At 41.2% G+C, this 115,343-nt stretch carries 104 protein-coding genes and 1 pseudogene (1 of these 105 running past the window's edge); 39 read left to right on the forward strand and 66 right to left on the reverse strand.

The genetic code is table 11. The annotated features are described in order from the left end of the window. Positions 1-341 precede the first annotated feature (341 nt). The 10 genes from FZF09_RS17480 to FZF09_RS17525 form a co-directional block, all read right to left on the reverse strand. Positions 342-905, reverse strand: a complete 564-nt coding sequence (locus FZF09_RS17480; protein ID WP_158737885.1) for a shikimate kinase — start codon at positions 903-905, stop codon at positions 342-344. A gap of 65 nt (positions 906-970) precedes the next feature. Further along, positions 971-2,326 (reverse strand): hypothetical protein, encoded by a 1,356-nt coding sequence (locus FZF09_RS17485; protein WP_158737886.1) that lies wholly within the window; start codon positions 2,324-2,326, stop codon positions 971-973. Positions 2,327-2,402: 76 nt separating this feature from the next. Further along, positions 2,403-3,602, reverse strand: coding sequence for a CaiB/BaiF CoA transferase family protein (locus FZF09_RS17490; protein ID WP_158737887.1), 1,200 nt, complete (start codon positions 3,600-3,602; stop codon positions 2,403-2,405). Then, positions 3,603-4,436, reverse strand: coding sequence for a sugar phosphate isomerase/epimerase family protein (locus FZF09_RS17495; protein WP_158737888.1), 834 nt, complete (start codon positions 4,434-4,436; stop codon positions 3,603-3,605). It abuts the gene before it with no gap. 88 nt (positions 4,437-4,524) lie between these two features. Continuing rightward, the gene (locus FZF09_RS17500) at positions 4,525-6,288 is read right to left on the reverse strand and encodes a thiamine pyrophosphate-binding protein (RefSeq protein WP_158737889.1); all 1,764 of its coding nucleotides are present in this window, start codon (positions 6,286-6,288) and stop codon (positions 4,525-4,527) included. Further along, positions 6,285-7,289 carry a zinc-dependent alcohol dehydrogenase gene (locus FZF09_RS17505; RefSeq protein ID WP_158737890.1) on the reverse strand — a complete coding sequence of 335 codons (1,005 nt, stop codon included), beginning with the start codon at positions 7,287-7,289 and terminating at the stop codon, positions 6,285-6,287. Before FZF09_RS17505 ends, FZF09_RS17500 begins: the two co-directional genes overlap by 4 nt. Then, positions 7,279-8,046, reverse strand: a complete 768-nt coding sequence (aroD, locus tag FZF09_RS17510; protein ID WP_158737891.1) for a type I 3-dehydroquinate dehydratase — start codon at positions 8,044-8,046, stop codon at positions 7,279-7,281. The genes FZF09_RS17505 and aroD overlap by 11 nt, the downstream gene beginning before the upstream one ends. 13 nt (positions 8,047-8,059) lie before the next feature. After that, complete coding sequence (locus tag FZF09_RS17515; RefSeq protein WP_158737892.1) at positions 8,060-9,490, reverse strand: aldehyde dehydrogenase family protein; 1,431 nt, start codon at positions 9,488-9,490, stop codon at positions 8,060-8,062. Continuing rightward, positions 9,487-10,338, reverse strand: coding sequence for a citryl-CoA lyase (locus FZF09_RS17520; RefSeq protein WP_158737893.1), 852 nt, complete (start codon positions 10,336-10,338; stop codon positions 9,487-9,489). Before FZF09_RS17520 ends, FZF09_RS17515 begins: the two co-directional genes overlap by 4 nt. A gap of 11 nt (positions 10,339-10,349) precedes the next feature. Beyond that, a complete protein-coding gene (locus tag FZF09_RS17525; RefSeq protein WP_370514497.1) occupies positions 10,350-11,129 on the reverse strand; it encodes an IclR family transcriptional regulator in 780 nt (259 codons plus the stop codon). Positions 11,130-11,653: 524 nt separating this feature from the next. Between FZF09_RS17525 and FZF09_RS17530 the strand changes: the two genes are divergently transcribed. Continuing rightward, positions 11,654-11,908 carry a Gfo/Idh/MocA family protein gene (locus tag FZF09_RS17530; RefSeq protein ID WP_158737895.1) on the forward strand — a complete coding sequence of 85 codons (255 nt, stop codon included), beginning with the start codon at positions 11,654-11,656 and terminating at the stop codon, positions 11,906-11,908. A 216-nt stretch (positions 11,909-12,124) separates the two neighbouring features. Here FZF09_RS17530 and FZF09_RS17535 read toward each other — a convergent pair whose 3' ends face one another. After that, a complete protein-coding gene (locus tag FZF09_RS17535) occupies positions 12,125-12,265 on the reverse strand; it encodes a hypothetical protein (protein ID WP_158737896.1) in 141 nt (46 codons plus the stop codon). A gap of 141 nt (positions 12,266-12,406) precedes the next feature. Between FZF09_RS17535 and FZF09_RS17540 the strand changes: the two genes are divergently transcribed. Genes FZF09_RS17540 through FZF09_RS17555 form a run of 4 tightly spaced genes read left to right on the forward strand, consistent with a single transcriptional unit; the run spans position 12,407 to position 16,544 of the window. Further along, positions 12,407-13,465, forward strand: a complete 1,059-nt coding sequence (locus FZF09_RS17540) for a Bug family tripartite tricarboxylate transporter substrate binding protein (protein WP_158737897.1) — start codon at positions 12,407-12,409, stop codon at positions 13,463-13,465. A gap of 15 nt (positions 13,466-13,480) precedes the next feature. Next, entirely contained in the window at positions 13,481-14,530 is a 1,050-nt protein-coding gene (locus FZF09_RS17545) for a tripartite tricarboxylate transporter substrate binding protein (RefSeq protein WP_158737898.1), read from the forward strand. A 19-nt stretch (positions 14,531-14,549) separates the two neighbouring features. Continuing rightward, complete coding sequence (locus tag FZF09_RS17550; protein WP_158737899.1) at positions 14,550-15,035, forward strand: tripartite tricarboxylate transporter TctB family protein; 486 nt, start codon at positions 14,550-14,552, stop codon at positions 15,033-15,035. Between the two features lie 12 nt (positions 15,036-15,047). Beyond that, on the forward strand, positions 15,048-16,544 hold the full coding sequence (locus tag FZF09_RS17555; RefSeq protein WP_158737900.1) for a tripartite tricarboxylate transporter permease: 1,497 nt from the start codon (positions 15,048-15,050) through the stop codon (positions 16,542-16,544). Positions 16,545-16,674: 130 nt separating this feature from the next. Here FZF09_RS17555 and FZF09_RS17560 read toward each other — a convergent pair whose 3' ends face one another. Then, complete coding sequence (locus FZF09_RS17560; protein ID WP_158737901.1) at positions 16,675-18,030, reverse strand: S-layer homology domain-containing protein; 1,356 nt, start codon at positions 18,028-18,030, stop codon at positions 16,675-16,677. A 207-nt stretch (positions 18,031-18,237) separates the two neighbouring features. On the opposite strand from FZF09_RS17560, the gene FZF09_RS17565 reads away from it, so the two are divergent. Then, on the forward strand, positions 18,238-18,546 hold the full coding sequence (locus FZF09_RS17565) for a DUF5634 family protein (RefSeq protein ID WP_158737902.1): 309 nt from the start codon (positions 18,238-18,240) through the stop codon (positions 18,544-18,546). Positions 18,547-18,664: 118 nt separating this feature from the next. On the opposite strand, the gene FZF09_RS23145 is transcribed toward FZF09_RS17565, so the two are convergent. Then, positions 18,665-18,799 carry a hypothetical protein gene (locus FZF09_RS23145; RefSeq protein WP_255450607.1) on the reverse strand — a complete coding sequence of 45 codons (135 nt, stop codon included), beginning with the start codon at positions 18,797-18,799 and terminating at the stop codon, positions 18,665-18,667. Between the two features lie 218 nt (positions 18,800-19,017). Here FZF09_RS23145 and FZF09_RS17570 point away from each other — a divergent pair, with 218 nt between their 5' ends. Then, positions 19,018-19,500, forward strand: coding sequence for a hypothetical protein (locus FZF09_RS17570; protein WP_370514494.1), 483 nt, complete (start codon positions 19,018-19,020; stop codon positions 19,498-19,500). 115 nt (positions 19,501-19,615) lie between these two features. Further along, positions 19,616-21,559, forward strand: a complete 1,944-nt coding sequence (locus FZF09_RS17575) for an SEC-C metal-binding domain-containing protein (protein WP_158737985.1) — start codon at positions 19,616-19,618, stop codon at positions 21,557-21,559. 457 nt (positions 21,560-22,016) lie between these two features. On the opposite strand, the gene FZF09_RS17580 is transcribed toward FZF09_RS17575, so the two are convergent. Continuing rightward, positions 22,017-24,644, reverse strand: coding sequence for an MMPL family transporter (locus tag FZF09_RS17580; protein ID WP_158737903.1), 2,628 nt, complete (start codon positions 24,642-24,644; stop codon positions 22,017-22,019). Positions 24,645-24,662: 18 nt separating this feature from the next. Beyond that, complete coding sequence (locus FZF09_RS17585) at positions 24,663-25,103, reverse strand: MarR family winged helix-turn-helix transcriptional regulator (protein WP_158737904.1); 441 nt, start codon at positions 25,101-25,103, stop codon at positions 24,663-24,665. A gap of 195 nt (positions 25,104-25,298) precedes the next feature. Between FZF09_RS17585 and FZF09_RS17590 the strand changes: the two genes are divergently transcribed. Then, positions 25,299-25,487 (forward strand): hypothetical protein, encoded by a 189-nt coding sequence (locus FZF09_RS17590; protein ID WP_158737905.1) that lies wholly within the window; start codon positions 25,299-25,301, stop codon positions 25,485-25,487. Positions 25,488-25,755: 268 nt separating this feature from the next. On the opposite strand, the gene FZF09_RS17595 is transcribed toward FZF09_RS17590, so the two are convergent. The 7 genes from FZF09_RS17595 to FZF09_RS17625 form a co-directional block, all read right to left on the reverse strand. Then, positions 25,756-26,709, reverse strand: a complete 954-nt coding sequence (locus FZF09_RS17595; protein WP_158737906.1) for a 2-hydroxyacid dehydrogenase — start codon at positions 26,707-26,709, stop codon at positions 25,756-25,758. 66 nt (positions 26,710-26,775) lie between these two features. Further along, positions 26,776-27,531 (reverse strand): alpha/beta hydrolase, encoded by a 756-nt coding sequence (locus FZF09_RS17600; protein WP_158737907.1) that lies wholly within the window; start codon positions 27,529-27,531, stop codon positions 26,776-26,778. Between the two features lie 100 nt (positions 27,532-27,631). Further along, positions 27,632-28,321 carry a YqjF family protein gene (locus FZF09_RS17605; protein ID WP_158737908.1) on the reverse strand — a complete coding sequence of 230 codons (690 nt, stop codon included), beginning with the start codon at positions 28,319-28,321 and terminating at the stop codon, positions 27,632-27,634. A 362-nt stretch (positions 28,322-28,683) separates the two neighbouring features. Next, positions 28,684-30,567: a cytochrome c oxidase subunit I gene (gene ctaD / locus FZF09_RS17610; protein WP_158737909.1), complete on the reverse strand. Its 1,884-nt coding sequence runs from the start codon at positions 30,565-30,567 to the stop codon at positions 28,684-28,686. A gap of 345 nt (positions 30,568-30,912) precedes the next feature. After that, positions 30,913-31,122: a hypothetical protein gene (locus tag FZF09_RS17615; protein WP_158737910.1), complete on the reverse strand. Its 210-nt coding sequence runs from the start codon at positions 31,120-31,122 to the stop codon at positions 30,913-30,915. A 20-nt stretch (positions 31,123-31,142) separates the two neighbouring features. Further along, the gene (locus tag FZF09_RS17620; RefSeq protein ID WP_158737911.1) at positions 31,143-31,526 is read right to left on the reverse strand and encodes a hypothetical protein; all 384 of its coding nucleotides are present in this window, start codon (positions 31,524-31,526) and stop codon (positions 31,143-31,145) included. An 885-nt stretch (positions 31,527-32,411) separates the two neighbouring features. Continuing rightward, positions 32,412-32,795: an ArsR/SmtB family transcription factor gene (locus FZF09_RS17625; protein WP_158737912.1), complete on the reverse strand. Its 384-nt coding sequence runs from the start codon at positions 32,793-32,795 to the stop codon at positions 32,412-32,414. A gap of 146 nt (positions 32,796-32,941) precedes the next feature. Here FZF09_RS17625 and gvpU point away from each other — a divergent pair, with 146 nt between their 5' ends. Beyond that, the gene (gene gvpU, locus FZF09_RS17630) at positions 32,942-33,364 is read left to right on the forward strand and encodes a gas vesicle accessory protein GvpU (protein WP_158737913.1); all 423 of its coding nucleotides are present in this window, start codon (positions 32,942-32,944) and stop codon (positions 33,362-33,364) included. A gap of 119 nt (positions 33,365-33,483) precedes the next feature. Here gvpU and nadA read toward each other — a convergent pair whose 3' ends face one another. Genes nadA through nadB form a run of 3 tightly spaced genes read right to left on the reverse strand, consistent with a single transcriptional unit; the run spans position 33,484 to position 37,015 of the window. Beyond that, a complete protein-coding gene (nadA, locus tag FZF09_RS17635) occupies positions 33,484-34,581 on the reverse strand; it encodes a quinolinate synthase NadA (RefSeq protein WP_158737914.1) in 1,098 nt (365 codons plus the stop codon). A 27-nt stretch (positions 34,582-34,608) separates the two neighbouring features. Next, a complete protein-coding gene (nadC, locus tag FZF09_RS17640) occupies positions 34,609-35,436 on the reverse strand; it encodes a carboxylating nicotinate-nucleotide diphosphorylase (protein WP_158737915.1) in 828 nt (275 codons plus the stop codon). Further along, complete coding sequence (nadB, locus tag FZF09_RS17645) at positions 35,417-37,015, reverse strand: L-aspartate oxidase (protein ID WP_158737916.1); 1,599 nt, start codon at positions 37,013-37,015, stop codon at positions 35,417-35,419. The genes nadC and nadB overlap by 20 nt, the downstream gene beginning before the upstream one ends. Before the next feature lie 226 nt (positions 37,016-37,241). On the opposite strand from nadB, the gene FZF09_RS17650 reads away from it, so the two are divergent. The 3 genes from FZF09_RS17650 (at position 37,242) to FZF09_RS17660 (ending at position 41,027) form a co-directional block, all read left to right on the forward strand. Next, complete coding sequence (locus FZF09_RS17650; RefSeq protein WP_158737917.1) at positions 37,242-38,378, forward strand: IscS subfamily cysteine desulfurase; 1,137 nt, start codon at positions 37,242-37,244, stop codon at positions 38,376-38,378. Positions 38,379-39,480: 1,102 nt separating this feature from the next. After that, a complete protein-coding gene (locus FZF09_RS17655) occupies positions 39,481-40,566 on the forward strand; it encodes a branched-chain amino acid aminotransferase (RefSeq protein ID WP_158737986.1) in 1,086 nt (361 codons plus the stop codon). Between the two features lie 224 nt (positions 40,567-40,790). Further along, positions 40,791-41,027: a hypothetical protein gene (locus FZF09_RS17660; protein ID WP_370514495.1), complete on the forward strand. Its 237-nt coding sequence runs from the start codon at positions 40,791-40,793 to the stop codon at positions 41,025-41,027. A 56-nt stretch (positions 41,028-41,083) separates the two neighbouring features. On the opposite strand, the gene FZF09_RS17665 is transcribed toward FZF09_RS17660, so the two are convergent. From FZF09_RS17665 to FZF09_RS17695, 7 genes are all read right to left on the reverse strand, one after another. Then, positions 41,084-42,061, reverse strand: a complete 978-nt coding sequence (locus tag FZF09_RS17665; protein ID WP_158737919.1) for a 2-hydroxyacid dehydrogenase — start codon at positions 42,059-42,061, stop codon at positions 41,084-41,086. Continuing rightward, positions 42,058-42,294: a hypothetical protein gene (locus FZF09_RS17670; RefSeq protein WP_158737920.1), complete on the reverse strand. Its 237-nt coding sequence runs from the start codon at positions 42,292-42,294 to the stop codon at positions 42,058-42,060. The genes FZF09_RS17665 and FZF09_RS17670 overlap by 4 nt, the downstream gene beginning before the upstream one ends. A 187-nt stretch (positions 42,295-42,481) precedes the next feature. After that, positions 42,482-42,628, reverse strand: a complete 147-nt coding sequence (locus FZF09_RS17675; protein ID WP_158737921.1) for a hypothetical protein — start codon at positions 42,626-42,628, stop codon at positions 42,482-42,484. A gap of 4 nt (positions 42,629-42,632) precedes the next feature. Continuing rightward, positions 42,633-42,830 (reverse strand): hypothetical protein, encoded by a 198-nt coding sequence (locus FZF09_RS17680; protein ID WP_158737922.1) that lies wholly within the window; start codon positions 42,828-42,830, stop codon positions 42,633-42,635. A 3-nt stretch (positions 42,831-42,833) separates the two neighbouring features. Continuing rightward, positions 42,834-44,909, reverse strand: coding sequence for a thioredoxin domain-containing protein (locus FZF09_RS17685; RefSeq protein ID WP_158737923.1), 2,076 nt, complete (start codon positions 44,907-44,909; stop codon positions 42,834-42,836). 397 nt (positions 44,910-45,306) lie between these two features. Next, positions 45,307-46,380 carry a tartrate dehydrogenase gene (locus FZF09_RS17690; RefSeq protein WP_158737924.1) on the reverse strand — a complete coding sequence of 358 codons (1,074 nt, stop codon included), beginning with the start codon at positions 46,378-46,380 and terminating at the stop codon, positions 45,307-45,309. A 202-nt stretch (positions 46,381-46,582) separates the two neighbouring features. After that, on the reverse strand, positions 46,583-47,038 hold the full coding sequence (locus FZF09_RS17695) for a DUF2188 domain-containing protein (RefSeq protein ID WP_158737925.1): 456 nt from the start codon (positions 47,036-47,038) through the stop codon (positions 46,583-46,585). A gap of 193 nt (positions 47,039-47,231) precedes the next feature. Between FZF09_RS17695 and ptsG the strand changes: the two genes are divergently transcribed. Together ptsG and FZF09_RS17705 are read left to right on the forward strand one after the other, a co-directional pair. Beyond that, positions 47,232-48,776: a glucose-specific PTS transporter subunit IIBC gene (ptsG, locus tag FZF09_RS17700; protein WP_158737926.1), complete on the forward strand. Its 1,545-nt coding sequence runs from the start codon at positions 47,232-47,234 to the stop codon at positions 48,774-48,776. Further along, a complete protein-coding gene (locus tag FZF09_RS17705) occupies positions 48,777-49,484 on the forward strand; it encodes an N-acetylmannosamine-6-phosphate 2-epimerase (protein ID WP_158737927.1) in 708 nt (235 codons plus the stop codon). It abuts the gene before it with no gap. A gap of 450 nt (positions 49,485-49,934) precedes the next feature. On the opposite strand, the pseudogene FZF09_RS23405 reads toward FZF09_RS17705, so the two are convergent. The 12 genes and pseudogenes from FZF09_RS23405 to FZF09_RS17760 all read right to left on the reverse strand — a co-directional run. Then, positions 49,935-50,051, reverse strand: a pseudogene (locus FZF09_RS23405) (LysR family transcriptional regulator); the annotation flags it as partial. Positions 50,052-50,219: 168 nt separating this feature from the next. Next, a complete protein-coding gene (locus FZF09_RS17710) occupies positions 50,220-51,935 on the reverse strand; it encodes a sigma-54-dependent Fis family transcriptional regulator (protein ID WP_158737928.1) in 1,716 nt (571 codons plus the stop codon). Between the two features lie 94 nt (positions 51,936-52,029). Further along, a complete protein-coding gene (gene pdxA / locus FZF09_RS17715) occupies positions 52,030-53,040 on the reverse strand; it encodes a 4-hydroxythreonine-4-phosphate dehydrogenase PdxA (RefSeq protein ID WP_158737929.1) in 1,011 nt (336 codons plus the stop codon). Continuing rightward, a complete protein-coding gene (locus FZF09_RS17720) occupies positions 53,040-54,314 on the reverse strand; it encodes a four-carbon acid sugar kinase family protein (protein ID WP_158737930.1) in 1,275 nt (424 codons plus the stop codon). Before FZF09_RS17720 ends, pdxA begins: the two co-directional genes overlap by 1 nt. A 44-nt stretch (positions 54,315-54,358) precedes the next feature. Continuing rightward, complete coding sequence (locus FZF09_RS17725) at positions 54,359-55,513, reverse strand: iron-containing alcohol dehydrogenase (RefSeq protein ID WP_158737931.1); 1,155 nt, start codon at positions 55,511-55,513, stop codon at positions 54,359-54,361. A gap of 24 nt (positions 55,514-55,537) precedes the next feature. Further along, the gene (gene dapA, locus FZF09_RS17730) at positions 55,538-56,431 is read right to left on the reverse strand and encodes a 4-hydroxy-tetrahydrodipicolinate synthase (RefSeq protein WP_199256819.1); all 894 of its coding nucleotides are present in this window, start codon (positions 56,429-56,431) and stop codon (positions 55,538-55,540) included. A 136-nt stretch (positions 56,432-56,567) separates the two neighbouring features. Further along, complete coding sequence (locus FZF09_RS17735) at positions 56,568-57,509, reverse strand: phosphoglycerate dehydrogenase (protein ID WP_158737932.1); 942 nt, start codon at positions 57,507-57,509, stop codon at positions 56,568-56,570. Positions 57,510-57,513: 4 nt separating this feature from the next. Further along, complete coding sequence (locus FZF09_RS17740) at positions 57,514-58,995, reverse strand: tripartite tricarboxylate transporter permease (RefSeq protein ID WP_233269542.1); 1,482 nt, start codon at positions 58,993-58,995, stop codon at positions 57,514-57,516. 23 nt (positions 58,996-59,018) lie between these two features. Further along, positions 59,019-59,501, reverse strand: a complete 483-nt coding sequence (locus tag FZF09_RS17745; RefSeq protein ID WP_158737933.1) for a tripartite tricarboxylate transporter TctB family protein — start codon at positions 59,499-59,501, stop codon at positions 59,019-59,021. 71 nt (positions 59,502-59,572) lie between these two features. Beyond that, positions 59,573-60,619 carry a Bug family tripartite tricarboxylate transporter substrate binding protein gene (locus FZF09_RS17750; protein ID WP_158737934.1) on the reverse strand — a complete coding sequence of 349 codons (1,047 nt, stop codon included), beginning with the start codon at positions 60,617-60,619 and terminating at the stop codon, positions 59,573-59,575. 769 nt (positions 60,620-61,388) lie between these two features. Beyond that, positions 61,389-62,195, reverse strand: coding sequence for a MurR/RpiR family transcriptional regulator (locus FZF09_RS17755; RefSeq protein WP_158737935.1), 807 nt, complete (start codon positions 62,193-62,195; stop codon positions 61,389-61,391). 210 nt (positions 62,196-62,405) lie between these two features. Next, positions 62,406-63,740 carry an aminotransferase family protein gene (locus FZF09_RS17760; protein ID WP_158737936.1) on the reverse strand — a complete coding sequence of 445 codons (1,335 nt, stop codon included), beginning with the start codon at positions 63,738-63,740 and terminating at the stop codon, positions 62,406-62,408. Between the two features lie 347 nt (positions 63,741-64,087). Here FZF09_RS17760 and nhaC point away from each other — a divergent pair, with 347 nt between their 5' ends. From nhaC to FZF09_RS17800, 8 genes are all read left to right on the forward strand, one after another. Beyond that, on the forward strand, positions 64,088-65,542 hold the full coding sequence (nhaC, locus tag FZF09_RS17765; RefSeq protein WP_158737937.1) for a Na+/H+ antiporter NhaC: 1,455 nt from the start codon (positions 64,088-64,090) through the stop codon (positions 65,540-65,542). 199 nt (positions 65,543-65,741) lie between these two features. Further along, positions 65,742-67,865 (forward strand): sigma 54-interacting transcriptional regulator, encoded by a 2,124-nt coding sequence (locus tag FZF09_RS17770; RefSeq protein ID WP_158737938.1) that lies wholly within the window; start codon positions 65,742-65,744, stop codon positions 67,863-67,865. Positions 67,866-68,237: 372 nt separating this feature from the next. Beyond that, the gene (locus FZF09_RS17775; RefSeq protein WP_158737939.1) at positions 68,238-69,626 is read left to right on the forward strand and encodes an aminotransferase family protein; all 1,389 of its coding nucleotides are present in this window, start codon (positions 68,238-68,240) and stop codon (positions 69,624-69,626) included. Positions 69,627-69,652: 26 nt separating this feature from the next. After that, a complete protein-coding gene (locus tag FZF09_RS17780) occupies positions 69,653-70,735 on the forward strand; it encodes a C45 family autoproteolytic acyltransferase/hydrolase (RefSeq protein WP_158737940.1) in 1,083 nt (360 codons plus the stop codon). Positions 70,736-70,750: 15 nt separating this feature from the next. Further along, positions 70,751-72,160: an NAD-dependent succinate-semialdehyde dehydrogenase gene (locus tag FZF09_RS17785; protein ID WP_158737941.1), complete on the forward strand. Its 1,410-nt coding sequence runs from the start codon at positions 70,751-70,753 to the stop codon at positions 72,158-72,160. Positions 72,161-72,197: 37 nt separating this feature from the next. Then, positions 72,198-72,881 (forward strand): GNAT family N-acetyltransferase, encoded by a 684-nt coding sequence (locus tag FZF09_RS17790; RefSeq protein WP_233269543.1) that lies wholly within the window; start codon positions 72,198-72,200, stop codon positions 72,879-72,881. 27 nt (positions 72,882-72,908) lie between these two features. Beyond that, a complete protein-coding gene (ald, locus tag FZF09_RS17795; protein ID WP_158737942.1) occupies positions 72,909-74,048 on the forward strand; it encodes an alanine dehydrogenase in 1,140 nt (379 codons plus the stop codon). 354 nt (positions 74,049-74,402) lie between these two features. Beyond that, positions 74,403-74,855 carry a hypothetical protein gene (locus FZF09_RS17800; protein ID WP_158737943.1) on the forward strand — a complete coding sequence of 151 codons (453 nt, stop codon included), beginning with the start codon at positions 74,403-74,405 and terminating at the stop codon, positions 74,853-74,855. 66 nt (positions 74,856-74,921) lie between these two features. Here the strand turns inward: FZF09_RS17800 and FZF09_RS17805 are convergent, their stop codons facing one another. Continuing rightward, positions 74,922-75,419, reverse strand: coding sequence for a hypothetical protein (locus FZF09_RS17805; protein ID WP_158737944.1), 498 nt, complete (start codon positions 75,417-75,419; stop codon positions 74,922-74,924). Between the two features lie 27 nt (positions 75,420-75,446). Next, positions 75,447-75,761, reverse strand: a complete 315-nt coding sequence (locus FZF09_RS17810; protein ID WP_158737945.1) for a DUF2325 domain-containing protein — start codon at positions 75,759-75,761, stop codon at positions 75,447-75,449. Positions 75,762-76,004: 243 nt separating this feature from the next. Between FZF09_RS17810 and FZF09_RS17815 the strand changes: the two genes are divergently transcribed. The 3 genes from FZF09_RS17815 to FZF09_RS17825 all read left to right on the forward strand — a co-directional run bounded on the left by FZF09_RS17815 (position 76,005) and on the right by FZF09_RS17825 (position 77,939). Continuing rightward, a complete protein-coding gene (locus tag FZF09_RS17815) occupies positions 76,005-76,466 on the forward strand; it encodes a hypothetical protein (RefSeq protein ID WP_158737946.1) in 462 nt (153 codons plus the stop codon). Next, positions 76,463-76,960 (forward strand): hypothetical protein, encoded by a 498-nt coding sequence (locus FZF09_RS17820; RefSeq protein ID WP_158737947.1) that lies wholly within the window; start codon positions 76,463-76,465, stop codon positions 76,958-76,960. Before FZF09_RS17815 ends, FZF09_RS17820 begins: the two co-directional genes overlap by 4 nt. 211 nt (positions 76,961-77,171) lie before the next feature. Continuing rightward, the gene (locus tag FZF09_RS17825) at positions 77,172-77,939 is read left to right on the forward strand and encodes a PRC-barrel domain-containing protein (RefSeq protein ID WP_158737948.1); all 768 of its coding nucleotides are present in this window, start codon (positions 77,172-77,174) and stop codon (positions 77,937-77,939) included. Positions 77,940-78,566: 627 nt separating this feature from the next. Here the strand turns inward: FZF09_RS17825 and FZF09_RS17830 are convergent. Further along, positions 78,567-79,511, reverse strand: coding sequence for a nuclease-related domain-containing protein (locus tag FZF09_RS17830; RefSeq protein ID WP_158737949.1), 945 nt, complete (start codon positions 79,509-79,511; stop codon positions 78,567-78,569). Positions 79,512-79,812: 301 nt separating this feature from the next. Continuing rightward, a complete protein-coding gene (locus tag FZF09_RS17835) occupies positions 79,813-80,745 on the reverse strand; it encodes an aminotransferase family protein (protein ID WP_158737950.1) in 933 nt (310 codons plus the stop codon). On the opposite strand from FZF09_RS17835, the gene FZF09_RS17840 reads away from it, so the two are divergent. From FZF09_RS17840 to FZF09_RS17855, 4 genes are all read left to right on the forward strand, one after another. Beyond that, positions 80,732-81,406: a sigma 54-interacting transcriptional regulator gene (locus FZF09_RS17840; RefSeq protein WP_158737951.1), complete on the forward strand. Its 675-nt coding sequence runs from the start codon at positions 80,732-80,734 to the stop codon at positions 81,404-81,406. The genes FZF09_RS17835 and FZF09_RS17840 overlap by 14 nt on opposite strands. A 196-nt stretch (positions 81,407-81,602) precedes the next feature. Beyond that, positions 81,603-82,697, forward strand: a complete 1,095-nt coding sequence (aguA, locus tag FZF09_RS17845) for an agmatine deiminase (protein WP_370514498.1) — start codon at positions 81,603-81,605, stop codon at positions 82,695-82,697. Between the two features lie 80 nt (positions 82,698-82,777). Next, positions 82,778-84,118 (forward strand): APC family permease, encoded by a 1,341-nt coding sequence (locus FZF09_RS17850; RefSeq protein ID WP_158737953.1) that lies wholly within the window; start codon positions 82,778-82,780, stop codon positions 84,116-84,118. A gap of 221 nt (positions 84,119-84,339) precedes the next feature. Then, on the forward strand, positions 84,340-85,725 hold the full coding sequence (locus tag FZF09_RS17855; protein ID WP_158737954.1) for a Na+/H+ antiporter NhaC family protein: 1,386 nt from the start codon (positions 84,340-84,342) through the stop codon (positions 85,723-85,725). Between the two features lie 459 nt (positions 85,726-86,184). Here the strand turns inward: FZF09_RS17855 and FZF09_RS17860 are convergent, their stop codons facing one another. Both FZF09_RS17860 and FZF09_RS17865 read right to left on the reverse strand, forming a co-directional pair. Continuing rightward, positions 86,185-87,690, reverse strand: a complete 1,506-nt coding sequence (locus FZF09_RS17860) for a succinyl-CoA:acetate CoA-transferase ScpC (RefSeq protein WP_370514499.1) — start codon at positions 87,688-87,690, stop codon at positions 86,185-86,187. Between the two features lie 135 nt (positions 87,691-87,825). Then, complete coding sequence (locus tag FZF09_RS17865; protein WP_370514500.1) at positions 87,826-88,449, reverse strand: LytTR family DNA-binding domain-containing protein; 624 nt, start codon at positions 88,447-88,449, stop codon at positions 87,826-87,828. A gap of 281 nt (positions 88,450-88,730) precedes the next feature. On the opposite strand from FZF09_RS17865, the gene FZF09_RS17870 reads away from it, so the two are divergent. Then, positions 88,731-89,693 (forward strand): SGNH/GDSL hydrolase family protein, encoded by a 963-nt coding sequence (locus FZF09_RS17870; RefSeq protein ID WP_158737957.1) that lies wholly within the window; start codon positions 88,731-88,733, stop codon positions 89,691-89,693. Next, positions 89,690-90,328 (forward strand): YpmS family protein, encoded by a 639-nt coding sequence (locus tag FZF09_RS17875; protein ID WP_158737958.1) that lies wholly within the window; start codon positions 89,690-89,692, stop codon positions 90,326-90,328. The genes FZF09_RS17870 and FZF09_RS17875 overlap by 4 nt, the downstream gene beginning before the upstream one ends. A 41-nt stretch (positions 90,329-90,369) precedes the next feature. On the opposite strand, the gene FZF09_RS17880 is transcribed toward FZF09_RS17875, so the two are convergent. Then, entirely contained in the window at positions 90,370-91,299 is a 930-nt protein-coding gene (locus tag FZF09_RS17880) for an S-layer homology domain-containing protein (protein ID WP_158737959.1), read from the reverse strand. A 236-nt stretch (positions 91,300-91,535) separates the two neighbouring features. Between FZF09_RS17880 and FZF09_RS17885 the strand changes: the two genes are divergently transcribed. The 6 genes from FZF09_RS17885 to FZF09_RS17910 all read left to right on the forward strand — a co-directional run bounded on the left by FZF09_RS17885 (position 91,536) and on the right by FZF09_RS17910 (position 98,341). Next, positions 91,536-92,426: a nitrilase-related carbon-nitrogen hydrolase gene (locus FZF09_RS17885; RefSeq protein ID WP_158737960.1), complete on the forward strand. Its 891-nt coding sequence runs from the start codon at positions 91,536-91,538 to the stop codon at positions 92,424-92,426. Positions 92,427-92,440: 14 nt separating this feature from the next. Further along, the gene (locus FZF09_RS17890; protein ID WP_158737961.1) at positions 92,441-93,817 is read left to right on the forward strand and encodes an NAD(P)-dependent oxidoreductase; all 1,377 of its coding nucleotides are present in this window, start codon (positions 92,441-92,443) and stop codon (positions 93,815-93,817) included. Between the two features lie 19 nt (positions 93,818-93,836). Further along, positions 93,837-95,111: an NAD-dependent dihydropyrimidine dehydrogenase subunit PreA gene (gene preA, locus FZF09_RS17895; RefSeq protein ID WP_158737962.1), complete on the forward strand. Its 1,275-nt coding sequence runs from the start codon at positions 93,837-93,839 to the stop codon at positions 95,109-95,111. A gap of 17 nt (positions 95,112-95,128) precedes the next feature. Then, positions 95,129-96,547, forward strand: a complete 1,419-nt coding sequence (gene hydA / locus FZF09_RS17900; protein WP_158737963.1) for a dihydropyrimidinase — start codon at positions 95,129-95,131, stop codon at positions 96,545-96,547. Positions 96,548-96,626: 79 nt separating this feature from the next. Then, positions 96,627-98,099: an NCS1 family transporter gene (locus FZF09_RS17905; protein ID WP_158737964.1), complete on the forward strand. Its 1,473-nt coding sequence runs from the start codon at positions 96,627-96,629 to the stop codon at positions 98,097-98,099. Positions 98,100-98,116: 17 nt separating this feature from the next. Next, positions 98,117-98,341: a hypothetical protein gene (locus FZF09_RS17910; RefSeq protein WP_158737965.1), complete on the forward strand. Its 225-nt coding sequence runs from the start codon at positions 98,117-98,119 to the stop codon at positions 98,339-98,341. A gap of 456 nt (positions 98,342-98,797) precedes the next feature. Here the strand turns inward: FZF09_RS17910 and FZF09_RS17915 are convergent, their stop codons facing one another. Beyond that, entirely contained in the window at positions 98,798-100,411 is a 1,614-nt protein-coding gene (locus FZF09_RS17915) for a PucR family transcriptional regulator (protein ID WP_158737966.1), read from the reverse strand. Positions 100,412-100,559: 148 nt separating this feature from the next. Between FZF09_RS17915 and FZF09_RS17920 the strand changes: the two genes are divergently transcribed. Further along, positions 100,560-102,113, forward strand: a complete 1,554-nt coding sequence (locus FZF09_RS17920; protein WP_158737967.1) for a PucR family transcriptional regulator — start codon at positions 100,560-100,562, stop codon at positions 102,111-102,113. 16 nt (positions 102,114-102,129) lie between these two features. On the opposite strand, the gene panF is transcribed toward FZF09_RS17920, so the two are convergent. The 14 genes from panF to FZF09_RS22675 all read right to left on the reverse strand — a co-directional run. Beyond that, positions 102,130-103,590, reverse strand: a complete 1,461-nt coding sequence (gene panF / locus FZF09_RS17925) for a sodium/pantothenate symporter (protein ID WP_158737968.1) — start codon at positions 103,588-103,590, stop codon at positions 102,130-102,132. Further along, a complete protein-coding gene (locus FZF09_RS17930) occupies positions 103,587-103,874 on the reverse strand; it encodes a YhdT family protein (protein ID WP_158737969.1) in 288 nt (95 codons plus the stop codon). The genes panF and FZF09_RS17930 overlap by 4 nt, the downstream gene beginning before the upstream one ends. Positions 103,875-104,220: 346 nt before the next feature. Then, entirely contained in the window at positions 104,221-105,561 is a 1,341-nt protein-coding gene (locus FZF09_RS17935) for an aspartate aminotransferase family protein (protein ID WP_158737970.1), read from the reverse strand. Positions 105,562-105,845: 284 nt separating this feature from the next. Next, positions 105,846-106,673, reverse strand: a complete 828-nt coding sequence (locus FZF09_RS17940; RefSeq protein WP_233269544.1) for a type II secretion system F family protein — start codon at positions 106,671-106,673, stop codon at positions 105,846-105,848. Positions 106,674-106,762: 89 nt separating this feature from the next. After that, on the reverse strand, positions 106,763-107,710 hold the full coding sequence (locus tag FZF09_RS17945) for a type II secretion system F family protein (RefSeq protein ID WP_158737972.1): 948 nt from the start codon (positions 107,708-107,710) through the stop codon (positions 106,763-106,765). Positions 107,711-107,712: 2 nt separating this feature from the next. Beyond that, positions 107,713-109,140 (reverse strand): TadA family conjugal transfer-associated ATPase, encoded by a 1,428-nt coding sequence (locus FZF09_RS17950; RefSeq protein ID WP_158737973.1) that lies wholly within the window; start codon positions 109,138-109,140, stop codon positions 107,713-107,715. Positions 109,141-109,142: 2 nt separating this feature from the next. Then, positions 109,143-109,979, reverse strand: a complete 837-nt coding sequence (locus tag FZF09_RS17955) for a CpaE/TadZ family protein (protein WP_158737974.1) — start codon at positions 109,977-109,979, stop codon at positions 109,143-109,145. A 15-nt stretch (positions 109,980-109,994) separates the two neighbouring features. Beyond that, the gene (gene cpaB / locus FZF09_RS17960) at positions 109,995-111,074 is read right to left on the reverse strand and encodes a Flp pilus assembly protein CpaB (RefSeq protein WP_158737975.1); all 1,080 of its coding nucleotides are present in this window, start codon (positions 111,072-111,074) and stop codon (positions 109,995-109,997) included. Between the two features lie 15 nt (positions 111,075-111,089). Beyond that, on the reverse strand, positions 111,090-111,995 hold the full coding sequence (locus tag FZF09_RS17965) for a pilus assembly protein TadG-related protein (protein ID WP_158737976.1): 906 nt from the start codon (positions 111,993-111,995) through the stop codon (positions 111,090-111,092). Positions 111,996-111,998: 3 nt separating this feature from the next. Then, on the reverse strand, positions 111,999-112,370 hold the full coding sequence (locus FZF09_RS17970) for a TadE/TadG family type IV pilus assembly protein (RefSeq protein ID WP_158737977.1): 372 nt from the start codon (positions 112,368-112,370) through the stop codon (positions 111,999-112,001). Beyond that, a complete protein-coding gene (locus FZF09_RS17975; RefSeq protein WP_158737990.1) occupies positions 112,367-112,846 on the reverse strand; it encodes an A24 family peptidase in 480 nt (159 codons plus the stop codon). The genes FZF09_RS17970 and FZF09_RS17975 overlap by 4 nt, the downstream gene beginning before the upstream one ends. Before the next feature lie 93 nt (positions 112,847-112,939). Continuing rightward, entirely contained in the window at positions 112,940-113,116 is a 177-nt protein-coding gene (locus tag FZF09_RS17980) for a Flp family type IVb pilin (RefSeq protein ID WP_158737978.1), read from the reverse strand. A 33-nt stretch (positions 113,117-113,149) separates the two neighbouring features. Then, positions 113,150-113,515 (reverse strand): DUF192 domain-containing protein, encoded by a 366-nt coding sequence (locus FZF09_RS17985; RefSeq protein WP_158737979.1) that lies wholly within the window; start codon positions 113,513-113,515, stop codon positions 113,150-113,152. Between the two features lie 833 nt (positions 113,516-114,348). Continuing rightward, positions 114,349-115,343, reverse strand: partial view of a response regulator transcription factor gene (locus FZF09_RS22675; RefSeq protein ID WP_199256820.1) — the end only. Its footprint extends 1,156 nt past the window's final position; 995 of the gene's 2,151 nt are visible here — the last part of the coding sequence; its start codon lies off the right edge, out of view — the gene reads right to left on this strand; the stop codon is at positions 114,349-114,351.

Raw genomic sequence — 115,343 nt, forward strand, 5'->3', positions numbered from 1 at the left:
TTTAGCAAAAGTTCCTCTTTATCGTGTGCGCCTGAGCGGCTGGGCGCTGAAGCTAGACATCAAAAACGTCAAATATTTATACTTTCTTACCTTTTAAGAAAAGCGCAAGCCTGGAGGGTCGGCATATGGAAAGCTGATCTTTGCTTTCCATTGACGAACCGCAGGAATCTCGAACGAGTAGGAGCTTGCGCTAGACATGTAAAACGCCAACTATTTATCATTTCTTACCTTTTGAAAAAGGAGGCAAGCACCTTCCTTTAAAAACAGGCAGCGGCAATAATAAAGAGTACTCCGTTCCAGCGAGTACTCTTCTTGGGTATTCCTTCCAGTTGTGTCTCTATTTAATCCTTTACAAGCGGCTGATACCATTCCCAGCCAAGCTTCAGCAGGCTGACAATTTCATCTGCAACCTCTTCTTCATTCATGGAATCCGTTTTCACTTGAAAGCTGTTTAGATTATAGGTGCTCTGCCGCTTTTGAAAAAGTTCTTCTATTTCTTCCATCGATTTGTTATGCAGAACAGGGCGATTATCAATAATCAAGCTTAAGCGGTCTTTCCAGGAGTCCCACGTAAGATCGAGCGAAATTACAATGCAATACTCCATGCATGCTTCTCTGATTTCGTCCTGGGTGTATGCCCCGCCGCCGAGAGAAAGAATTTTTAGGCGCTTGTTTTTACAATAGTCGATGGAAATTTCCCGTTCAATCCGACGAAATTCTTCTTCCCCTTTGGTGCGGAAGATTTCCGAAACTTCCATCCCGTATGTTTCTTCAATCACCTTATCGATATCTACAAAATCGCGGTACAGCTTTTTAGACAACCGTTCTCCAATGGTTGTTTTCCCTACTCCCATAAACCCAATAAGAGCTATATTTCTTTCTCTTAGCGAAGGTACATTTTCCATTGAACACACTCTTCCTCTTCCCGTAGATTATATCTCTTTATTCTACCCAATGAACAATTTAAGTGTCAAACCACTTCGAGAAGTTTTGTTATCCCATAAGCCGCCGAAATATTCCAAATCATAAAAAGAAAAGCAAACAAAATATTTTTTAAGCTCACTTGATAAGGATTCAGGTTGATATACATGCCCAGTACGGCCGGCGTCACATTAAACGGACCGATCATCATCGTACAAACTGCTGAACTTACAATCGTAAGAGTTAACCCAAACGAAAGCTCACCTACAAAAGGATCGATGAAAGGGATGAGCAATGCTATCGTAACAAGCGGATGGAACCCTATAAACGCAAGTCCAAAAATAAACATCCCGATAAGCAGGAATAAAAGAAAATACATATCTGTTTCATACACATATTGAACGATTGTATTAATATATGCAAAAGGGCTCGTATATGGCATTAACTCCACGAAAAAGCCAGCCGATAAGAAAAGAAAAAACATGCCGTGAAGCTTATCTTTGTTGTTTTTGGCCATGAGGTAACCGAGCCTGCAGTAGATTTTAGGCTTTTTTATAGCGATGGACCAGGCAAAAGAAAAAGGAATGATCGTGACAGTCACGATAAAAAGAAAACCAAGGTCGATCCATTGGTTTCCCGTTAATACGATGATGACAAACGCGAGCACGGCCAGACCCATTTCAATCCCTTTCTTTTTTATAAGGGCCAAGCTTTCGGGATCGTTTTTCGTTTCTTCTTGTCTTAACGGATAACGGCTCCATTTTCTTTGGTGCAGCCGCCAATCCGCGTAAAGAAATAACAAACTGTTCACCCACAGCACCGGCAGCAGCCATAAATAACTTTGTCCTGTAATATCAAGCGTCATGGCAAGTAAAATTTCAGTAGGACTCCAAAATAAAACAAGTGCATAGGGCCTCAATATCCCATGTGTAAAAAATACTTGTGTGAACGTCTCTCCAAAATGCTTTACTTTATCCCGTACGGAGCTAATAATAACAGGCACGGTCGCAACGTTTAAAAAAATAGTCAGCACATAAGTCGCAAATGAGGTTTTTTTGTAAAGTGTGCCAGCGTCATCCGTTTTCATTCCAATCATCCGGCTTAAGGTCTTATCATAACGGCCAAGTTTAATAATCGCATTCATAAACGGAAGGACAAAAAATAATGCCAGCAGCCCTAACAACGAACGGAAATACGTTAAAAGCTCAAGCGAATACAATCCTTCTGAAAAAACGACAATAAGGCCAAGCCCTAAAAAAATAAGACCGACTGTTTGAAATAAACGCCCTGCCTTGCCTACTGTAAATAAAAGGATGGTGATAGATAAAATCCCAAGAAAATAGTTTATGATGGGTAACGACAACACTTGATTAATAATATATAAAAGTAAGATAAAAGCATACAAATAGAAAATCGTTTTTCACCTGCTTCCCTGATGCAATAAATTCATCGGCATGGACGTCCCATACCGATGAATTCGGTTAAATAACTCCTTTTTCTTTCAACTCCGAAATTTCTGCTTCAGAATATCCGAGCATCGATGAAAGCAATTCTTCATTGTTTTCTCCAAGATCCGGAGAAAGATTTCTTATGCTGCCCGGTGTTTTTTCAAACTTCGGTACGATGCCAGGTGTTTTTATTTTTCCTAATCTTGGATGTTCAAGTTCAATAATATTATCTCGGGCTTGATATTGAGGGTGTTCAAAGATATCCTGTACATTGAGGATCGGGCTTACTGGAACTCCGTATTCGCCTAAATACTCTACCAGTTCGTCCCGTTCCTTGGTTTTCATCCAATCTTCTACGATTTGTACAATTTCTTTGTCATTTTGCAATCTGACTGCATTCGTATAAAACTTTTCATGTTCTAAAAGATCTTCTCTGCCCATCGCTTTAGCCAGACGGTTAAAAGTTGTGTCTGTGCTTGTTACTAACACGACATAATGCCCATCTTTTGTCTCAAACGTTCCGGCTGGGCTCGAATGGCCGCTTAACCCCGGCGCACGTTCTCTTACTTTTCCGAGCTGATCATATTCTGCTACAAGAAACTCCATCATTCGAAATACCGTTTCATAAAGGGCAATGTCTACCATTTGTCCCGTGCCGTTTTCATTAGTATCTCGATGATATAAACCAGTTATGGCTGCAAACGCTACGTACACTCCCGTAATATAATCGGTTAATGAAAAAGATGGACTAACAGGTGCGCGATCAGAATACCCTTGTAAATAAGTGAATCCGCTGAACGCTGTGGCAGGAGTACCAAAGCCTGCTTTTTCTTTATAAGGGCCGGTTTGTCCATATCCTGATACCCTGATCATAAGAAGATCGGGATTTATTTTTTTCAATTCGTCATAGCCTGCTCCCCATTTTTCCAAAGTGCCGGGACGAAAATTTTCAATAAGAATATCGACTTCCGATGCGAGCTTTTTTAAAATTTCTATTCCTTCGTCTGTGTGCAAGTCGAGCGTAAGAGATTTTTTGTTTCTGGAAAGTCCCGGCCATCTCAAGGGCTCATCTCCTTTAAATGGTCCGACGTGCCTTAACGTATCCCCTTTTCCCGGCATTTCCACCTTAATCACTTCTGCTCCGAAGTCTCCTAATAATACTGAACCATACGGAGCAGCTATCATAGTTGATACGTCTAGCACTTTTACTCCTTCTAATGGTGTTCCAGTCATTTACTTCACCTCCTGCTTTGTCAGTGGATGTGTGTTTAAATAGTCCTTGGCTGATTGCAAGCAGCGCCTCGCAAATTCTTCATTTCCCAATTCTTGGGCAAGTTTTGCATTTGGCAGCTCGATCGAGTAAGGAATGTTTGGAATTCTATTGACGATGCTTCCTACATCAATGCCGCCTTCTCCAAGCAAGGAACGTTCCTCTCGAAGCACCCGGGTCATTTCAGGTTTCCATGCCGGAATTTCTCCAGGCGCGTCGCAAAGATGAAGATAGCGGAACCAATCACGAGGTACGGCATCTAAATCTTCCACATTATCCTTTGAGCGGTGGAAATGATGAACATCAATCATGAGACCGGCATTTTCCTGGTTTGCGGTGTTTAATACATCTAAAGCACCATCAAGGTTATGCACACTCGCAATCGGAACAAATTCTAACTCTATCGTTAATCCAAATGGTTTTGCCAATTCGCAAATTTCTGCAAACCGCTCAATTGCGTAATTTCGGTCATCTGTCCAAATGCTGCTGAGAACATGACGTCCACCTAATTCAGCAGCCACTTCCATAGCGGGAAGATAACTTTTGGGCTCCACCCCATCATAGACTTTAGCCAGTTCAATATCTAAAAGTTTCATCCCTGTCTCAGACATGGCCTTTTTGGTTTCGCGAAGCATCTGTTTGTTTTCCGCCAGCGCATAATTGGGTTCCCCAGGCAGCCCCATGTAAATGGGACGGAAGCTGACAAAATCATAGCCGGCCCTTGCAGCAAGGTAGGTCATTTCTGGCGGTGCACAATCTAGCACAGTAAGATGAGCTAGTGAAAATTGTCTTGTCATCTCATACTCCTCCTTTGAAATGTGCAAAGCGTCTTTTTCCAGCCGGGACAAGTTCCCTATTACGGATCGCCCGGGTGATTGAACGCTGTTAATCTACAGACACGTGATGAATCTTCTTCCCTGGTGAATAAATATCCATAATGTTCCAGTGTCCGTCTGTTGGTACCGGTTCATTTTTCATCGAAACATCAAGCAAAAACGGTTTGTTGCTTTGAATCGCTTTTTCAAGTGCTGGTTTAAACTCTTCTGCTTTATTGATTTTTACACCATCTACGCCGTAACCCTTTGCAACGGCTGCAAAATCAGGGGAGTACGATTCACCGTCTTTTTTAAATACGGTTCCATAGGTGGTATCATAGTGGCTTTTCTGCAATCCAGCGATTGTTCCAAACGCACTGTTATTCATAACTACCCAAATCACAGGAATATTTTCTTCGACTGCTGTAGCCATCACAGATGGATTCTGCCCAAAGCCCCCGTCACCAATTAAGGAAACAACGACTCTTTCAGGGTCTGCTAATTTAGCACCGAGCGCTGCCGACGAACCAAATCCCATCGTAGCGTAGCCTCCTGGTGTTAAGATCGTGCCTGCTTCATAAGCTGGAAACTGCTGACCTACCCCATTTTTATTCCAGCCTACATCTGTTGTTATATAAGCATTTTTTGGAAGAGCTTCACGAACATCAGCCAAAATTCGCTCGGGGCGAAGCGGGAATGCATCACTCTTTTGATGTTCTTTGATTTTCCCAAAGAATTTTTCTCGGTAGGAAGCAATCGCTTCTACCATCTTTTTATTTTCCCGTCCCTCTGGAACCATTTCTTTTGCGACACGGTTTAGCTCTGTTAACGCTTCTTTTAAATCTGCAACAATACCGAGTTCTACCGGATAGTTTCTTCCAAGCTCTTTACCGTCTATATCAATGTGAATGAGCTTTGTATTCGGAATATCAAAGGTATATTCTGGATACCAAGAACTCGAATCTGCTTCAGAAAAACGGGTTCCGAGTGCTAGAATTAAATCAGCGTCCCGGCAATTGTCGTTAATGAATTTGGTACCCCAGAATCCCGTCATGCCAAGGGTAAGCGGGTGCTCATCTGATACAGCACCTTTTCCCATTAATGAATAGGCAACCGGAATGCCCAGATGATCCACCAGTTCACGAAGTTCCTCGGCTGCATCAGCGAGCATAATCCCTCCGCCTACATAAAAGACAGGGTCTTTTGCTTCTAGTAATCTTTCAATGACTTGACGCGCTTTTGCATCACTAATCGATGGCTTTGTTAATTCTTTATTGTTCTGCTTTACCCGTTCAAACAGCTCTGTATCAATCTCAGCTGAGAAAATATCCATCGGCACAGATACAAGCACGGGACCCGGACGGCCATTTTGAGCTAAAGAAAAGGCTTTATCTAAAATTTCTGGGAATAAGTCAGGTCGGTCTACTCTCCATGCCCTCTTTACAAAAGGCCGATAGATTTCATATTGAGATGCATCGGCATGCAAGTTGACTTCTTGGTGAGGGTGTTTTCCGTAATAGTGAGAAGGAATATCCCCTGCAATAACGACCATCGGAATTGAATCTAAAGCCGCGTTTGCTACACCTGTTGCCGCATTGGTCAACCCTGGGCCAAGGTGAGAAAGAACGACAGACGTTTCTTTTTTTGCTCTGGCATATCCATCGGCAGCATGAGCAGCAATCTGCTCATGCCTTACATCTATAAACCTCACCGAACTATTTTCAAGCGCGGAGAGAACAGCGATATTCGTATGCCCGCAAAGTCCAAAAATATGCTCGACGTTATTATCTTCCAAGTAGCTTACCAACTGGTGAGAAACAAGATCTTTTGTCATGAAAGCCCCTCCTTAAAATCGATTAATACTTTGCCTGCTATACCAGAAAGTGCCATTTCAAACGCTTTTTCATAGTCAGCAAACGGATAAATGTTGGAGACAACGTGAGAAAACGGTTCAGGGTTATGTTTTAGGAAATGAAGCGCTCGTTCGAAATCGCTTGGGAAATCATAAATAATCGAACCAAACACCGAAACTTCACTTCGCACTAATTTATTCGCATCGATATTTACTGGCTCACTGGTAATGCCAACCGCCAGAATATTGCCTCCTGGTTTTACCACCTCAAAGGACTGTTCGATGGTCTTAGGTACACCAGCTGCTTCTACGACATGGTCATATTCTTCTTCTAAAATCTCGGGCAAGCCGGCTTTAATATCTTCATGGACATCCATTCGTTTTAATTTTTCTTGATTAATATCTACGGCAGTGACGTCTGCTCCTAATAGATTCGCTAAGATGGAAGAAAGCATCCCTTCTGTGCCGCACCCCAAAACAGCGACCGTATCTCCTTTTTCAACCGTTACGTTTTGAAATGCATGAACGACAACGGCAAGCGGCTCTATTAATACCGCTAATTTGCCGTCCATCTCTTCTGGTATAGTTAAAAGATTTGTGACAGGTACGTCAATAAAGCTAGTAAATCCACCATCTTTGGTTACGCCTAAGGTTTGTTTGTTACGGCAGATGTTTCTTTTTCCTTTTTGGCATAAATCACATTCGCCGCATGACAGATTAGGCTGTACGACTACTTTTTGTCCTTCGGTGAAAAGCCCTTTATCATCCGGCTCCACCACGGTTCCATACAGTTCATGCCCCATTACTACAGGGTAGTTGGCATGAGCCAGCTTGCCTTTATAAACACTCAAGTCGCTTCCGCATATACCGCCATACTCTGTTTTCACTCTTGTATGGCCTTCTGCTGCCTTCGGCTTGACAGCAGCTGATTCTCTATTAAATGTGTACGGCCCGCTGATGATTAGAGATTGACTAGCTGTCATTGCTCAAATAACCTTCCAATTGACGAACCACTTCGATTGGGATCTGCCCGGGAGCGGAACTTTTGCTGCCGACCGCAAAAGTAAGCGCGGAACCGAATTTCCACCCTACTAAACGGGTTAATCCGCCATCTACCCCCATTGACATCGTAATCACAGGTATATCAAGATCGTTGTGAGCCGTCTGTGTGATTTGAAGAACTGACAGGACATCGGACATATTATTTGGCATCACAGCAAGCTTTCCAATGTCTGCTTTATAAGCGGAGGCTTTCTCCAATTTGTTCAGCATTTCTTTTTCTGAAGGTGTCTCGTTAAAATGATGAAAAGAAAGGATCATTTTTACGTCGTTTTCCTGCGCGGCATGTTTAATAGCATCAATATCTGCTTTATCATTTTCTACTTCGTAATCAATAAGATCTGCGCTTTTCGTTTCGCATACCTTTTTCAAAAGTTCGACTTTCCCGCTTTCATCAAGCGGTATTTCCTGTCCGCCTTCTTTAATAGAACGAATCGTGAAAATGAGCGGCAAATCTCCTAGCTTTTTACGTATGCTAGAAGCTGTGTTTATAACGGCATCAGCATCGGCGATGTTTTCAAAAAAATCAACCCGCCACTCTACTACATCCGGTTCTTTCGTAATAATGGTTTCTGCCTGCTCTATCAATTCGGATTCGTTTTTGCCAACCATTGCTGAGCATATCGTTGGTTTTCCGCCAGCTAACACTGTATTTCGTACTTTCACTTCTTTTGCACTCATGCTTTCCCTCCTCTTAGCTATCTAGATGTACAATCATTTTCATTTCGGTCATCTCTTCGACAGCGAATCGCGGACCTTCTCTTCCGATGCCGCTATTTTTCACGCCGCCATACGGCCAGTGATCTAATCTGAAGTTTGACGTGCCGTTTACAACGACTCCCCCAACATCGAGTACTTTGGCTGCTTTTTTAATAACATCAAGACTATTGGAAAAAATACCTGCTTGCAGCCCAGTATCAGAATCATTAACCTCTTCTAAAGCGTCATCTAAGTTCTCATAAGGAATAATACTGACAACCGGCCCAAACACTTCTTCGCAAACGACTTTTGCCTGTTTTTTTGGATTAAAAATCACCGTAGGCTCAAGAGATGCCTTATTGATTGTACCACCTGTTAAGATCTCGGCGCCTTGCTCTTTTGCTTCCTCTATCCAGCTTTTCACTCTTTGAGCAGCCGCTTCATCGACAAGCGTACCAACGTCCGTCTCTGGATCAAGCGGATCTCCTGTTTTTAAGGCGCTTACTTTTTCTGTTAACGCTTCACGAAAACGGTCGATAACCGCTGTGTGCACGTATATTCTTTGAACAGAAATACAGCTTTGACCGGAGTTGCTGAAGCCCGTTTTGGCACAAAGTCCAGCGGCCCGTTCGATATCAGCATCTGCATGAACGATTGTTCCAGCGTTTCCGCCCAGTTCGAGCAATACTTTTTTCATTCCCGCTCGGTAAGAAATGTCTGTTCCGCCTTTCAAACCGCCAGTAAAAGAAATGAGATTCGTACGGCTGTCTTCAACGATTTTCTGTCCTGCTTCCACTCCGCCGTATACAACTTGAATCGCTTTTTTTGGATAGCCAGCTTCAAGCAGCAATTCTACAAACGCATTTGCAATCAGCGGGGTTTGTGGAGCAGGTTTTAAAATAACCGTATTGCCGCCAGCAAAGGCAGGGCCTATTTTATGGACCATTAAATTCAGCGGTGCGTTAAATGGTGTAATTGCAGCGATAACACCTGCGGGAACACGGAAAGTCATAGCTGTAGCTTGTTCTCCTCTTGTTGAAGCGCTCCCTGGAATCGTTTCCCCTGTTAACCGCTTTGCTTCTTCTGCTGATTGTTCTAGTGTTTCAAGCGATCTCGATACTTCATCTCTTGTATTTTTTAATGTTTTTCCTAGTTCCGAAGACAATAGACGTGCAAACTCTTCTTTTCGTTCTTCTAATAAAGAAGCGGCTTTTTTCAAAATGGCAGCTCGTTTGTGGGCAGGCAGGTCTGCCGTTTCTTGTTTTGCGTCCACTGCACTTTGCAGAGCGTTTTCTACGTCTTCTTCTGTTGCAGCGACTTGTTCGCCGACTGTTTCTCCTGTGTATGGATTTTCAACCGGAACGGTATCTCTGCCCCCTGTGAGCCATTCCCCATTTACGAGTAATTTTGCTGTTTTTATACTCATCGTACTTGCTCACCTCCAGATAATTTTCGGTTATCAACGCCTGTATATTTCACGAGCTCTTCATCATTTGGACAAGGCCCTTTTACGAGTACACCAGTCTGCATTTCTTCAAATGCATGAGCGGCGATGCCCATCCCGCGTGACAGCGCAAAGATGCCTTTTGCAGCTTCTGCCGGCAGTCCAATTTCACACTGTATAGCAGCGGCAACGCCGTCAATGTTCATTGTGATTGGACGATTCTTTTTCTCCGCTAAGAGACGGCGGTATTGTTCAGCTATATCAAGGTAAACTCCGGAGATCTCATTTTCAGCTGCCATAGGTTCTGCCAATTTATATAGGCGGTGCACTCTTGGGTCGTCATCATGGAGCTGGTGGCCGATTCCTGGAAGTTTTTCTTTTTTGGAAAGCATGTCATCAAGCTTGCTGTCTATGACTTGGTAGAGATCTTTTCCGCTCTCTTTCGCTTCTTCCCATGTTTCATAGAGAAGTTTCATGCCTTTTTCTGTTGCCCCTCCATGAGAATCTCCGAGCAGATTGATTCCAGTAGCGACTGCTGAATTAAAAGAAATTCCGCATGTGGCTGCCATTCGGCCTGCTGCTATCGAAGGAGCACGCGGACCGTGATCAGCCCCTGCTACTAAAACGCTTTCAAATAATTTAGCTTTATTCTCATCGAGAATATCTCCGCATAACAGAAGATACAGCATTTGCCCATAAGAAATATTGCCTATTAAATCTTCCATTTTGTACCCTCGAATATTTACTTCATTTTTTTTGATTTGGCTGATTTCTGTTTGCCACCAGCCCTCTCCTTGTTTGTAGGATTCAAGCGCACTTCTGCCAGACATACAATACCTCCTTAATTTTCTGCTGTTTTGCTGAATGGATATCCTAAATAATTAGATATTTCCATAGCAGCTGCTACTAGACTTGTTTTTAAATCAGGCAATTCATGCGGTTTAAAACGGCTCGATGGTCCAGAAACCGATAACGCTGCTACCATATTTCCATCAATATCAAAAATCGGCGAGGAAGCGGCAGATGTTCCTGCTTCTCTTTCATCAATGCTTTCTGCGTATCTTTCTTCAACAATCGTTTTTAGTTCATTTTTCAAGTCCGTTTTCGTAGTTTTTATGGGCTGTTCACCCATGACCTGTTCTTTAAAATCTTTTGATTGATAAGCAAGCAGAACTTTCCCCCCTGCTCCGACAGTAACAGGCAGCTTCTGACCGATGCTTACCATATGTTTTACAGACTGCGTACTTTCGTATTGTTGAATACACGTTCTATGTTCTCCGTCCAGTACATAAAGGTTAACCGTTTCTTTTGTTTGATTGCGAAGTCGTTTCATCGTTTCTTCTGCTACCGATCGAAGTTCAATTGACTGCCCGGCCACATGTCCAATAAAATACAACTGCCTTCCGAGCCGGTATTTTGAAGTTACTGGATTTTTTTCCACAAAATGATTCAGCTCGAGCGTCGCCAATAATCTCGTAGTCGTTGATTTGGCGAGCTCTATTTTGTTTGATATCTCAGTAAGCGTAAGTTCCGGCTCCTCTCTATGAAAGCAATTTAATATATCAATCGCTCTTTGCAGCGTTCGGATGCCTTTTGGAGATTCGCTCTTTTCCACTGTTATCCCTCCTTTTGTTTTATCTAATGGAATGAATTTTCATTTAATGGAACTTTGAATTCATTCTAAAATGCTTCTTGTATTATTTCAAGTCCTTTTTTTGACGATGAATATTTTTGCTGTTCCATTTCCCGATATATTTGCTTTTTTAGTCATTTGATGATGACAAGAGAAGGATTGTTTGATAAAATGCTCCTAATTTAAAAATTCCATTTGATAATACTCTTTTCCATTAGGTGGTACAATTATAACGATTATTGTATCCGTTTTCAATGTCAGCAGGGGGAAACGTTCATTAATCATTTTTAGTGGGAGGTGAAAGAAATGAATGCAGACGTGGTGACGTGGTAGGTATGAATCCAGAGGAAAAGAAATGTAGATTATTATAAAGAGAAAAATGTTATATTAATGGTCGGACACCAAAGACGATTTTAGTAAAATGGATAAGCTGTGCGTGTTACTTTCTCCCGAGGAAAATTTGCTTTAGTTTCTAACCAAAGATCATGAGTATTATCAACGAAACGTGGAGGATGAATACAGGAAGCGTTCCCTTACTTATTATGGAACATGACATTGACATCCTTTGCTATGTAACTGGTTTAACGATTGAAAGTGTGTATGCTGCAACTCGGAATACACTTCGAAACCATTCCGAAGACGCTGCTTTTATTATTTTGAGGCAGAAAGGAGCAGCGATTAATTATTCTATCTCTGATGGCGTATCTTCTCTATGGTCTTATGCATTTAACTTGAATGAAAACCCGACATGCAAAGAAGATTTGTGATTATTTTTTCGGGACAAGTTTCAGAGTTTTTTCGTATGATGAGGAAAATTCCGTTTTTTGAAATGATGCATTTTTTTGATTTTTCATGGTGACATGATTATAAAGGTCTGATACAATGCTTGTAACAAAGTTCCATTAAATAATACTATATTCCATCTAATGGAATTTTAATTTTCTGTACTTTGTAAGCGTTGCCAAGTAGTCGTCGCTCATTTCTTATGGTAATTTCATAAGAAAAGCGCAAGCGCCTTGCTCACGAGCGACAAGTCCTGGAGGGGCGGCATATGGAAAGCTGATCTTTGCTTTCCATTGACGAACCGAAAGAATCTCGAGCGAGTAGGCGCTTGCGCTAGACATCAAAAACGCCAACTATTTATCATTTCTTACCTTTTAAAAAATGTGACGCTTTGAAAAGATTTTGTCGTATTAAGGAGAAAATTATTTATATTTGTTATATTTAACTTTATGAAATGATTAATCTTACAAGGAGGATTTGTAATGTCTATGAAAAAAAGAGTAAAATTAATAGGATCAGCACTGTTTTTAACCCCTATGCTTCTCCTCGCGGCTTGCGGTGGCGGCAATGATACAGGAGCTTCAAATGAGGATGCTGAAAATTACCCAGAACGCGACATCAGCGGGGTGATTCAATGGGGTGAAGGCGGGGCCACAGATAACATTTCACGTACGCTTGCTCCGCTTGCTGAAGAAGAACTAGGCGGCACCCTTGTTATGGAAAACCGAGAAGGCGCATCTGGCGCTACAGGCGCTCAATATGTTTATGATCAGCCGGCTGATGGCTACACCTTATTATTTGGTGCGGAAAATCCAAACCTTTATCAAGTGCTAGGTATTTCTGAAAGAGATTACTTAACTGACTTCGAACCAGTAAGCATTATCGGCCAGAGCTATGCAGGAATTGTCGTAAAAGAAGATTCTCCATTTGAAAGTTTAGAAGATTTAATTGACTATTCCACTGAAAATCCTGGAGACATTACAATGGGAACTTCAGGTGAAGGCGGCCTTCCTCATGTGGCAAGTGCGATGCTGCAAGCTGAACTTGGAACCGAATTTAACCAAGTGCCTTATGACGGAGACGGTCCATTAGCTACTGCATTACTAGGGGATGAAATTGACGCTACCGTTCTCGCCGTTTCGGCTGCACAAGAATACGTAGAATCCGGTGACTTTCGTATGTTAGCTGTCATTAATGATGAGCCGCTCGATTCTGCACCGGACGTACCTGCTATTACCGAAGCGTATCCTGAGTTTGAAAAATACTTGCCTTGGGGACCATTCCAGGGAGTTTTCGCTCATAAAGACACCCCGGACGCCATCATAGACAAGCTTTCAGATTCATTTGAAAAAGCACAAGAAAACGAAGAATTCCAGGAAACGTTAGAAAACCTCGGTGTAAATCCATTGAATATTAACGGAGAAGAAGCGATTGAATATCTTGAACAAAACCGCTCTACTTCCACGTGGATGCTGTACGACGCAGGTGCAACCGAAACATCCCCAGAAGAATTTGATATTCCAAGAGTAGACGAGGAATAGATTTGGAGGTAGAAAGTGATAAAAAAGAATATAAAAATTCTATCATTGTTTGTAGCTGTTATGCTGACTGCTTTTCTCACAGCTTGCGGCAATTCAAACAGCTCTTCAGAAACAGACGCATCTTCTTATCCTGAAAAAGATATCGACGGGGTTATTATTTGGGGAGAAGGCGGAGCGACAGATAATATATCCAGAACTTTAGCTCCTCTTGTCGAAGAGGAACTTGGTGGATCTCTAGTCATGCAAAACAAAGAAGGCGCATCTGGAGCCATTGCGACGCAATACGTATACGATCAGCCCGCTGACGGTCACACGCTTCTGTTTGGAGCGGAAAACCCAAACCTTTATCAAGTGCTCGATATTTCAGAAAGAGATTACATGAACGATTTTACACCGATCAGTATTTTCGGACAAAATTTCGGAGGCCTTGTTGTGCACGAGGACTCCGAATTTGAAACGATCGAAGACGTCATTGACTTTGCAAAAGAAAACCCTGGTGAATTAAATATGGGCTACTCCGGTGAAGGAAGTCTCCCTCACGTAGCTAGTGCTATGCTAGAAGCTGAGTTAGACACAGAATTTAATTACGTTCCTTATGACGGAGACGGACCGCTGGCAACAGCTCTATTAGGAAAAGAAATTGATGCCACTGTTCTGTCTGTGTCAGCAGCTCAAGAATATGTGGACGCAGGAGATTTCCGCATGCTGTCTGTTATTAACGATGAAGCATTAGAAACGGCTGCAGATGTGCCTCCTATCACAGAGTCCTATCCTGCATTTGAAAAATATTTCCCGTGGGGGCCTTTTCAAGGAGTGTTCGTCCATAAAGATACACCAGACAGCATTGTAACGAAATTAACGGATGCTTTTGAAACCGCACAAGAAAATGAAGATTTCCAAAATACATTAGAGAGCCTCGGTGTCGTCCCGTTGAATATAAACGGGGAAGAAGCAGTAGAGTATGTGGATAAAAACCGGTCTACCTCTACCTGGCTGCTGCACGACGCGGGTGCTGCTGAAACATCTCCTGAGGAATTTGACATTCCAAGAGTAGACGAGGACTAAGACAAGGAGAGGAACAACCATGTATTCTTTCAAATCATCGCTCCCTGGTATTTTGATGGTTATTGTTAGTCTGCTTGTATTAAGCCAGGCTGTTGTCATGGAAAACCAATCGATTATAGATCCGGCAAGCGGGAGCTTTTTTCCCGCTCTCATTGCTTTAATTATGCTCGGTGCCGGCATCGTTACGATCTTTCAGGATCGCTCTTCCACCCAGAAGAAAGCAGCAGAAACGGCAGAACAGGAGAATGAATCAAACGAGGCTGACGCTCTAGAGACATTTACGAAAAAAGATTACAAGTTAATTCTCATCTATTTCTGTCTCGTGATAGGTTTTGTTATCTTGCTTCCTATTCTAACGTTTTTCCCAGCTGCTTTTTTATTCTTATTGACCAGTATGTTCTATTTAAAAGGCGTATCCTGGCTGCTCAATGTGACCGTCTCTTTAGCAACAATTGTTGTAATCTACTTTTTATTTTCGCAGTTATTTAATATTGTGTTTCCATAAGGAGAATGCATCATGGATATCCTACAACAATTTCTTACACCATTTATTAATGCAGAGTTGCTGCTATTAGTAGCTGTCGGGACGCTGGCCGGTATTTTTGTCGGTGCCATTCCCGGACTTTCGGTAACGATGGCTGTTGCTCTTTTGCTGTCTCTTACCTATTCCTGGGACATGCTCCCGGCGCTTGCCTTGATGCTTGGTATTTATTACGGAGGCGTGTTCGGCGGGTCAAGAGCGGCGATTCTCGTCAATATGCCGGGCTCTCCATCCTCCGTAGCGACGTCTTTTGACGGCTTCCCTCTTTCGCAGCAGGGAGAAGCTCGAATGGCTTTAACATTAACAACTATTTTCTCGTTCATTGGAGGTCTCGTCGGGGTTGCTGTCTTGGCTACCGCTGCTCCGCTTGTATCCACGATTGCGATTCAGTTCGGGCAGCGCGACTATTTTCTGCTTGCGATGCTTGGGCTGTTATTAATCGGCAGTTTGAGCCAGGGATCGATGGCAAAAGGGGTATTTGCCGCTGGTGCCGGGATCATATTAGGTCTGGTCGGCATGGACTCGATTGGAGGGGGAAGCCGTTTCACCTTTGGTTCCCTGCAGCTAATGAACGGCATTGACTTTGTCGTAGCGATTTTAGGGTTGTTTGGCATGTCGGAAATTTTATATCAGCTCAAAACGTTAAACGAAAAAGGGCAAACCGTCACGTTAAAGAAAATGGTGTTTCCGCCGCTTCGTTTTTTGTTTAAATTTTTACCGCTGTCGATGCGTGTATCGATTATGGGGGTTTTGATTGGTGCACTTCCTGGCGCAGGCGGTGAAATTGCAGCACTGCTTGCTTACGACCACGCCAAGCGTACGACAAAAAATCCGAACCGACCGTTTGGAAAAGGCGCGTACGAAGGGGTCATTGCCCCAGAAGCAGGTAACAACTCGGCGATTGGCGGGGCGCTTATTCCATTATTGACACTCGGTATTCCAGGGGATGCAGTGACCGCCATCTTCATAGGTGCCCTGTTTATTCATGGGCTGCAGCCTGGACCGATGCTGATGGAACAAAGCGGTGACTTGTTTTGGGTCATGGTCGGCTCTTCTGTTTTAGCGAACATCTTTCTATTGATTTTTGGCTTGTTAGTCGTAGGTATCTTTATTAGAGTCGTAACGATTCCAAAACAAATTCTGCTTCCCATCATCGCGGTCATTACCGTCATTGGTGCATATGCCTTGAATAACAGTATGACCGACGTGTATTGGATGCTTGGGTTTGGTATAGTCGGTTTCTTTATGAAAGTCCATAACTTCTCGGTAGCACCGCTTGTGTTAGGTCTGATTTTAGGACCGCTCATTGATACATCATTCCGGCGTGCCTATATGGCCGCCCAGGAGCCTTCCACATTCTTATTAGGGTTTGTAAATTCCCCGATCAGTATCCTGTTGACGCTGGCGTTTATATTTACTATTTTCTCACAAACAAAAATGTATAGCAGAATGAAAGAAAAGATGAAAAAATAAAGAGAGAAGTAAGGAGCCGTTTCCAAACGCACGTTGGAAACGGCTCCTTTTGTCGTGATTAGGCTCTGCAGTACCATTTCATAACCCAGCAGGCTTAAATGAATTCGGAACCTCTCGTAAAAATCGGAACTTATTTATCAAACTCCTCCGTCTTTCCGTCACGCGTTTCTATTATTATTTTCCCATCTTCAAAATAGAATGAACGGTAGTTTCCATCGTAAATACGGGTTTGACCAGAACCATCTATATTCATTCGGTAAATAACACCGTCGTTTGCATACACGACTGTCCTTCCATCTATATAAAAATGAAAATGGTCCACACCGCTGAATCCGGGTTTTTCACCAATTCCAATTCTGTCGACAGATAAAGGAGCAATAACTTCCTTATTTGAGCCGTCAAGATCGGAACGGACAAAATGGACGTCTGTTGAATCTATGTTACTAAGATCCTCTTTTTCTAAATAATATAGCTGATCCCCTATAATAGAAAAATTAGAGTAAGACCACGTTTCTCTCGAATCAGCAGGGTAGGAATCAGGACTGCCGAATAATTTAGTCTTTTCCCTTCCATCCAGCCGCACCCTGTACCAGTCATTATTATACATTTCTTCCACTTCTGAAGAGGTACTATGAACGACAAAGTACAACCAGCCGTCATGATAGAATAAGTCATTTTCTTTTCCCAGCCCAGGGGCGGAATTATAACAATCTTTACTGAAATCGCAATAATCCCCTTCGAAGTCTTCTTCGTCGAGAATCGGTGTCTCTTCTCCATTCTCATCTATACGTATAATACGGTTTCCTTCGTTTCGAAAGCTTTCCTTGCCTGTATTTATTTCGGTTCCTCGCGGTGCAATCCCCGTATTTATGTAATCCGGACGCTCTTCTTCATCCATCGCACGAGTCAGAAATACAGAAAACTGAGCACGCGTGGTTGGATCCCCAGGTTTAAACGCTCCATCCTCATAACCGCTTGCAATTCTGTTTGTCGTAACCGTTGATATGTCGCCAAATGTCCAATAATCATGCTCAACATCGATAAATTGCATCGCATTACTGCGTTCTAGATCAAATGCCCGCGAAACAATAGCTGCCATTTGGCCGCGTGTTACGAATTCCCCCGGCCGGAATTCATCCTTGCTGCCACGTAAAATGCCTTCATCCGCAACAGCCGCAATCGATTTATAATTGGTACTGTCTTCATCGACATCGGTGAACCCAGGGTCCGGGCGGTTGTCCAAATGAAGATCAAGAGCTTTTACGATCATCCCTGCTACCTGGTGGCGGGTGATTTCCTGGCTGGGACGAAAAGTTCCATCCCGATAACCATTAATAACGCCTTGTTCACTCAAGTAATAAATTTGATCGTCTGCCCAAAAATCTTGCTCTACATCTGTAAAACTGTTTTTAGCACTTGCCGGTGTAACAGCTAATACTCCTGCCGCCAAAATACCAGCTGCTGCTGAACTTATTTTTCCCCACAAAAAAATTCCTCCTCGTCTCTTTTTATCTATGTTAAACTATACCATTTTAACTAATGGAACAGGTGACATCAACGTACATGAGAGGACGAATTTACGAAAAACTGTAGTTAACATGACAAAAGCCGAAAGTATATTCCGTTTTTAATGAATGACATCTGAAAAAGAACAACATATTAAGGAAAAAGACAATTTGAAGGAGTTTATACAATGGAATTTATACCGCGTGAACAATTAATAAATGAGCTTCAGGACTCTTTTAAGCCTCTTATGGAAAAATACGATATAGACAATATAGGCGTGTTTGAAGAAGAAGGTCAGGATGATTCCTATTACGTAGGATATACGGTAAGTAAAAATGGCAAAGTTTATATGGTGCATCATCCGTATACAAAAAATAAGGATGGTCATTTAGCTCGTGCTCAAGGAGGATGGACAGTTGAAACGGATGAACCTGGGACTATGGACGAAGAAAGTTTTGAGGACGTAGATGAGGTTTTTCAGAGATTTCTTATGTAAAAATAACCATAATCGACTTTTTTAAATGAAATGAATAAAAGAAATGTTCAACCATCTCTTGCCATAAATGAGCATCCAGGAAGGAGGATTAAATCAAACTTTGATCCTTTAACAAAGCCTAAAGTATTAGAAAAGTGCAAGCGCCTTGCTCACGAGCGACAAGTCCTCGAGGAGCGGCATATGGAAAGCTGATCTTTGCTTTCCATTGACGAACCGAAGGAATCTCGAGCGAGTTGGCGCTTGCGCTAGACATGTAAAACGCCAACTATTTATCATTTCTTACCTTTCATTGATAGAGTGGGTTAAATACTTTTACTCCTTTTACGTAAATCGATATCGAACACTCCTGCTCTATTCGTTACAATACTTTCTTTTCCATGCTTCACAAGATAATCAAAATGGTAACAAATAACCGTGAACAACATACAATATGGCAGGCAACGGCCCAAATTTTTTTAAGAGGGTGTTTTTTTGAGACAACATAATGTAATGTGGCAGCCTGTCGTGATTGAGCTGAATCGCAGTTTATACAGTGAAGAGATGGTTTGTTCCATGAGCACCCAATTGTTTTATATTCCCGAAACGGAAAACTTACAAGGAAATGAAGAAATGCATTCCCACCTTGTTCCTGCCTCTTATCACCGCGTGACCGCTAGTGGTTCGGCAGAAAGATTAATGAATGGAGAATACGAACCGTCTATTGTGCAAACTTTAGTCAATTGCATTCAAAACGCAGAACAGAGAGATCGTAATGTACGTAATGGATTACAGGTCATGAGAAACGCTGCTCCATCGTCCTACAAACCGTTTATTGAAAACATTATACGTTGGCAGGATGATGCGGAAAGGTATTTACAAAATACTAAACAATTAACCATGCAAGTCACAGGGGCAGCCGAAGGACAGAGACAGTTTCCGTACAGTCAATCACAGAGAAAGTGGCCGTATTTTTAAACACAAATCGTTGGAAAATGCGTTCCCTTTTTCATCGTTTTGTTTCCATCACCAAAGCTAACGCCTTATGTTAAACTATTAGTAAAATCTCGTGAATTATCAGGCAGGTGAAACGATGAAAATAGGACGTAATGATCCATGTCCATGCGGCAGCGGAAAAAAGTACAAGAAATGCTGTGCTGGTAAAGTGACATCACTAACATATTCGAAAGAAGAAATATTGTATGTTCAACAAAGTATTTATAATTATGTTGTAGACCATTATATACTCGAACTAAGAGATTATATAAGCTTTTTAATAGGAGATAATGCTTTACACTCCCTCAGAAGTGAAGAAGAACGTACCCTCTCTCTTATCGCTGCCGCACATTGGGTTTTAGAAAAAAGGAACCAAGAGGAAAATGGATTGATAGACGAGATCACCAGCCTATCTTTTTGGAAGGCGAAGCAGCGTCGTCTATTAGACACGTGGAAAAAAACATCCCTATTTTCCGTATGTTTTATTGAAGAATGGGGAGAAAAAGAATTAATCGTCCAAGATATGATAAGCGGAAAAACGTTACATGTAGAGACCCCTCTGGATTTTACAAACGGTCCATTAGGAATTTGTTTTCTCAGCCTCGTACCTGCCCAGCAGCACTGGTTTATGTTTGGGATGCCTTATTTTATTACCCCTTATGATGAACACAAGGATAAAGAAGTGTTTCATAACTTGCAAAAGACCTTTGAAGGCTTGGTCACATTAGCAAACTCCCTTTCATTCGACGAAGATCCGTTTACGAAGGTATTGGAACATTATTTCTCTCTAAATGATGTGGAAGAAACGGAGGATGAAGACTTTTATATAAGTAGTGACTTAACAGATGAAGAAAAACAAGTGATGAGCGTGTTCAAAAAGCATGCCAGTCAAGAGCTTCGTGATGAAGGAGGGGTAGACGAAGCGGAACGCATTTGGGAAGCCTATTGCGAAGTCGCTTTCCCAATGATTAAAAAGCCTGAGGCGTATGCGGCCTCATTAGAGTACTTTATTAGCAATGATGTCTTAACTGTTCCAGGGGCTACCCAAAAAGCACTTGGGAAAAAATATGGTGTTTCTCCAAATACGATTTCAAAACGTGTGCAGGATTTCGATAACGCACTGATGGAGTACCATATGCGTGAAACGGAAGCTGAACCGGCTGATCCACAAAACAGCAGAATTGTGTTGGAACGCCACATGTTTATTTTACATAAAGAAATGGAACGGATCGGATTTTCATCTACCGAGGAAATCCAGGCGTTTCAACAAGATTTTGATCCAGAGAAAGCTTTGATAGAGCAGTGGGATAAAAGGGATAGAGCCCAGCTGATATTATATGACGCGATGCTTGAACCAAGTCCTTTGGAAAAGATCTATTTGATTCAAAAAGCACTCAAACTTGATGAAAATCAACCTGACGCATACCTACAGCTGGCTGAATTGGCGGAGTCCGAAAAAGAAGAATTGGAAAATACAAGAAAAGCAGTAGAAGCTGGACGAGCTATGCTGGGAGAAGACTTTATTAATAAAGAAAAAGGACATTTTTGGAGCATAACAGAAACGCGTCCATTTATGCGTGCGATGCAGCAGTATGCTTATCTTCTTGAAGTTTCCGATCCTAAACATGCTGAACAAATTTATGAAGAAATGCTTGAGCTTAACCCATCTGACAACCAAGGCATCCGTTATCAACTGCTATCGCTTTATCTTTTGATTAATGAATATGATAAAGCAAATGCATTACTCGACGAATACCCTGAAGAAACTGCTTTCTGGCTGTTTCACCAAGCTTTTAGTGAATACATGAAAAATGGATTATCGAAAGAATTTGAAACGAAGCTCCATAAAGCAGAAAAAGAAAATCCTTATATTATTGATTATATAGTGGACTTGGAACGTATGTCGGTAGATCCTTTTATGGTTGAAGCATTCTCTCCTGGAAGTCCGGAAGAAGCCGCACTATATATCGAAGATGCCGTATTTATGTGGAAAGCTGAAGACAAGTTAATGAATTATTTGAAAAAACGATCGGCACAGTGATGCTGGCAAAATTCCAGCGTGCACTTTGTGTGGGGCCTAGCCCGCGTTTACGTTGCGCGGTCAGGCCCCTTGTTTGTTTTCAGATAGAAAGCGGAGTGAATTGAACAGTTCTGGCAGCAGCTCTGGAAAATATGGTTCTTAATGTTACTGTTGAAATTGAAGTGAAATTAGCAGTAATTTCGAAGCAGACACCGTCCGTTTTTTCGTCAAATCACTTTAGATGGTAGAGATATCCGCTTTTTTTGCTATTTTTATATCTATTATTTGGATTACATAGCTCCATTGGTTCCAGTTTTTTACAATACTAGCCGGAGTTTGCGATTTACTCGCCGATTTCACACTTTTACTCGCCGTTCTTGCTTCTTTACTCGCCATTGCGTGCCTTTTACTCGCCGAACTGCTGGTTTCGAATGTCCTAGTCCTGCTCCCTTTTTTTATATCGCCTGGTCGGCATTTTTCATGACGGATTATTACTTTGATTCGATTCGTTGAAGCTGACAACTGCTGGAATAAACAGCGGCAGTATGACCAAACCAAAGAGCATCAGACCTGTCACCACCACAGTACCCACTTGCATCAGCGTAAGCACGCCGGATGGAATCATTGCTCCGAATGTACCGGATAAAATGATCGCAGCTGTGATAATAACGGTGCCCATTTTTACCATTGATTTCATGAGACCTTGCCGTACGCCGAGTGCTGCTTCTTCCCGGTAGCGGTCAAATAGGAAAATCGAGTAATCCACGCCTAGTGCGACGAGCATGACAAAAGCAAAAAATGGTACCGGCCACATGATTCCGGGGTATCCTAATCCATTGACGAAAATCAATTCTGCTGCTCCCATAGCTGTATAATACGTTAATAACAGGCCTGCCAAAATAAACAGCGGTTGAAACAGAGAGCGTAATAATACGGCTAATATAACAAATAAGCCAACTAAAATGATGAGGATCGTCTTCGTAAAGTCTTCCGATGATACTTCCTGAAGATCTGCATGTATACCTGGAACACCGCTATAGGCAATGTCACCTTTTGCTAGTGGGGTTCCTTGTATTTCCTGATCTACAAGCCGCTTAACCCGTTTTGATGCGTTAATGGCTTCAAGGGAATTTGGATCGTCTTTTAAACTTACTTCTAACGTCATTCCGGTATTATCGGAAAATACATATTCATCCACCGCGTCCTGAAAGTCTTCCTCTTCCAAAAACTCCTCTGGTACAAAGACACCGGTTCCGCGGGTATAGGCAGCTTCTGAGATATCTTCTGTAAACGATTCTGCTTCTTCTAGGCCTGTTTCGATGTCTTCAAGACCGTCTATCGCTTCCTGTACACCGGCTGCCAGATCCTCTAAACCACCCGACAGATTACTAGATTGCTGCTGCTGGGCGCTTATTTCAACGTTACCTTGCTCGAGTCCGGACTGAATCTCTGTTAATCCTTGCTGGACTCCGGCAAGCTGCTTAACAGCCGTTTGGATATCTCTTGTCTGCTGGAGCTGCTGCGATATGCCTCCTACTTGCTCGTTCACATCTTCTACTCCAGCAATGGCTTCATCAAGCGAACCACCAGAACCTGAAGAAGATACTTGATTGTTCATATCATGAAGACCGTTTTCTATTTCGGTTAAACCATCCTGTACCTCGCTTAATCCTTCTCTTGCATCTCCTATACCGGAGGAGACGTCTTCCATTTGCGTGTCCACGTACAGTTCATCAATGACATAACCTGTCGGACGCGTCACACTCCGGACTTCTTCCACATCGTCAGAACGTTCAATCGCTTGGGACAGATTTTCCACATAAGCGATTTTCTCTGCGGTTACCATATCTTCTTCTGTATCAATGACGACTTGAAGCGGCAGCGCATCTCCCATTCCAAATGCTTCTTCAATCACACGCAGCCCTTCTACCGATTCCGCACCAGCGCTGATTTCATCGGTATTATTGTAAGAAACATCGTTGTCGTACGTTACTAAAAACGGCACGGTAAGGAGTGCTACGATCGCGATGGAAAAAATTGGTCGATATACAGAAAGACTTCCCATGGCTTTCCATAGTTTACTGTCGTGATGCGACGCTGCCTGTTTAGACGGCCAAAATAACTTCTCTTTCAAAACGGCCATAAAAAAAGGTACTAACGTGTATAGTACAATCAGCAATACAAATATACCAACGGCTACCCCAACAGCGGATTGGAATATAGCAAAGTTTGCAAAACCAATGGCTGAAAAACCGACAAACACGGCCAAGCCGCTGTAAAACAACGTCTTCCCTGCTGTTTTATACGTATTAATAATCGCTTCTTGCACCGCATGTCCGGCAGAAAGCTCTTCTTTATACCGACTTAAAAGCAAAATACAATAGTCCGTGCCGATGCCAAACAACACAGCTACAAGAAAGATTTGCGTGTAAGTGGAGACCGGGAAACCGAACCATTCAACGAATAGAGAAACAATAGATTGACTGAGCAAATAAGTAATCGCAACAGAAATAAGCGGTACAAACGGAGTCACGACTGCACGGAACACAACGAGCAGCAGAATGAAAATGAGTATAACCGTAATTCCCTCCGTTTTCTCGAGCCCCTCCTGCGTTGTTTTGTCGACGTCATCACTAATAATAGAATCACCCGTCACATATCGTTTCATGCCATCTGGAACGGTTAAAGATTCAATCTTATTACCAGCTTCCACCGCATCTGCTGAGCCATTAATGGCAACCGGGACAAGCACAACATCTTCATTTTCTGATATGAGTTGTTCTCTTAATTCTTCTCTTTCAAAGGGGTTTGTTATCGATTCAGTGTTTTTTCCGTTTTCTATTTCTTCTATATATCTTTGGATCTCTTTTTCTGTATTATCTGTTAACGGCTCATCTAATTGAAGAACAAGGCTTATTGTCTCCTCTCCTTCACCGGCCTCATTAAGAATGTCATCAGCTTGCTGAGAGGTTACATTTGCAGGCAGTTGAAAGCTATCTTCCTCTTCTGCCAGCTCGGTCAGGCTGGGGGCATAGAAAAATAAACCCGCTGTCAGTACAGCCAGCAACACAGCAATGAGCCATCTGAATTTTATAATCGCGCGCATGTTTCTCTCCACTTCCTTTTAATTCTGTTTTTTTAACAGTTCTTTTACTTTGCTGAAAATGTATATAAATTGATCGATTTCTTCATTTTCAATCCCCTCTAAGACGGAACTTAAATACTCATTCACCTGCTCTTTCGCTTCTTTATAGGCTGAGGCGCCTTTTTCTGTGAACTCCACATGTTTCACACGTCTGTCGTCCTCTTTTTGCACAACTTTGACATACTCTTTATCTACTAGTTTTTTTAGCCGGCTTGACGTAGCACTTTTATGGCCGCCTTGTAGTTCGGTGAGTTCTTTGGACGTTAACGGCCCATACCTTTCTAACCAGTTCAGCATTTTGATCTGCTCCATAGACAATTCTTTATGGAGTTCATTTTCAACCTTTCTAAACACTTCGTTTTGTCCATAAACCATAACGTCTGTGAATAATCGAATCGCCTCTTGTAATCTATCACTCATTTAGTTTACCCCCTAAACTTTATTTTTAGTTTAACCGTTAAACTATTTGTTGTCAAATAGGATAAAACCATTATTTTAAATATTTTACAAATATGTTACATTTGTAAAAAGAAATATTCTTCTGCAGCAGCTCACCACATATATTAACTGAACATTTTGTATATTAATGCCAAGGAGTATCATGGGGGAATGGTAATGAAGGGGCTATTGGTATTTTTCAAACCAAAAAGAACATGGCATGATTATAATAGGTTCGAACGGAAAATGTGGGTGCAACTCTTTGATAGAAAAAAAACAGAGCTGAAGAAACAAATAAAAGATAACGTACAATGCTGCCGCTTGGCGAAACGCTATGCGGACCGGCAGATGCGGGCTATGGGATAGGTTTAGAAAATCCTGTTAACTAATGCAGTACATTTGATGTATGAAGATATGTCTCATTCGGCAGGTAATGTCAGCTATGGGTCGTAATGAAATGGAAGTTAACAATAATAAAGCTCATCAAGCTGTATTCGCTTGATGAGCTTTTTAAGATTAACTTTGCTAAAGGAATAAAGTATAGATCATTTGGACTTGGCGGCAAGCCGAGCTTTTCCAATATCTGTTACCATTTAGCAAGTTAATCAAACGTTCGATTGATATTCGCTGCAGCCTATAAAGAAATAACATGTTTGGGTGTTTTCCCAAGCACTCCGTCTACACATTGCTTGGCCGCATCTACATACATGGCATGCCTTGTTTCATGAGTTGCCGTACCAAGATGCGGCAGCGTGACAACTTGATCCATTTGGAGAAGCGGGCTTTTAGGATCAACTGGTTCTTTTTCAAACACATCAAGTCCGGCTGCTTTTATCCACCCTTCTTGGAGGGCATGGATTAAATCTTCTTCCACTACGACAGGACCGCGGCCGCCGTTTATAAAAATCGCGTCCCTTTTCATTTTTTGAAAGGCCTCCGCCCCGATCATCCCCCGTGTCTCTTCGGTTAATGGCGTTAAAAGCATCACAATATCTGATGTTTTAAGCAAGTCATCAAGATCGGCATAAACGGCTCCTGTCTCTTTTTCTGCTTCTGGTTTACGGCTTCGATTATGATACATCACATCCATATGAAAGCCAAATGCGGCACGGCGGGCAACTTCTTGGCCGATTCGTCCCATCCCGATAATACCAAGCTTTTTGTGGTGGATGTTCGTTCCAAAATAGGGGGGTGTTAATGGTTTTTGCCAATGGCCCTCTTTCACAAACCGGTCCAATTCCGGTATCCGCCGCGCTGCACAAATCATCAGTCCAATCATTGTGTCCCCCATCGTTTGAATAAGGACTTCCGGCGTATGAGTAGCTGTTATCCCTCTTTTAGCAATGGCTTTCATATCTAAATTGTCGTATCCAACGGAGACGTTACTGACTACTTTCAAGTTGGGAGCTTGATCAAGCAGTGCATCGTCTACTTTTAATCCTGCACCATACAACCCATCTGCTTCTTGTAAGTATTGGTAAAACAATTCTTTTTGTTTTTTCGGTCTGGCTATTTGTACCTCGCAATGTTCTTTCATTAAAGCTAGTACATCTTCCGGCGGTTCAACATATGAGAGTATCATTGGCATTGTTTTTATCCTCCTTTTCTGAGCAGCCGAAGCAAGAACGTCTTTAAACTAGAAAGATTGCTGTGATTACACTGTTGCAGAGGAGGTTAGTCCATTAATAAATGCAATACTTTCAAGCGCGATTTTCTCTTTGTCATTATCTAACGTCGCAACATGGTAACTTTCCTCCATTGAAATCAATCGCTTATCTTCTGATGCTAGGTGGTCATAGATATATGAACTGTTTTCTGGCGGCACGACATGGTCCACCTCAGATACAAAAATTCTTGCAGGCACCTCAATCTGCGGCAATTTCTGGCGTGTTTCTTTCATCAATTGCTGAATCTCCCCGAGCGATTTTACCGGGGTTTTTTCATAGGCAAGCTCCTCGACGTTTTCTTTTTTAATGTCTGAACCGATGGCATCTAAAAATCTTACAGCTGGTACTTCTTCCGGACTCATCTCAGGAATATTAATGGCAGCGTTAATAAGGATGATCCCTTTTGTTTGTGGGTACTGGTCTGCCAGGTGCAGCGAAAGGGTCCCTCCCATAGATAAACCGGCAATATAAATATCATCACACGTTTCTTTTAAAAAATGATAACCTTCTTCTACTGTTTCACACCAATCTATATAGGTGGAGCGTTCCATATCTTCATAATGAGTGCCATGGCCTCTTAAACGCGGACCAAACACGGTAAATCCTGCTTGGTTAAAACTTTCACCAAGTGATCGCACGCTTTGTGTCGACCCTGTGAAACCATGAACCACGAGTACGCCCGTCTTATCACCTTCAAAATAGAAAGGCTCCGCTCCTTTCATCACTGGGTATTGTTCTTTCATTTTCTCACCTTCCCCCCAAAATCTACCTTAGATTCCTTCTTTATTAATACACATCATTCCTCTCATTTTTAACTTTTTTTGTAAAAATAGATCTTTTTCCTTATTGTTTTACAAATGGAAGATATTGAACTTCTTTTAAAGGAGAATAATGACATATTGGTGTTATTTTAGTGCCGCGCCAGTGCATATCATTAACGAGGCCATGCATTTCAATATCCGTTTCGGTACGGCGAAGATGCCAGGGTTCATGAGAAATCGGGCCTTTATACACCTTATTTCCTCGTATCGTCCATAAACAATATCGTTCAGCCAGCCAATGCGTTAATGAATCAGATGATGCTTCAAATGAGGCACCATACGGACGATACCGCGCAAAAAAAGAATCCGGGCGGTAACCTCTTTCTATACGGCGGCTAAGAAAATGTATCCATTCACCGTTTGACGTTTTTGTCATTCGCGCCCGTCTATAGGGCATGTGCAAGAGAGATCTAGCTGCCATTACAGCTAAGCAATGATTTGCGTCTAAACTTAAAAAGTATACACCTGGTTCGCCTTTGTATGTTACATACGTTCTCACATTTAACTCAGCAAAATGAGTGAATGGCAGCGGGGCTGGCATTCCTCTCAGCTGAACATTTGTTCCATAAAATGGTACGACACTTAACCATGCCTGTCCCTCAAATGTATCTATTTCAAACGCTTCTGGTACGTGCTGCCGAATCTTTTCTAATGATACGGGCCAGTGAATAAACAAAAGATCTTTCCATGTCTGACGCGCAATCCACGACACTTTCAGCACCTCCTTCCTTTTTCTTTTCCCTCTTTTTCCCCTTTTAATGATGAAAATATATAAACTTCGTACACACTTGATGGATAGGACGTGTATGGAGGACAACGCATAGGATATCTTGTGTAAATTAAATCTGAAGTCAACTCGTTGTCTGGAATTACGTTACTACGGCACTGGATAATCACAATCGTTCAAAAGAATAGTGATTGGTTGTCTCAAATGACGGGAGTGATATTCCTTTTATTTCCAATACTATCCGAATTTGCTGATTTACTCGCCGTTCCTAAACAAATACTATCCATTCACTTCGATTTACTCGCCATTGCCCCAAAACAATGAGTGCAAGCAAAAAAAGCCGGCCATTATAAAGGCCGACTGTTATTTTCTATTTCTTTTACTTTATCTTTAGCGATGTGCCAGCCGTGATCTTCTTTGACTGACCGGACAATCATTGAACCGAATGTGAGTATTACACCCACTCCAATTGCGAGGAAAGGAATGAAATTAGTATCAGCTACGTTTATCAAAATTAACCCGAATCCCCACCAAAATAAGCCAAGTGCCATGAGAAACGGCAATATCGAAGGGTTCGGCATATGAATATCAACTATCGGTTCAGCAGGTTTCATGTGTCCTTCTCCATGAACTTTTTCATAAAACCAAGGATCAAGTGACCGTACTTGCGGCACTTGTGCAAAGTTGTATTCAGGAACAGGTGACGGGATCGACCATTCCAATGTCCGAGCATCCCACGGATCCCCTACCTTGACACGTTCTCCTTTCCCAGCGGAGTAAATGACATTAATAACGAGTACAAGGATTGCGGCTGTCATTAAAAACGTGCCCATCGTGGAAACAAAATTATAGGTATCCAACCCTTCTCCTGCTCTATAGGTGAAATAACGGCGGGGCATACCGATCAAACCAAGAATATGCTGAACAAAGAAAGTCAAATGAAAACCAACGTACATCAGCCAAAACATAAGTTTGCCTAATGTTTCATTTAATTTATGTCCAAACATTAATGGATACCAATAATACAAGCCAGCTAAGATACCAAGGACAATACCACCAATAACTATATAATGAAAATGAGCTACGATAAAATACGAATCATGGTAAAGATGATCAACAGGTGCCATGGCAACCATAACTCCAGTTACTCCGCCAAGTACAAACGTTGGCACAAAAGAAGATGCACATAACATGGCAGTATTGAATGTGATTTTTCCGCCCCACATCGTAAACAACCAGTTAAATATCTTTACACCAGTCGGAACAGCAATAGCAAATGAAGAAATGGCAAAAATGGAATTGGTAATCGGTCCAATTCCGACCGTAAACATATGATGCACCCATACCATAAATCCAAGAAATGCAATCAACAATGTTGCGAAAATCATGGCAGTATGTCCAAATAAACGCTTTCTAGAAAAAGCCGGAATGACTTCTGAGAGAATTCCAAAAGCAGGCAGAACAAGGATATACACTTCCGGATGGCCGAAAATCCAAAAGATGTGCTGCCAGAGGACGACACTTCCCCCATTTTCCACTTGGAAAAATTGCCCGCCAAACAGCCTGTCAAGCATTAACATCGCTAACCCTGCAGCTAGCGGGGTAAAAGCAAACACAATCAGAATCGATACAACGAGCGTCGTCCAGCAAAAAAGCGGCAAACGCATCATTGTCATTCCTGGTGCTCGCATATTAATAATGGTCACAATAAAATTTATCCCCGAAAGAAGTGTCCCTATCCCGCTCACTTGTAAACCGAGCGCGTAAAAATCCATACCTAAATTGCCATATTCCCTCGTTGATAACGGCGTGTAAGCAAACCAGCCAGCATCCGGACCGCTCCCGAAAAACCAGCTAACACTTAAGAGTAATCCACCAAAAAAGAATATCCAAAATGCCAAAGCATTCACAAACGGAAAGGCCACATCCCGAGCTCCGATTTGGAGGGGAACGACGTAGTTCATAAACGCAAACAGCAACGGTGTCACCGCTAGAAACAGCATGAGGGTCCCATGCATCGTCAGCAGTTCATTATATGTTTGGCCGGTTAATAATGTATTTTCCGGATACATCAGCTGAATCCGCATCAATAACGCCATCACCCCGGCCTTTATAAAAAACAACGTTCCTGCAATTAAGTATAATACTGCTATTTTCTTATGATCGACAGTTGTCAGCCAGTCCCAAAGCACACTTTTTTGTTTTTTATATTCCACTGCTGTTTCTGCCATATGTTCGTCATCCTCCCGGGGGTGATTTTTTCTGTTTCGTTAACAGCCCCGGCTTCATTATTTCCATTCAGAAATGAGGATATACGAAAAATATAATATTGCAGTAGTTGTTTGCCGTTTTTGATACGTGAAAATTTATATGAAAAACTTTTTTGTTTTTATGATCATATTTACAATATATTTGATCAATGACAAAACGGTAAGGATCCACTTTTTCTGCCTTATGGTACAATACACAAAATTTAAGAAGACAACTTCAAAAGACAACCTAGCACACTTTATAAGTCCTAAAAAACAGCTTGCTCTTTGTGTAAGCAAGCTGTACTAAAAAAATATATAATATGATTACGCTTCTTTTACAGTTAACATTTTAACAGAACATGGAGAGAGGTCTACTTTAACAACATCATAAAACGCACGAGCCTGTTCTTTTGATTCGAACGTAACCTCTGGATTTTCCGGGTTTTTCACGTACGATTCAAGTCCTACTTCATTTCCGTCCTGATCTACGGCAATGATCATATATTTCTCCATTTTGTCTTGTCCTGTTTTCATTGATCATTCATCTCCTTTCCCTATTCACAGCGGATATGCTTTTTTAAAAATGTTTCAATGTTGGCTGATTCTGCTTTTCCTTCATAGACAGATAGCATGTTTTTCCCTTCCATCACATAGAGAGAAGGAAAAGTTTTAACTCCCAAGTATTGAACCAAATCATTGTTATTGGCTGACACTATTTTCATATTCATTGCCTCATTTTCACACTGCTTATTTAGGTGCAAAAGTGCTTGATAATAGGGTTTTTCTTCATAAAGATTTTCTTCTTTAGAAAATAATAGTACAGATGTTTCGTCTTCCATATTTGTGAGCATGGCTGGTGCCGTTTGAGAACTACAGCCTGCAAGCCATATTAAAGCAGCATATAACATGGTTGCTAGACTTGCTGTTTTTCCGCTCATCTGGCGTTTACCCCTTTCCGCTACCTTTCAAACAACACCGTAATGTATGCAAACGGCTTCTTAGCCTATACCTGTTCTTGTTTTTTTTAAAACTTTATTTATACGCAATAATTAGGGAATCATCTGCACCTAATATTTCATTAAAGAGGGCAAAAGTCCATGTATTGACGAGGGATTCTTGAAAAAAATGAACTGCAGCAAATGCCACAGTCCGTTTGCTAATACCTGGTACTAAAAAGGAAAGTAGTTGGTTTCCTAAAAAGTTTCTATTCTTGAATGCTATAACCTACCTTATGGAAGCAAAAATCCATAATAACTAGGTATTTAACCCTATATAATATTACAAATTTATTTCATTTTTATAGTTTATAAGACTTTAGAGCGGGGTATATATTTATATACTTAAAAACGATAAACGTCTGTATAATAAGGGGTTGCCTATGTATTATATTCTTTCTCGCAAAACCACGTACTGTACACAGGTCAAGAGGCGCGTCAATTATGAAATCTCTATTTGCCTATCTGAAGGGGTTTTAGAGTGCAGTACTTCTTGTACAGGGATAGAAGATACATGCGCAAGCTGCCCTCTCATTCATTTTAATAATAGCTTCTCCGTCAAACCTACAAAAAGACTGACTCATCATTGAGTCAGTCTTGATCTTGGCAGTTTTTCTTTTTTAAGATACGGAGACCAGTTTCTATTTAAAAGTAGTGAGAAAAAGTATGACTTTGGATAGTAAATCGAAAATTTCTTTCGTTTACCAGCGTCATTGCTGTATTAACTTTCACACCATCCAAAACTAATATCGCTTAACAAATGTTACATCCTCACATGCCTTTCCTTTTTGACAATCACCTGTTTGTTTCTCGATTATGTGTAACCTATCAAGTCCGGCTGCTTATTTCTTTTTGGTGAACGGAGGCTAGTTCTGCAATTTTTTTGATATGATTATCGTCTAACGAATAATACACAAGCTTTCCTTGTTTGCGGTATTTTGCAAGGCCTAGCTTGCGAAGATACCTTAAGTGGTGAGACGTAGAAGCAATCGACGCTTCCAAAATATTGGCGGCATCACAAACACAAAGCTCTCCTTCGATGGCGAGTGCTTGAACTATTTTCATTCTGTTTTTATCCGCTAATCCTTTAAACATGTTTGCCATTTGTTCTATTTCTCGGTCATTAACAGAGCCGCGCACCCGCTCGACTTTTTCTCGTTCCACACAGGTTACTTCACATACATCTGAAGCTGCTTCTTTTGGCTTTGCCATTCTTAGCCTCCTCTGTTTCTGCATGTCTTATGTTTATTATAGTACACTCAAGTATGGATTTGAATTTTTACAGCAGAAAGATGATTAATAAAACAAGTCGCAAGGGTAAAGAATAGAAAATATGTCCAAAGGAAAGGGTGAACATAATGACAGAAGATTTTTATGAGGATAAACGGACTGACCACTTATTACGGTATTTGGTGCGCCTTGCGGACAATGGCGCGGAAATGGATGTGACGTTGAATGTAAGCGGAACAACGATTACAGGCACCCTGATTGGGAATGTTACTTATTTAGATGAGATCCAACGCTACCTGCACACGAACCATGGTGATTTAAAAGAAAAAATGCTCACTTTTTTTGAAAAAACAGCTGATAAATTTCAAAAACATACCGATCAAGATGAGTACGAAAGCGGTTATATTCACCTTCGTGATGCTAAAATATTAGAAGAACACGGGGAAAAAGAGTTTGCCGGCAACCTATGGCGCGGAAAATTAGCTGATGTGAACGGGTTCAGTTTTGGAGCAATTCGGGTAAAAAACTCCGAACGCAGCCGGTTTGAATAAGAATAAATAGCGGCCTGTCGTTCGTTTACCGATTGTTTCTAAACACTCATGCTGACTTTTTCGGAAAATGGTGACCAGCCGGAGGTTACAGCACTCCGGCTGTTCCTACCATCAATCTTTTATCGTTGAAGCATTCTTTCAAGCGCGGATAACGCCTGGCGTTTTGTTTTTTCATCTACTTCGATTATATGATGAGGGTTTTCGTCGATAATGCTTTCTAATGACCAAAGCAAATGCGGAAGATCAATTCGGTTCATCGTAAGGCACGGGCACATATTTGGATTTAAGGAGAAAACAGTTTTGTCTGTTTCTTCTTGGGCAAGACGATTGACAAGGTTCATTTCTGTTCCGACTGCCCATTTGGTTCCGCTTGGAGCGCTTTGAATCGTTTTGATAATTTTGTTCGTTGAACCTGCATCATCAGCTGCTTGCACGACATCAAACGTACATTCCGGATGAACAATAATATTCACGTCTTGATGTTCTCGGCGTACGCTATCGACATTTTCCATCGTAAACTTTTCATGCACGGAACAATGGCCTTTCCAAAGAATCATTCGTATATCTTCCAGGTTTCCTTCATACTCTAATTTATTATTTATAGGGTCCCAAACAGCCATTTTTTCTAATGGGATGCCTAAATCATAAGCCGTATTGCGGCCAAGATGCTGATCTGGCAAAAACAAAATCCGCTCTTTTTGAGCAAAAGCCCATTGCAGCATATCGCTCGCATTCGATGACGTTAACGTCGCTCCTTCATGTGCACCGCAAAATGCTTTGATTGCAGCCGTGCTGTTCACATAAGTCAGCGGGATCATCGTATCCCCTAATTTCTGCTGCAGCACTTCCCATGCCGTCTCGACCTGGTTTATATCGGCCATGTCTGCCATCGAGCAGCCAGCTCGTAAATCCGGCAGCAGCACCGTCTGATGGTCTTCTGACAAAATGTCAGCCGTTTCTGCCATAAAATGAACGCCGCAGAAAACGATGTATTCCGCCTCTTTATTTGCCGCTGCCGTTTTAGCTAGCTGCAGTGAATCTCCTGTATCATCGGCAAATTGAATTACTTCATCTTTTTGATAATAATGCCCAGGCATAAACAAACGTGTACCAAGCTCTCTTTTGATCTCACGCACCCGGTCTTCCATCTGCTTTTCACTCAGCGTTCGTATATGTTCTGGGAGCGTATGGGCCTGAAAACTTTCTAACACTTTCATCGTCGCACTTCCTTTCTAAGAAAATGATTATATAAGAAAACTAAGATCGCACGCTGTCACCGAGTGTGTAAGACAGCCAAGCGAAATGTAATCCACCCCGCAGTTTCGGTAGTCTGCTATATTATCGAGCGATATGCTGCCAGAAGCCTCTGTTTGAATAAAAGAGGGAACAAGTGATACATATTCTTTGATTTGATCAGGAGTGCAATTATCGAACATAATAACGTCTGCTTTAGCAGCAACGGCTTCTTTTACTTCTTCAGCATTTGTCGTTTCCACCTCGATTTTGATCATGTGACCAGCATAATGTTTTACGTTTTCCACCGCTTTTGTAATACTGCCCGCTGCAGCAATGTGGTTATCTTTAATCATCACAGCGTCGTAAAGACCAAATCGGTGGTTGCTTCCGCCTCCGCAAGCAACAGCATATTTATCAAACATACGCAGACCTGGCATTGTTTTTCTCGTATCGCAAATGGCGATAGAAGGATCATCAAGGATATGTGCGGCTTTTTTAGTCATTGTAGTAATCCCGCTCATTCGCTGTATCATGTTTAAAAGCACTCTTTCCCCGCTTAAAACCGCTCTTGTTGGCCCTTGAATATCAGCGATCACCTCACCAGGTGCCATATTTTCTCCTTCTTGTTTGTACATCTGCACCTCAATGCTGCCATCAAGAAGCGCCAACCCTTCCTTTAACACCATTCCTCCTGAAAAACTGCCCGTACTTTTTGCAATCAGCTGCCCTTTCGTTTTCTCATGCGCAGAAAAAATAGCATTCGTCGTTACATCTTCGGTGCCAATGTCTTCTATCAAAAATTCTTCCAGTTTCTTTTTAAGGTGTAATGTATTCATGCAAAGCTTCCCTTTCTGTATTCGTTTTTACGATAGGGGCACGTTCTTTTTTGTTCCAATAAATAGAGCATCTTGCCCATTCTATCCTTTCGTGCTCATAATCTGTACGAAGGTGAGCCCCCCGGGATTCTGTTCTAATCAGTGCTGCATTTGTGACCATCCAAGCTGCAGCAAGCAGATTTTTCACAGCAAGCTGTTGTTTGCTTAACTGAGACGAAGCAGGACTGAAAATAAAAGCAGTATACCTGCTTAACCACTTTTTCATTGAGAGCAGATGGTGTTGTTCTTTTACAATGCCAGCCCAGCCATCCATTCTTTTTTGCAGCTCTTGAAGGACTGGTATGTCTTCTATATACGAAGAATCATCCCATGTTGTTGGAAGCCTTCGTTTTTTTGAAGTCACAACTTGTGTGGCAAGATGTTTAGAAAGAAGAAGCGCTCCGGCTGCTCCTTCAAGCAGTGAATTGCTTGCCAGCCGATTGGCCCCGTGCATACCTGTGCATGCGGTTTCTCCAATTGCATAAAGCCCCTTTTTGTTCGTTTGACCGTATTCATTGGTCTCGATGCCGCCCATCATAAAGTGAGCACCAGGCCTTACAGGCAGCAGCCCCTTATCAAGGTCAATATGATGCGCGCGCAGCCTCGATGTTATAGACGGAAATTTTTGTTCAAACTGAGGGATTTGTTTGATAGAAAGGTAGACTTCTCCTCCGGCTCTCCACGTTTCATGCACCACTTTTGCCACCACCGACCGAGGCGCTAAATCTTTCAGCTCATGTTTTCCTTCCATAATTGACTGATGGTGTTCATCGACAAGGATGCCCCCTTCTCCTCTGATTGCTTCAGAGAGCAGACCGGCTCCTTTTCCATCTGCGTAAAGCATGGTCGGATGAAATTGCATAAATTCCATATCGACAAGTCTTACACCCGCGCGATACGCCATCGCCAACCCGTCGCCGGTGGATTCTTCAGCATTAGAAGTAATCGAATAAAGCTGGCCGCATCCTCCGGTGGCAAGCACGGTCGCGTTTGAAAAAATCGTACACCTTGTTCCGTCTTGACTGTTTCCTCTTAGTCCAATGCATTCGTCATCATCTATTAGTAAGTCATACGCTAAAAAATGTTCCACAACATGTATATTTTCTTTTACTTGCTGTTTTAGTTGTTTCATAACGTGATAACCAGTAGCATCTCCCCCGGCATGGAAAATCCGGCGGCAGCTGTGAGCTCCTTCTTTTGCTAAGAGATAATCACCCTGCTTGTTTTTATCAAAAAGGACACCGTTCGAAAAAAGAAATTCCATCACTTGAGGAGACTGTTCGATTAATTTTTTGACAATTTGTTGATTGTTATAGCTGTGCCCTGCTTTTATCGTATCCTGCATGTGTATAGCAGTACTGTCGTTATTTCCGAGTGCTGCAGCAATCCCGCCTTGTGCCCTGTTGGAATTCCCCGTTCCAAGCGAACCTTTTGTTACTAGCGTGACTTCTCTATGTTTGGATAACTCAAGCGCTGCCATTAACCCTGCTATTCCGCTTCCTACGATGAGAATGTCTGTGGTGATCCTTTTTTCTTTCATGACTACTCCTTTATCTTTACATGTGTCTTGACACATATATTTACATAAATTTAAACTAGTAGCAACCACTCTTTGCAAAAAAATTCGTATGAATGTGAAATATTGAGCGAGTGCCAGGCCCTTTAGAGAGCACAAATATCTATAAGGAATACACTAGAACCCGCAATAGAACAGGAAACTGCTCCGTAGAACGGGCCGACTTTTTTCCAAAAGGAGAGGATGGATCTTGATTTATTTGGATCATTGTGCAACTACACCTATGAGTGAAGAGGCGGGGCAAACGTATATAAAAACGTCGCAGTCGTTTTATGGAAATGAACAAAGTTTACATGACGCTGGTGACGCTGCTGGACAATTGCTTGATCATTGTAAGAAAGAACTTGCGAGCATGTTGAATGGAGAAGCGTCTGGATTTTATTTTACGAGCGGAGGGTCTGACAGCAATATTACAGCTCTCTTAAGCCTTGCCTATGGAAATCAGGGACGAGGCACTCATATCATCACCTCTCCCCTTGAACATCCTTCTGTTTATCAGGCGTTAGAAAAGCTGAAGTCTGAAGGGTTTGAGGTCGAGGAAACGGCTGTACAGCCTAACGGTCAAATTTCGCTTGCTTCCTTAAAAGAATTAATTCGGGAGGACACGATTTTAGTAACGATCTGCCATGCAAGCAGCGAAACCGGTGTGATTCAGCCGATTGAAGACATTGGCTTCCTTGCGCAAGAACAGGGTATATTATTCCATTGTGACGCGGTCCAAACTTTTGCGAAAATACCTATCGATATAAAAAAGAGCGGCATTAGCGCCCTATCAATGTCGGCTCATAAAGTGTACGGACCGAAAAACACCGGAGCCTGCTATATCGACCCTTCTGCAGCATGGAAAAGTATGTACCCCGGCGTCGTCCATCAACACGGGATTAAACCAGGCACCATAGATGTACCCGGAATTGCTGCCTTTACAACTGCTGCCTTAAACTTGTATGAAAAAAGAGAGCAAGTAACAGCAGCTTGGCGCCAGATGCAGAGCTGGTTTTTAAAACAGTTAAACGACGATGTTTTTTCTCTCATTGGAGACAAAAAGAAGCGCCTCCCCCACCACCTGGCTTTGCGGGCACATAGACGGGAAGGCCAGTGGGTCATGTTAGAGTGCAACCGGAAAAACATCGCCATTTCTTCAGGGAGCGCCTGCAAAACCTCTTACTCAGATCCGCCGAAAAGTCTTATAGCCATGGGCTGCAGTCCCGAAGAAGCGCACGGTTTATTTCGGATTAGTTTTGGCGTGGATACGACCTATGAAGAACTCGCAGCTGTGGCAGAAACATTAAATGAACTGGCTGTAAGCAGCGTGAACGTTCAAGTGTAGCTGCAGAAAAGGTATGTAATCTTAAGCGAATCTGCGCAGCAGCAATGTGTTTGGACAAATCAAGCACGGTTTTGAATCATGTTCACGGGAAAATGCGCTGTGCTTTTTCCTGTATGTGATTACACTTTTTCTTTTTATAAGTAAGGCTTCGTTTTATGAAATGTGAACCCGGTTTTATCACTTATGATCCGACTTCTTGGCATTATGAGCCAACTAGCTGCGTTACGCGCTGCTCTCGATTACGATGCTTTTTTACATGGTTATGATACAGTCCCGATGAATTTTGGGCTGCCTTTCCTTGTTTTTGATCCTGCTTTTTCCTTTTATGAGACAGTTCGCAGCGTTTTTCGATTTATGAACACATTTTTTATCACTTATGAGCCCACTTCTAAACATTATGAGCTAACTAGCTGCGTTACGCGCTGCTCTCGATTACGATGCTTTTTTGCATGATTATGAGGCAGTCCCGATGAATTTTGAGCTGTCTTTCCTTGTTTTTGATCCTGCTTTTTCCTTTTATGAGACAGTTCGCAGCGTTTTTCGATTTATGAACACATTTTTTATCACTTATGAGCCCACTTCTCAATATTATGAGCCAACTGGCTGTGTTACGCGCTGCTCTCGATTACGATGCTTTTTTGCATGATTATGAGGCAATCCCGATGAATTTTGAGCTGCTTTTCCTTGTTTTTGAAGCTGCTTTTTCCTTTTATGAACCAGATCACAGCGCTTGTCGATTTATGAACACATTTTTTATCACTTATGAGCCCACTTTTCAATATTATGAGCCAACTGGCTGTGTTACGCGCTGCTCTCGATTATGCTGCTTTTACATTCATTACTACAGATCAAGTCTATATTTATGAGTAAAAACAATGCATTCAGCAGAAAATGAACATAGTAATCAAACGTTTGATTAAGGTGCATGTTCTGCTTATGCCGACTCACCATATGTGATTTCTCCACTAATTTACAGAGCCTGGCCCCGGCTCTTGTAACATTTCTTCTCATTTCCAAAACACAAATACTGAAAAATAAGCGCATTTCGAGTAAACTAATAAGAAGAAGAAATCTTTCAGTTTAGAAGAAAGAGGGATAAATGATGGCATTAGACTTAACAATTCACCAAGCTCCAACGAAGAAAGAAAAACCCGATTACGATAATTTAAGTTTTGGCAAACATTTTACAGATCATATGTTTGTCATGGATTATAGTACAGAAAAAGGCTGGTATGATGCGCGTATTACTCCTTATGAACCGCTATTAATGGATCCGTCTTCACTCGTCTTTCATTATGGCCAGTCCGTATTCGAAGGGCTGAAAGCTTACAACTCTGGGGAGGAAGTACTCTTATTCCGTCCGGAAAAAAACTTTCACCGCTTAAATAAATCAAATGAACGGATGAACATCCCTCAGATTGATGTGAGATTTATGGTAGATGCCTTAAAGCAGTTAATACATATAGACCGCGATTGGATTCCCACACAGGAAGGTCAGTCACTCTATATTAGACCATTTATTATTGCTACCGAGCCGGCATTGAGTGTAAAACCATCCGCTCAGTATAAGCTGATGATCATTCTTTCTCCGGTTGGTGCTTATTATTCCAACTCTGACCAAATGAGCCCGGTTAAAATTTATGTGGAAGATGAATATGTTCGTTCGGTAAAAGGCGGGGTCGGTTTTACGAAAACGTCTGGTAACTATGCTGCAAGCTTAAAAGCGCAGACAAAAGCGACCGAACTTGGATACGATCAAGTACTCTGGCTGGATGCACTTGAAAAAAAATACGTAGAAGAAGTCGGGAGCATGAATATCTTTTTCAAAATAAACGGAGAGATTATTACACCAGCTTTAAATGGCAGTATTCTTGAGGGCATCACCCGTGACTCTGTTATCGAACTTCTCCGTTATTGGGGATACACTGTAAATCAACGCCGCATTTCTATTGATGAAGTGTATAATGCTCAAAAGGACGGGACACTTGAAGAAGTGTTTGGAACTGGCACCGCTGCTGTCATTTCTCCAGTAGGCATTCTAAAATGGAAAGACGAAGAACTTGTCGTCAACAACAATGAAACAGGAGAACTTTCTCTTGATCTTTACCAAACCATTGCTGGGATTCAAACTGGAAATAAAGAAGATAAACTTGGCTGGACGGTTCCATTAGAAGTAAAACAGGCCTAATACGAAGTGCGCCGTGAATATACACTGTTATCATGTGCTCCAAGTGATTTGTTTGAAGTATTCATTACGAGTTAATAGCACAGAACGGTTAGAGATTCATTACATACTATGAATCTCAGCCGTTCTGTTTTTGCTCTTTAGAAATGTTTACTTTGTTTCAAAGTATAAGCAAAACTATGACTTCCGCCAATTTGGACTTGAACAACTAGCAGGAGGTGATGTGTGTGCAGCCGCAAAAAAACGCTGGGTTAGCTGCTGTGCTGAGCGCCGTATGGTCTGGGCTCGGTCAGATTTATAATGGACAAATTGCAAAAGGTATTATTTTAATGATTATACAGTTTATTAATTCGCTCTTATTTTTTGTCTTAATTGGTTTTATAACGTATCCGATTGTTTGGATTTACGGGATGGTGGATGCTTACAAACAAGCAGAAAAGTATAATCGAAACAACGCCCTTTAACTTCCAAATGACAAAAACGGCTCCTCTGTTTCTCCTAGAGAAGAGCCGTTTTTTCTTTATGAAGAAAAAATCTGTTTGTTGATGAGGTTTGGCGGACGTTGTCCTTCTAGGACCGCGTCCACGTTTTCAGCAGCCAGCAAAGACATCCGGTCTTCTGTCTCTGCTGTCGCTGAGCCAAGATGCGGGGTGGTCACGACGTGCTCCAATTTTAAAAGCGGGTGATTAGAGGACACAGGTTCTTCTTGAAAAACATCTAGAGCAGCTGCCCGTATTTCCCCATTTTCCAGTGCTTCGACTAATGCCGTTTCATCTACTGTATGCCCGCGTGATCCATTTACGAAAACGGCACTTTTTTTCATCCGTTTAAACTGTTCGGCCCCCATTAAATAGCGGGTTTCCGGAGTTAACGGCGTCATTAAACAGACATAATCCGATGCTTCGAGCAGTTGATCGAGGCTGCGGTATTCTGCTGCGAATTTTTCTTCTAACCCTGGTTTACGGGAGCGATTGTGATAAAGAATATTCATATCAAAACCAAAATGAGCCCGTTTTGCTATCACTTCGCCAATTCTGCCCATCCCGATTATCCCTAATGTTTTATGATGCACATCCACACCGAATCTCGTCTCAGGCAGCAGGCCTTTCCACTCTCCCTGTTTAACGTATTGATCTAATTCGGGAATGCGGCGGGCCGCTGCAAGCAGCAGTCCAAAAATGGCATCAGCTGTCGTGTCGTTGAGCACATCTGGTGTATTGGTCGCAGCAATCCCGCGCTTCGTTAACTCTTCTATATCGAGGTTATCGTATCCAACCGAGACATTGCTGACCACTTTTAAGTGTGGTGCATGATCGAGTAGGTCTTTTCCTACTTCGAGTTCGCCAACAATAAAAGCAGATGCTTCACTAATTGCCTGTTTGAATGCTTCATTGGAGAGGTCTTCTTCGTTATTAAAATGGCTCACTTCATATTTTTCACTCAGCTTGTTTCTTGCCTTTTCTCTGACACGGCCGTACGCAACTATTTTGGGTCTCATGTTATGCCTCCCTTCCATTTTGGCTTTTTAGCTCTTTTAGAATTGGATTCAGCGCTTTGGATACTCGTTTTCAAACCTAGTTTTTTGAAACCATGATCCAGGCATTCAGCGCTCCGTTTGCTTGGTTCAGCGCTTCGGTTCGGCATTTCAGCGGTTCGCCGATCAGATTCAGCTCTTCTCTCTTTTTGTTCGGCTCTTCTTTCTCTGTTTTCAGCTCTTCTCTCCTTTTGCACCTTCTTAACTTCCTCTTGCGTTACCCGCTTCCTGGCATTTCGGTGCTTCGCTTGCTTAGTTCAGTGCTTCGTTCCGCCATTTCAGCGGTTCACCGATCAGATTCAGCTCTTCTCTTTTTTTGTTCGGCTCTTCTTCCTCTGTTTTCAGCTCTTCTCTCCTTTTGCACCTTCTTAACTTCCTCTTGCGTTACCCGTTTCCTGGCATTTCGGTGCTTCGCCTGCTTGGTTCAGCGCTTCGGTTCGCCATTTCAGCGGTTCGCCGATCAGATTCAGCTCTTCTCTCTTTTTGTTCGGCTCTTCTTTCTCTGTTTTCAGCTCTTCTCTCCTTTTGCACCTTCTTAACTTCCTCTTGCGTTACCCGCTTTCTGGCATTTCGGCGCTTCGCCTGCTTGGTTCAGCGCTTCGGTTCGCCATTTCAGCGGTTCGCCGATCAGATTCAGCTCTTCTCTTTTTTTGTTCGGCTCTTCTTCCTCTGTTTTCAGCTCTTCTTCTGTTTTAGCGGTCAAGTGCCTTGTTCGATACTTCAGTACCCTCACTTCCTAACCCAGCATCTTCAACGCTTCTTCTGCCCCGGTTACAGGCTGATGACAGGTAAAGTTTTCGCATACATATACCGTTGTTTTGCCTTCTACTTGCCGGTACGCGGCTGCAAACGGTGCAACATCACTAAACCGTTCTGGATTTTCATTTATAAGATAGGTGACTTCAGGATAAAATTCCTGCTGCAGCTGCTCGGTCACCATCTTTGTTTCTTCGTCATCTGCATTTGTGAGTACGACTACTTCTTTCATGTGGCTATGAAAGAGCAAATAGCTTTGGAGAAAATACATATGGCCGCTCGGATATTGTTTCAGCTCTTTTGCAAACGCATCGATCGATTGCCGTGATTTCTCTTCATACGTCGTTTCGCCGGTAAAACGGGCAAGCCGCAGTAGCTGAACAGCAGCCACACTGTTACCGGAAGGCATTGCACCGTCATACGTTTCTTTCGGCCGCACCAGTAATTCTTCCCCATCTTCTCCGTAAAAGAAAAAGCCGCCATTCTCATGGTCCCAAAACAGCTCTATTAACTGATCACCATAATGCCTTGCTTTTTCCAGATAAGAAAGATCAAGTGAACTTTCATACAGCTCAATCGCTGCCCACAGCACATTGGCGTAGTCCTCTATAAAACCTTTATGCTTCACTTCGCCATCACGATAGCGAACCATCAAACGTCCCTCTACCGTAAGCTCGTTTTCTATAAAAGAGAAAGCTTTTGTTGCTGCTTCTAAATAGCGGGGCTCTTTAAATACACGAGAAGCTTTGGCAAAAGCAGCAATCATCAATGCGTTCCATGAGGTTAATATTTTATCATCTTTATGCGGATGCACCCGTTTTTCCCGATGTTTAAATAGCTTTCCCCTGGCTTTTCTCAATTTTTCATTCACATTGTCTGGATTCAGCTTACGGCTTGCGGCAAAAGCTTCCGGTGAGTGACGGATGAGATTAGGAATATTGTTCCCTTCAAAATTTCCCTCATCGGTAATATCGTAAACGCTGCAAAACAGTTCGCCGTCTTCTTCACCGAGCACTTGTTTTATTTCAGCTGGCGTCCATACATAAAATTTGCCTTCTACTCCTTCTGAATCCGCATCTTCTCCAGAGTAGAAGCCGCCTTTTTCATCTTGCATATCACGAAGTATATAAGTGAAAATTTCTTCTGCTGTTTCACGAAAGCGGTCTTCACCGACCAATTGATAGGCTTCTGTATAAGCAATCGCTAAAAGAGCGTTGTCATAAAGCATTTTTTCAAAATGAGGGACAAGCCATTTGTCATCTACCGAGTACCTTGAAAAACCAAAGCCAATATGATCATACATTCCGCCCGCTGCCATGCCTTCTAACGTTTTCAGCGCCATCTTCAAAGCTGTTTCATCCTTAAAACAGCGGTAATAGCGGAAAAGATACATTATTATGTGAGGCGTTGGAAATTTTGGTGCGCCGCCAAACCCGCCATAGTTAATATCAAAATTTTGCCGAAGCTGTTCCAACCCTTTTTTTAGTACATCTTCAGTTACATTGGATTGTCCTTCTGCCGTACGCGGCTGTAAAACGTCGGTCATTTGATCACTGACTTCCTTCACTTTTTCCGGATCTTCTTGGTATTTATCATACAGCTGGGTTACAACATCGATCATCCCCGGCATCCCGCGCATGCTGTGTTTTGGAAAATACGTACCGGCATAAAAAGGTTTTTGGTCCGGCGTAATAAACACATTCAACGGCCAGCCGCCATGACCTGTCATAGCTTGGCAGGCCAGCATATAAATCGAATCAATATCAGGCCGTTCTTCCCGGTCCACTTTAATCGCCACAAACCGGTCATTCAACAATTCTGCCACTTCTTCATCTTCAAAACTTTCTCTTTCCATTACATGACACCAGTGACAAGTCGAATACCCTATACTGACCATAACCGGTTTATTTTCCCGTTTTGCTTTTTCAAACGCCTCCGGGGACCACTCCAGCCAATTTACTGGGTTTGTCTCATGTTGTTTTAAATAAGGACTTTTTGATTCCACGAGCCAATTGTATTTCGTAGATGGACGCTCTTTCTCTAAGTACGCTTTCATAGGTACACCCCTTTTGTCGTACTGCAGGTTCAATGTTACTGTTCCCTATTTTCACCCGTGATCACATAAAATTTTGGTTACATCAGTCAGGCTTGTTTACCAAAGTGTACCATTTATGAAATAGTAATTTAAATGAATGAAAAAGAGCTGTTTCGATATGTATGACGCTGTCGTTTAAAAGTACTAGGTTGCAATCCGGGCGGGGGTTATCGCCACACTGCTTTTTCATTCAGGGACTAACAATGTTTCAAACAGAAATAAATGATAAAGCCGAAAATCAAAAAAATCGCCCCGTTGGTTTTCTGGATAATCACTGCAGGAGGCGATTTTTTGATATAGATCATTTTAATTGGACGAGCTTATGTTATTTTATGCGGCTTAGTTACAGGCATAGCTCTTACTTCATTGTATTTTCAAGAGCCTGAGCAACTGCTTTACCAACATCTGACGTGGAATGGTTTCCACCCATGTCTGGAGTCAGTGTTTCATTTTCAACCATGACTTGTTCGATTGCTTGCAGAATACGGTGCCCCCAATCTTCATGGCCAAAGAAATCCATCATCTGGCTCGCTGACCAAATCGCTGCAAGCGGATTGGAGATTTGTTTGCCGGCAATATCCGGTGCAGAACCATGAATCGGCTCAAACATTGAAGGGTATTCTTTTGAAGGGTTAATATTAGCTCCGGCTGCCAAACCCAAGCCTCCTGCAAGTCCAGCTCCGAGGTCTGTTATAATGTCGCCGAACAAATTCGACGTGACAACAACTTCAAAACGGCCCGGGTCCTGAACAAAAAACATACTTGCTGCATCCACTAAATAAGAATACGTTTTCACATCAGGGTATTCTTTTCCTACTTCATCAAACACTTGGTCCCAAAATACCATCGAATAATTTAACGCGTTGCCTTTACTGATGCTTGTCAGCGTTCGGCCGGAGCGACGTGCTTCTTCGTATGCATGGCGGATGATTCGCTCTGTCCCTTTTCGTGAAAAAACACCAGTCTGCAAGACGACTTCTTCTGGCTTATCTTTAAAAAGCCAGTCCCCTGCCCCTGCATATTCCCCTTCACTATTTTCACGGATCACCAGCATATCAATGTCTTGTTTTTCTTCCTTTAAAGGAGTCGGTGCACCTTTTAAAAGAGTGATCGGACGTAAATTAACATATTGATCAAAACTCTTTCTTATTTTCAAAAGAAGTTCCCATAAAGAGATGTGATCCGGCACACCAGGATATCCAACTGCTCCCAAATAGATCGCATCAAATTCTTTCAGCTGTTCGATTCCGTCGTCGGCCATCATTTTTCCATGTTTTGCATAATACTCGCATCCCCACGGAAAGGAAGTGAACTCAAAATGGATGTTCCCATCCAGCTCCGCTGCTTTGTTTAAGACGCGGATCCCTTCTTCTACTACTTCCGGTCCAATGCCATCACCAGGGATGACCGCTATTTTGTGTTTATTACTCATTATGTAAGCCCCTTTCACTTGATGCTGCACATTCTATTATACACGAGTTTCTATACATGACAGGGCTTTCTTTTTTGTGAAGGGAACTGGGAAAGGGAATAAAGCCTGCTGTGCCTTTAAGCGCCCGCCCTGAGCATGTATTCCTGGGTCCGTTCCACTTTCCATCAAAAAGGACAACCAAAAATTGGTTATCCTTTTCTGATTAGCTGGAGTACGTATGCCGTTTTTCTATGGTTCCGTCTTTCTTATAAATGACGGCTTCAGTTCCCTTATTTTCTGCTACTTCTTTTGCACGTTCTATCGCATCGGTTTTTTTATCATAGACTTTGTCTGGCTTTTTGGCCCCTTTTGCCTGTACCGCCCAGCCGTCTTCATGAGAAACAACCATTTCTGCTCGATCGAGAAGCTCCGGTCTGTTGTCATATTTTTTTCCTTCTTCAGAACGTTCGGTGGGATCTTCCTCTTCCATAAATTCATCAATTTCCTCTTTTGAAGCATTATCATGCCATTCTTTAGCCTGTTCGGTGGCGATCGGGATCGCCCGTCCTTCATCATAGCCTTCATCCACCATGGCATTTGCAATATCAATCGCTTTTTTCCGAACTGCTTTGTCAAGATTTTTCAGGGAGGACGGATAATCATTCATGGTCCAAGGCATACTGTTCTTACCTCCTCGGGCTAGCTGCATTTATATACCTATATTTGATATAACCTGTTTTCACATTTATAAAACGTTATCCCTATTTTCTAATATTATCCTCTTCTCATACGAATTTTCAAAAAACTATTGATAAAAACCATTTTCATATATACAATAAAAATGAAAACTATTTTCTCGAGGGGTGAGAGAAATGAAAACAGCTTTCTTTGAAAAAGCACAGCGATTTGGTAAATCATTTATGCTTCCTATAGCCGTACTGCCAGCAGCCGGCCTTCTTCTTGGTATCGGCGGAGCATTTAGTAACAGCGCTACCATAGAAGCATATCCCTTCCTTGATCAAGATTGGCTCCAAGCGATCTTTATTACGATGAGTTCTGCTGGAAGTATCGTATTTGCTAACTTGGCTGTCATTTTCGCGGTGGGGGTTGCGATTGGTTTAGCTCGTTCTGATAAAGGAACAGCCGGTCTTGCTGCAATGCTTGGTTATCTTGTTATGAACGCCACCATTAATGCTATTTTAAACATTACAGGTAATCTTGCAGAGGAAGAAAAAATGGCTGAAGTCGGGCAAGGAATGCTTCTTGGTATTCAGTCTCTTGAAACCGGTGTATTTGGTGGAGTGGTTGTTGGACTAATGACGTATTTCCTCCATAACAGATTTAACAAAATTGAATTACCACGTTTTCTTGGATTTTTTGGAGGTTCTCGGTTTATTCCAATTGTTACCGCATTCTTTTCGATTTTATTAGGTTTAGCTTTGTATTACGTTTGGCCTCCTATTCAATCTTTTATCTTCTCATTAGGCGGAATTATTGAAGCAACTGGTTATATTGGAACCTTAGTGTATGGGTTTGTCCTGCGGCTTTTAGGTCCTTTTGGATTGCACCACATTTTTTATATTCCGTTTTGGACCACGAGTCTTGGGGGCTCGATGGAAATAGCAGGTTCTATCGTAGAAGGAACGCAGCGAATTTTCTTCGCACAACTTAGTGAAGGAAATGTTGAACAATTCTTTATCGGTACGGCACGTTTTATGTCCGGCCGCCATATTACTATGATGTTTGGCTTAATTGGAGCTTGTTTGGCTATGTACCATATGGCAAAGCCTGAAAATAAGAAAAAAGTATTTGGGCTGCTGTTTTCGGCTGCTTTAACTTCCTTTTTAACAGGAATTACAGAACCTATCGAATTTTCTTTCTTGTTCCTAGCTCCGCTATTGTACGTTATTCATGCTTTTTATGATGGCTTAGCTTTTATGCTCGCTCATATGTTTGAAATCACGATTGGACAGACCTTTTCAGGAGGATTTATTGACTTTCTGTTATTCGGGGTTCTGCAAGGAAATGACAAAACAAATTGGATGATGGTTCCTGTCATTGGAATTCCATGGTTTTTCCTTTATTATTTCACCTTCCGATTTGCTATCAGTAAGTTTGATTTAAAGACGCCAGGACGTGAAGCAGAAGATAGCTCAGATCATACGATGAAAGGAACAGACCGTGCAGAAGCTATCATTGCTGGACTAGGCGGCAAAAATAATGTGAAAGATCTTGATTCCTGTGCAACAAGATTACGTGTAAGCGTACATTCTGTTGAAAACGTTTCAAAAGACGCACTAAAAAATACGGGAGCTAAAGGTGTCCTTACTAGCGGCAACGGTGTGCAGGTTATTTATGGACCTGAGGTAACTAGTATTAAAAATGAAGTAGAAGAAATATTAGGAGAGATGAATTAAATGACACATCCGGTATTACAGCAATGGAAAAACCAACTAATCGTATCATGCCAGGCTCTAGAAGATGAGCCGCTCCACTCCTCTTTCATCATGGGAAGAATGGCTTTGGCAGCAAAAGCTGGAGGAGCAGCTGGCATCCGTGCAAATTCAGCGTCCGATATTAAAGAAATTAAAAAACAAACAGATTTACCGATTATCGGCATTCGAAAAAAGGTATATCCTGATAGCGATGTATTTATCACTCCTACTCTAGAAGAAATAGTTGAAATTGCTGAGTCTGGCGCAGAGATGATTGCAGTAGATACTACAAACAGAAAAAGACCAAGAGATGAAAAAATAGAAACCCAAATATCATTTGTCCGTGATAAGTTCCCGTCGATTGCTCTAATGGCCGATGTTTCTTCTCTTGAAGAAGCAATCAATGCAGAAAAATTAGGATTTGATTGTGTCTCCACTACGTTAATAGGTTATACGAAAGAGACAGAAGGACAATCGCTTGCAGACAACGATTTTGAATTATTAAGAGCTATCTCTGACGTCGTTTCTATTCCAGTGGTAGCAGAAGGGAAAATCTCTACACCTGACTTGGCTGGTGATGCTTTAGAAAACGGAGCACATTGCGTAGTCGTCGGAAGTGCCATTACACGTCCGCAGCTTATTACAAAAACGTTTTATGACCAAATGGCAAAAACAGAGTCCGGGTCCTAGGGGAACGGGTTCAGTAATGAGAGAAAAACAGAAAAACCAATTAACTCACAAATGAATTGGTGTAATTGTCATCAGTAATATATGGACACGCGAAGGGGCTGCCCCATAAGCCGGTGAAAACCGACTTTTAGGAACAGCCCCTTCCCCTCTAATACGGCACCCTTTAAAAAGGCCATACCCCCAAACTTTGACATTCGCATCACCAACAACAGTATTGGGACATGTAAAAACGACCCCAAAAGTACTTAAAACGCAAATATAAGTATCTATGAATTATCCGGTTTTTTCGAGCGGGTGCTAAAAAATCCGCATTGCCATTCCTTCTTGAACGTCCGTAAATCACGAATGGAAAACAAGTTCAACAAAAGCCTCTTCTGCTCATGACAATCTCCTGGAAATAAATTGGGTCGAATTTTTAAGAATGACTCGGGATTTTCAGCTTTCCGTTCTCTGCTTTTTTACTGTCATATTAGGCAAAACAGCACATCCAAGTCCACTCCTCACCGTCTGTTTGATTGCTTCTATACTCCATAACTCCATGGTTTGAAAGTGGTGTATGTCATACTTCGGATGGACGAAAAAATCTTTTATCTACTTCTAATTACATTTCCTGTTTTTTGATTAACTCCCTTCTCCTCAATACCTTAATAGATCCCATCAATATCAATTCGAATTCGGCTTTATTAAATGAAAAAAGACCCAGTCATACTAGATGCGACTAAGGTCTTTTCAGGGTCAATTTTTAAGTTTTCTCCATAAGGTTGAGCGGTTGATTCCAAGACGCTCCGCTACTTTGGTTTGGTTATAATCTTCCTCTTTCATGACATGTTCAATAATATCATGTTCTAGTTCAGCTAGTGTTTTGTTCGCTGGAATATCTATGTTGGCATACTCATTTTCTGACTCATTTGGCTTCAAATCCGTGCGTGTTATATACGGACCATCAGATTGTTTGATAGCGTTTTTTATCATAATACGCAAATCATTTAAATTATTTTTCCATTCTTTTTCTTTCAACGCTTTATATGCCTCATCATTCAGGCCTATGATTTGTTTTCCAAACACTGCATTGTATTGGGCAATATAAGGTAATGTAAATGTCTTTATATGTTCGACCCTCTCGCGCAGTGCTGGAATGGTTAGTACTTGTTCATTTTGAAATACGGTATCCACGATATGACGATCTTCTGCCGCAAAGACTAATAAAGCCCGGTTTTCATCTGCTAAGGAAAGCCAGTTTTGTATTTGCGCTGACTCTACGTGTTCCCATCCTTTAATATAAAGGACACCATTGTTTACTTTTATGGTTTCTTGAATCAGTAACAAACTATCTTCACTAATGGATTCTCGTATGGTTATTTCTTTTTTAGAGGCGGAGAAATCATAAAGCTCGGAATGAATCGCAGAAGCAATGGTTCTTTTGCCCGTGCCTTTTTCCCCAACAATGGCGAGAGATCGAAACTTTTTCACGGTATCGATTACTTCAGGAGCATCCATGTCCTCTGGCAGAAGAATATGCTGAAAAGAGGTTATCATTGTTTCCAATGGCAGAATGGACAAATCTGTCCGATTGATAGAGAAACGCCTCTCTTCTTCGAGCTTTATATAAAATGCCTTCTCCCCGTTTTGGTGCAATTGCTCGCCTTGCGCTTCCCATCTTTTATTCGCAAATACGGCCCATTCATGGACTTGGCCTTCTTTCATAAGCTTCATCCAGATGTCTCTTAATTTCTTCGGCCATTTGTCTAATTCGGGTTTCAGCTGATAGTCTTGCAGAAAATGAGCGCCAGCATGGTTTTTAAACGTAATTTCTCCTTCTTCGTTAAATAGTAAGAGGGGTTCTTTTACGTTATGAAGCAGGTGCTGAAAGCCCTGAAGGATTTGTTGCTGCCTATGCATTAAGCTTGCGGTTGTTTTCGCTTGTTCCACCGCTTCCTTAATCGCTTCTATGCCTGAATTAATTAAAATACCGGTCATGCCCAGCCTTTCTGCTTGCCGAACAGTAATTGTATCTCCTATTACTGTCGACACTCCGCGTGCTTTGGCATCTTCAACAACTGGCAGCACTTCTTCTGAACTATAGATGGTCGTGTATGGAATATGAATATTTAATATATCCATCATTTCTTGAAAGCCGCTGCAAACGTTAGGGAAACCAATAAGCTCCACGCTCTCTCCCCATTGCCTGGCCATCATAATCAGCCTTAAAATATCATAGCCAGACACACCGATTTCAATGACCGGCAGTGTCGTATGTTCACGGATAAGCCGAGCCGTACCCCCGCGGCTGATAATCGTTTGGAACCCTTCCTTCTCCATTTCAGCCAAAGGCCTCAGTGCTTCTCGTAAATCCCCAGTTTCCACGCGAATGGTAAGATGGTTATTATCTACTTCTAGCGACTTTGCCCTTTGAGCCATCCCTTCATAAGGAGCGATTATTCCTATTTTCATGCCATTCTCCCCTACTATTCTTTCATTTTGTGCTTATTATAACGAATAATTGTAAGGAAAAGGAGTCACCCTCTTCCTTTCTTCCTTGTTCATTTTAGGTTATCGATTGTTTTGGTGCCAGTTCTGCTGCATTATATATAGCAGCTATCAGACTTTGATGATCAGCAATGTTTTTGCCTGCGATGTCAAAAGCCGTTCCGTGATCAACAGACGTGCGAATGACGCCGCCCTTAAGGCCTACTGTAATATTGATTCCTGCTTCCAGCCCTAGCACTTTCACGGGGCCGTGGCCTTGGTCGTGGTAAGCAGCTACAACGATGTCATAGTCGCCGCGGGCTGCTCGGAAAAATAGAGTATCTGCCGGGCTCGGTCCTACGACATTGATTCCTTCTGCTTGCGCTTTTTCAATACCAGGAACCATTTGCTTTTCTTCTTCCCCATATCCAAACAGCCCGTTTTCTCCTGCGTGAGGATTAATGCCGCATACCGCAATCGAAGGATCTTCGTTCCCAGACGCTTTTAACGTCTCGTGAGCGAGCTTAACGACCTCATACGTCCGTTCCGGCGTAATGCTTTCTATCGCATCTTTTAACCCTACGTGTGTTGTTAAATGAATCACTTTCAGGTTAGGAGCAGATAACATCATTGAATAGTTGTCTGTATTCGTTAAAGAAGCTAAAATTTCTGTATGCCCTGGATATTTGTAACCACCTTTTTGCATTGCTTCCTTATTTAAAGGAGCTGTACAAATAGCGTTAATATGCTGATCCTTGGCAAGATCAACCGCTTTTTCTACAAACAGATACGCATGCTTCCCTGCTTCTGCACTCACTTGCCCTTTTGGAATGTCCTGGGACATATTCCCGACCTGTAAACAATTGAGTGTACCCGTTTCAAACTGGGCCTCTTCTACCGCTTCTATTTTGTTTATGGATGCGTCTTTATTTACAATTTCGACGGCTTGTTGTAAATAAAACGCGTCTCCAATAACTAGCGGCCGTACTTGTTTGTACAGATCGTTTTCCAAAAGCGCTTTTACTATGATCTCCGGCCCTACTCCGGCCACGTCGCCCATGGTTGTACCGATAATTGGCTTTTTGCTCATCAATATAATACCCCCCTCTCCGATTTTTCCAAAGCATGTAAAAACACGTCTCTTCCCCCAAACGCACCTGCTTTTGTGATGACAAATACAGGATCATGTTCTTGGGCTTGACCGATAGGGATTCCATTTTCTAATTCGTCAATCAGTTTTAATTGATCCCATTTATTTTGCCGGCAGACAGCTTTTGCAATGTCGCCGCCTGATAAAAAGTACCATTTAAATGCAGCGGTAGAACGTAATTGCTTCACTAAGTTTCCGAGTGCATTTGCAATTTCTCTGGAAGCATCTTTTATTTCCATGTTTCGCTTTTTCAACGCTTGCTGTAAAGACTCCCAAGTATCTTCGTCATGCAATGTATATAGCACTACATGCTTTCCATTTGCTCCTTCTTCAAATTGCCGTTTCACGTTATTCCAAGTCTCTGTGTAATCAAATAACAGCGAGATCGGATGCACGGCAATATGGCACATATTATCAGCCTTTTTCAATTGCTCTAACTGCGATCTTGTCACTTGATTAATGCTTCCAATCGTAAACAGAAACCTTCCTGCTCCCATTTTTGTTTCTGTCGACTCGTTCTTTTCCTGGGATAAGCAAGCTTTCGCCACAGCCGGCATTAATCCTGCCGACCCTGCCCAGGAAAACCGGTATGAAGAATTCGTTAAAACTTGAACAACTCTCTCGATATCTTCACCTGTCTCTGCATCAAAGGTGATATAGCGCCTGTTTTCGCCATCGTGCTTTTTTAAAGCTTCCTTCCACTGCTTATCCGTCCAATCAGGCGAACCGTGCCATAAATCGTGGGCAGACTGCCTGTTAATGATCGTTTTGATCGAAGCGGTGTCAAAAGGGGGCCCAGGATAATTTTTAATATGGCTCCTATCTAATGGTTTATCTTTTACGTACAGTTCCCCGTTTTTTACAAAACGGCCAGCAGAAGGAAAAGCTGGGTTGATAACAATGAAATCAGGTGAGCATGTATCATAAATTGCGTCGAGCTCTGCGCCAATGTTTCCCCGCATAGTAGAATCTATTTTTTTATAGACAACGTCGGGGAGATACTGCTGAACCGTGTTCATGACTTGCTTTACTTTATGGTAAGAAGCCATCGAGGCATCTGCCCTTGAATCTGTATCTACAACAACTACTTCATGTTTATGAAGACCTTTTAGTTCTCCATCTACTAGGACGGTCGGATTATACCCGACATCCAGTAATTGCACCCCTGAATCATTTGCTCCTGTTAAATCGTCAGCTATTATACATAAATCCATCCGTTCACCCTCCCCCTATCCATATATTTCATTTCTCTTTTCATTTAGAGGAGCAAACGACGATAGATCGTTTCAATTTCTTTGACACTCATTTGTTTAGGGTTATTATCCATCAATCGCTTCACGTTGGATGCTGCTGCGGCAAGATCAGAAACATCGTCTTCTTTTACACCGAAAGCTCGCAAATCCTGCGGGATTTCCAGCTCAGCTGTTAACGACTGAATGCTTTCGAGTACATCATTGGCATTGCCGCTTTTCGACAATGACGTTTCCTGTGCAACCATTTCCAACCGTTCTTCAACAGCATCATAGTTAAATTCCATCACGTGCGGCAGCAGCATAGAATTAGCTACCCCGTGTGTAACACCAAACGAACCGCCAATCGGATATGCCATCGCATGAACCGCTGCCGTTCCAGCTGCACTTAAAGCCATTCCGCCAAGCATAGAACCTAGCAGCATATTTTCTCTCGCCGTTTCATTCTTGCCGTTGTGGTAAGCTTCCAAAATGTTATCACTGATTAATTTCATGCTCTCCATCGCAAACATGTCACTAAGAGGATTGGCTTTATTTGAAATATACGATTCTAAAGAATGAGTAAATGCATCCATTCCTGTTGCCGCTGTAATAGGCTTCGGAAGCTCCAGCGTTAAGGCAGCATCTAAATACACTTGCTGCGGAAGAAAGTACTGGCTTACAACCCCGACTTTCAATTCTTCTTCTGGCAGCGTTAAAATAGAATTCGGCGTAACTTCTGATCCCGTTCCCGAAGTCGATGGGATCAGAATCATTGGAACACCCGGCTTTTGTATTTGTTCAATGCCCATCATTTCCCGGACAGATTGCTCATTTGTGTGGCACACAGCAAAAAACTTCGTTACATCTAATACACTGCCACCGCCAATGCCAATCATCGCGTCATACTGTTCTTGGTTGATTTCTTCCACTGCCTCTTCCACATAATGAATGGTAGGTTCTGGCGTAACATCCGAACGAACCGCAGATGTAACGCCAGCGCTTGATAACGCTTCTTGAAGCGTATCAACATAGCCGAACTTCAACATAGAAGGCTGAGCAATAATCAACACATTCTTGATATCTCCCGGCAGCTGATGAATATTATCTTTAATCGTTTTTACGACTCCAACTCCTGTAAAAATTCGGTTGGCACTTCGAAACTGATAAAAGTTCGCCATCATAATCTTCTCCTTTCTGTATTGGCTTTACCCCGTAATGTATGGCTCGTATTGTTTTAACACTTCCCGCAGCTCTTCTTGAATGTCGCTCGACACGCGATGGACCGGTTTTCGCGGCGCCCCGATATCAATGCCTAATTGGCAAACCGCTTCTTTAAACACTGCAGGCGTGGTGGCACGCTTGGATAACGTTCGTATCGGTAAAAGAGCTTCCTGGCTTTTTTCCGCTTCTTCAACCTTGCCATTAGCCCAATTATTGTAAATGGAAACAGCTAATTCCGGGAACATATTGGATGTAGCCGCCACACCGCCATTTCCACCAGCTTTTAATGTGTCGAGAATCAATGAATCTGCGCCTGACAATACCGCAAAGTTTTCTGTTTGTTCGATATATTGTTTAATAAGATTAATATCACCGCTGCTGTCTTTAATACCAATGATGTTAGGAATCTTTGATAATCTAGCAACCGTTTGCGGGTCAACAGAAACATTGGTGCGTGACGGCATATTGTAAATCATGATTGGAATGGCAACGTTTTCTGCTACGTCCCGGTAATAGTCGCATAACTCTTCTTGAGACGGCGGGTCAAAATAAGGAGTGATTACCGATAAACAATCCGCTCCCAAGCTTTCCATTGTTTTCGAACGCTCGATAACTTCCCGCGTGCTGTTTCCACCGGTCCCTACAATCACCGGAACGTCGCCGTTTGCTTCTTCAATCGAAGCTTTTGCAACCAGCTTTTTCTCCTCTTCATTTAATACATGAAATTCACCATTCGTCCCCAGTACAAATAATCCATTTACGCCAGCATCTAACACGCGCCTTGATAGCTGGCGGACTTTGTTTTCACTCACGTCCCCGTTTTCATCAAACGCCGTTAAAAGCGCCGTAATCACACCGTCTAAATGCACTTCCTTCATACCCGTCTCCTCCTAATTATTCACAAATTGCCTCTTCTCTTTTTATTTTGGCGCAGAGTGTTTTTAATTGCAACTTCATGTGAAATATTGTTTAATACTGCAACAATAATGATCAAAAAAAAGTTAATAGATTCTCCTATTCATTTACTACATTTGTCAGCTCTTTTTCTTGCAGAGCATTAAGAATATTTTCTGCTGTTTTATCACTTGTTAACCTGCTCGCTTCATCTGTGTAAGCTGCCATGTGCGGAGTAACAATTAAATTGTCTAATGATAACAGCTTTGGATCTACGTTTGGTTCTTTTTCAAACACATCAAGAGCTGCCCCTCTGATTTGGTTGGATGTTAACGCCTCAGCCAATGCAGATTCATCAATCAATCCACCGCGAGCCGTATTAATAACGACGGCGTTTGATTTCATTTTTTGTAAAGCCTCTTTATTAATCAGATGTTTGGTACTCTGTAATAACGGGAGATGCAGAGTGATGTAATCAGCGGTTTCGTAAAGTTTTTTTAAATCTACTCGCTCAATGTCTAGATTTTCTTCTTCAGGGGAAGATGGGGCAACGTCATAACCAAGAATGTTCATATCAAAGCCTGTTGCTCGCTTTGCCACACCTTTGCCAATCTTTCCTAATCCAATAACACCCAGTGTTTTTCCAAAAACCGATGTTCCATCTATTCGTTTCCAATCCCCTTCTTTAACCAGTTGATGGGCTTGTGGAATGGTTCTGGCAGCACTAATCATTAAACCAAAAGCTAAGTCAGCTACGGCGTCACTATTCGTACCAGGCGAGTTCGTAACAGGAATACCAAGTTGCTCTGCTGCTTTTAAATCGATATTGTCTACTCCTATCCCATGTTTGGCAATAACTTTTAAACGGCGGCCCTGTTCAATCACTTCCTTATCTACCTTGTCTACACCTGCAATAAAAGCATCAGCTGTTTCAATTTCATCTAACAGCAAATCCCTGTCATAGGGAACAACCCATATAAATGTGCAGCCCTCTTTTTCCATGCTTTTAACTGTGTCTTTGTTGTATACACCAAAACTTGGTGAAGTGACTACAATTCTCATAAACTTACACCTCTTTTTTTCGATTATTTCTCATAATTAAAATTACCGTTACAACAGTAAATATAAAGAACAGCAGCGCTATTGGCCTCGTGAAAAATGGTGCGATACTTCCATTACTTTGAATTAATCCGTTTCTTAAGTATTCCTCGAAATCAGCACCAAGAAGCAATGTGATAACTAAAGGTAATGGAGAAAATGACCATTTGTACATGAAGTAGCCTACAATACCGAAAATGAGCATGATCCATACATCTTCCACCCGGTAACCAATGTTGTAACTTCCTGCCACTGACATCACAATCACAATTGGCAGCAGGTACCATTTGCTAATAGACAATAACTTAGGAAAAATTCTAGCTCCTATTGTCACCATGAAGATATACATAACAAGGACCGACAATAAGAAAGCAACAAATATTCCAATAATAAAATCGGGTTGATTTGAGAATAAAAGCGGCCCAGGCTGCAAACCTTGAAGCTGCAGTCCACCAAGCAAAATAGCTGACACTGCATCTCCTGGAATTCCTAAAGCAAGCAGCGGAATAAGAGCACCGCCAATAACAGCGTTGTTAGCCGTTTCTGAACTGACAACTCCTTGAATATTTCCTTTTCCAAAAGAGTCAGGGTCCTTGCTGGCTTTCTTGGCTTGATCATAGGCTACAAAAGTAGCTAATGACTGGCCGATACCAGGGAGAATCCCTATCATAGATCCAATAATCCCGGAACGGAAAAAGTTCATCGATGAATCTTTTATGTCTTTTAAAGGTGGAAGGATTTTACTTGCCGTCACCTTTGGAATAATTGAATCGCTATCTCCATCTTTCATTTCTATAAAAACTCTCGATATTACAAATAAACCAATCATCGCCGGAATAGCCGGTACTCCGTTATTTAGCACAGAGAATCCTAAAGGATTTCTTTCTACAGCATTAATAGGATCAAATCCCCAAGAGGCTATAATCAATCCTAGTAAACTCATAAGTAAGCTTTTATAAAAATCTCCTGTTAATCCGGCAACCATTACAAAAGCAAAAAGCATCACCATTGTATATTCAAAAGGTGTAAACAAAAGCGCAAAATTAGCTAGTTGAGGTGCAATTAATATTAGCAGAACCAATGAAATTAATGATCCTATTAAATTGGATAACGAACCCATAGCTAAGGTTTGGGCACCCAACCCTTTTTTTGCTAACGGATACCCATCAAACGTAGTGGTTAGTGATGAAGGAGTACCGGGCATACCAATGAGTATAGAAGCCACAACCCCGCCAGATATCCCTCCAATATAAGCTCCAATTAATGTTGCTATGCCAGTTACCGCGTCAAGCCCATACGTAAATGGCAGTAAAATAACGACAGCTAATGTAGCGGTCAGACCTGGAATAGCCCCAAAAATTACTCCCATAACCGTACCAAGAATAATATAACCAATGGCAGAGCTGGTTAAGATGTCTATTAACGTATTAACAAAGTTAGCAAAATCCAATTTAAGAACCCCCTACCACCAAATCAAATCAATAGAGTGTTTGGCAGATACACATTAATAACGTCAAACAAAAAGAATAATACAACAGTTAGCACGACACTAAATAGCATAGAAGAAAATATTTTTTTGGTTTGCCACTGCTGCATAAACCAGGTAAGAGTAAATATAAAAATGAGTGAGGTTACGAAAAAACCAATATACGTAAAGCCCACAGCATAGAAGACCAGCAATCCCATCATTAGATATACGGTTTTATTAGAATTTGATTCATCAGCCTGTTCCTTTTCCTCTTCTTTTTCCGCTGCTGGAAGGTCCTTATTTTTGAGTTTTAAATAAATAATATTACCTAATGATGCTAGGACTAATAAAACGGCTAAGATTAATACATAGTTTCGTTGATTTAAAACGTCCCCTTCAAATCCATTAGGATTAATATTAAAACCCGTAAAGAAAAATAATATTCCTAAGAGAATCATAATTGTTTGAATAGCAAATCTGCTCATCATTAGCCACCTCAGACATAAAATGAGTAAAATAGGTGGAACACCGTCCACCTATTCACATTAGGCTTTATTACTTACTCTGCCTCCTGCTCTTCGGCGTCTACGTCAATATTGCCGGAGAGGTCCTCAAAAAGTGCTTGCACATCTTCATTTATCTCTGTAAATTCTTCTTTATTTAAGAATTTTGCCTCTACCCCATTGTTTTCTGCGAATTCTTGAAATTCATCTGTTTCAACCACTTGCTCTAACGTGTCTTCTAATTTTTCCACTACTTCTTCTGGTGTTTCTTTAGGAGCATAAAGACCAAATCTTACATTTACATCTTGATCGAAATCAAAATCAGACATCGTCATTGCATCTTCCATTAACGGATCGAAGTGCGGTCCTTCACTAGTTGAAACTAAAGGAATAACATCTCCAGATTCTACATAGCTGATTGCATCAGGCGTGGAAGCAATTCTTAAGTCTACTTGACCGCCTTCATGCGCGGTAATCAAATCTCCTCCACTTTGGAAAGGCACCACTTTAAATGCATCTTCGCCTCCAGATGCCTTGGCAATTGCTTCATAAGCCAGGTGTGCCGTAGATCCTACTGCAGGTATCCCAACTGAAATAGAACCTGGATCTTCTTTGGCTGCTTCTAAATATTCATCATACGTAGAATATTCAGAGTCACTGCTGCCCACTAATACATTCGGAGTATAAGTAGCTTGCCCGATCAAGGCATAATCTTCATAAGAAATATCGATTTGATTCACTGCATTCATAGAATTCAAGGTAGAGTGATGGAGAAGTACCGTGTGGCCATCAGGATCAGCATTTAATACTTCTTCCAACCCATTTCTAGTATTAGCCCCAGGTAAATTAACAACGTTTACATTTTCAGATAAGAGATCATTATTTTGAATCGCTTCGCTAATGGCACGTGCGTGTGAATCACTTGCCCCGCCTGGATCATAAGGAATGACAATTCGAACCTCTTGTGTAGGAAAATCCATTTCTGCATCTGCGTTTGAGCTTGAACCGGTTCCCGCCTCTTCATTATCTCCTCCTGAATTACAACCAGCTAAACCTGCTACCCCAATAGATAGTGCGCTTGCAAGCAACCATTTTTTCATCATAGTAATATTCCCCCCGTTTAATTGATAAATTAAAAATTATTAATCTTTGATAAGTACAACATACAACTAATTGCTACTTTAACTCTCACCCCCTAGTTTCTGCTGTCATTTAAAACGCTTACAATTTTAATTGCCTATAAATTTCTAAATATCTTATTTGGAATCTTATTATACATTGATTTAATTTGCAATTACATTTAGAAAATAGTTTAAATTTGCAACACGGAATTACATAAAAAAAGACCCGGGCGGATACCTGCACCAGAGGTCTGTCATTTATTCTCTTGGTAATGGAAAAGGCGGTGTGAGAGTTGCATAATCGCTGGTAACTGGAGCAATAATGACATCCTAATCTAATGCCAATTCATTTCCGACAATAATAACAGGGCGCTGTTTAGTCTAACGAGTTCCTTTAAAAGGACATCTGCTAACCGAACATCACCCTATTTCATCTCACTGCTCATTGTAGATGTCATCCTCCTCATTTGAGATGTAACTCCCACTCTTATTTCAACATAAAATCCCATTTACCCTTGATAATACATGTAAATCAGCAGTGTTTTTCACACATCTATTAAAAAGTAATAGCTATTAGTAACCTGTATTAATCTTGAACATTCGTTTGCTAATTAGCATGTTAGGTTTGCAGGCAAAAGAAGAAGACAAAACCAAGCTGATATCTAGATATCAGCTTGATTTGGCCTGATAATAATAGTATTCTTTGTTGATTTCTCTCCTTAAACTGAACCCGTTCGTGCTAGACCTGGTCTTATATTTTTTTATAATGATTTAAAGCATTTACCGTCTTTTTATAGTGCTTTGCTGCCTGCTCATTTTGCACAAGCATCATGCTTAATATGTCCAGGACATAAATCATCGATAATTGCGAATTGATAAGGCCTTTGGCTTCGTGAATTTTCAAATTAGAAGTAAACAGCAATATATCTGAGGTTTTACTTAACGGCGTTTGATCATGATTTGTAATACTTATTACTTTTGCTCCCTGTTTTTTTCCAAGTTGACAAGCATCAATAACTTCTCTTGTCTCCCCAGAATTTGATATAGCTAAAATCACATCTTCTGACCCGAGTATCGAAGAGTTTATCAGCATGACATGGGAATCGGTGTGGGCATCCACTTTATACCCCATCCTAAGCATTCTTTTTTTCATTTCCTCTGCGCTCAGCCCCGAGCTTTCAATACCATAAATATGTATAGAATTTGCTTTTTCTAACCAACTGACAGCAATTTGCAGAGCTTTTTCATCCAAGACCTGCCGAGTGGATTGGAGCACCGTGTCATAAATGTCATCCACACTGCCAATAATACCAGTTGTTTCTGAGTGTCGCTCCACTACATCCCGCAGTAAAATTTTCAATTCCACAAAGTTTTTGCAGCCTACCTTACGGCTAAAACGGGTAATCGTTGCTTCTGACACTCCAATATTTTCTGCTAGCTCTCCTATATGAATATTTAAAAGATCTTCTTTATGTTCCATTATATAATCTGCTATTCTTTTTTCCATTTTGCTTAACTTAGGATAATTTACTTGAATGTGTCCAATGATAGATCCCATGGGAACGTCTCCTCTATGGATAGGTTGTCCTTACTTATCTTAGCATACTTTTTTTTATCATTATAAAGCATAGGAATCCAGCCCGTCTGCCGTGAAGTCTTTTGCCGGAGCAATAGTTTCACTTATGCTTTGACCCTTTGCAAAGTTATACTTCCTAACGCACAAAAACCCCGAAGATATTCCTCCGAGGCTTAACTTATTCAGCTTTTTTTAAGATTTCTTTAATACCTGTTCTTTCAATGAAACAATACAATCCTCCAGGATTTCAACCATCTTTTCTACTTCTTCTTTCGTAATGCATAATGGCGGCGCAAACACTAACGCATCCTGCTCTCCGAATACAACGGAACGGCAAATCAGACCTCGTTTTGCAGCTTCAGCTATAAGAAAAGGAGCTTGTTTTGCTGCGAATTTTTCTTTGGTCTCTTGATCTTTTACAATTTCTAACCCGACCATTAATCCTTTTCCACGAACTTCACCTATCGTACTTCTTCTCGCTTGTACGGCTTTAAATCCCTGGATCAGTTCATCTCCCCTGATCGCAGCGTTTTCCTGAAGTCCTTCCTTTTCTATTATTTCGATGTTCTTTAGAGCCACAGCACAAGACATTGGGTGGCCGCTGTACGTATACCCATGAAGCAAAACACCATCTGAAAGCTTTTTAAAATCATCATGCATTTGTTTGGAAAGAACGACACCGCCTAGAGGGGCATAACCGCTCGTCACCCCTTTAGCAAAACACATCATATCCGGTACGACTCCTTCTTGTTCCATTCCGAACATAGTACCAGTACGACCAAAACCGGTAATAACTTCATCAGCAATAAATAAAATTCCATATTCATCACAAATTTGCCGCACCTCTTTAAAATAATGTTCAGGCGCCGGGTGGACTCCTCCTGCTCCTTGAATCGGTTCAGCTATAAAAGCGGCTATCGTTTCTGGTCCTTCTTGTTCAACGAGTTGACGAAAAGACACAGCAGATTGACTATCAGCGAAATAGAAGTCTGGCGCTAAGGAATTCGTAAAATCCCGAAACGGCTTGATGCCAGTAGCACTCGTTGCCCCCATTGCTACACCGTGGTAAGAATTATTTCTGGAGATAATTTTCTTTCTCTCTGGCTTTCCTTTTAACATCCAATAATGACGAGCAAGTTTATAGGCCGTATCATTTGCTTCAGATCCTCCGGACGTGAAAAAAACAGCATTCAACTCTCCAGGAGACAGGTCTGCGATTTTGGCAGCAAGCTGAATGGCTGGTTCATTGCTAAATGTAGAAAAACTAGACGTAAAAGCTAATGTTTTCATCTGTTCACTGGCTGCTTCAGCCAGCTCTTTTCTTCCGTGTCCTGCATTAACATTCCAAAGAGAAGACATTCCATCTATAACCTTATTTCCGTTTGTTTCTTTGAGATACACACCCTTCCCTTCTGTAAAAATAAAAGAGGGACCGTGTTCTTGCTGTTGTTTAATGGGAGAAGTCGGGTGCATAAAATGAGCTTTGTCTAAAGCTGCCAGCTTCTGTGTCTTTTTTTCGTTTGTCATTTTAGAATCTCCTTTTTTCATGATTTCTTTTAAAAGACGATATGCTATGGGTATTGCAAATTTTGTGCCAATCCTAAGCCGCCATTTTTATTATAGAAATAACTTTATTTGGAAGCTTTTATTTAATTCATGGAGAACGACAGTTTCCTATGCACAACCGAATAATTTATGCAAAAATGGGTAGAAGGATTATTATTTTTTCTAAATCATCTAAAAATAAAGCCTTTTTTGAGTTGGCATAATAATTGCATTTATTCCAAGAAAGGATGAGCAGTAGCTTTTGCCCGTGAACATAGAACTACCTTGAAAATTATGCCAAATCTATCATTAAAGGAGATGAACAGATCATGGATGAACGAAAAGAAGAACGAGAAATGAAAAAACCTACTTTTAAGCTGGCTCTTATACCGATAGGCTTTATGATTGCTTCGTTGTTTATTGGAATCCTACAATTTGATTTAGACCCTCAAATCCCTCTTTTAATAAGCGGAGGGGTAGGCGCCATTGTAGCCATGTCTCTAGGGTTTACATGGAAACAGCTCGAAGAAGGAATGCTCAATGCTATCAGATTATCCCTTCAGGCCGTTATTATCTTAATGATTATCGGTGCCATTATCGGTACGTGGATAGCAGCTGGCATTGTGCCAACCATGATCTATTACGGTTTAGATATTTTGAACCCTTCCTATTTCCTCGTTGCTGCCTGTGCTATATCCTGTGTGGTCGCCATCGCTTCTGGAAATGCGTGGACAGCTGCCGGTACGATTGGTATTGCTTTAATGGGGATTGGGGAAGGTCTTGGGATGAATCTCGGAATGGTAGCCGGCGCTGTTATATCAGGAGTCTATTTTGGAGATAAAGTTTCTCCCCTATCTGAAACAACGAATCTCGCTCCCGGTATAACAGGGACGGAGTTATTTGAACATATAAAACATATGATGTTCACCACCATTCCAGCGCTGATTATCGCTTTGCTGCTCTATACGGTGCTTGGCTTTTACGTTTCTGGAGAAGGCGCGACCATTGAGCAAGTTCAAACCTTGCAATCCCAATTAAGTGAATATTTTGTCATCACGCCATGGCTGCTTTTAGCTCCATTAGCCATCATTATGATGATGATTAAACAGATGCCTGCCATCCCCGCCCTTACCATTGGTTCGCTTATCGGAGTGGTTTTTGCAGTAGGGTTCCAGGGCACTGGTATCGGAGAAGCGATTAACATTATGTATTATGGGTTCTCATCAGACACCGGTCTTGAATTTATGCAAAACCTTCTTAATAATGGCGGCATTGAAAGCATGCTTTATACGGTTTCCTTAATCTTGATTGCCATGTCCTTTGGAGGCATTCTAGAAACATCAGGTATTCTTGAAGCGCTTGTAATGGGATTGCTCCGATTTGCCAAAAAAACAGGCAGCTTAATTGCGACCACGATTGCTACGTGTATAGGAGCTAATATTATTGCTTGTGACCAGTATTTATCTATTATTTTGCCGGGGCGGATGTACGCCAAAACGTTCCGAGAAAGAAATCTTCATTTGAAAAACTTATCGAGAACACTTGAGGACGCCGGGACAATGACATCACCGCTCGTACCCTGGAACACATGCGGAGCGTTTATGTTTGCAACGCTTGGAGTATCAGCGTTTACTTATGCTCCCTATGCTTTCCTAAACTTAATCAGCCCCATTGTAGCCCTTATTTACGGTTTTATCGGATATAAGATCGAATATGTGCCAAAGGAAACAGCGGAAGATGAACGAGAATTGACAGACAACAACCTTACAAGAAAAAAAGCCTAACGATCCTTCCGGAGGAGATCCCAGCCATCTCCTCCGGTTTTTTGACGGCACTCCCACATCTGTCTTCCTATTGTTATACTGTTAAGAAAGTATCAAAATTTTAGTGGTAACAGTATAAGTTAAACTTCGGCTTTCGCCATGAAAACTCTGCGAACAGGAGTTTTTCTAATACTTTCCGAGTAAAAAGGAGTGAAAACCGATGCCTATGGTGATGAAAGAAAAGCTCCATCCTCTTTTTTGCATCTCCGTTGACCCTCCTGAAAAGGAGTGGAAAGCAAAACTATCAGAACATAAAGAGCCATTTATATTTCTTAAAAGTAAAGGAAGCGTGTATGCTTTCGTGTATAGCGATGACCTCCGTATCAATACATGGTCCGATCCCGAAATAAACGTAGAAACTCTTATCACCCACGCTCATTCCCTTGATAATGTTGGCATTTTAAAACCAGAAGAAAATACGTCACTGCCGTTTATTTTTCAGACACTCGGGGAGCCGATTGCTTTAGCAAAGGATGAACATGGAGAGTATCTAGGATATATGAGACGAGAAGATTTGCTTGTTGAGCTTTTCCGTCAAGAAAACCAAAACAGCAACCTGCTAAAAACGATGCTCTCCTCTATCCCTATGGGGATTTTTGTAGTAGACAAAGAAAAGAAATTCGTCAATTGTAATGAAGCCGGCCTAAAAATGATTAATTCCTCTTACGAAAAAATCATGGGAGCAGACGCGGAAGTGATTTTTAACAACGATCACCTCGAAAAAGTATTTATCTCAGGGGAAACGGTCCTTAACCAAATTCAATTCACCAATGATATGGGCATTCTGGTTGATTTCAGCCCCATTCTTAATAACGATGGCCAGGTTGACGGTATTATGATTATTGTTCAGGACTTGCCGATGGTAGAAGAAATGGCAATGGAAATCGAATATGTAAAAGACTTAAACGCTGATTTAAATGCCATTCTCACTTCCATGTACGATGAAATATTAGTCGTGAATCATAAAGGAGAAATTCTTCGCTACAGTGATAATTTCATTTCAGATTTTTGGGAAACGGATTTAAAAGAATTATTAGGAGAGAATTTGCTCGCGCTAGAAGATAAGGGAGAGTTCAGTCCATCTGTCGCACGCCTTGTGATCGACAGGCAGGAAAAAGTTTCAGTCGTTCAAGAAACCAAAAACGGAAAAAACGTTTTCGCTGTAGGCAATCCAGTTTTTAATGAAAAAGGAGAGCTTCATCGAATCGTTATTGCCTCTAGAGATATTACCGAAACAACTCGTTTAAAATCAGAATTGCAGGAAACGAAAAGACTTTCCAAAAAATATAAAAAAGAACTAGAAAATTTAAAAAGCAAAGACCAATTTGCGAAAAAAATCATTTACCAAAGCACAAAAATGGAACAAATTATGATTAAAATTGAAAAACTGGCTGAATTCAACTCCACCGTTTTAATTCTAGGAGAATCCGGCGTTGGAAAAGAATTAATTGCCGAATCCATACATCAGTACGGCAGCCGATCCAATCAGCCTTTTCTAAAAATAAATTGCGGTGCTATTCCAGAAGACTTGCTTGAAAGCGAATTGTTCGGCTATACCAAAGGAGCGTTTACAGGCGCCGATACAAGAGGAAAAACCGGCTATTTCCAAAAAGCAGACAAGGGTGTTTTACTCCTCGATGAAATCGGCGAAATTCCGCAGCGGCTTCAAGTTAAATTGCTCCGTGTTTTGCAGGAAAAAGAAATTACACCCGTTGGCAGCACCCAATCAATACCGGTTGATGTCCAAATTATTACGGCGACCAATAAAAATTTGGAAAAAATGGTGGCAGACGGAACATTCAGAGAGGATCTTTTCTATCGAATCAATGTTATTCCAATTACGATTCCGCCGCTTCGTGAAAGACCGGAGGATGTCCCGCTGTTAGCCTTTCATTTCTTGAAGCAGCTAAACGAGCAGTACGGCAAAAACTATCATCTTTCCCCTGAAGCATTGAATGTCTTAGAAGTCTATCCATGGCCTGGTAATATTCGCGAGCTCCAAAATCTCATTGAACGTTTTGTCGTTTCAGCCGAAGAGGACGTCATCTCTGCTGACTTTGTCAGTCCATTTTTAAACTTCGGCAAAAGCGGCAGCGCCAAACCGCTTATCACCGATATCATGCCGTACCAACAAGCACAGGAGTCCGTCGAAGAACAATTGATTCTGCTCGCAATGAAAAAGTATAAAACAACGAGTAAAGCTGCTAAAGCTTTAAAAATCAGCCAATCGGCTGTCAGCCGGAAATATCAAAAAATATTGCAAAGACAACAAAACAACGTATAAGTATAGATTAACCCTTTTTATGCAAATAAAAATACCCTATGCATAACTGCATAATTTCACCCCTATATAACAAAGAGAGCTGGCTTGCGCCTGCTCTTTTTTTATTCTTTCAGAAGTTTAACTTTCCTAAAGGATCAAAGTTAAGAAAAACTACGGTTTTCGCCACTTGGACTTGGCGGCAAGTCAAGTTTTTCTAATGGATTTTATATCTCTCTTTGAAAGCTGCTCCCCTTCTCCTGCCGATTATCAGTATGTTTTTTAGGAAGAAAAGAAACAGCCGCCACCTCCCATCCCATTACTCGTGTTTTAGTTGGCACAGGATTTGCATTTTCTATAATTAGCAGCACCAATGACAACTTAGGAGGTTTTAAAATGACGGAGCATCTTATCGATAATAAGAGCCATGCCAAACAGGTAGAAGAACTCGATAAAAAACATTACTTGCACCCCACCACTATCCCTAAAAAACATGTAGACCATGGCCCAAAACTAACATTTTCAAACGGACATGGCATTTATGTTCATGATACAAAAAAAGATACCTATATAGATGGAATTTCCATGTTGTGGAACGTTAACCTCGGCCACGGTCAGAAAGAATTAGCGGATGCTGCTCATCACCAGATGTCTACCCTGGCCTATAGTTCATCGTTTGCCGGCTATTCTAATGAACCTGCTGTTTTGCTTGCTGAAAAACTGGCTGCCCTTGCCCCCGGAGATCTCAATGCCGTTTTTTATACGTCCGGCGGTTCTGAATCCAATGACACGGCCTTTAAACTGTCTCGGTTCTATTGGCAGCTAAAAAACCAGCCGCAAAAAACGAAAATTATTGCACTTGAACAAAGCTATCATGGGGTCACGATTGCCGGTCAATCAGCTACCCATTTAGCAGCATTTCATAACTTTGCCGGCTCGTCTATTAACGGTGTTTTGCATGCCAAGCCTCATCTAACAGAATGCGAAAAAGGCAGCACCAGCCACCCGGAATATGAAGGCTGTATTCGCCACATCGTGGAAAAGGAAGGCGCTGATACGATTGCGGCCGTCATTATAGAACCTGTACAAGGATCGGGAGGAGTCCATATGCCTCCTGCTGGTTATATGGAAGCAGTGCGAGATCTTTGTAATGAGTTTAATATCCATATGATTGCAGACGAGATCATTTGCGGTTTTGGCCGTACAGGGAAAATGTTCGGTGTTGATCACTGGAATGTGGTGCCGGATATTATGTGTACTGCTAAGGGTATTACGAGCGGGTATTCTCAACTCGGTGCGGTTCTTCTCCATCAGAACATACGAGATACCCTCGTTCAATATGAAGAAGTGCTTGCTCACGGCTTCACTTACAGCGGCCACCCAACAGCTTGTGCCGTAGCGCTTAAAAATCTAGAAATCATGGAACGCGACCAAATCGTGGATCACACGAAAACCATGGAAAAGCATCTTCTTCAAGGACTCGGTTATTTGAAAGAAAAACATTCAATGGTCGGAAAAACAAGAGCGCTTGGACTGCTGGGAGGCTTTGAAATTTTTGCAGACAGTGAAAAAGAAATCGAATTTGATCCTTCTTTAACGGCAGCGGCTGCTTTAACGGAAGAATGCTTTGCCCGTAAATTAATCCTCCGTCCCCTTGGCGCTGGTGTTGGCAAAAATATTATCGCCATTGCACCGCCGCTTATTATTACAAAAGACGAAATCGAAAAAATGATTAGTATTATAGATGACTCTCTATCAGCCTTAAGCAAAAAGCTGAAGGCTTAAACGAAGCATAAGAAAAGGAGCTTTATATGAAAAAACTAACGCTTACTGGTTCTGCAAAGGAAATAGGCTATCAACACGGTTATGAAGGCAAAGACGAAGTGCACCAAAGTTTACAAACGTATGAAAAACTATTTTACGGTTATAAAAAAATGAATTGGCAAGCAGCAAAAGAAATAGCTCTCACCCATATGGATGCCATTGAAAAATACAACCCTGCTTTCATTGAAGAGATGGACGGAGCAGCCGAGGGAGCAGGAGTTGACTTTGAAGACATTTTAGTTTTAAACACGCGCAGCGAAATCGCTTTAACGACAACATCAGAAGGACCGGCGTTTTCAGATGGCTGCACGTCGATTGGGATCACCTCCCCTATTACCGATCAAACGATGATTGGCCAAAACTGGGATTGGAAAGCATCGCAAACCAAAAGTTTGCTGCTGCTTCATATCGAACAAGAAAACCTTCCTTCTATCAAGATGGTAACCGAAGGCGGCATTATCGGAAAAATCGGGATGAATAGTGCAGGGATGGGGGTTTGTTTTAATGCCCTGCTCACTGACCAAAAATCCAATCAAGTTCCTGTCCATCTTGGACTGCGCAGCGTCTTGAATGCTTACACCTTAGAGGAAGCAATCTCACGCATTCATGACGGTCAAATGGCGTCTTGTGCGAACTTTTTAATAGGCAGTGACGATGGCAGCGGGAACGGCCTTGCGATGAATGTTGAAGTATCGCCTTTTGGGATTGATTTATTAGGCGGTGAAACTGGAAAAGTCGTTCATACCAATCACCTTTGTTCTAAGAAAATCCAACAGAATGTTACAGACCTGAATACGTTCAAGCAAACAGATTCCTTATTGCGCTATAAAAGAGCAGAGCAGCTTATTAATGAAAAACAGTATCGGAAGGCACCTATAAACGAAGAGACGATGAAAACGTGGTTCGCTGATACGTTCAATGCACCCAATTCAATCAATCATTTTGAAAACAAACGAGCTCCAGAACACAGACAAATAGAAACAGTTTTTTCTATCGTTATGAATCTTACGGAACGTCATGCATCTGTTTGTGTCGGTAAGCCTGCCGAAACAGCATTTCATCATATTTAAAGGAGGAAATAGAAGGTGTATATAAACGGACAATGGATCACAACAAACGAAAAAATGGATGTGATAAATCCAGCCACTCGCGAAAAAATTGCTGATGTTTCAATCGGGGGCCGGCAAGAAACAAAACATGCCATTGCAAGTGCAAAGTCGGCTTTTTCCAGGTGGGGAACAGCCCCTGGAACAAAACGCAGTCATTATTTGGAAAAAACAGCACAACAGCTGCGAAAAAATAGAGATGAATTAGCAGAAACGATTACAACAGAGATGGGAAAACCGTTAGCAGATGCCAAACGAGAAGTAGACAGCGCCATTGATTATGTGGAATGGTACGCCGAAGAAGCCAAACGAATCTACGGTGAAGTCATCCCTGCTTCTCATGAAAACAAACACTTGATGGTCATTCAGCAGCCAATTGGAGTAGCCGCTGCCATTACGCCATGGAACTTTCCTGTTTCCATGATTACAAGAAAAATAGCCCCTGCTCTTGCGGCTGGATGTACGGTTGTTCTGAAACCAGCTCCTTCCACACCGCTATCTGCCATCAAAGTGTTTGAATGCTTTCATGCTGCTGAACTTCCAAAGGGCGTTGTCAATTTGGTGATCGGACCAGCTGAACAAATCGGGCCTGAATTAACTGAAAATCCTGATGTTCGAAAAATTACGTTCACTGGCTCTACAGCTGTTGGAAAAAAACTGATGCGGGATGCGGCCGATACCGTTAAAAAGGTTTCGATGGAGCTTGGCGGCCATGCCCCTTTTATCGTGTTTAACGACGCTGATCTCGATGAAGCGGTAAAAGGTATTCTGGCAACAAAATTTAAGGCAGCCGGCCAAACTTGCATTAGCACAAATCGTATTTTTGCCGAGAAAAATATAGCAGAAAAGCTTGGGAAGAAACTAGCCGAACAAGCATCGAAGCTGAAGGTTGGGAATGGGATGGAAGACGTCGATGTCGGTCCTCTCATTAACGAAAGTGCTGTAGCTAAGGTAGACAGCCATGTAAAAGATGCTGTCTCTCGTAAGGGAGAAGTGCTTTGCGGTGGTAAACCATACAGTAAACTTAATGGCTATTTTTACGAACCAACTGTTATCACAGGCGCACATAAGGAGATGAAAATCGCAAACGAAGAAACATTTGGTCCGGTCGCCCCTATTTTCACTTTCGAAGAGGAAGAAGAAATTGCTGCGATGGTTAACCACGAACAGTACGGATTGGCGGCTTATTGTTTCACGAACAATTTAAAGAGAGGCTACCGAATGATGAACCAATTAGAATACGGGATTGTAGGCATTAACGACCCAGCTCCTATCGTTGCTCAGGCACCGTTTGGCGGCATAAAAGAAAGCGGAATGGGCAAAGAAGGCGGAACCTCAGGTCTTAAGGAGTATCTCGAAGAAAAGTATGTGTCGATTAAAACAGGTTAACAGCGCTTCATTTAATTCATGTCTAAAGGAGAGAGAAATGATGACAGATAAAAACAAATCGGTTATCGAAAAGGACATCATTGTAAGAAACATCGAGACAAAAGACATTGACGAGGTTTTAGAATTAGCCCTAAACGTATTCGGCCCAGACATTGCCTTCAAACGAAAGCATATTGAAAACCAATTGAAACTATTTCCTGAAGGGCAGATTTGTATAGAGTACCAGGGAACAATCATTGGTTCTTCGTCAAGCTTGATTGTAAATATAGAGGACTATAACACCCACCACTCGTTTGATGAAATTGCAGATGAAGGATATATCCGCAACCATCAACCAAATGGAAAAAACTTATACGGCATTGAAGTCGTCGTTCATCCAGATTACCGTCATATGAAAATAGGAAAACGCCTTTATGAAGCACGGAGAAAACTGTGTGAAAAACTAAATCTGCAAAGCATTTTTATCGGAGGACGCATTCCGAACTACCATAAATACGCAAATAAAATGTCTGCTGCGGAATACACAAGGCGTGTTCTCGACCGCGACATTTATGACCCTGTTCTCTCCTTCCAGCATAAAAATGGATTTATTTTAAGAGGTGTCATACGTAATTATTTACCAGAAGATAAAGCCTCTATGGCCTATGCCACTTTAATGGAATGGCAAAACCCGCAATATTACCAAGAAAACAACACAAAAGCAGCGTCTACTAAACAATAAATGAACAGAAAGGCAGGAGAATAAACGATGCAAATTGGTGTACCAAAAGAAATAAAAAATAATGAAAATAGAGTAGCCATTACTCCATCGGGTGTTTTACAGCTGGTGGAAGCAAATCATGAGGTTTATATAGAAACAGAAGCAGGAATAGGATCTGGTTTTACGAACGAAGCATACGAACAAGCAGGTGCTGTTATCGTAGGTTCAGCAAAAGAAGTGTGGAACACGGAAATGGTGATGAAAGTAAAAGAACCTTTACCGGAAGAATACGATTACTTTTATGAAGGATTAATTCTGTTTACGTACCTTCACCTTGCAGCTGAACCTGGTTTGACAAAAGCTTTAACAGAAAATAAAGTGGTAAGCATCGCCTATGAGACTATACAGTTAGAAGATGGTTCCCTTCCACTTTTAACTCCAATGAGTGAGGTAGCAGGACGGATGGCATCTCAAATTGGCGCCCAGTTTCTTGAGAAGCCTAAAGGCGGCCAGGGTATCCTGTTGAGTGGCGTCCCTGGAGTAAATCGCGGAAAAGTTAGTATTATCGGCGGTGGAGTTGTCGGTATTAATGCAGCCAAAATAGCGATGGGGTTAGGTGCTGAGGTAACCATTCTTGATCTTAGCCCAAAACGACTGCGCGAACTAGACAACATTTTCGGAAATGACATACAAACACTAATGTCTAATCCGTTAAATATAGCAGAGGCTGTAAAAGAATCCGACCTTGTCATTGGTGCTGTGCTTATTCCGGGCGCCAAAGCACCAAAGCTCGTTACGGAAGAAATGGTACAAACCATGAAAGAAGGTTCTGTTATTATAGATGTAGCGGTTGATCAAGGCGGCATCGTGGAAACCATCGATAAAATAACGACACACGACAATCCAACGTATAAAAAACATGGTGTCGTCCATTATGCGGTAGCGAATATGCCAGGCGCAGTACCTAGAACCTCCACACTGGGGCTGACCAACACAACCATTCCTTATGCATTGAAAATAGCAGACAAAGGCTATATACAAGCGAGCCAGGAAGATCCAGCGGTGCAAAAAGGAATCAACACACTTAACGGTTACGTGACTCATCAAGCAGTCGCAGAAGCACACGATCTGTATTACAAAGAGGTAAAAAAAATATGGGATGATGGCGTGTTACAAACAAGCAGATAAGAGGAGCAATCTATTAATCAAACGTTTGATTAACTTTTTCAGCTGCATTCTCTCCTTTAGGGAATGCGGCCATTCTTATTATTTAAAACGCTAGAATTGTGAGAATACATACTATCGCAAATATTGCTAGCCCTGCCCCGCCCCACCAATACGGTTTAGAACATGTTACTTTTTTCAACAGGAAGTAATTAAAGCCTAGGAATATGACGTCACTGTCGATTTCTTTATAAAGTCTTGTCACATAATTATCTTTTCCCCAGGTAACCCTAATGATTACTGGATATGTACAGTATATGCGAAATTTCGTGGAAACCGCAGTTAGCAAAGGTAAACTTGTATAAAAGAGGTAATGAAATGATTTATATCATCTTAATATTTTTTATTGTACCCTGGATTACCGGGATCTATCTTTATAAAAAAGCACCTAAGATATTTTTTACTACCGCTCCTATCACTACTCTTATTGCCATCACCTTTAATCAGTTAGGAATTCATTTAGGGATGTGGGAAGTAAATCATATGCCTACCGTTACGCTTTTAGATTCTATTTTTCTCGATTTTGGAATTTTTACTTTAGCAGGTGCCTGGTTTACTTATTTTCTGTATTATAAACAGTTAACTCGAGTTTGGTCCTATATTTGGTTTGTCCTTGGGATGACAGCGCTTGAGTCTATTACGCTTTTAGTCGATATGGTGTCCTATAATGAAAGCTGGAATATGTTTTACACTTTTCTAATGTATCTTGGAGGTTTTATGGTCATTGATATCGTAATACAAAAATTGGTCAAACTAAACATTTTTCCATAAACCGGATAATGTTTAACAGGTCTCCGTGGATATCTCCCTTGTCTAGTTCTTACCAAACATTATCATTTATGATATCTTTTTCATTCGTATAACGTGTTCACCCGTTTGCAGATCAATGCCTCTTATGATCCAGCCTATTTCAGGGTAGATCGTTTCCAGCCAATGCATGGATTCACATAATATCTTTTGCTTTTTTTCCTCTTTTCCACTCCAAAACATCCATGCTTCTATAGTAGATGAAGGTTTTCTCTGAATGTCGTAAGCGACATATACACCATCAATCAGTTTACCCATCGCCTCATTGGTAAAACGCAAATAACGGAAAATCTTCAGTGCCTCATCCATAACAGCAGCCATAGAAATAATAAAATCGCCAATAGTTGAAAAGCGGTTGAAATCTAAATATTTCCATTTCCTTTTTACTTCTAGTAAAAGGTCTTTCTCTCTAGAAATATGACCAAGTACTATTTCTCTAAGAATGTTATTAAACACCCCCTGTAAACAGGCCGAATCCGTAAGGGGTCCTCTGTGACTGCTTTCTATGTTTGAAGAAAAGTCCTGCATGTAAAACCCTCCTGAAAAAGGATATGATTAGTGTCTTAATAAAGGGCACTGCTCACAGACTTCATTACAATTAGATAATGATTGATAAATGGAGCACCAAGAACGTTTTGCATAACAGATTGGAATCGAACGGTTTTTAGCTTTTTCAGTCAATTTTTTTGAAATATTATGGTTGATAAAGTCAGTCAAAACTAAAACCAAATCAATTCGTTCGGGAATGTCTTTATGGACCATTTTCACTTTCCTGCCGCTGACATGCAAAATATGCTGGAAACCTAGTTCATTTAGCCTAACTGGAATAGAGCCAAGTTTGTCTGCCCCAACAATCATAAGAGACTTCATTTAGAACAACCTCCAAAAATCACCAGATGGTTGTCTTTATTTTATTGAAAATGATTATCAATGTCAATGTTGTTTGGAATCCATCTGGAAAGAAATTATTTATTTAAACCGCTCAGCTTCCTCTTTATGTTTCCTATTACCGAAAAGCGCAAATATTTCGAATACAAAGTATACCTTAGGAGTTACATAGTATATATCTTTTTCATTCACACATATTAAAAATATGGAAAGGAGATTATGTTTATGGCTTTTACTATTTTTTTCTTTGTAGCTTGGTTCATTTTAGCTCTATTTGCAGTGATTCGAAAAAAATTATCTCTTATAGAAAATACATTTGTATTTATGGTTATTCTTGTGATCAATATTAATTGGGCTTGGATTATTATTGAGGAAATGAATGTTGTTAAATTAACAACCGAGGGGATGGATTATACGGCGTTTTTGCTATCTAGAAGTATTATCATACCAATGATTTTGGTGATTCAATTAAATTTGATTTATAAATTAAACACGGTGTTTGTTTTTACTGTATCCTTAATAATATTACTTTTGCTAACGTTCCTTTCAACTTTTTTCCATGTGACAGATTATATTAAATGGAACTTAGGTTATGATGCCTTATACTATATTTTCCTTCATGTCATATCTTATTACAGCCTTCAGCTATTTCGAAAGACTGCCAATAATGAGGTGAATTATTCATGAACTTATGGGAGAGTTTTGATAAGAATGAAATAAGTATAATAATTATGATTGCTATTGCTTATGCTGTTATATTTCTGCTTCCTAAGAAATTTACCGCCGACATTACATTACTATTTTTATTATTCGGATTCACCATTGGGGTTTTACATGACTTTACAATTGGCGGTGGACTCATTGATTTCTACAGGCTGAATAATTCACATAGCTATGAGATATTTGATTTTTTATATTATCTTTTATTCGCTCCCTTCAGCTACCTTTTTATTTATTTTTATGAAGTATTTAGAATTCATAAAATAACTTTTATATGGTATATCATAGCGTGGGCTTTGATCGGTGTTGGAATGCAAAGCCTCTTTATTTGGATGGACATTATTCATTTCCAGAATGGTTATGAGCTTCATTTTTCCTTTCCCGTATTTTTAATGACCCAGACTATTACTGCTCTTTACTATGAAATCGTATCTTCGAGATTCAAAGTGTTTAAAGAGTGATTGAAAACGGAAAAATCATCCTCTACGCCTATGCGCCCTTTGATGCTGACCTCTCTCCTATGACATGACAGTATGATTCTCCTTAATAGTCTTTTTCTCCATCCTACATGGATTCTGCAAGTTTAAGCTCTTAATAATAATCTTCTCCGTTTAATAACAAATGGATCCTGGGTAAACAAAATATACGATGATTTTTAAGGAGGGAACATTCTTGCTTTTTTCTGGAAAATCTCTCGCTCGTTACTCATTGGAAGCAACAGATGGTTCTATTGGTCGTATTGAAGATTTCTATTTTGATGATGAATCCTGGGTCATCCGTTATTTAGTTGTGAATGCCAATCCTTGGCTGCCTGGGGAAAAGAAATTGCTTTCTCCTATTTCCGTAGAACGTATCGATCCTGCTGAACAAACCATTTTAGTAGACTTAACGAAGGAACAAATTAAAAACACCCCGCCGATGGACACAGAACGTCCAGTCTCCCGGAAGCAGGAAGTAGATTTTCATCGCTATTTCGGGTATGGATTGTACTGGCCCGGTGCAAGCGGTGCCGGCTTGTGGGGAGGAACCCCCATCGCACGTGATTTAGTCAATCAAGATCCCTTTGTAGAAGAAGGTATAGAAGCAGACATGGCTGATACGAATCCGAACTTGCGAAGTGTACGGGAAATCATCGGAGAATTTAGCGGGTATGATGTTTCAGCCCTCGATGAGAAGGTCGGGCATGCCGATAATGTACTGATTAAAGATGGCTCTTGGGATATTCAATATATCGTAACCGATACCCGTCGGCTGCTGCCCGGCGAACACCATGTTATTTCTACAAGGGCTGTACAAGACGTAAACTGGGTACAAAATGACATTAAATTAACAATGACAGAAGAAGAAGTGAAAAGATCACCTAAATATGATTCGGATGATATAACCACAACAGAAGAAAATCGTTTCTATGATCACTACCACACCTTTCACGAAGCATGATAGTTTCAAAAAAATGACTTCATTGCATGAATAAAACACCCCCTTTCTTGGAAAATGGGGTGTTTTATCTGCAATTAATTGTGCAATTACTCCATAATGGTTTCGAATTACCCATTGGGTTGGGATCACGATAGGAATAGTGCGCTCATTTACTGGAATTTTTTTCAAATACTCGCTGATTTTGTTGATTTACTCGCCGTTTGCGACCGAATACTCGCCGTAAACTGAGGAATACTCGCCAAACATCAGAAAATACTCGCCAACCTATCTTTTTCTAATCCCGGTGACTGCAATGATTCCTATAAGAAAGGAAATACATAAGAGTCTGGATAAATTATTAAACCGTATGGCCCCTTGAAGAAAAAATGTCTCATCATGCCTTCAGTTCCAATTATAACCATTTGGTGAGTCAAAAAAAGTATTTTCCGATTCAGCTATAATATCGACCTTAAGGAGAGCCGCGTAATACTGGTTGATAAGCTTCGGACAGAGATGTCGCTTTAAATTACTGGAAATTTTTCAAATAGTCGCCGGTTTTGTTGATTTACTCGCCGTTCGCGGACAAATACTCGCCGTGAACAAGCGAATACTCGCCAAACACCAGAAAATACTCGCCAATACAAAAAATCAGCATAATTTTCGCAGTGCAGCAAAGTCAATGTGATACACCCTGTCTTTAAACGTTCCGGAATAGTCAAATGACAAACCCTTTAACATCTTCGTTGCCGTGGAAACAGAGGAAACATGGAAAAAGTCGCGGAATTGCTTATTTGTAATAGCGGGGCTGATGAGCAGAAAATAATCTACAAACGAAAGCAGATGAGCATTCGGAAATTTTGCTGCACAAACCGGGCACAACCATCCTCCCTTTATCTTTTTGATAGGTAAATGAAAGCATTCCGCACAATAAACGCCTGTTTGTATATCGGAGGGAACAATCGCAAATGGTTTGAACAAATGTGGATTGGCAGGTTCATGCTGTTTTAATAGTAACCGTGCAATTTTTCTTTGTTCTTTTATTGTGATGTATTCTTGTTGGTGTTTTTCAATAAGGGAATGCAGCTTCGTGGGAATGGCAGAAGCATGAATCACGTCTTGAGAGGTTTTCTGAAGAAAATGAGAAGAAGAAGTGGTTTTAATCACAGAGGACGGATGACTGATCACAACAAATGAATAAATCGGTATGTTTGGCAGGTTATTTTTCTGAAGCCATGTAACGAGGTGGGCCTTCTGTCGGTTCATTTGTAAAATCGGATCCGGAAAGCCTTCTTCTTTGTCGTTTAATGTTCGAATGAGCTGATGGAAAAATGGATCAAAATACAACGTTCCAGCTATGTTTTTCACTTCGAGGATAATACAGAAGTTCGTCGTGAGTACAAAAATATCGATCTGGAAATATGTTTTGTCTTTACTCGGAAGACGGATGTCGTGGAAAATGAGATCTGTTTTTTTAGTAAGAGAGGATAAATAGTAGTCAATGGACTGTTCGCCTCGGTATCCCGCATAACTTTTAGCAAGTTCGTCCTCTAGTTTGCTTCTGCTAGGATGACCTGATGGAATCCTGCGGAGCAAAGCTTCTATTTTGAGTATTTTTAACGGTAATTGCAGCTCTTTTTTAATCGATGCCCTCGCCTCCTTTATTTTTTACCATTATATCACAACTAGTAAGGTGAAGAATTTCCATTCAATTTCCAATACTATCCAAATTTGCTGATTTACTCGCCGTTCAGAGCAAAATACTATCCGGAAATGTCCTTTTACTCGCCGTTAAACACCAAATACTCGCCAAACGCTGTGACAACGCTGCACCCTACCCGATCGCCGAGCTATACATTGAAAAAAGCCCGGCCATTTTCACAGCCGGACCTATGCTTTAATCCCATTTGCTGCTAACTGCTGTTAAGGCTTCATCTATGATAGTGATCATGTTTTCCATTTCTTGCTTCGTTATCACAAGCGGGGGTGCGATGGCCACGATATTCATTCCTTCTTCAAAATCAAATGGACGAATAATAAGATTACGATCAAAACATTCTTCAACCAATGCATTCGCTGCTTTCACCGAATTATGAAATGGAAGAGACGCTTCAGGGTCTTTCATCAGATCAAATCCTGCCAATAAACCGAGATTTCTTGGTTTGGCCACATAGCGATGTTTATCTTGAAGGTATTGAAGGCCTTTTTTCAATTCATCTCCCATCTCCTTAGAATGAGCGACCAATCCATCTCGTTCGATTATTTCAATATTTTTCAGGCCGACAGCACATGCGGTTGGATGCCCGCTGTATGTGAAACCGTGCGCAAGTACATCATCGTATTGCACAATGACATTACGGACCTTTTCTGAAATCAGCACTCCTCCAAGTTGAGCGTAGCCGCTAGTAATTCCTTTCGCTACACACATAAGGTCTGGTGTTACGTTCCAATGATTCACACCAAACATTTCACCCGTTCGTCCAAATCCGCAAATCACCTCATCAGCAATCATTAACACATTGTGTTCATCACAAAGGGTACGTACTGCTTCTATATATCCCTCCGGAGGCAGATGAACGCCGCCTGCACCTTGAACTGGTTCTAAAATAACCGCTGCAATACGGTCTGTGCCTTCTTTTTCGATGATACTGCGAATACAGCCTTCATAATCAGGATGATTTCTATCACCAAGTTCACATTCCGTTAAGTGGGCTTTCGCATTTAAAATATCAGGATCCTTTGAACCAGAAAAATTACGGAATGCATCAATACCCGTTGCACGCTGCGCGGATACGGTTACGCCATGGTACGGACTAGTGGAAGAGGCCAATGGCGGAACGCTTTTTCTCGATGAAATAGGCGAACTGCCCCTATCGCTACAGCCAAAACTATTACAGCTGTTACAAGACAAAATGTACCTGCCGCTTGGCGATACGGTCCCTCGATCTGCTGATGTTCGTATACTTGCGGCTACAAATCGCGATTTAGGAGCAATGGTCACAAAAAGAGAGTTTCGAGAAGATTTATATTACCGCTTAAATGTTGTATCGATTCGCGTACCACCGCTCCGGGAAAGACGCGAAGACATCATCCCGTTTCTTTCTCATTACATGCAGTACTATAACCAAAAATATGATCGCTCAGCCACATTAACCAATGAAGCCATCGATACGCTGCAGTCCTATGATTGGCCGGGTAATATTCGAGAACTTGAAAACATGGTCGAACGTATGGTCATTACTTCAACATCCGACGTCATTTTAAAGTCCGCTTTACCAGAAAAAATACTTTCACGCGAACCATTTCATGATCCTGCTTTTTCAATAAGCCGTAATCAGTCCTTGCCTCTTTATCTTGAAAATATTGAAAGACAAGCTATAAAAAAGGCACTAAAAGAAAAAGGATCAACGAGAAAGGCAGCTGCAGACCTAGGAATGACGCAATCGGCCTTAATGCGGCGAATAAAAAAATATAATATACATCCAAAGTGAGTTGATAGCAACTCACTATTCTAATCTGTTTTCCGTCTCATGTGTTTTTGCTTTTTTAAATGAAAAAGCCTTTTGTGCAGTACTTTAAAGGTTTTCTTTATAAAAATTAAAACGCCAGCCATTTTTGGCATACCTTTTGCAATATTAGTAAAGTAGCTTATCTAAGCGAAATTTTTTACCGAGGAGGATACTTATGGTGACATCATTACCAAGCACTCCAAAACATGATGGTTTTCGCATGCCAGGAGAGTTCGAACCACACACAGGAACATGGCTGCTTTGGCCAATGAGAACAGACACGTGGCATTCTGGAGCAAAACCCGCTCAACAAACATTTGTAAACATTGCTTCAGCAATTTCTCAATTTGAACCGGTCACAATAGGCGTACACGCAAATCAGTTTGAAAACGCCAGAAACCTGCTTCCAGATAACGTTCGCGTGGTTGAATTGTCTTCCAATGACGCCTGGATGCGTGATATTGGCCCTACATTTGTTAAAAATGATCGAGGAGAGGTCCGTGGGATAGATTGGGGCTTCAATGCATGGGGAGGTCTGGAAGAAGGTCTTTATTTCCCCTGGGATTTAGATCTGCAAGTTCCTCAGAAAGTTTTAGAAATGGAACAAATCCCTCGTTACGATGCCAGGGATTTGGTGATGGAGGGAGGAGCCATTGCTGTTGATGGAGAGGGTACACTTATTACGACAGAGGAATGTCTATTACATCCGAACCGAAATCCCCATTTATCAAAACATACCATTGAACAAAAATTAAAAGCCTATTTGAACATAGATAAAATTATTTGGCTAGAACATGGAATGGTCGGTGACGAGACAAATGGCCATGTGGATGAAGTCGTTTTTTTCGTCCGTCCTGGTGAAATAGCTATAAGCTGGACTGATGACCCGAATCACCCTCAATACTCTGTCCTGCAAGAAGCTTATCACAAACTCGTCGAGTCGACAGACGCAAAAGGACGTCGATTTACTATTCATAAAATTACACTGCCAGAACAAGCAACTCTTCATCCAGAAGAAAGCAAGCAGATTGATTTTGCCAGGGATAGTTTTGACCGGCTGTCTTCCATGCAATTTGTCTCCACTTATATCAACTGTTACTTATGCAACGGCGGCGTGGTTATACCAGCTTTTAACGATCCTCAAGATGAAGAAGCAAAGGCGATATTTAAAGATCTATTTCCTGATAGAAAGATTGTCCAAGTTTATAGTAGAGAATTATCAATTGGAGGAGGAAATATTCACTGTATTACCCAACAGCAGCCCTCCCCTTAATAGAATGTGGAAACAGAGCAGCCAGCTCCATTTTCTTGAAATGATTTTTCAAAATATTCTAATCTTAAAAGGATGATTTCATGAAAGAACAAGGAGAGCTTCAACGTCAATTGACGCTTATGCACGTTATCGTTATGGGACTAGCTTATATGTCTCCTTTTGCCGTTTTTGATACGTTCGGTATTGTTTCGGAAGTTACATCAGGCCATGTCCCCACTGCTTACATTTTAGTCTTTACGGCTATTTTATTTACAGCTTTCAGTTATGGAAAAATGGTTAAACGATATCCTGTTTCAGGATCTGTCTATACCTATACTCAAAAAACAATGAACCCTCATATCGGCTTTATTGTTGGATGGATCACTTTTCTAGCTTACTTAGCGCTTCCGATGATTAATGCCCTGTTAGCAAGAATTTACTTGTCTGCCGGGTTTCCAAATATCCCCGAATGGATATGGATTGTCGGATTAATAGCGGTCATCACTGTTTTGAATATCATTGGTTTGAAAATTGCTACCAATGTCAACCTGCTGCTGGTTCTGTTTCAATTTGTACTTGGCATAACCTTTGTCATCTTAACAATTAATAGTATTTTAAACGAGCAGCCCAATCGTTTTTTTAGTGCCGATGCCTTGATTTCCGAAAACTTGGACACCTCCGCCCTATTTGCTGGTGCAGCTTTGTTAGCTTTATCGTTTATTGGTTTTGACGCCATTACTACCTTATCGGAAGAAACGATTCAACCAAAAAAAGTCATACCCAAAGGAATTTTCCTGGTCGCATTGATCGGCGGCATTTTCTTTTTCACCGTTACTTACTTTATGCAGTCCCTTTTCCCTACCGTTTCTTCATTTAATGATATAGAAGGGGCATCGCCAGAAATCGCTCAAATGATTGGAGGCAACCTTTTTTTATCCTTTTTTACAGCCGGCGCGTTAGTCTCCGTTCTAGCATCTGGAATGGCTGCTCAAACAAGTGCCTCAAGACTTCTTTATGCGATGGGGCGTGACGGTATCATCCCAAAAAGAGTATTTGGCTACGTCCATCCTCGGTTTAATACACCTATTTTTAATATTATTATTATCGGTGTGTTAGCTCTTTCAGCCTTGATGCTTAATTTAACACAAGCAACATCCCTTATTAATTTTGGTGCTTTTACCGCTTTTTCATTTGTCAATTTATGTGTAATCGTCCATTATTTCCGCTTTCATAAAGAACGCTCGTTTTTCTCTATGATCAGTTATCTCGTTTTTCCACTCATTGGATTAGGATTTGTGCTTTATTTGTGGATCAGCCTGGACCTGTTTTCGATTACACTTGGTGTCATTTGGAGTCTGCTTGGGATTGGTTATCTCTTTTTTAAAACAAATTATTTTACAAAAGAACCGCCGCAAGTGGAATTTGAGGAATTGGATGCTTAAATGCCTTTATCACAATGATTTAGAAAATAAGTAAATAGCTGTTATGCATTAACACTTGTCTTAACTGAAAAGGAAAGTGAACTATTTATACCGTTCAACTATAACTCTCTTATTTTCAAGGTTCCGTGTGACAGTGACAGCATGTAAAGACAGACAAAATGCATGAGCGGTAAATTTTTTCTTAATTCTTTCAGTATTAAAATCAAAGGGTGTATGTTGTTATGGACCATTACGGGTGGATAAGCTTAGTTCCTGCGTTAAGTGTATTAGTTTTTGCATTATTGACTAGAAGAACGCTGGAATCATTGATTGTTGGCTCTATCATTGGATTTATTCTCATCGAAAAAGAGAATTTTTTTCCTTCCTTTGTTGGTTCCTCTTTAGCCGTCATGGGAGATCCTACAATTGGCTGGCTTATTTTAGTTGTTTTATTTTTTGGAGGCTTTATTGCATTATTAGTGAAATCCGGTGGAGCCCTTGCTTTTGGAGAGTTTGTTTCGTCAAAAATAAAATCAAAAAAATCCGCTTTGCTTATTACTTGGCTCATGGGGCTTGTTATTTTTATCGATGACTATATAAATGCTTTAACTGTAAGTACATCCATGCAGCGGATAACAGATAAATATAAAACGTCAAGAGAGCTTCTAGCTTATGTAGTTGATTCTACGGCTGCTCCAATTTGTGTATTAGTTCCAATATCAACCTGGGCCATTTACATTTTAGGCCTTTTCGAAGCAGAAGGTGTTGCAGGAGCTGGACAAGGTGTTATGACATATCTTCAAGTACTTCCATTCATTTTTTACGGATGGGTTGCTATATTGGTAGTTTTATTAACTATTTTGGGGGTTATCCCAAAACTTGGGCCAATGAAAACAGCAGAATTAAGAGCAGAAACACAAGGAATTTGTATCCCAAAAGGATCAGGGAACATTTCACTTGTAGATGATGAAATTGCAGCAGGTGTCGATTCGGATGAGAAGAAAACGATAAAACCTAAAATGATAAACTTTTTTGTTCCGATCATTGTGCTGATTGGATACACGTGGTATGCCGACATCGACGCGCTCCAAGGGGTAATGGTAGCCGTTGCCGTAACGATTGCTATGTTGTTTTTTCAGAGGGTAATGAAGTTGACTGAATTGTTCGACACGTTTATAGACGGATTTAAACCAATGATATATCCAATTGGCATTTTAGTGGCATCGTTTATTTTAGTAGATGCTAATGAACAACTTGGGTTAAATGCTTTCGTGATCGAAAAGGTAGAACCGTTAATGAGTTCTAGCCTCCTCCCTGTTGTAGCCTTTATCTCTATGGGATTAGTAGCATTTGCAACTGGATCTTTTTGGGGTGTCTATGCTGTCACTCTTCCGATCATCATACCGTTAGCTGAAGCTATTGATGCGAATATGTGGCTGTCTCTGGGAGCTGTTATTTCTGCTGGAGCGTTTGGCAGCCACGCTTGCCCGTACGGAGATGCTACTGTTTTATCTGCTACAGGGTCTGGCATAGATACAATGACCCATGTTATGACGCAGCTTCCTTATATAATATTGAGTGGGTTCGTTTCAGCACTTGGTTATTTGATCTTAGGAATTATATTATAAGATTGGAGGTTCATTCCTTGTGATTAAGACAGGTAAAAAAGAAGATGAACTTTTAGAAGAATGGCTCAAACAATTACAAAACGATAATCCACCTACAATAATCAACGTTAAACTTTTCTAATAAGCTCGTAATGATGGCAGCCGTTTTAATCATAGTTTCAGGTTTATCCTTTCATTGCTCTAATTTTTGTTGGGCTTGGTAAATATTCATTGTTCATCTACTTTAGATTAAACTTGGCAGTATGTTCCCACTTCTATTGGTCTTTTGGTCGAACATTGGATGTGTGATAGTATACAGTATTTTTTTCACTCATTAGAAAAACTCGGCTTGCCGCCGAGTCCAAATGGTGGAGGTTTTAGTTTTTCTATTACTTACTTTATCCTTTAGCAAAGTTAAACCTTCCTAAAGGATAAGAGACTGCCCCGAAGCTACTAAATCCGGGGCTTTTCCTAAAACTCTTACGAACGCTGCAGGGCTCTTTCGCGCATCGTTTTGTTTTCTGAGAAGTTCGTGTGCCAGGACAACGCTTTTTCCATAATGTGCGGAGTCTGGCCTCCTCTTTCACAAGCTTCATTAAAGTAGGCATAAAGCTGATCACGATATATCGGGTGGGCGCAATGTTCAATAATAAGAGGCACCCGTTCTTTTGGAGCCAATCCTCGTAAGTCAGCATATCCGTGTTCGGTTACAAGCACATCGACATCGTGTTCTGTGTGGTCCACATGGGAAACAAATGGAACAATGCTGGAAATATCGCCGTTTTTGGCGATCGATTTTGTTACAAAAATGGCCAACCTGGCATTACGGGCAAAGTCACCAGATCCACCGATCCCGTTCATCACTTTCGTGCCTTGTACATGAGTGGAATTCACATTACCATAGATGTCTGCCTCAAGAGCTGTATTAATCGAGATCAATCCTAACCGACGGATGACTTCTGGATGGTTGGATATTTCTTGCGGACGAAGTACTAGCTGGTCTCGGTAGCGATCCAGGTTGGAAAATACCTCTTTTAACTTGGACTCCGATAACGTGATCGAACAGCCCGAAGCAAAGCGGACTTTCCCAGCATCAAGCAGATCGAATACTGCATCCTGCAGGACTTCAGAATATACCTCTAAATCCGTAAAATCAGAATCCAGGAGACCGTGGAAAACAGCGTTTGCTACGGTGCCAATGCCGGATTGTAACGGAGCAAGGTTGTTTGGCAGCCTCCCCAATTCATTTTCTTTTTTCAAAAAATCAATTAAATGATTCGCCATCATGGCTGTTTCTTCATCAGGCGGGGTAATAGGTGATGGAGAATCTGCTTGATTGGTCACAACAATTCCTTTTATTTTTGCCGTATCTACCGGGATACCAACGGACCCAATCCGGTCATCTACGTTTATAAGCGGAATCGGCTGTCGTTTGCCTTGCTTGTTTACCTCATAAATGTCATGCAGTCCTTCAAATGCTTGCGGCTGGGCAAGATTCAGTTCGACAATCACAGCTTCCGCTTTTTCTACGAAAACAGAGGAATTCCCAACAGATGTAGAAGGAATGATGTACCCTTCTTCTGTTATAGAAACCGCTTCCACAATTGCGAAGTCAATCGGGTGTAATACATCATTGCGCACCATTTCAGCGGTGTGAGATAAATGCTGATCGATAAAATACATATCTCCCTCGTTAATCTTTTTACGCATTACTCCATCTGCTTGAAAAGGAAGACGTTTATGAATGATGCCAGCTTCGGCCATCAGCCTGTCAATGTCTGAACCAAGCGATGCCCCGGTAAATACATTTACTTTCATGTTATCCTTTTTTGCTTTATCTACAAAAGCGGATGGAACAGCTTTCGCATCACCAGCACGGGTGAACCCACTTAAACCAAGTGTCATCCCGTCTTTTATCCAAGATGCAGCTGTTTCCTCTGACACCATTCGTTCTTGTAAGCGCTGATTTTTTATTAGGCTTTGCATGTTTTTATCCAAAACAATCCCCTCGCTTCAATTTTCTCACTATTCTATCAGCGCTTCGTCTTCTTCTCATGCCTTTTTGAATGAAAAGGCTTAAAATTAACATGAGCCAGCATTTAATAAACATGAGCCAGAAAATTAAAAAGCGAGGATTTTCCGAAAATGTTTCGCATACGTTTGGCTGACCGGCACCTTTGTGCCATCTTTCATGATTAATAAAAAAGTGGAATGCGAATCAGGCTGAATTTCGGCAATGTAGTTCACATTAACAATATAAGAACGATGACAGCGTATAAATAAATCAGCAGGTAGAATATATTCCAGCTCACTTAAATTAAATTTATTTGTCCCCATTCCTCTATTGGACTGGACCCATGTTTTTCTATGCTGTGCCTCGAGAAACATAATGTCTTTATGAGGAATCGGTTTCCAGCTGTCTTCAATACGTACCGTCAAAAAATCAGCGAGAAACCGCAGCTGAGCAGAAGACAAAATCGCCGTCACACATCCTTGAGGGGTCCCATCGTGTAAAATAGGCACCGATGTTCCATAATATGGGATTCCAAATACATTGCTGTTGATATGCTCTGAAATTTTCTGCTGAATTGTTAAGGCTTTAAAGGTAACTGTATTTTCTTTAATTTTGTCTCCAGGTCTGATTTGCAAGTCAATTTTATTACTAGGTTTATAGTAAATAAAACGCTTGGCATCAGAAACTGCAAAAGAGGTCTCTTTCGGAAACAAATCTTCGAAGCTTTCCATTAATGACGAAACCGAAATATTCACTAGTGGTTTCCTCCTAACGTCCATGTTAATAAAACTAATGGAATAGAGAGTAGTACATTAGCAATCTGTTTTTCATATTATTTTAAAAGGGTATATGAATCAATAATTCTATTTTTTTACCTTCATTTTCCACCCTCTGTTTTTTACCGAATTTCGGCTTTTATTCTCTTCTCTATTTTACTTAAAATACTACATGAAATTCTGTTAAAATAAACATTATCATAAGGTGTAATGAAACCACTTGGATGTGATTGTTGATGAAGAAAAATAAATTATTTATATACAGTGTCGTTTTGTTTCTCATTTTAGTTTCAGGAGCTTGGACGATTAACAGCTTTTCATCTGAACCTCCAGAAGACAGCAGCCCTGTCTTCACGGAAACAAAACCAGATACTCCAGCCCCCAAGCAGCAAGAACCCGATCCTCCTGAAAATGAAATGAAACAGGAGGAAGAAGACACAGACGCTGCTTCAGAAAATGCCATAACGGAAAACGACGTGCAAGAAGCCGTTGCCGCTATGGTTAAAGAAAACCGTGCTCTTGTCATTGACCCTGATGTAAAAATGGTAGCAATTGGAGATTCGCTAACACAAGGGGTTGGAGATTCTACCGGAAATGGAGGATATGTCGGAATTCTCGAAAAAACCATTGGAAGCAGCAGCATCTCTGCCTCATCGTTTAATATCGCTAACTACGGCAAGCGCGGCAACCGGACAGATCAGCTTATTAAAAGGATGGAAGAACCTGCTATAACTTCCTCCATTGAAGAAGCAGACGTTATCCTTCTTACGATTGGAGCCAACGATATAATGCATATTGTTCGTTCGAATATTAACAACTTAACGTATGAAGCTTTCGCTGACGAAACGGATTCATATGAAAATAGACTCGAAGACGTGTTTCAAACGATCCGTTCCAAAAACGAGGAAGCACCTATTTATTTAATTGGTCTCTTTAATCCGTTTCACATCTATTTTGAAAATATTCCAGAATTAAATCAAATTGTAGAAGACTGGAATACAATTGGACAAGAAACGGCCGAAGAGGGCGGAAATGCCTCCTTTATTCCTATTGATGATTTATTCCAGCAAGCCGATGAAAGTTATTATGCAGAAGATAATTTTCACCCAAATGAACGGGGCTACCTACAAATAGCAGAGCGGGTTTTTCAATATATCAAACCAGAAATCAGCACATCAGAAAGTGACGAAACAGAATGATCAACCGATTAACACAACAAAATGTCTGGAAATGGCTATTTATCACCCTTTTTATTATTAATGCCGGGATTGTCATTTGGCTGTTTTTCCTTTTTAATTCGACGCCGGATGAACCGATATTTCCACAAAGGGATCAGGTTCAAGAAACCGATGTTGAATTTTCCATTGTGACCGATAGAGAAAATTTAAATCAGCTGATCAACAGATACCTTGATGAATTATCAGAAGGGGAAAGAGCCTCTTATTCTGTGGAATTAGATAATAAAGTACGTTTAAAAGGGTCTGTACGTGCATTCGGCCAGCAAATTCCTGCCACGGTTATTCTTGAGCCGGAGGTGCAGGAAAATGGTGATTTACTCTTAAAACAGGAATCTATCAGTCTTGGAAAGCTGCAGCTTCCTAATCGTCAAGTATTGGGCTATATTAAGAAAAATTATGAAATGCCAGGCTGGATCGAAGTGAACCCGGACCGTGAAGATATATATGTAGCCGTAACCGATATTAGCAGCTATCAAAATATTGAAGTAAAAGCGGAACAATTTAACTTAACCAACGACCGCATTGCCTTTAGTATTCATACCCCCTATGAAAGCCTCCCGTTTAATAAAAATAAGATAATGAATTATTTTCAATAAACTAGAAACCAAAAAATAAGACCGGCTGGCAAAAGCTGGTCTTATTCTTCTGCTCCTACAATAATATTGTCTGTGCGTTTCCCTTGGTAATAAAACCAATAAGGCTCTCCTACTGATTGCTCAGAAGTAGTGAGCCGTATGACCATGTCGGCTCCAGCATGGCGCTCAAACGTTTCTTCTGGATTTATGATTTCCGCACGTTTCACATCAAGCTCCGGTTCAAACGCGAAGTCTTCCGCATGCACTTCCTCCATTTCTTTAGTAAAGCTTACATCTACTGTCGTTTTATCAACAGCTGTAACATACATAATGCCTGCTTCCATCGTATGTCTCATTGTGAGGGCTCTTTCTAAAAATACGGCAAACTGTGCTCTCGTGACGGTTTCTTTTGGACGAAAATCGCCATTATTGGTCTTGGTGACCCCTATTTGAGCTAACGTTTCAATACTGTTTTGATGGCTTTCATGTGCTTTATTTATATCCTTTACAATTGATTCATTTTCATCTATGCGTTCAAATTCAAATGCCCGTACAAGAATACTCGCCATCTGTTCCCGTGATAGATTCATTCCCGCAGCAAATGCTGTATTATTATTCCTGCCGGTCATATACCCAGCATCCTTTACTGCTTCAGCATAAGGAGTAAAGTAGCTGTTCTCATTTAAATCATCAAACGTTGTTGATTTTGGATTTTTATCTATTTGTAAATCGAAGGATTCTGTCAATAAAGCCGCAACTTGACCGCGGTTGATTTTTTCTCCCGGCTTATATGTTCCATCAGAATAACCGCTGATAACGTTTTGTTCAGCCAGCCGTTGAATTTGTTCTGATGCCCAATAGCTGTTGTCCACATCGGAAAAAGCCTCTGCTGCTTTTGTTTGATTTTTAAAACTGCCCATTCCAATACCCATGATAAGAACAACAGAAATAATAATCGGCCAGGTTTTATTGTTTGTTATGTTATTGTACATTCACCATCCTCCTCCCTCCGCTTTCTATACCTTTACTTGCCACATCCTAAACTTAAAACATTTAATTTTCAGATTTTTTTGAAAGGAAAAATAACACGTTTATAGCTTGTTAATCAAGCTTTTTTAACATTTTGTCTAATAGTTTTTCAATAATAAACACATAGTGTCTTCTATCATGTGGCCTTTTTTTATATATGATGAGAAAAACTTAAATAGTAAAAGGAGGCCTCTTCCAAATGAGTGATCAAGTTCGTGTTGGAATTATTCAAGCTTCTAATGATGTTGATGGTGAGAAGCCAGTATCCATCCACAAAGAAAAAGCGATTGAAAAACACATTAACTTAGTTAAACAAGCAGCTGCAAAAGGTGCCAAAATTATTTGTTTGCAAGAAATATTTTACGGCCCTTATTTTTGCTCCGAACAAAATGTTAAATGGTATGAAGCAGCAGAGGAAGTACCAAATGGTCCAACGACGAAACTATTTCAAAAACTAGCTAAGAATCTAGAGACTGTTATTGTACTTCCTATATATGAAAAAGAAGGAATTTCCACTTATTACAACACAGCTGCCGTCATCGATGCCGATGGAAGCTATCTAGGAAAATACCGTAAAAACCACATCCCTCACGTAGGGGTTGGTAATGATGGTTATGGCTTTTGGGAAAAATTCTATTTCAAACCAGGCAACCTGGGCTATCCTGTTTTTGATACGGCATACGCAAAAATCGGTGTCTACATCTGTTATGACAGACACTTTCCGGAAGGAGCACGGTTACTCGGTTTAAACGGAGCGGAAATCGTTTTTAACCCATCAGCTACTGTTGCTGGTTTGTCCGAATACTTATGGAAACTAGAACAGCCTGCTCACGCTGTAGCCAACGGATATTTTTTAGCAGCAATCAATCGTGTCGGAACGGAATCCCCTTGGAAAATGGGTGAATTTTACGGCCAATCTTATATCGTCGATCCACGGGGAGAATTTGTAGCTGTAGCAAGCCGAGATAAAGATGAAATTCTTCTTGGTGACATAGACCGGAAAAAAATACGTGAAGTAAGGGATACTTGGCAGTTTTACCGCGACCGCAGGCCAGAAACATATGATGATATGACCGAACTTATTCCATAAGGAGGGGATTGACCTTGTCCAGCAGCCAACCAGAACCTTGGGTCTCTTTAAAAGACATTAAAAAGAATTTTGCAGAAGCAAATCCCGGCTTAAAACAAAAAGAAGCTGTTGAAGAAGCAAATCGCTGTCTTTATTGTTATGACGCACCCTGTATCACTGCTTGCCCGACAGGTATTGATATTCCGACGTTTATAAAAGGAATTGCTACTGACAACCTGAAGGGATCGGCCCGGACCATTATGGAATCCAATCCAGTAGGTGCAAGCTGTTCAAGGGTTTGTCCAACCGAAGAGTTATGTGAAGGGGCTTGTGTATTAAATGATGCATCATCCCCTATTATGATTGGCGATCTACAGCGATATGCTACAGATTGGGCGATAAAAAATGAGCAGCAGCTGTTTCAACGAGAAAAGCATACCTCTAGCAGCGTTGCTATTATTGGTGGAGGACCTGCGGGTTTGTCAGCTGCAAGAGAACTAGCTCGTTTCGGGCATGAGGTAACTATTTTTGAAGCAGAGGAAAAAGCCGGTGGCTTAAACGCTCACGGTATTGTTTCCTTTAGACTGCCAAAAGACATTGTAGAATGGGAGGTTCAACAAGTAAAACAGCTTGGTGTCCGTATAAAAACAGGTGTAGAAGTAGGTAAAGATATCGATGCCCATCTCATTATGGAGATGTTTGACGCCGTTATATTAGCTATTGGAATGGCCAATGTACCAAAGCTCGGCATTAAAGGAGAAGAATTGAACGGTGTCTATGATGCAATTGATTTTGTAAAAGAAACCAAAACCAGACCTTTAACCAAACATTTAGCAGGCAAGCGAGTTGCTGTAATCGGGGCTGGTAACACAGCTATTGATGCTGCTACGTGTTCTGTTCGTTTAGGAGCAGAAAATGTAAAAATCGTCTACCGCCGCACTCAAAAAGAAATGACCGCTTACCCATTTGAGTTCGAATTTGCAAAACAAGACGGTGTCGAATTTCAATGGCTCTCTTCCCCTTCAGAAATTACGGCGGGGAAGGACGGAAATGTCAATGGTTTAAAAGTAAAGCCGATGAAGCTCATACAATCGATGAATGATAAACGTATGGCCCCCGTTCCTATAGAAGGAGCGGAAGATACTTTAGACGTGGATATAGTAATTAGAGCAATTGGTCAATCTCGGCACTCTTCTTTAATTGAGGCCTTTTCTATTGACCATGATAACGGTGTTATTACGGTAGACCCTGAAACCCTGGCTACGTCAAAAGAAAACGTGTACGCCATCGGAGACAGTATCTTTGGAAAAGGACAGGGAGAAGCAATGGTCGTTTCTGCAGCAGAACAAGGAAAACAAGCTGCCGTTTCTGTCCATAAAGCACTCACGGAGAAAAACGTACACCTTGCTTAAATCAAAGGAGGAATGAAACGTGGCTGATCTTACCACATCGCTAGCTGGCATTACCTCCCCCAACCCATTTTGGTTAGCTTCTGCTCCCCCTACAAACAGCGGATATCAAGTGCAGCGGGCTTTTGAAGCAGGCTGGGGAGGTGCCGTTTGGAAAACTATGGGCGACCCTATTTTAAATGTATCTTCCCGTTTTGCCAGTACAACTTTTAACGGTCAACGAGTAGCAGGATTTAATAATATCGAGCTTATCACCGACCGTTCCCTCGAGGCTAACCTTCGTGAAATAGAGGAAACGAAACGGAAATTTCCTGACCGAGCAATCATCGGATCTATTATGGTAGAACCCCAACAAGAAAAGTGGCACGAAATCGTAAAAAAAGTAGAGGCAGCAGGCGTAGATGGTCTGGAATTAAACTTCGGCTGTCCTCATGGAATGGCAGAACGCGGAATGGGCTCTGCTTCTGGTCAAGTTCCTGAACTAGTTGAGAAGCAGACATCCTGGGTAAAAGAAGCAGCTCAAACACCGGTAATCGTGAAATTAACTCCTAATATTACAGATATTACCTTTACCGCTCAAGCTGCCGTACAAGGAGGCGCAGATGCAGTCAGCATGATTAATACCATCAACAGCCTTGCTGGTGTTGATCTTGACACGTGGAATACGATTCCTAATGTAGCCGGCAAAGGAGCTCATGGCGGATACTGCGGCCCGGCTGTAAAACCAATTGCTCTAAACATGGTATCTGAAAGTGCCAGACATCCGGAAATATCGGTTCCTATTTCTGGAATGGGCGGCGTTTCCTCTTGGAAAGAAGCTGTAGAATTTATGCTGATGGGTGCATCCAATGTTCAAGTCTGTACTGCTGCGATGCACCATGGCTTTCGTATCGTAGAAGATATGATAGACGGACTGAACAACTATTTAGATGAAAAACAAATATATAGTGTAAACCAGCTTATAGGTCAATCCGTTCCTAAATTTTCCGACTGGGGAGAGCTTGATCTAAATTATCGTGTTGTAGCTAGAATAAATAACGATGCCTGTATTAACTGCAATAAATGCCATATTGCTTGTGAGGACACCTCGCATCAATGCATTGATATGCACAAAGATGATCAAGGAAACGATATTTTACAGGTTAGAGAAGAAGATTGTGTAGGATGCAATCTCTGTTCGATTGTATGTCCGGTGGATGGAGCGATTGATATGGTTGAGGCACCACGGCAAACGGGAGATGAGCCTATGACATGGAATGAAAGACAGTCGCTGCTTTCCTTGATGCCTGCTAAATAAGAAAGGAGAATGCCAAAATGAACCGTACAATTATTAAAAATGGCACCATTGTAACCGCAAGTGATTGTTATCAAGCCGACATTCTCATTGAAGGAGAGACAGTCAAATCAATCGGTAATGAGCTCCCCGAACAAAATGCGGATATCATTGATGCTTCTGGCCGTTATGTATTTCCTGGAGGTGTTGACCCTCACACCCATCTTGACATGCCGTTTGGCGGAACTGTAACAAAAGATGATTTTGAAACTGGAACGATCGCTGCTGCTTTTGGCGGCACCACCACTATTATCGATTTTTGCTTAACAGATAAGAACAAGCCGCTTGAAGACTCTATTCAAACGTGGCACATGAAATCGAAAGATAAAGCAGTCATTGATTACAGCTTTCACCTTATGATCGGCGAAATGAACGAAAAAGTGATGGAACAATTGCCTGCTATTATAGACAATCACGGCATTACCTCTTTTAAAGTCTTTATGGCTTATAAAAATGTATTTCAAGCTGATGACGAAACCCTTTTCCAAACGCTGCTGGCCGCAAAAGATCTTGGTGCTCTAGTCATGGTTCATGCTGAAAATGGGGATGTTATTCATTATTTAACAGAAAAAGCGCTGGCAGAAGGAAAAATAGAACCAATTCATCATGCCTTAACCCGTCCTCCAGAAATAGAAGGAGAAGCGACAGGACGAGCGGCTCAATTAACGGATCTGGCTGATTCCCAGCTTTACGTGGTTCATGTCTCATGTGAAGAAGCTGTTCAAAAAATTGCTGAAGCAAGAAGAAAGGGAGCCCGTATTTATGGGGAAACATGCCCTCAATATTTAATGCTTGATCAAAGCTATATGGAAAAACCAAATTTCGAAGGAGCGAAATACGTATGGTCTCCCCCGCTCCGCGAAAAGAAAAACCAGGATGTCTTATGGAAAGCCATTCATTGCGGTGATTTACAAACAATTGGTTCAGACCAATGTTCCTTTGACTTTAAAGGGCAGAAAGATCTAGGTAAAAATGACTTTACTAAAATTCCAAATGGTGGACCGATGATCGAAGACCGCTTCAGCATTCTTTATTCTGAAGGCGTGGCAAAAGGAAGGATTTCGTTACAAAAGTTTGTCGAACTTACTTCTGCCAAAGCAGCGCAACTGTTTGGCCTTGCTCCGAGAAAAGGAACGATTGCAGCCGGAAGTGATGCCGACCTCGTTATTTTTAATCCGGAGGCAACTAGAACCATAAGTGCAGATACCCATCATATGGCAGTTGATTACAGTGCATTTGAAGGGATGAAGATAACTGGAGAAGTAGAAACCGTGCTTGTAAGAGGCAATACTGTCATACAAGATAAACAACTGGTCGCCGTACCAGGCTCTGGCTCTTATTTAAAAAGAGAAACATTCAACCAGCAACACTCCCCTTTTCGGGAAACGGCATCTATGTAACCAAAAATGAAAAAATGAACTTTCACAAAGAAATTGGCTCCTGTCAAAAAATCAAAATAATAAAAAAGGAGAGGTAAGTATGAATCCAAAAGACCGTTATTTAAAATCCCCTGACTTGCTGCCAGTTTCTCATGCTAAAAAGAAAATAAGCACCTTTGGCTTTTCTTTGATGTGGGTAGGGATGGCCGTCGTCCTGGCCGCTTTTGCGATTGGAGGAGACGGGGTACTTGGCCTTCCGCTTGGCTGGGTAGTTCTTGCTTCTCTAATAGGTTCTGTTGCCATCGGCCTTTTCATAACCATCGTCGGGGATATCGGTATTGAACACGGTCTTTCGTTTCCAGTTTATATGCGGGCTCCATTTGGTACAGCAGGCACCCATATCCCTTCACTCACCCGCGGAGTGACCGCTTCCATATGGTTTGGGATCAATACATTTTTCGGATCCACTGCTATTAATGGTATTTTGAATATCTTAACTGGTTTTGATAATTGGCTTCTCTGTTATGCAGTATTTGCAACCGCTCAGCTTGTGAACACTGCTATCGGCATTAAAGCAGTAGAACGCTTCGCCGACCTGGCTGCACCAGTTATTATCATTATCTCCATCTGGATGTACTTTGTCTTATCCAATGCCGCATTAGAAGGGGGAAATAATGTATGGAACAGCGTGGAAGCACCGCTGACCGGCACCGCGGCAATCAATGCTTTCCTTATTGTTATATTCGCTAATATGGGATTTTGGGCAACACTTGCGGCTGACATCCCTTCGATTTCACGATTTATTAAAGCTCCTCAGTATGAAAGAAGCTGGGTGAAGCGTAATAAAGGAACGCTTGTAGGCAGTGTCGTGTCCTTACCTTTAGTGCAGACGTTTATGGTTCTGATCGGCGGTGTGTGCTATATTGCACTCGGTAACTTTGATCCAGTTGTTGCCCTGCAAGAAACCGCAACCGGTATAGGGCTAGCTGTCTTGCTGTTAATGATAGTGTTTGCCCAATGGTCCACCAATACATCTGCTAATGTCATTCCGGCAGCGACGATCTTTTCCAATGCGGGAGGTCCTAAAGTTCCCTTCTACGTGGGAGTTTTCATGGCAGGGATTGTAGGCACCGCTGTACAGCCGTGGATGCTGTTTGAAATCTTAGTTCCCTTTCTCCTCGTCGTAGGCGGTATTTTGTCCGCCATTGTTGGCATATTAATAACCGATTACTATATTCTGAGAAAACGGCGCGTGAATGTACCAGATTTATACCGTCATGACGGACAATACCAATATTACAAAGGAATGAATGCAGCTGGTTTTCTGGCCTGGATTATCGGTGGAGCCAGTGCATACCTGTTAATGGATTATTCATTCTTAGTTGGTTTTGCAGTCGGCAGCGTAAGCTACTATATGCTTGCAAAATACTGGTGGTTTCCAAAATATAAGCAAGCTGAAATTGAAGACCCGGATGATGAAAAATACCTGGGTATTACCGTAGGACGAGACTGGACGATTGAAGCAGAAGAAGAACCTGTAAAAGAAAAAACAGCAAAGGTTCAAACCCTATAAGATAAGGAGACAAGCCTATGCACGAGCACAAAGAGTTTTTAGAAGAAAAAGAACAAATAGATCGATTAATAAACAACGGTTTCTTTATTACAGATGTCACCGAAAATTTAGAAGGCGCCTTTGTACAGTTTTCCAACGGAGCTGACACGGAGCAGCTCCATATACAAAGCGCCAGCGCCAGAAAGTATTTTTCTTTTTTATTAAAAAAGCAAAAAGAAGACACCATATCTCCCTTTACATGAGCAGAAACAATTTATCAGCTGACAGCCCAATAGTTAACTATTGGGTTTTTCCTGGAGCTGGACGTGGTGGCTGTACCAGAGGATCACCTTGTCTTAGGCGTAAGGACACAGATTCCATAGTTAAGAAATCTAGTGCTCATGAGGATCCGTTATATTTTAAAAGCTAGGCTGTTCCCTGGTATAACAGGGAACTCATGCCGTTTCTTCGCTCATAGTTTCTTTTTAGCGCCCCCCTTACAGGATTGGGGCTCTGTTAATGTGAAAGTACTGATTTGTGCAAAAGCCGCTGAATTCGTGACGCTAAGCACTGGTTCCCTCAATCTAACCATTAATTTTTTCTCCTAAGTGCCGATTCTTTTTGTATAACGCTGGACCTTTCCTCTTTACTGCTGAATCTGGAATTCGAAGCTGACTTTTCAGCATTATCTCCGATTCTTTCCTTCTAAGACGAAGAATTTAAATTTCACCATACTTATATTCATAAGCATGCATGGCTAACTCCAGCGATAATCGTTTAGGTGCTTTGATAATATCTTCACCTAACAATTCATGAATTTTTTTAAGCCGGTGATATAACGTTTGGCGAACAATATATAATGCTTTTGCTGTTTCCTGTTTTGAACCAAAACAGTTTAAATACACTTTCAACGTTTTTAGAAGCTGCCCCTGTTTTAGTTGATCAAAATCAATGAGCACTCCTAAATAATCATCTATAAAATCATCGATGTCCTTTTGTTCTTCCATCTGTAAGATGGTTCGGAAAATATGCAAATTCTCATAAAAGGGAATGGACAAATATCCTATCTTCTTTTTTACTTCATTTGTATCTTTTGCTGATATGAAGCTTTGCGATACATGGTTTAAATTCTTGACCACTTTTCCAAACACCATATGCTGAAAAAATGCTGTGTTGTCTTTTCCATCCCAGCTTTGCAGGGTGTGCAAGCTGCTAAACAACCGCTGACGAAATAATTCTCTCCCCTGCTCTCGTTCATTCAATAAAATAAATACAAAAAAGTCTTCAAACATAGAAGATAATAACAAAATACCTTGTTCTTTAAAGACAGAACGAGCAATCATAAGTTTTTGAATAAAAAAGCTATCTTTATCTAAGACATCTGCTTGAAGCTGTGGATTTTCTATTAAACCAATCACCGCTTCGTTTATCGTCCCTTTATAAGTCCGCTTTATTTCTATTTCGATGTCCCTTGGATGATGTTTATTGTGCAGCCAGTCATGAATCCACTGATTTTTTTTGTATTGCTGCCGTTCTTGCATATAAGCTGTTCGCATGACTTCTTGCGACACTGCAGTTGCGCAGCGTTCAAATGCTAATTGATCAAATTCAGTACATTTTCGGTCCGCATCAAACACAATAAGATCCGCAAAATGCTGATCTAGCACTATAATTGGTCGGAAAAGACGGTAAGGAGTTTCTTCCATCGTTTTATGATGCACCCATTCACTCACCTTGCGCTCTTGTTCTTCAATGGATAGATTCGGGACAAAATAACTTTCCCCTTGAATAGGCAGATAACATACAGCCAAACCGGTACTCTTATTAAATTCTTTTAGTAAATCTCTTATTCCTTTCCCACTCAAAAGCAGATGATTAAAAGATTGAGAGAGCTGTTCTAGTTCCTTTACCATTTCATAGTGCTGATGAATAAACATACTGTGCAAATCCTGAGTAATATCAACATACCTAACTTTTTTATGAAATAAAATAATCGGAAAATCATGCGCTTTAGCAAGAGATATCATGCTCTCTGGCAACGTATCGGTATAGGTCCCCATTTCTACGCATAACCCAGAGACCCCGCTTTCAATTAATTGACGCAGAAAAGAAACAGAAAGCTGCTCTCTATCATGCCAGCCAATCCCAGTGGTCAAGACTAATTCATTTCCATTTAATAATTCATCAAGATGGGTGACTTCCACAATGTGGACCCACGTAACCGTTCGACGTAATGCCTTTTCACTAGCAATAACACTAGCCTCCGCGAACGCGGGACGTTTTAATATTTCAGAAATGGTTGTATGTAGTATCGGTTTCTGTGAAACAGTCATGCCGTTCCTCTCCCAACTATTTTTCCTTTTTAACATCTTGTAATATAAATCGTATAAGTTATTATAAGAAAATAGATATAACTTAACATATTGTCTGCTATATTATCTTACAGAGAAAATCCATTCATACAAGGAAGGCGGGATAGAAATGGGGGATTTAAACATGACACAGCTGACTGTTCAGGACGTATTGAAACGTCGGCTCTTTCAAGAGGCAGAAGTCATCGGTTCACCAGCCTCTTTACATAGGGAAGTAGAATGGGTTCATATTATGGATATAACGAAGGTTGGACAATTACTGAATGGAAATGAACTGATTCTTTCTACTGGGATAGGGTGGAAAGATAATGAAGAGGACTGCCTTTCCTTTTTACGGCAGCTCATCGACAACGGTTGTGCTGGCTTATGTGTGGAATTAGTAGAATACACGCATACGTTACCCAAATCTGTTATTGAATTAGCAAAAGCCAAATCGTTTCCTCTTATTCTTTTTCATGAAGAAGTGAGATTTATCGACATAACCCAAGACCTCCATTCTATCTTCTTAAACCGCCATCATGAAATGATGACCGAATTAGAAACACTTTCTTCTTTACTAAATAATGTCTTATTATCCGGTAAAGGCCATGCTTCCCTGCTTAAAGCTTTTCATCAATTTACTGGCCTCTCTCTTCGGTTTCAAACGCAGCAAGGCACAGAATTACTTTTCCCTCACGATCATCGTGAGGATGGAAACGGCAACTTCTTAGAAACACGAGCCATTAAAATCATGAACCATGTCATCGCTCATTTAACTGTATCCTCCAAAAATCCTCTTAATAAATTTCAAAAGTTAGCAGCGGATAAAGCAGAAACAGCGCTGGCTCAGGAATTAATGCGGTCCATGTACATCGAGGAAAGAAAACGGCACCAAGAAGAATTATGGATCCAACATTGGCTGATGGGTAACTATACAGAAAATGAAATCACCGCTCACCTTCGTACGATACACCCAAATGCTTCTTTTTCCCGTCATGTCGTCTGTCTTGGAGGATTAAAACCAAGCCATAAAGAGGAGTCAGCGTCTCTTATCAGCCGAAGCATGATAGCACGCTCGCTTTTTGAAGAACGCGGCTTCACATTATTGATGGCCTTTTTTCAAGAAGAAATTGTCTATATTCTTCTTTTTGAAAAAAATATAAAGAACAAAGAATGTTATAAACGATTGAGTGAGGTTTTTACCATCCTTATAGAAAACGCGATCGTAAAAGATTTTTCAATTGGCCAGCCTCAGCCAGCTTTGGAAAAAGCGGCCCAAAGCTATCAAAGTGCACAAACCGCCCTTTCATTGAAAAGGCGGTTAGGCAGCAACGTATCATCTATTTACGAAGAACTGCATGTGTATCGTATCATTGCTGACTTGGAAGAGCGCGATGTACTAGGAGTTTATATAGAAGATTATTTGCATGCCCTTCTTCAATATGACCAAAAGAAAAACAGCCAGCTTTTACGAACATTGAAGTCCTATTTGAACCACCATGGCAATAAACAAGAAACAGCGAAAGACTTATTTATCGTTCGCCAAACCCTCTACCACCGGCTCCGGAAGATTGAAGAGTTAGCAGGCAGCGATTTTTTTGATATGCCTAAACGTTTAGCGATTGAAATAGCACTGATTGGCTATGAATATATTCACGGACCAATTATTACTGCGGACAGCTGATGTCAACATACAAATCTTATCCATTTGACGCATCATCTTGCAGGTTGGCATAAGTGATCGATCGATCGGTTAGTAAACTAGTAATAACATAACCAAGGAACGAAATGACGACGGGCAACGTAACGGTGTGCATGCCAAAAGGCTCCGGCCAAACGTTATGTATCACACTGTACGCGCCTACCCCTAAAATAATCGATGCCATCGCACCGTATTTATTGCCTTTCGCCCAGTACAACCCGAGTACGACCGGCCAGATAAATGCAGATTCAAGGCCGCCAAATGCAAACAAGTTTAGCCAAATGAGTAAATCCGGCGGACTTAAAGCGAGCGCGAAAACACTTATTCCAAGAACGGCGGTGATACCAAAGCTGATACTCTTTACTTTTTTCCTTGTCGCTTCAGGATTCACATAATTTAAATAAACATCTTTCACAATCGTAGAACTAACGAGTAAAAGCAAGGAGTCTACCGTAGACATGATCGCTGCCATAGGCGCCGCCAGCACAATACCAGCAAGCCAGGCCGGGAGTACTTCCATCGCTATCCTAGGCATCACAGAATCGGCAACTTCAATGCCAGGAAGAATAGGTCTTGCCATGACACCAACAAGATGCATGCCAAACATCATAAAAGCAACCACAACAGTTCCAATAATTAACGCCCGGTGCATTCCCTTTGAATCTTTGTAAGACATTGCCCGGACTGCGACCTGCGGAAGCCCTACAACACCGACTCCAACTAAAATCCAAAAGGATGAAACATATAATGGTGTTAAACTCCCGTCATGACCAAACGGGCTTACTAGATTAGGATTTTCATTCGCAAGATCGCTCATGATGTTCCCCATCCCGCCGCCGGCAATAATGGTTCCTACTAAAATGATTAATGTACCAAAAAACATGACGATTCCTTGCAGCGTATCTGTCACAGCAACGGCACGAAATCCACCGAAAATAACATAAATAATGACCGAAACAGCAAAGATGAATAAAGCCGAAATATAAGATAAGCCAGTTAATGATTCAATTAAACGGGCACCGCCAACCCACTGGGCGGTCATTGCAGAAAAAAGGAAAATAATAATACTAAGCGCACTGAGGAGTACAACCGCTTTGCTGTTATATCTGCCTTTTAAATAATCAACCAAAGTCACCGCTTTATACTGCCTTGCCTTTATGGCAAATTTTTTCCCTAAAATCATAAGGACAAAGTATCCCGTTGCCACTTGCGACATTGCAAGCAGCACCCAGCCAAGCCCTTGGCTGTAAGCAGCCCCAGGTCCTCCTACAAAACTGCTCGCACTTCCATATGTAGCAATCATCGTCATTGCTAAAATTAATCCGCCAAGTTCTCTGCTTCCTAAAAAATACTCCTGTAAAAAATTACTTTTTGAGGCTATTTTGCGCGAAGCCCAAAACCCTATAATAAAAATGGAAGCAAGAAAGATAAGCAGCGGAATAACAACATCCCAGTTCATACCTTCTCCTCCTCTTCCTCTACCTCAAAGGGAACTTCTTTAAAAAATGATTTCACAATGACAGCAACTAAAACCATCATTAGAATAGAACCTGCAACACAGCTGTAAAAAAACCAGGCAGGCATACCAAGGATATAGCTGTATTCTTCGACTGGAGCTGAACCGAGACCATAAGCAAAACCGAACCACCATATAAAATTAAAAAGAACAAGTCCTATGCCGATCCATGCCTCCCGGTGTGCCAACTTAAACCGCATATCCAGCTTTTTTTCTTGCTCTGCCATGACAAAACCTCCTTTTTTAAGATCTAATATTTTGAATCTTCTTCTTTTTTATTATAAAAAACATGTTTCAAAAGGGCCAATATTTCATTAACATCATGAAGGCTACGACATATTTAAAAACCCCTAAAGGTTCGATTTTTACTGCCTTCAAAAAGAGAAGGCCATTCTAATCGTATCACCTTTAAGGGTTCGTAGCACGTTTCAAACTCTTACATTATTTTCCTGTTCCTTACATAAAAATTGCACGCAAATGAAATTTTTTCATCAGAAGCAAGAGGCAAAACAAAGGCTGCATCTAGAACGCATTCTATACTGGTTGAAATTCTTTTTTGCCTTTTCTGTGTTTCTAATCATTGAACGCATTTTTTAATGTTTTTACGATAAATGTTAAATCTTCCTCGGTAATATTTAACGGAGGGGCAAGTGTGAGTACATTGCTGTAACCCGACACGGTGTCAGCGTTTTTTCCAACAATCAATCCGTTTTTCTTGCACTCTCCCATGATCTTAGCAAGATACGATGAGGATGCCGGCTTTTTTGAATATTTGTCCTCGACTAGCTCTAAGCCAACCAACAATCCTTTATGACGAATATTCCCAACATTTGGATGACTCTCAAGCTCTGCTAGTTTTTCTCGCAGCTTATCTCCGTTTTTCTTCGACTTCGTGCATAAATCTTCTTTTTCCATGATTTCAAGATTTTTTAAAGCAAGACGGCAGGCAGCTGGATTGCCTCCGAACGTATTAACATGGCGAAAATGTGAGTCTTCTCCTTCTTCTTTAAACGGTTCATATATTTCTTGGCGTACTGCTGAAGCTGCCAGCGGAAGGTAGCCGCTTGTAATACCTTTTGCCATCGTTACAATATCCGGGGTAATGTTATAGTGCTGAAATCCAAATTTTTTGCCCGTTCGGCCAAATCCGCAGATAACTTCATCGATCATAAGCAAAACGTTATGTTTACGGCAGATTTGCTCCACTTTTTTCAAGTAAGAGTCATGCGGAATAAGAATGCCTCCGCCGGTGATGATAGGCTCCATAATAACGCCTGCGACTGTTTCCGGACGTTCCCAAATGATAGTGTCTTCTATCATTTGCGCACATTCCAGGCTCCACTCTTCGAACGTTTTTCCGTTTGGTATTCTGTACTCTTCTGGGGCGTGAACGTGGACAAAACCAGGCGGAAGCGGCTCATAAAGATATTTTCGCTGAGCTTGACCTGTTGCTGCTAAAGCTCCTAACGTACTGCCGTGATAAGAACGGTAGCGAGAGATAAATTTGTATTTCTGCGGGGAGCCGTTTTGTTTATGATACTGACGCGCTAACTTAAAAGCTGTTTCATTTGCTTCGGAACCACTATTGGCATAAACAATGCGGTATTCCCCTTCTAACCAGTCATTTAACTTATCTGCTAATTCAATTGCTGGTACGTGGCTGTTTGACAGCGGATAATAAGGCAGTGTTCGAAGTTGTTCTGCAGCAGCGTCCGCTAGTTCGGTTCGTCCATATCCGGCATTCACACACCACAATCCAGACATTCCGTCTAACAATTGATTCCCTTCAATATCGGTGATCCAAGCTCCGTCCGCCTCTTGCACCACCATGGCGTTTTGATTTTTTTGGTACGGTTTCATGTGGTGCCATACATACTGGTTATCTTTTTTATACAATTCTTCAGGGGTACTCATTGAACGTTTCACCTCCACGCTATCATTTCTCATATCGTCTTCCATTTTCCTCTCACAAGGGTTCTTAAAATTTCCGTCATTTCTTTTAGCCCTCCCACCAAGTGTTTTATCTGGTTACGTTTCACTATAACGTAATTTGTTTGCTTTTTAATCTAACAAAGTGTCAATCATATTGTTCGAATAATTTTACTATTTGGAAAAGATACAGGGGGCTGCTTATTCGGAGTCGGATAGTATGTGTGGAAACCGGAAATTAAAACCTGACTTTTTAAATTTTCCCTCCGTTAAAAGGCCTCCATAAATTGTAATATTGCCGGGCCTAATAAGATGATAAATAAGGTTGGAAAAATAAATAGAACAAGCGGGAACATCATTTTAATGGGGGCTTTCATTGCTGCTTCTTCCGCTCTTTGCCTTCTGCTCTCCCGGACATCTTCTGCCTGGACTTTTAATACATTGACCATTCCAATCCCGAGTCGCTCTGCTTGGATAACATTGTAAATAAAGTTTTTCAGTTCATCGAAAGAAAGTCTTTCTAACATGCCGCTTAGCGCTTCTTTCCTTGTTCTTCCTAAACGCAGTTCTTCTAAACAGTTCTGGAATTCATCGGCCAGCACTCCCTGTTTACTAGTAACAACCTTACTTAACGCTGCATCAAAGCCAAGCCCCGCTTCTAAGCTTATTGTTAATAAATCGAGCGTATCCGGCAGTTCTTTCAGTGCATTTTGGATTCTTTTTTGAGCCTTCACCTTTAAATAATACCGCGGCAAAAACAGGGCAAGGAGAATGACTGCTAAAGCAATTAATACCGAACGGCTGACTGGCTGACCAAGAACAATAAACACAGCAAATACTATTAATGGAGAAGCAACAGCAAGAAGGTATTGAAATAATTGAAATTCTACAGGACTCCATCCAAAAGGCTGGCCTGCCTGAAGCAGTTTCTTTTCAAGCTGAGAGATGCGTTCTCGATTCAATTTCTTTTGGAACCGCTTCTTCACGTTCTTCCAACCCGGTTTAAAAACCCGCTGATAAAAAGATAACTCTTCTTCATCCATCTCTTTTAATGAAGCTTTAGTGTAGTAAAAATAAGTATTAATTCTTCTTTCCATGAGGTACTTTTTCTCATACCGGTAAACGAGCCAAGAATAGAGGCTGAGACTCACGAAAACAAAAAAACTAACATACAAAACGAGCATCTTCACACCTCAATTCGCGTAATTTTTCTTACCAAAATAAATCCTAATATTCCACTTATACCAGCAGCTATCAGCATAACCTGGCCGATTGGATGAGTGAATAATGTGGTAATGTACTCTGGATTCATAAGATAAATAACCATTCCTAAACCTAGTGGAAGAAGACTAATAATAATTCCGGATAACCGCCCCTGAGCGGTTAATGTTTTTACTTGATTTTCAATCCTTGTTCTCTCTCTTGTTGTCTCCACGATCTTGTCAAACAAATAAGCTAGATTTCCTCCTACCTGCCTTTGAATGACAATCGCTTCGACTAAAAGTTCTAAATCTTTACTTGGCATTCGCTTGGTCCAGGCATTTAATGCTTCTTCGAGTGTGCTTCCATATTGCATTTCTTTTAACACAAGCTGGACTTCTTCTTTCATAGGAGAAAAAGACTCCGCACCGACCATTTGCAAGGATTGAGGAAAACTAAAACCTGCCCTGAGAGACCCTGTAATCGTCGCCAGCATGTCAGGGAGCATATCATTAAATTGTTTTAAACGTTTTCTCTGCTTCTGCGTCAACCAAACCTTAGGAAAAATAAAGCCGACTAATCCTCCGATAAAAGCAGCACCGATCGATTGAAAAATGAGCTGTGCCAATCCCCCGCTGATTAAAACCGCAAATATATGAAAAATCATAAATTCTTCCGCTTTCATAGGAAGCCCAGCAGCTGTCAATTTTTTCTCAAGACTATCCTTTCTTTTTGTTGATTTTTTTTTGCGTACTAACAACAGGAGCAGCTTCTGATTATAATCTTTTAAAACATCTTTAAAAGAAAGTTTGGCAGCAGGACGTCGTATCTCTTCTTCTTTTGATTCCGTTGCAGAATGAGAAAAAAAAGAGGCTATTGTGATAAGAAATAGAAAACTAGTAATAAATATAGAGAGAACTAGTATCACGGCCATACTTACTCACCCATCCCTTGCTCCATAAAGATAGACGGACTGAGGTAAATGCCCTGGTGTTCCATATGCTCGTAAAATTTGGGCCTTACCCCGGTAGGAACAAGCTTTCCAATAATTTTGCCATTTTCGTCTATACCCATCTGTTGAAAAGTGAAAATTTCCTGTAAAACGATAATATCTCCTTCTAGTCCCTGTACTTCCGTAATGCTAGTAATGCGGCGCGTTCCGTCCCTCAATCTGGATTGTTGAATAATCACATCCAGTGCTCCAGCGATCTGATCTCGGATCGCTTTAACAGGTAGTTCCATTCCTGCCATTAACACCATGGTTTCTAAGCGGGAAATCATATCCCGCGGACTGTTTGCGTGCCCTGTAGCAAGTGACCCGTCATGCCCTGTGTTCATGGCCTGCAGCATATCTAACGCTTCTCCACTTCTCACTTCTCCAATCACAATACGATCCGGACGCATACGCAGTGAGTTTCTTACAAGATCACGAATCGTAATGGCTCCTTTTCCTTCAATATTAGGAGGACGTGTTTCTAAAGACACGACATGTTCTTGTCCTAGCTGCAGCTCGGCCGCGTCTTCTATAGTTACAATTCTGTCTTCATTAGAAATAAAAGAAGATAAGACATTTAATGTCGTTGTTTTCCCTGAACCAGTACCGCCGCTTACAAAAATATTAAGCTTTGCTTCCACACATGCCTCTATAAACCTCGCCATTTCTTCTGTCATCGTTCCAAATCGTATGAGATCTTCAACGGTAAACGGATCTTTGGAAAATTTACGAATTGTAATGGTAGGTCCGCCAAGAGCTAACGGGGGAATAATCGCATTTACCCTTGAACCATCTTTTAAACGAGCATCAACCATTGGGCTGCTTTCATCTATCCGTCGTCCAAGAGGAGCTACAATTTTTTCTAGCACCTGCATGACATGTTCATTGTCCCGGAAAGTAACATCCGAGAGGATAAGTTTCCCGTTTCGTTCTACATATACTTGATCTGGACCGTTTACCATGACTTCTGAAACATCTTCATCAAGAAGCAGCGGATTAATAGGACCATATCCTGTCAGGTCATTCGCAATTTCTTCTATGACGTCTTCTCTATCACGTTCACTAATTTCTGGCATGTTATCATTTTCTGATATAATTTCAGAGATAATATCATCTAATTGGAGAGTGATTTCTTCAATATCTTCCTTTTTTCTTTCTTTTAAAATATGCTTAAAAACAAGGTTTTTAAGTTCAGCATGTTTATCTTCAGATTTATTAGCCCGCTTGTTTTCTCTGCCTTTCTCCTTTGATTGAACAGTCCCGTTCTTGTTGTTGAGAAGCTGTTCTGACTGAGCCTCCCTTTGCGCAGAAGCGTCATTCTTGATAGAAGACGGCCGGTTCTTTGATTGGATTCTTTCAAGCAAGCTCACGATTATTTCCTCCTTCTGCTTGTTACTCGTTGAATGATCCGCTGAAACCTTTTATGAGGAATATACGGAGTTCCGTAATGGGTCTCTGGGAATAATTCCTCGGCCATAGACATAATCGCTTTTGAAATTTCTAACCTTGGATAGTTTAAACAGAGCACCTGTCCTGTGTTTTGGGAATGGGAAACGTGTTTCCGGTCTTCCGGTAAATAAAAAACACGCTCTGCTTGAAGCAAGGAGGTGAGATCTTCTTTTATTAAACTTCCTTTGGCGGTAGAGCGATTGACTACTACGCTTATTTTGCCGTTTAATTCTAACTCTTCTAATATACCAATCATTAATTTAGCATTTTTTAACGCTGCCATACCTCCTGTAGTAACGACTACAATGTGGTCTGCATTTTCTATAAACGGCAGACTTCTATCATTTAAACCAGCGGCCGTATCGACTAAAAGATACTCATTGGCTTCTTTTAAGGACGTTATGACCCAATCCAAATGCTCCTCTGTAATAAGGTCAGCTTCTTCCGGGCGGGAAGGAGCAGAAAGGACACGAACGCCGCTTTCATGCCTATTGCATAAATCTATGAGTTTTTCTCTTTCTTGTAGATGGACAGTATCTTTTATCGTAACATCTGGTTGAATATCCATAGCTAGACTCAAATCGCCGAATTGCAAATCTCCATCAATAGCAGTGACTTTTTTACTTTTAGCTGCCAAAAGAGAGGCTGTATTTACAGTTAAGGTTGTACGGCCAGTACCGCCTGTTGCGCTGCATACGGCAATCATTTTTTTAGCAGTTTGTCTATGTACTTGAGATGCACTCGGTCTCTTACTGGCCATAACCTTATCCCCTTTCTATTCGTTTTCTAGTTCAATAATTCGGCTGCTTATCCACCCGCGGCTGCCATTCCCAAATTCCACAAGCACCCAGGATCGATTATCTTTATCCTTGACCATTTCATCTGTGTAGATCAGTTGTGTTCCTCCATCCACTACACTTAGTATGTTAGCTGTTAAGCTTGGTTCTTCCCGGATATTGGCTCTTGTCGTGAATGGAGTAAAATAAAAGCGCGCTTGCTCATTGCTATTATTTTCGGGCTCCTCTTCTACCGGCTCTTGTTCTTGTTCAGGAGTGGCTTCAAAAGGGTTCTCTTGCCCTTCGTTTTCTTCTATCGTCTCTTCTGGAAGCGGTGCTATAACAGCTGACTCCTCTATCGGTTCGTTTTCTTCTTCGTCTGTCTCTTCTTCATCGGATGGAATTTGCTTACTATGTAGAGCTAACTGAAGCGAGCCTGTTTCACTGCCATTAATGATCGTCACTGTATCCTCAACACTTAATTCCAATGTAACCGCCTGGTAATCTTCTGTTGACTCTTCTCCACTTTCATTTACTTGTGTCTCTGTCATCCGTTTACCGACCGATAATATTTGTACTTCTTCTAATAAAATTTCACTTTTTAATTCCTCACTGTTTTCTTCATTCCGTCTGCTTAAAACGACATCAACATAATCTCCGGGTTCAATCAGGTTGGACACAGAGCTTACGTAATCTACGTCAATCGATACCGCCCGCATCCCAGGGTCCACCCGCTGGGCAGCAGGAGCAGCTGCGTCATTTTCTTGTTGAATACGATGTTCTAGTATAACTTCCCCTTCTTCAATTGGATCTGCTGTATAAGCTCCTGTAACTTCATCTGCAGTACGTACCGCATTGGGATGAACCTGGTCCTCAGGCACTTCTCTTATTTCCAGTGAATCTTCGTTGATTTGTTGATTGGCCTCAAGGAAAACTGCCGCTATCACAACTTCTGTCATGGGTTCTGATTCAATGTCTACTGTTTCATTAGTCCCTAAACGATTGATAAAAAAATAAAAAATAATTGTCGTTATTAGTCCTGCAAGTACAGCGAACAATACTAGTTTTTTAGGTCTCATGCTTTCCCCATCCCCCTACTGCGTTAGTCTGCCTGTATAAGCCCCGCGATCAGCACTATTTCTGCCGGCTGTTCCTGCTCCTACTCTTTTAATAAACGTGCCTCTTACAGAGTCATCATTTTTCCCCATTCGTTCTTGAAGATAAAAGTAGGCAAACCCGGTAATTTCTACTTGCTTGAAATTACTGCTGTCTCCGACAGGTTTATAAACAAGGACAGTCATAATTCGCTCACAATCTCTATCATATATATTCCCCTCAGGACAAGCATCCATTCGGTAATTTACGCCATTTTCTGTCGGACCAGCAATATTACCGGTTTGGGTGTTTACCACGTCTCCAACTTTCAACGTTTCCTCATATCCGAACTTTAACGTTTCTTCATACGTTTTAGCGCCGGGACCTTCTAAAGCCAAGATACCAAAATTCCCGGCTTCGGAATCTCCCGCATCTACTTTTAAGTCGTACGTTTCTCCGTAATGTAAAATGGTAGATTCATCGATTCCAAATGGGACCGCTCCTGCTGCTTCTCCTATCGTACTTATTTCAACTTTCGCATCAGCCCTTAATGTAACTGTTTCTACCCCAAATAAGGAAGAAAAAAACACAGGTACTGGTTTCTCAAGATCTACTTTCAACGATTGTTCATTTTCTATGACCGTGTCAAGAAAACTTTCTCTTTCTCCATGAGCATTTAATACTTCATCAACCACTTCATTGACAGCTTCATCTGAATTCATAAGTTCCTGTGCTCCCGAAAGCGCAGAAGCATTAGCGGTTTTTTGAAGATGGCTTTGTGTCATGTATAAGTGACCGCCATCTATAACTAAACCTATAAGAGAAATGGCAAGCGCTAAGCCTAGCGCCATAATGACAATCGAGCTTCCCCTCTGCTCTTTATTTAAATTTTTTATTGTCTTCATTTTTCATTCCACCCGGATCGTTGAACTAGTTTCTACGGTATAGGAGATAGAATAGTCTCCAAACAGGGACAAAAGCGTTGTCGGATAAGATACTTCCACTGTCAAATAATCCCCAGGATTTCTTGTTTCGGGGCTAACATTCACTGTAAGTGCAGAAGAATCTCCTGCATGAAAATTTTCTCTCGTGTACTGTTCAATAGCAGTATCGCTTTCACCAAAACTTCCGATTCTCACCGCTTCTTGGGTAACAAGCTCTAATTGCAAATGGGTGTAAAGCACCCGGCCAAAATCCACCATACCAACGATCATTAAAATGATTAAAGGTAAAACAAGCGCAAATTCCACGAGCGACTGTCCGTCCTCTCTTTTGATCATAGGAACAGCACACCCTCAGTAAACAAACTAATCACGGCTCCACCTGCTATAGCTACCCCATATGGATACGTAGCAGAAAGAGATTCTTTCGAAGAGAATTTATAAAGAAGAGAAAATAGAATGCCACGCCGCATGAGAATAATGGCTAAAGCCATGACCGCTCCAACCAGTGCCATATAGATAAAGGTTTGAAATACAAATGCTCCGCCCTTTAACGCGCCAACTAAAGCCAGCAGTTTCACATCTCCTGCACCCATTCCCCCCATTAAGTAAGGAATGAAAAGAAGACCAAGCCCGATCAAAAAACCAAGGAAAGAATGCAGAAACCCATCCCAGCCTGAGTTAACTGCGTGAAAGACAAATGCCAAAATGATCCCCGGATAAATTACGGTGTTGTAAATTTTACGGCTCTTTACGTCAGTGACAACGCAGATTAATAGAATAATAAGCAGCAGTATATCAATCACAACGGCCATCCTTTCCTTCATTTATCGAGCGTCGTTTTACTTTGAAAAGGACCCTATATTTTTATGATAGGGTCCTAATAGTAGTTTTATTATTGATATCTTTTATGCGCCATCGCCGGGTAATTCATCCACTAGATTTTGGAAAAATCCTGCAATTTCGTCTCCTAAAGCTATTAGAGCCACAATAACTCCTACTGCGATCAAACCAAGGATCAACCCGTACTCTGTCATGCCTTGTCCTTCTTCTTCTAAAAACAAACCTTTTAATTTATCTAACATGTGAATCTCTCCTTTTAATGAATAATTACTTTTTCAACTCACTTGCTTATCTATATCCTCCACAAAGGCCAGGATCTGTCCGACTTTCACATTAGAAGTTTTAATTTTGCCAGACGGCAGTTCGACTACAGATCGGGTGCCTCGAAACCTTTTGCCAAACTTCCCAGGCGCTACTTCCTCTTCCATCCCCACGATTTCATGACGATTATTGAGATATAGAACATCAATGGGATACTTCATAAAAAACGTGTGAATGGATGGACAAGGAGCTATATGAAGTGCAAAATTCTCGGGAATCTGTTTTGTAAACATTAATCCTTTTAATCTTTTTACAAATGCATACGCTCCTTTCACCTCCTCAGCAACCATCTGATTCGTGTGAAGATTGAGTAATTTCATCTTAAGCCCCCCCCCGGCCTTTATGTCTTTTTTACTATCATTGTGAGTCCAATGCGTTTCTTACAATGCTTAGTATACGACGATAGTAGGGAAGTGAATATCCCGCGCCATTCCTATTATTTCCTTTTTCAGTGCTATAGGAATGCCTTCCTATACTGCCAATGGTCATTTTAAGAAAAATGGTTCATTGTTTAAGTGGTATTTCCCTTATTTATTAGAGTCTAATCTATTATTTCTATAAAATTTGGACCATAATCCATTTTTTAGAAATTTATCCTGGTACTAAATAAGGATATGCAGCTTATTATTAGTAAAATTTATCCTTATATAACATCCTTTTTTCATACTTATTTGATTTTTTTACAAAGGAAGTCCTAAAATGTTCCTGTTCAAGACTGCCTCCTTCTAGACGATTGGTGCCTGAGACGAATGTTATTGTATGCATATCTTTTTTTCCATACGAGCAGCTTTTCCTCTGCCTTTCTTTTTTGCACTTTCCCCTTTGTTTCACCTTCCCCAAGCAGGGTTTGACCCCTCCTATGTGCGGTGTTTTAAATCACCCTCGGACTTCGAACTTCGATTTGCAATTTATGTGCCCCTTTTGCTTCTTTATGATCCACTTCCCACTATGACTGCTTATCTTTCTCGTTTTTGCGCATTTTTTTCGGTCTCTCCCCTTCCATATTTTCAGGTTGATACTGCATGGAGTTAAGTTCATGCAGCTTTCCTAGTTATAAAATGCTTTCCACCACATTTGTACATTCTTTCATCTCATAATGCTCGTCCCCCGTTTCCAGACAAAAAAATTCCCTCTGCTTTCTAAACAGAGAGAGTTACGAACGAACTTTTTCATATTTTAATTGATAGACCTTTGATATCGCGTTGGCTCGATCGGAGACACCTAGTTTCTGATAAATTTTTGTGACGTGATTTTTCACTGTGTGGTCGCTGATATATAATTCTCGTGCGATGTCCCGGTTGTTTAACCCTTGCAGGATGAGTTCAAGCACTTCTTCTTCTCTGGGCGATAATTTAATCTTTTTGTTTACGGCCTCAACAGCGGGTACGGCAGCTTGCTCACTTTCCGTTTCTTCTGAAAAGCTGAATTCGTATTCGATAATATCTTTTTCTTCTAAAAAAGCGGCAAACCTTTGCAGCATTTCCTCATCTACTTGGTGCAAAGATTTGACAGCCTCAATGTCCTCTTTATTATTTATATATGTCACAATTAATGCAAATACTTGAGCTTCTCGTGAAGAGTCCATCGTTTTTGATTCCTGAGTATGTTCCATTAATGCTTGCCCTTGTTCCATAATAAATGGAATGCGGCTGTTTTTGAGCGTAGTTTTTATAAACGCAGTGGTGTACACAAACAGTCGGCAAGCATCTATTATGGTGTTCGTTTCTTTTTGTGGGAATTCCATTTTAAAAGAAAATTCTTTTGCTAACTTAACGGCAGATTGAACTTCTGAAAAACCTGCAGGATCAAACTCTCTAATGGCGTGATAAAGTGTTTCTATTTGAACCTGCTCAGGGGCCCCCCTTGCTTCTTTTGTTAACTTAAGGGAGACTCCTCCAATAATTGCAAGCGTATGAAAAAATGCTTTAAGCTCGTTTAATTGATGTTCTGTACTATGTGTTGTTCCTACGCATAGCACACCAAGCATTTCTTCCCGGCAGTACAAGGGACACTCTAACACCGGTGCTCCCCAATCTGTTTTTGTAATACATGGTTCTGGCAGGACATCTGTACTGCCTGGTTTTACATTTACTGAAAAATGGCGCTGTACCACGTCTTTTGCATACTCTTCATTTTTCCCTTTCATAC

Origin of the sequence: Alteribacillus sp. YIM 98480, assembly GCF_009765375.1 — a bacterium.
Classification (GTDB): domain Bacteria; phylum Bacillota; class Bacilli; order Bacillales; family Marinococcaceae; genus Alteribacillus.

Excerpts from the sequence above, each read along its gene's own strand:
- FZF09_RS17955 (WP_158737974.1), bottom strand. The coding sequence starts at position 109,979 with ATGGCCAGTAAGAGACCGAGTGCATCTCAAGTACATAGACAAACTGCT.
- FZF09_RS17655 (WP_158737986.1), top strand. The coding sequence starts at position 39,481 with ATGGCATTAGACTTAACAATTCACCAAGCTCCAACGAAGAAAGAAAAA.
- FZF09_RS17865 (WP_370514500.1), bottom strand. The coding sequence starts at position 88,449 with ATGGAAAGCTTCGAAGATTTGTTTCCGAAAGAGACCTCTTTTGCAGTT.
- FZF09_RS17805 (WP_158737944.1), bottom strand. The coding sequence starts at position 75,419 with ATGCAGGACTTTTCTTCAAACATAGAAAGCAGTCACAGAGGACCCCTT.
- FZF09_RS17620 (WP_158737911.1), bottom strand. The coding sequence starts at position 31,526 with ATGAGCGGAAAAACAGCAAGTCTAGCAACCATGTTATATGCTGCTTTA.
- FZF09_RS17530 (WP_158737895.1), top strand. The coding sequence starts at position 11,654 with ATGAATACAGGAAGCGTTCCCTTACTTATTATGGAACATGACATTGAC.
- FZF09_RS17800 (WP_158737943.1), top strand. The coding sequence starts at position 74,403 with ATGATTTATATCATCTTAATATTTTTTATTGTACCCTGGATTACCGGG.
- FZF09_RS17885 (WP_158737960.1), top strand. The coding sequence starts at position 91,536 with ATGAGTGATCAAGTTCGTGTTGGAATTATTCAAGCTTCTAATGATGTT.
- FZF09_RS17980 (WP_158737978.1), bottom strand. The coding sequence starts at position 113,116 with ATGTTAGATAAATTAAAAGGTTTGTTTTTAGAAGAAGAAGGACAAGGC.
- gvpU (WP_158737913.1), top strand. The coding sequence starts at position 32,942 with ATGACAGAAGATTTTTATGAGGATAAACGGACTGACCACTTATTACGG.
- cpaB (WP_158737975.1), bottom strand. The coding sequence starts at position 111,074 with ATGAGACCTAAAAAACTAGTATTGTTCGCTGTACTTGCAGGACTAATA.
- FZF09_RS17600 (WP_158737907.1), bottom strand. The coding sequence starts at position 27,531 with ATGAAAGAACAATACCCAGTGATGAAAGGAGCGGAGCCTTTCTATTTT.
- FZF09_RS17555 (WP_158737900.1), top strand. The coding sequence starts at position 15,048 with ATGGATATCCTACAACAATTTCTTACACCATTTATTAATGCAGAGTTG.
- FZF09_RS17755 (WP_158737935.1), bottom strand. The coding sequence starts at position 62,195 with ATGGGATCTATCATTGGACACATTCAAGTAAATTATCCTAAGTTAAGC.
- FZF09_RS17550 (WP_158737899.1), top strand. The coding sequence starts at position 14,550 with ATGTATTCTTTCAAATCATCGCTCCCTGGTATTTTGATGGTTATTGTT.
- nadB (WP_158737916.1), bottom strand. The coding sequence starts at position 37,015 with ATGAAAGAAAAAAGGATCACCACAGACATTCTCATCGTAGGAAGCGGA.
- FZF09_RS17930 (WP_158737969.1), bottom strand. The coding sequence starts at position 103,874 with ATGGCAGAGCAAGAAAAAAAGCTGGATATGCGGTTTAAGTTGGCACAC.
- ptsG (WP_158737926.1), top strand. The coding sequence starts at position 47,232 with ATGAAAACAGCTTTCTTTGAAAAAGCACAGCGATTTGGTAAATCATTT.
- FZF09_RS17565 (WP_158737902.1), top strand. The coding sequence starts at position 18,238 with ATGGAATTTATACCGCGTGAACAATTAATAAATGAGCTTCAGGACTCT.
- FZF09_RS17500 (WP_158737889.1), bottom strand. The coding sequence starts at position 6,288 with ATGACAAAAGATCTTGTTTCTCACCAGTTGGTAAGCTACTTGGAAGAT.
- FZF09_RS17915 (WP_158737966.1), bottom strand. The coding sequence starts at position 100,411 with ATGACTGTTTCACAGAAACCGATACTACATACAACCATTTCTGAAATA.
- FZF09_RS17905 (WP_158737964.1), top strand. The coding sequence starts at position 96,627 with ATGAATCCAAAAGACCGTTATTTAAAATCCCCTGACTTGCTGCCAGTT.
- FZF09_RS17480 (WP_158737885.1), bottom strand. The coding sequence starts at position 905 with ATGGAAAATGTACCTTCGCTAAGAGAAAGAAATATAGCTCTTATTGGG.
- FZF09_RS17780 (WP_158737940.1), top strand. The coding sequence starts at position 69,653 with ATGAAAAAACTAACGCTTACTGGTTCTGCAAAGGAAATAGGCTATCAA.
- FZF09_RS17720 (WP_158737930.1), bottom strand. The coding sequence starts at position 54,314 with ATGGATTTATGTATAATAGCTGACGATTTAACAGGAGCAAATGATTCA.
- aroD (WP_158737891.1), bottom strand. The coding sequence starts at position 8,046 with ATGAGTGCAAAAGAAGTGAAAGTACGAAATACAGTGTTAGCTGGCGGA.
- FZF09_RS17575 (WP_158737985.1), top strand. The coding sequence starts at position 19,616 with ATGAAAATAGGACGTAATGATCCATGTCCATGCGGCAGCGGAAAAAAG.
- FZF09_RS17965 (WP_158737976.1), bottom strand. The coding sequence starts at position 111,995 with ATGAAGACAATAAAAAATTTAAATAAAGAGCAGAGGGGAAGCTCGATT.
- FZF09_RS17490 (WP_158737887.1), bottom strand. The coding sequence starts at position 3,602 with ATGACTGGAACACCATTAGAAGGAGTAAAAGTGCTAGACGTATCAACT.
- FZF09_RS17970 (WP_158737977.1), bottom strand. The coding sequence starts at position 112,370 with ATGATCAAAAGAGAGGACGGACAGTCGCTCGTGGAATTTGCGCTTGTT.
- FZF09_RS17585 (WP_158737904.1), bottom strand. The coding sequence starts at position 25,103 with ATGAGTGATAGATTACAAGAGGCGATTCGATTATTCACAGACGTTATG.
- FZF09_RS17880 (WP_158737959.1), bottom strand. The coding sequence starts at position 91,299 with ATGTACAATAACATAACAAACAATAAAACCTGGCCGATTATTATTTCT.
- ctaD (WP_158737909.1), bottom strand. The coding sequence starts at position 30,567 with ATGGCAGAAACAGCAGTGGAATATAAAAAACAAAAAAGTGTGCTTTGG.
- FZF09_RS17495 (WP_158737888.1), bottom strand. The coding sequence starts at position 4,436 with ATGACAAGACAATTTTCACTAGCTCATCTTACTGTGCTAGATTGTGCA.
- FZF09_RS17860 (WP_370514499.1), bottom strand. The coding sequence starts at position 87,690 with ATGCAAAGCCTAATAAAAAATCAGCGCTTACAAGAACGAATGGTGTCA.
- panF (WP_158737968.1), bottom strand. The coding sequence starts at position 103,590 with ATGAACTGGGATGTTGTTATTCCGCTGCTTATCTTTCTTGCTTCCATT.
- FZF09_RS17520 (WP_158737893.1), bottom strand. The coding sequence starts at position 10,338 with ATGTCTGGCAGAAGTGCGCTTGAATCCTACAAACAAGGAGAGGGCTGG.
- FZF09_RS17870 (WP_158737957.1), top strand. The coding sequence starts at position 88,731 with ATGAAGAAAAATAAATTATTTATATACAGTGTCGTTTTGTTTCTCATT.
- FZF09_RS17770 (WP_158737938.1), top strand. The coding sequence starts at position 65,742 with ATGCCTATGGTGATGAAAGAAAAGCTCCATCCTCTTTTTTGCATCTCC.
- FZF09_RS17595 (WP_158737906.1), bottom strand. The coding sequence starts at position 26,709 with ATGCCAATGATACTCTCATATGTTGAACCGCCGGAAGATGTACTAGCT.
- FZF09_RS17760 (WP_158737936.1), bottom strand. The coding sequence starts at position 63,740 with ATGACAAACGAAAAAAAGACACAGAAGCTGGCAGCTTTAGACAAAGCT.
- FZF09_RS17505 (WP_158737890.1), bottom strand. The coding sequence starts at position 7,289 with ATGACAGCTAGTCAATCTCTAATCATCAGCGGGCCGTACACATTTAAT.
- FZF09_RS17590 (WP_158737905.1), top strand. The coding sequence starts at position 25,299 with ATGAAGGGGCTATTGGTATTTTTCAAACCAAAAAGAACATGGCATGAT.
- FZF09_RS17580 (WP_158737903.1), bottom strand. The coding sequence starts at position 24,644 with ATGCGCGCGATTATAAAATTCAGATGGCTCATTGCTGTGTTGCTGGCT.
- FZF09_RS17985 (WP_158737979.1), bottom strand. The coding sequence starts at position 113,515 with ATGAAATTACTCAATCTTCACACGAATCAGATGGTTGCTGAGGAGGTG.
- pdxA (WP_158737929.1), bottom strand. The coding sequence starts at position 53,040 with ATGAGCAAAAAGCCAATTATCGGTACAACCATGGGCGACGTGGCCGGA.
- FZF09_RS23145 (WP_255450607.1), bottom strand. The coding sequence starts at position 18,799 with ATGTCTAGCGCAAGCGCCAACTCGCTCGAGATTCCTTCGGTTCGTCAA.
- FZF09_RS17790 (WP_233269543.1), top strand. The coding sequence starts at position 72,198 with ATGATGACAGATAAAAACAAATCGGTTATCGAAAAGGACATCATTGTA.
- FZF09_RS17515 (WP_158737892.1), bottom strand. The coding sequence starts at position 9,490 with ATGAGTATAAAAACAGCAAAATTACTCGTAAATGGGGAATGGCTCACA.
- FZF09_RS17775 (WP_158737939.1), top strand. The coding sequence starts at position 68,238 with ATGACGGAGCATCTTATCGATAATAAGAGCCATGCCAAACAGGTAGAA.
- nhaC (WP_158737937.1), top strand. The coding sequence starts at position 64,088 with ATGGATGAACGAAAAGAAGAACGAGAAATGAAAAAACCTACTTTTAAG.
- FZF09_RS17695 (WP_158737925.1), bottom strand. The coding sequence starts at position 47,038 with ATGCCTTGGACCATGAATGATTATCCGTCCTCCCTGAAAAATCTTGAC.
- nadA (WP_158737914.1), bottom strand. The coding sequence starts at position 34,581 with ATGAAAGTGTTAGAAAGTTTTCAGGCCCATACGCTCCCAGAACATATA.
- FZF09_RS17855 (WP_158737954.1), top strand. The coding sequence starts at position 84,340 with ATGGACCATTACGGGTGGATAAGCTTAGTTCCTGCGTTAAGTGTATTA.
- FZF09_RS17940 (WP_233269544.1), bottom strand. The coding sequence starts at position 106,673 with ATGGAAAGAAGAATTAATACTTATTTTTACTACACTAAAGCTTCATTA.
- FZF09_RS17920 (WP_158737967.1), top strand. The coding sequence starts at position 100,560 with ATGGGGGATTTAAACATGACACAGCTGACTGTTCAGGACGTATTGAAA.
- FZF09_RS17615 (WP_158737910.1), bottom strand. The coding sequence starts at position 31,122 with ATGAAAACAGGACAAGACAAAATGGAGAAATATATGATCATTGCCGTA.
- FZF09_RS17710 (WP_158737928.1), bottom strand. The coding sequence starts at position 51,935 with ATGAAAATAGGAATAATCGCTCCTTATGAAGGGATGGCTCAAAGGGCA.
- FZF09_RS17750 (WP_158737934.1), bottom strand. The coding sequence starts at position 60,619 with ATGATGAAAAAATGGTTGCTTGCAAGCGCACTATCTATTGGGGTAGCA.
- FZF09_RS17945 (WP_158737972.1), bottom strand. The coding sequence starts at position 107,710 with ATGGCCGTGATACTAGTTCTCTCTATATTTATTACTAGTTTTCTATTT.
- FZF09_RS17685 (WP_158737923.1), bottom strand. The coding sequence starts at position 44,909 with ATGAAAGCGTACTTAGAGAAAGAGCGTCCATCTACGAAATACAATTGG.
- hydA (WP_158737963.1), top strand. The coding sequence starts at position 95,129 with ATGAACCGTACAATTATTAAAAATGGCACCATTGTAACCGCAAGTGAT.
- FZF09_RS17745 (WP_158737933.1), bottom strand. The coding sequence starts at position 59,501 with ATGATGAGCAGATTTGCTATTCAAACAATTATGATTCTCTTAGGAATA.
- FZF09_RS17665 (WP_158737919.1), bottom strand. The coding sequence starts at position 42,061 with ATGAGACCCAAAATAGTTGCGTACGGCCGTGTCAGAGAAAAGGCAAGA.
- FZF09_RS17625 (WP_158737912.1), bottom strand. The coding sequence starts at position 32,795 with ATGGCAAAGCCAAAAGAAGCAGCTTCAGATGTATGTGAAGTAACCTGT.
- FZF09_RS17540 (WP_158737897.1), top strand. The coding sequence starts at position 12,407 with ATGTCTATGAAAAAAAGAGTAAAATTAATAGGATCAGCACTGTTTTTA.
- FZF09_RS17810 (WP_158737945.1), bottom strand. The coding sequence starts at position 75,761 with ATGAAGTCTCTTATGATTGTTGGGGCAGACAAACTTGGCTCTATTCCA.
- FZF09_RS17820 (WP_158737947.1), top strand. The coding sequence starts at position 76,463 with ATGAACTTATGGGAGAGTTTTGATAAGAATGAAATAAGTATAATAATT.
- ald (WP_158737942.1), top strand. The coding sequence starts at position 72,909 with ATGCAAATTGGTGTACCAAAAGAAATAAAAAATAATGAAAATAGAGTA.
- FZF09_RS17975 (WP_158737990.1), bottom strand. The coding sequence starts at position 112,846 with ATGGCCGTTGTGATTGATATACTGCTGCTTATTATTCTATTAATCTGC.
- dapA (WP_199256819.1), bottom strand. The coding sequence starts at position 56,431 with ATGAAGGAAGTGCATTTAGACGGTGTGATTACGGCGCTTTTAACGGCG.
- FZF09_RS17705 (WP_158737927.1), top strand. The coding sequence starts at position 48,777 with ATGACACATCCGGTATTACAGCAATGGAAAAACCAACTAATCGTATCA.
- FZF09_RS17875 (WP_158737958.1), top strand. The coding sequence starts at position 89,690 with ATGATCAACCGATTAACACAACAAAATGTCTGGAAATGGCTATTTATC.
- FZF09_RS17850 (WP_158737953.1), top strand. The coding sequence starts at position 82,778 with ATGAAAGAACAAGGAGAGCTTCAACGTCAATTGACGCTTATGCACGTT.
- FZF09_RS17535 (WP_158737896.1), bottom strand. The coding sequence starts at position 12,265 with ATGTCTAGCGCAAGCGCCTACTCGCTCGAGATTCTTTCGGTTCGTCAA.
- FZF09_RS17910 (WP_158737965.1), top strand. The coding sequence starts at position 98,117 with ATGCACGAGCACAAAGAGTTTTTAGAAGAAAAAGAACAAATAGATCGA.
- nadC (WP_158737915.1), bottom strand. The coding sequence starts at position 35,436 with ATGAATACATTACACCTTAAAAAGAAACTGGAAGAATTTTTGATAGAA.
- FZF09_RS17735 (WP_158737932.1), bottom strand. The coding sequence starts at position 57,509 with ATGAGAATTGTAGTCACTTCACCAAGTTTTGGTGTATACAACAAAGAC.
- FZF09_RS17690 (WP_158737924.1), bottom strand. The coding sequence starts at position 46,380 with ATGAGTAATAAACACAAAATAGCGGTCATCCCTGGTGATGGCATTGGA.
- FZF09_RS17725 (WP_158737931.1), bottom strand. The coding sequence starts at position 55,513 with ATGATGGCGAACTTTTATCAGTTTCGAAGTGCCAACCGAATTTTTACA.
- FZF09_RS17935 (WP_158737970.1), bottom strand. The coding sequence starts at position 105,561 with ATGAGTACCCCTGAAGAATTGTATAAAAAAGATAACCAGTATGTATGG.
- FZF09_RS17815 (WP_158737946.1), top strand. The coding sequence starts at position 76,005 with ATGGCTTTTACTATTTTTTTCTTTGTAGCTTGGTTCATTTTAGCTCTA.